The 106,487-nt window shown below is 68.5% G+C and carries 117 protein-coding genes and 1 riboswitch (1 of these 118 running past the window's edge); of the genes, 49 read left to right on the top strand and 68 right to left on the bottom strand.

Annotated elements, in window-relative coordinates:
• The first annotated feature begins 18 nt into the window (after nucleotides 1-18).
• The 4 genes from ACE3T2_RS07880 (at nucleotide 19) to ACE3T2_RS07895 (ending at nucleotide 2,251) form a co-directional block, all read left to right on the top strand.
• The gene (locus ACE3T2_RS07880; protein ID WP_374656753.1) at nucleotides 19-804 is read left to right on the top strand and encodes a F0F1 ATP synthase subunit A; all 786 of its coding nucleotides are present in this window, start codon (nucleotides 19-21) and stop codon (nucleotides 802-804) included.
• A 51-nt stretch (nucleotides 805-855) separates the two neighbouring features.
• Nucleotides 856-1,080, top strand: coding sequence for a F0F1 ATP synthase subunit C (locus tag ACE3T2_RS07885; protein ID WP_374656457.1), 225 nt, complete (start codon nucleotides 856-858; stop codon nucleotides 1,078-1,080).
• A 77-nt stretch (nucleotides 1,081-1,157) separates the two neighbouring features.
• The gene (locus ACE3T2_RS07890; protein ID WP_374656459.1) at nucleotides 1,158-1,754 is read left to right on the top strand and encodes a hypothetical protein; all 597 of its coding nucleotides are present in this window, start codon (nucleotides 1,158-1,160) and stop codon (nucleotides 1,752-1,754) included.
• Nucleotides 1,754-2,251, top strand: coding sequence for a F0F1 ATP synthase subunit B (locus tag ACE3T2_RS07895; protein WP_374656461.1), 498 nt, complete (start codon nucleotides 1,754-1,756; stop codon nucleotides 2,249-2,251). Before ACE3T2_RS07890 ends, ACE3T2_RS07895 begins: the two co-directional genes overlap by 1 nt.
• Before the next feature lie 4 nt (nucleotides 2,252-2,255).
• Here the strand turns inward: ACE3T2_RS07895 and ACE3T2_RS07900 are convergent, their stop codons facing one another.
• The 7 genes from ACE3T2_RS07900 to ACE3T2_RS07930 form a co-directional block, all read right to left on the bottom strand.
• Complete coding sequence (locus ACE3T2_RS07900) at nucleotides 2,256-2,642, bottom strand: hypothetical protein (protein ID WP_374656463.1); 387 nt, start codon at nucleotides 2,640-2,642, stop codon at nucleotides 2,256-2,258.
• Between the two features lie 174 nt (nucleotides 2,643-2,816).
• Nucleotides 2,817-4,367, bottom strand: a complete 1,551-nt coding sequence (gcvPB, locus tag ACE3T2_RS07905; protein WP_374656465.1) for an aminomethyl-transferring glycine dehydrogenase subunit GcvPB — start codon at nucleotides 4,365-4,367, stop codon at nucleotides 2,817-2,819.
• Nucleotides 4,367-5,710: an aminomethyl-transferring glycine dehydrogenase subunit GcvPA gene (gcvPA, locus tag ACE3T2_RS07910; RefSeq protein WP_374656467.1), complete on the bottom strand. Its 1,344-nt coding sequence runs from the start codon at nucleotides 5,708-5,710 to the stop codon at nucleotides 4,367-4,369. Before gcvPA ends, gcvPB begins: the two co-directional genes overlap by 1 nt.
• A 47-nt stretch (nucleotides 5,711-5,757) precedes the next feature.
• Entirely contained in the window at nucleotides 5,758-6,123 is a 366-nt protein-coding gene (gene gcvH / locus ACE3T2_RS07915; RefSeq protein ID WP_374656469.1) for a glycine cleavage system protein GcvH, read from the bottom strand.
• 16 nt (nucleotides 6,124-6,139) lie between these two features.
• Nucleotides 6,140-7,252, bottom strand: a complete 1,113-nt coding sequence (gcvT, locus tag ACE3T2_RS07920) for a glycine cleavage system aminomethyltransferase GcvT (protein ID WP_374656471.1) — start codon at nucleotides 7,250-7,252, stop codon at nucleotides 6,140-6,142.
• Between the two features lie 157 nt (nucleotides 7,253-7,409).
• Nucleotides 7,410-7,503: riboswitch (glycine riboswitch) on the bottom strand.
• Nucleotides 7,504-7,589: 86 nt separating this feature from the next.
• A complete protein-coding gene (argS, locus tag ACE3T2_RS07925) occupies nucleotides 7,590-9,386 on the bottom strand; it encodes an arginine--tRNA ligase (protein WP_374656473.1) in 1,797 nt (598 codons plus the stop codon).
• Nucleotides 9,383-10,066, bottom strand: a complete 684-nt coding sequence (locus tag ACE3T2_RS07930; protein WP_374656475.1) for a Tat pathway signal sequence domain protein — start codon at nucleotides 10,064-10,066, stop codon at nucleotides 9,383-9,385. Before ACE3T2_RS07930 ends, argS begins: the two co-directional genes overlap by 4 nt.
• 243 nt (nucleotides 10,067-10,309) lie before the next feature.
• On the opposite strand from ACE3T2_RS07930, the gene ispH reads away from it, so the two are divergent.
• The 4 genes from ispH (at nucleotide 10,310) to ACE3T2_RS07950 (ending at nucleotide 13,257) form a co-directional block, all read left to right on the top strand.
• Nucleotides 10,310-11,275: a 4-hydroxy-3-methylbut-2-enyl diphosphate reductase gene (ispH, locus tag ACE3T2_RS07935; RefSeq protein WP_374656477.1), complete on the top strand. Its 966-nt coding sequence runs from the start codon at nucleotides 10,310-10,312 to the stop codon at nucleotides 11,273-11,275.
• 34 nt (nucleotides 11,276-11,309) lie between these two features.
• A complete protein-coding gene (gene thrB / locus ACE3T2_RS07940; protein ID WP_374656479.1) occupies nucleotides 11,310-12,278 on the top strand; it encodes a homoserine kinase in 969 nt (322 codons plus the stop codon).
• Complete coding sequence (gene rnhA / locus ACE3T2_RS07945) at nucleotides 12,275-12,715, top strand: ribonuclease HI (protein ID WP_374656481.1); 441 nt, start codon at nucleotides 12,275-12,277, stop codon at nucleotides 12,713-12,715. Before thrB ends, rnhA begins: the two co-directional genes overlap by 4 nt.
• Before the next feature lie 62 nt (nucleotides 12,716-12,777).
• On the top strand, nucleotides 12,778-13,257 hold the full coding sequence (locus ACE3T2_RS07950) for a MarR family transcriptional regulator (protein WP_374656483.1): 480 nt from the start codon (nucleotides 12,778-12,780) through the stop codon (nucleotides 13,255-13,257).
• Here the strand turns inward: ACE3T2_RS07950 and ACE3T2_RS07955 are convergent.
• The 3 genes from ACE3T2_RS07955 to ACE3T2_RS07965 are packed head-to-tail and all read right to left on the bottom strand — an operon-like array spanning nucleotide 13,217 to nucleotide 15,112.
• Nucleotides 13,217-13,678: an NfeD family protein gene (locus tag ACE3T2_RS07955; RefSeq protein WP_374656485.1), complete on the bottom strand. Its 462-nt coding sequence runs from the start codon at nucleotides 13,676-13,678 to the stop codon at nucleotides 13,217-13,219. The two genes, ACE3T2_RS07950 and ACE3T2_RS07955, sit on opposite strands and share 41 nt — an antisense overlap.
• A 4-nt stretch (nucleotides 13,679-13,682) precedes the next feature.
• Complete coding sequence (locus ACE3T2_RS07960) at nucleotides 13,683-14,657, bottom strand: SPFH domain-containing protein (RefSeq protein WP_374656487.1); 975 nt, start codon at nucleotides 14,655-14,657, stop codon at nucleotides 13,683-13,685.
• A 29-nt stretch (nucleotides 14,658-14,686) separates the two neighbouring features.
• Nucleotides 14,687-15,112: a TIGR02301 family protein gene (locus ACE3T2_RS07965; protein ID WP_374656489.1), complete on the bottom strand. Its 426-nt coding sequence runs from the start codon at nucleotides 15,110-15,112 to the stop codon at nucleotides 14,687-14,689.
• A gap of 83 nt (nucleotides 15,113-15,195) precedes the next feature.
• On the opposite strand from ACE3T2_RS07965, the gene ACE3T2_RS07970 reads away from it, so the two are divergent.
• Nucleotides 15,196-15,741: a YbjN domain-containing protein gene (locus ACE3T2_RS07970; protein WP_374656491.1), complete on the top strand. Its 546-nt coding sequence runs from the start codon at nucleotides 15,196-15,198 to the stop codon at nucleotides 15,739-15,741.
• Here the strand turns inward: ACE3T2_RS07970 and ACE3T2_RS07975 are convergent.
• Nucleotides 15,738-16,655: a LysR family transcriptional regulator gene (locus tag ACE3T2_RS07975; protein ID WP_374656493.1), complete on the bottom strand. Its 918-nt coding sequence runs from the start codon at nucleotides 16,653-16,655 to the stop codon at nucleotides 15,738-15,740. The genes ACE3T2_RS07970 and ACE3T2_RS07975 overlap by 4 nt on opposite strands.
• Before the next feature lie 111 nt (nucleotides 16,656-16,766).
• On the opposite strand from ACE3T2_RS07975, the gene ACE3T2_RS07980 reads away from it, so the two are divergent.
• Nucleotides 16,767-17,465 (top strand): pirin family protein, encoded by a 699-nt coding sequence (locus tag ACE3T2_RS07980; RefSeq protein ID WP_374656495.1) that lies wholly within the window; start codon nucleotides 16,767-16,769, stop codon nucleotides 17,463-17,465.
• Between the two features lie 69 nt (nucleotides 17,466-17,534).
• Complete coding sequence (gene wrbA / locus ACE3T2_RS07985; protein WP_374656497.1) at nucleotides 17,535-18,134, top strand: NAD(P)H:quinone oxidoreductase; 600 nt, start codon at nucleotides 17,535-17,537, stop codon at nucleotides 18,132-18,134.
• A gap of 90 nt (nucleotides 18,135-18,224) precedes the next feature.
• Here the strand turns inward: wrbA and ACE3T2_RS07990 are convergent, their stop codons facing one another.
• On the bottom strand, nucleotides 18,225-19,202 hold the full coding sequence (locus ACE3T2_RS07990; protein ID WP_374656499.1) for an NAD(P)H-dependent flavin oxidoreductase: 978 nt from the start codon (nucleotides 19,200-19,202) through the stop codon (nucleotides 18,225-18,227).
• A 99-nt stretch (nucleotides 19,203-19,301) separates the two neighbouring features.
• Between ACE3T2_RS07990 and ACE3T2_RS07995 the strand changes: the two genes are divergently transcribed.
• Nucleotides 19,302-19,718, top strand: coding sequence for an HXXEE domain-containing protein (locus ACE3T2_RS07995; RefSeq protein ID WP_374656501.1), 417 nt, complete (start codon nucleotides 19,302-19,304; stop codon nucleotides 19,716-19,718).
• Here ACE3T2_RS07995 and ACE3T2_RS08000 read toward each other — a convergent pair.
• Complete coding sequence (locus tag ACE3T2_RS08000; RefSeq protein ID WP_374656503.1) at nucleotides 19,703-20,485, bottom strand: SDR family NAD(P)-dependent oxidoreductase; 783 nt, start codon at nucleotides 20,483-20,485, stop codon at nucleotides 19,703-19,705. The genes ACE3T2_RS07995 and ACE3T2_RS08000 overlap by 16 nt on opposite strands.
• A gap of 190 nt (nucleotides 20,486-20,675) precedes the next feature.
• Here ACE3T2_RS08000 and ACE3T2_RS08005 point away from each other — a divergent pair, with 190 nt between their 5' ends.
• Entirely contained in the window at nucleotides 20,676-21,122 is a 447-nt protein-coding gene (locus tag ACE3T2_RS08005) for a hypothetical protein (RefSeq protein ID WP_374656505.1), read from the top strand.
• Between the two features lie 19 nt (nucleotides 21,123-21,141).
• Here the strand turns inward: ACE3T2_RS08005 and ACE3T2_RS08010 are convergent, their stop codons facing one another.
• The 6 genes from ACE3T2_RS08010 to ACE3T2_RS08035 are packed head-to-tail and all read right to left on the bottom strand — an operon-like array spanning nucleotide 21,142 to nucleotide 26,992.
• Nucleotides 21,142-21,939 carry a 3-hydroxybutyrate dehydrogenase gene (locus tag ACE3T2_RS08010; protein WP_374656507.1) on the bottom strand — a complete coding sequence of 266 codons (798 nt, stop codon included), beginning with the start codon at nucleotides 21,937-21,939 and terminating at the stop codon, nucleotides 21,142-21,144.
• A 4-nt stretch (nucleotides 21,940-21,943) separates the two neighbouring features.
• Nucleotides 21,944-22,747 (bottom strand): peroxide stress protein YaaA, encoded by an 804-nt coding sequence (yaaA, locus tag ACE3T2_RS08015; RefSeq protein ID WP_374656509.1) that lies wholly within the window; start codon nucleotides 22,745-22,747, stop codon nucleotides 21,944-21,946.
• A gap of 6 nt (nucleotides 22,748-22,753) precedes the next feature.
• On the bottom strand, nucleotides 22,754-24,163 hold the full coding sequence (locus tag ACE3T2_RS08020) for an FAD-binding oxidoreductase (RefSeq protein ID WP_374656511.1): 1,410 nt from the start codon (nucleotides 24,161-24,163) through the stop codon (nucleotides 22,754-22,756).
• 25 nt (nucleotides 24,164-24,188) lie between these two features.
• On the bottom strand, nucleotides 24,189-25,076 hold the full coding sequence (locus tag ACE3T2_RS08025; protein WP_374656754.1) for an L-threonylcarbamoyladenylate synthase: 888 nt from the start codon (nucleotides 25,074-25,076) through the stop codon (nucleotides 24,189-24,191).
• Between the two features lie 8 nt (nucleotides 25,077-25,084).
• The gene (locus ACE3T2_RS08030) at nucleotides 25,085-26,377 is read right to left on the bottom strand and encodes a YceI family protein (RefSeq protein ID WP_374656513.1); all 1,293 of its coding nucleotides are present in this window, start codon (nucleotides 26,375-26,377) and stop codon (nucleotides 25,085-25,087) included.
• Nucleotides 26,378-26,386: 9 nt separating this feature from the next.
• A complete protein-coding gene (locus ACE3T2_RS08035) occupies nucleotides 26,387-26,992 on the bottom strand; it encodes a YceI family protein (protein WP_374656515.1) in 606 nt (201 codons plus the stop codon).
• A gap of 139 nt (nucleotides 26,993-27,131) precedes the next feature.
• On the opposite strand from ACE3T2_RS08035, the gene ACE3T2_RS08040 reads away from it, so the two are divergent.
• On the top strand, nucleotides 27,132-28,880 hold the full coding sequence (locus tag ACE3T2_RS08040) for an acyl-CoA dehydrogenase (RefSeq protein ID WP_374656517.1): 1,749 nt from the start codon (nucleotides 27,132-27,134) through the stop codon (nucleotides 28,878-28,880).
• Nucleotides 28,881-28,919: 39 nt separating this feature from the next.
• Here ACE3T2_RS08040 and ACE3T2_RS08045 read toward each other — a convergent pair whose 3' ends face one another.
• The gene (locus ACE3T2_RS08045) at nucleotides 28,920-29,402 is read right to left on the bottom strand and encodes a peroxiredoxin (protein WP_374656519.1); all 483 of its coding nucleotides are present in this window, start codon (nucleotides 29,400-29,402) and stop codon (nucleotides 28,920-28,922) included.
• Nucleotides 29,403-29,515: 113 nt separating this feature from the next.
• On the opposite strand from ACE3T2_RS08045, the gene ACE3T2_RS08050 reads away from it, so the two are divergent.
• A complete protein-coding gene (locus ACE3T2_RS08050; RefSeq protein WP_374656521.1) occupies nucleotides 29,516-30,082 on the top strand; it encodes a YqgE/AlgH family protein in 567 nt (188 codons plus the stop codon).
• A gap of 2 nt (nucleotides 30,083-30,084) precedes the next feature.
• Here the strand turns inward: ACE3T2_RS08050 and ACE3T2_RS08055 are convergent, their stop codons facing one another.
• The 12 genes from ACE3T2_RS08055 to coxB form a co-directional block, all read right to left on the bottom strand.
• On the bottom strand, nucleotides 30,085-31,743 hold the full coding sequence (locus tag ACE3T2_RS08055; RefSeq protein ID WP_374656523.1) for a putative bifunctional diguanylate cyclase/phosphodiesterase: 1,659 nt from the start codon (nucleotides 31,741-31,743) through the stop codon (nucleotides 30,085-30,087).
• A gap of 62 nt (nucleotides 31,744-31,805) precedes the next feature.
• Nucleotides 31,806-32,417, bottom strand: a complete 612-nt coding sequence (locus ACE3T2_RS08060; RefSeq protein WP_374656525.1) for a GNAT family N-acetyltransferase — start codon at nucleotides 32,415-32,417, stop codon at nucleotides 31,806-31,808.
• A gap of 47 nt (nucleotides 32,418-32,464) precedes the next feature.
• Entirely contained in the window at nucleotides 32,465-33,673 is a 1,209-nt protein-coding gene (locus ACE3T2_RS08065; RefSeq protein ID WP_374656527.1) for a M16 family metallopeptidase, read from the bottom strand.
• A gap of 55 nt (nucleotides 33,674-33,728) precedes the next feature.
• Complete coding sequence (gene thrC, locus ACE3T2_RS08070; RefSeq protein ID WP_374656529.1) at nucleotides 33,729-35,123, bottom strand: threonine synthase; 1,395 nt, start codon at nucleotides 35,121-35,123, stop codon at nucleotides 33,729-33,731.
• The gene (locus ACE3T2_RS08075; protein WP_374656531.1) at nucleotides 35,123-35,881 is read right to left on the bottom strand and encodes an SURF1 family protein; all 759 of its coding nucleotides are present in this window, start codon (nucleotides 35,879-35,881) and stop codon (nucleotides 35,123-35,125) included. Before ACE3T2_RS08075 ends, thrC begins: the two co-directional genes overlap by 1 nt.
• Nucleotides 35,874-36,233: a DUF983 domain-containing protein gene (locus tag ACE3T2_RS08080; RefSeq protein WP_374656533.1), complete on the bottom strand. Its 360-nt coding sequence runs from the start codon at nucleotides 36,231-36,233 to the stop codon at nucleotides 35,874-35,876. The genes ACE3T2_RS08075 and ACE3T2_RS08080 overlap by 8 nt, the downstream gene beginning before the upstream one ends.
• Nucleotides 36,234-36,241: 8 nt before the next feature.
• A complete protein-coding gene (locus ACE3T2_RS08085; protein WP_374656535.1) occupies nucleotides 36,242-37,114 on the bottom strand; it encodes a cytochrome c oxidase subunit 3 in 873 nt (290 codons plus the stop codon).
• Between the two features lie 75 nt (nucleotides 37,115-37,189).
• On the bottom strand, nucleotides 37,190-37,828 hold the full coding sequence (locus ACE3T2_RS08090; protein WP_374656537.1) for a cytochrome c oxidase assembly protein: 639 nt from the start codon (nucleotides 37,826-37,828) through the stop codon (nucleotides 37,190-37,192).
• A complete protein-coding gene (locus ACE3T2_RS08095; RefSeq protein WP_374656539.1) occupies nucleotides 37,809-37,961 on the bottom strand; it encodes a hypothetical protein in 153 nt (50 codons plus the stop codon). The genes ACE3T2_RS08090 and ACE3T2_RS08095 overlap by 20 nt, the downstream gene beginning before the upstream one ends.
• Entirely contained in the window at nucleotides 37,958-38,929 is a 972-nt protein-coding gene (gene cyoE, locus ACE3T2_RS08100; protein ID WP_374656541.1) for a heme o synthase, read from the bottom strand. Before cyoE ends, ACE3T2_RS08095 begins: the two co-directional genes overlap by 4 nt.
• A gap of 81 nt (nucleotides 38,930-39,010) precedes the next feature.
• Nucleotides 39,011-40,666 (bottom strand): cytochrome c oxidase subunit I, encoded by a 1,656-nt coding sequence (gene ctaD / locus ACE3T2_RS08105; RefSeq protein ID WP_374656543.1) that lies wholly within the window; start codon nucleotides 40,664-40,666, stop codon nucleotides 39,011-39,013.
• Between the two features lie 17 nt (nucleotides 40,667-40,683).
• Nucleotides 40,684-41,679: a cytochrome c oxidase subunit II gene (gene coxB, locus ACE3T2_RS08110; protein WP_374656545.1), complete on the bottom strand. Its 996-nt coding sequence runs from the start codon at nucleotides 41,677-41,679 to the stop codon at nucleotides 40,684-40,686.
• Nucleotides 41,680-42,019: 340 nt separating this feature from the next.
• On the opposite strand from coxB, the gene tldD reads away from it, so the two are divergent.
• Both tldD and ACE3T2_RS08120 read left to right on the top strand, forming a co-directional pair.
• Nucleotides 42,020-43,450 (top strand): metalloprotease TldD, encoded by a 1,431-nt coding sequence (tldD, locus tag ACE3T2_RS08115; protein ID WP_374656547.1) that lies wholly within the window; start codon nucleotides 42,020-42,022, stop codon nucleotides 43,448-43,450.
• Between the two features lie 130 nt (nucleotides 43,451-43,580).
• Nucleotides 43,581-45,626, top strand: coding sequence for a TonB-dependent receptor plug domain-containing protein (locus ACE3T2_RS08120; protein WP_374656549.1), 2,046 nt, complete (start codon nucleotides 43,581-43,583; stop codon nucleotides 45,624-45,626).
• A gap of 77 nt (nucleotides 45,627-45,703) precedes the next feature.
• On the opposite strand, the gene ACE3T2_RS08125 is transcribed toward ACE3T2_RS08120, so the two are convergent.
• Nucleotides 45,704-47,545, bottom strand: a complete 1,842-nt coding sequence (locus ACE3T2_RS08125) for a peptide MFS transporter (protein WP_374656551.1) — start codon at nucleotides 47,543-47,545, stop codon at nucleotides 45,704-45,706.
• A 300-nt stretch (nucleotides 47,546-47,845) separates the two neighbouring features.
• Between ACE3T2_RS08125 and ACE3T2_RS08130 the strand changes: the two genes are divergently transcribed.
• Nucleotides 47,846-48,343, top strand: coding sequence for a DUF427 domain-containing protein (locus ACE3T2_RS08130; protein ID WP_374656553.1), 498 nt, complete (start codon nucleotides 47,846-47,848; stop codon nucleotides 48,341-48,343).
• A 10-nt stretch (nucleotides 48,344-48,353) separates the two neighbouring features.
• Here ACE3T2_RS08130 and ACE3T2_RS08135 read toward each other — a convergent pair whose 3' ends face one another.
• The 3 genes from ACE3T2_RS08135 to ACE3T2_RS08145 form a co-directional block, all read right to left on the bottom strand.
• Nucleotides 48,354-48,746, bottom strand: coding sequence for a GFA family protein (locus tag ACE3T2_RS08135; protein ID WP_374656555.1), 393 nt, complete (start codon nucleotides 48,744-48,746; stop codon nucleotides 48,354-48,356).
• Nucleotides 48,746-50,104 carry a glutamate--cysteine ligase gene (locus ACE3T2_RS08140; RefSeq protein WP_374656557.1) on the bottom strand — a complete coding sequence of 453 codons (1,359 nt, stop codon included), beginning with the start codon at nucleotides 50,102-50,104 and terminating at the stop codon, nucleotides 48,746-48,748. The genes ACE3T2_RS08135 and ACE3T2_RS08140 overlap by 1 nt, the downstream gene beginning before the upstream one ends.
• Before the next feature lie 71 nt (nucleotides 50,105-50,175).
• Nucleotides 50,176-50,925 carry a 16S rRNA (uracil(1498)-N(3))-methyltransferase gene (locus ACE3T2_RS08145; protein WP_374656559.1) on the bottom strand — a complete coding sequence of 250 codons (750 nt, stop codon included), beginning with the start codon at nucleotides 50,923-50,925 and terminating at the stop codon, nucleotides 50,176-50,178.
• Between the two features lie 48 nt (nucleotides 50,926-50,973).
• Here ACE3T2_RS08145 and ppk2 point away from each other — a divergent pair, with 48 nt between their 5' ends.
• Together ppk2 and ACE3T2_RS08155 are read left to right on the top strand one after the other, a co-directional pair.
• A complete protein-coding gene (ppk2, locus tag ACE3T2_RS08150) occupies nucleotides 50,974-51,744 on the top strand; it encodes a polyphosphate kinase 2 (protein WP_374656561.1) in 771 nt (256 codons plus the stop codon).
• A gap of 12 nt (nucleotides 51,745-51,756) precedes the next feature.
• Nucleotides 51,757-52,956: a winged helix-turn-helix domain-containing protein gene (locus ACE3T2_RS08155; protein ID WP_374656563.1), complete on the top strand. Its 1,200-nt coding sequence runs from the start codon at nucleotides 51,757-51,759 to the stop codon at nucleotides 52,954-52,956.
• Here the strand turns inward: ACE3T2_RS08155 and ACE3T2_RS08160 are convergent.
• The 4 genes from ACE3T2_RS08160 to ACE3T2_RS08175 form a co-directional block, all read right to left on the bottom strand.
• The gene (locus ACE3T2_RS08160; RefSeq protein WP_374656565.1) at nucleotides 52,953-53,753 is read right to left on the bottom strand and encodes a hypothetical protein; all 801 of its coding nucleotides are present in this window, start codon (nucleotides 53,751-53,753) and stop codon (nucleotides 52,953-52,955) included. The genes ACE3T2_RS08155 and ACE3T2_RS08160 overlap by 4 nt on opposite strands.
• A 66-nt stretch (nucleotides 53,754-53,819) precedes the next feature.
• Nucleotides 53,820-55,607 carry an ABC transporter ATP-binding protein gene (locus tag ACE3T2_RS08165; RefSeq protein ID WP_374656567.1) on the bottom strand — a complete coding sequence of 596 codons (1,788 nt, stop codon included), beginning with the start codon at nucleotides 55,605-55,607 and terminating at the stop codon, nucleotides 53,820-53,822.
• Nucleotides 55,604-57,394, bottom strand: a complete 1,791-nt coding sequence (locus tag ACE3T2_RS08170; protein WP_374656569.1) for an ABC transporter ATP-binding protein — start codon at nucleotides 57,392-57,394, stop codon at nucleotides 55,604-55,606. Before ACE3T2_RS08170 ends, ACE3T2_RS08165 begins: the two co-directional genes overlap by 4 nt.
• Before the next feature lie 108 nt (nucleotides 57,395-57,502).
• Nucleotides 57,503-58,300, bottom strand: coding sequence for a class I SAM-dependent methyltransferase (locus ACE3T2_RS08175; RefSeq protein WP_374656571.1), 798 nt, complete (start codon nucleotides 58,298-58,300; stop codon nucleotides 57,503-57,505).
• 387 nt (nucleotides 58,301-58,687) lie between these two features.
• On the opposite strand from ACE3T2_RS08175, the gene ubiA reads away from it, so the two are divergent.
• The gene (ubiA, locus tag ACE3T2_RS08180; protein WP_374656573.1) at nucleotides 58,688-59,620 is read left to right on the top strand and encodes a 4-hydroxybenzoate octaprenyltransferase; all 933 of its coding nucleotides are present in this window, start codon (nucleotides 58,688-58,690) and stop codon (nucleotides 59,618-59,620) included.
• Nucleotides 59,621-59,641: 21 nt separating this feature from the next.
• On the opposite strand, the gene ACE3T2_RS08185 is transcribed toward ubiA, so the two are convergent.
• A complete protein-coding gene (locus ACE3T2_RS08185; protein ID WP_374656575.1) occupies nucleotides 59,642-60,058 on the bottom strand; it encodes a MerR family DNA-binding transcriptional regulator in 417 nt (138 codons plus the stop codon).
• Nucleotides 60,059-60,211: 153 nt separating this feature from the next.
• On the opposite strand from ACE3T2_RS08185, the gene ACE3T2_RS08190 reads away from it, so the two are divergent.
• Genes ACE3T2_RS08190 through ACE3T2_RS08205 form a run of 4 tightly spaced genes read left to right on the top strand, consistent with a single transcriptional unit; the run spans nucleotide 60,212 to nucleotide 63,290 of the window.
• A complete protein-coding gene (locus ACE3T2_RS08190) occupies nucleotides 60,212-60,949 on the top strand; it encodes an SDR family NAD(P)-dependent oxidoreductase (RefSeq protein WP_374656577.1) in 738 nt (245 codons plus the stop codon).
• On the top strand, nucleotides 60,946-61,716 hold the full coding sequence (locus ACE3T2_RS08195) for an SDR family NAD(P)-dependent oxidoreductase (RefSeq protein WP_374656579.1): 771 nt from the start codon (nucleotides 60,946-60,948) through the stop codon (nucleotides 61,714-61,716). Before ACE3T2_RS08190 ends, ACE3T2_RS08195 begins: the two co-directional genes overlap by 4 nt.
• Before the next feature lie 39 nt (nucleotides 61,717-61,755).
• Nucleotides 61,756-62,361, top strand: a complete 606-nt coding sequence (locus tag ACE3T2_RS08200; RefSeq protein ID WP_374656581.1) for a TetR/AcrR family transcriptional regulator C-terminal domain-containing protein — start codon at nucleotides 61,756-61,758, stop codon at nucleotides 62,359-62,361.
• On the top strand, nucleotides 62,361-63,290 hold the full coding sequence (locus ACE3T2_RS08205) for a fatty acid desaturase family protein (RefSeq protein WP_374656583.1): 930 nt from the start codon (nucleotides 62,361-62,363) through the stop codon (nucleotides 63,288-63,290). Before ACE3T2_RS08200 ends, ACE3T2_RS08205 begins: the two co-directional genes overlap by 1 nt.
• On the opposite strand, the gene ACE3T2_RS08210 is transcribed toward ACE3T2_RS08205, so the two are convergent.
• Entirely contained in the window at nucleotides 63,287-63,871 is a 585-nt protein-coding gene (locus tag ACE3T2_RS08210; protein ID WP_374656585.1) for an HdeD family acid-resistance protein, read from the bottom strand. The two genes, ACE3T2_RS08205 and ACE3T2_RS08210, sit on opposite strands and share 4 nt — an antisense overlap.
• 85 nt (nucleotides 63,872-63,956) lie before the next feature.
• Here ACE3T2_RS08210 and ACE3T2_RS08215 point away from each other — a divergent pair, with 85 nt between their 5' ends.
• Together ACE3T2_RS08215 and ACE3T2_RS08220 are read left to right on the top strand one after the other, a co-directional pair.
• On the top strand, nucleotides 63,957-64,619 hold the full coding sequence (locus ACE3T2_RS08215; RefSeq protein WP_374656587.1) for a methyltransferase: 663 nt from the start codon (nucleotides 63,957-63,959) through the stop codon (nucleotides 64,617-64,619).
• Nucleotides 64,620-64,665: 46 nt separating this feature from the next.
• Nucleotides 64,666-65,007, top strand: coding sequence for a VOC family protein (locus tag ACE3T2_RS08220; RefSeq protein ID WP_374656589.1), 342 nt, complete (start codon nucleotides 64,666-64,668; stop codon nucleotides 65,005-65,007).
• A gap of 5 nt (nucleotides 65,008-65,012) precedes the next feature.
• On the opposite strand, the gene ACE3T2_RS08225 is transcribed toward ACE3T2_RS08220, so the two are convergent.
• The gene (locus ACE3T2_RS08225) at nucleotides 65,013-65,528 is read right to left on the bottom strand and encodes a hypothetical protein (protein WP_374656591.1); all 516 of its coding nucleotides are present in this window, start codon (nucleotides 65,526-65,528) and stop codon (nucleotides 65,013-65,015) included.
• A 97-nt stretch (nucleotides 65,529-65,625) separates the two neighbouring features.
• Here ACE3T2_RS08225 and ACE3T2_RS08230 point away from each other — a divergent pair, with 97 nt between their 5' ends.
• Nucleotides 65,626-66,138: a YkgJ family cysteine cluster protein gene (locus ACE3T2_RS08230; RefSeq protein ID WP_374656593.1), complete on the top strand. Its 513-nt coding sequence runs from the start codon at nucleotides 65,626-65,628 to the stop codon at nucleotides 66,136-66,138.
• On the opposite strand, the gene ACE3T2_RS08235 is transcribed toward ACE3T2_RS08230, so the two are convergent.
• Complete coding sequence (locus ACE3T2_RS08235; RefSeq protein ID WP_374656595.1) at nucleotides 66,126-66,413, bottom strand: hypothetical protein; 288 nt, start codon at nucleotides 66,411-66,413, stop codon at nucleotides 66,126-66,128. The genes ACE3T2_RS08230 and ACE3T2_RS08235 overlap by 13 nt on opposite strands.
• Before the next feature lie 198 nt (nucleotides 66,414-66,611).
• On the opposite strand from ACE3T2_RS08235, the gene ACE3T2_RS08240 reads away from it, so the two are divergent.
• A complete protein-coding gene (locus ACE3T2_RS08240; RefSeq protein ID WP_374656597.1) occupies nucleotides 66,612-66,968 on the top strand; it encodes an MmcQ/YjbR family DNA-binding protein in 357 nt (118 codons plus the stop codon).
• Nucleotides 66,969-67,052: 84 nt separating this feature from the next.
• A complete protein-coding gene (locus tag ACE3T2_RS08245; protein WP_374656599.1) occupies nucleotides 67,053-67,241 on the top strand; it encodes a hypothetical protein in 189 nt (62 codons plus the stop codon).
• Here ACE3T2_RS08245 and ACE3T2_RS08250 read toward each other — a convergent pair.
• A complete protein-coding gene (locus ACE3T2_RS08250) occupies nucleotides 67,238-67,459 on the bottom strand; it encodes a hypothetical protein (RefSeq protein ID WP_374656601.1) in 222 nt (73 codons plus the stop codon). The genes ACE3T2_RS08245 and ACE3T2_RS08250 overlap by 4 nt on opposite strands.
• An 84-nt stretch (nucleotides 67,460-67,543) precedes the next feature.
• On the opposite strand from ACE3T2_RS08250, the gene ACE3T2_RS08255 reads away from it, so the two are divergent.
• The 6 genes from ACE3T2_RS08255 (at nucleotide 67,544) to ACE3T2_RS08280 (ending at nucleotide 73,018) form a co-directional block, all read left to right on the top strand.
• Entirely contained in the window at nucleotides 67,544-69,067 is a 1,524-nt protein-coding gene (locus tag ACE3T2_RS08255; RefSeq protein WP_374656603.1) for a UbiD family decarboxylase, read from the top strand.
• A gap of 31 nt (nucleotides 69,068-69,098) precedes the next feature.
• Entirely contained in the window at nucleotides 69,099-70,118 is a 1,020-nt protein-coding gene (locus ACE3T2_RS08260; protein WP_374656605.1) for a M23 family metallopeptidase, read from the top strand.
• Between the two features lie 88 nt (nucleotides 70,119-70,206).
• Entirely contained in the window at nucleotides 70,207-70,602 is a 396-nt protein-coding gene (locus tag ACE3T2_RS08265) for an MAPEG family protein (protein ID WP_374656607.1), read from the top strand.
• A 36-nt stretch (nucleotides 70,603-70,638) separates the two neighbouring features.
• Nucleotides 70,639-71,970 carry a TldD/PmbA family protein gene (locus tag ACE3T2_RS08270; protein ID WP_374656609.1) on the top strand — a complete coding sequence of 444 codons (1,332 nt, stop codon included), beginning with the start codon at nucleotides 70,639-70,641 and terminating at the stop codon, nucleotides 71,968-71,970.
• On the top strand, nucleotides 71,970-72,764 hold the full coding sequence (locus ACE3T2_RS08275) for a 3'(2'),5'-bisphosphate nucleotidase CysQ (RefSeq protein ID WP_374656611.1): 795 nt from the start codon (nucleotides 71,970-71,972) through the stop codon (nucleotides 72,762-72,764). The genes ACE3T2_RS08270 and ACE3T2_RS08275 overlap by 1 nt, the downstream gene beginning before the upstream one ends.
• A gap of 17 nt (nucleotides 72,765-72,781) precedes the next feature.
• Nucleotides 72,782-73,018, top strand: coding sequence for a DUF4170 domain-containing protein (locus ACE3T2_RS08280; protein WP_374656755.1), 237 nt, complete (start codon nucleotides 72,782-72,784; stop codon nucleotides 73,016-73,018).
• Between the two features lie 34 nt (nucleotides 73,019-73,052).
• Here the strand turns inward: ACE3T2_RS08280 and ACE3T2_RS08285 are convergent, their stop codons facing one another.
• Both ACE3T2_RS08285 and ACE3T2_RS08290 read right to left on the bottom strand, forming a co-directional pair.
• A complete protein-coding gene (locus ACE3T2_RS08285; RefSeq protein WP_374656613.1) occupies nucleotides 73,053-73,718 on the bottom strand; it encodes a protein tyrosine phosphatase in 666 nt (221 codons plus the stop codon).
• A gap of 73 nt (nucleotides 73,719-73,791) precedes the next feature.
• The gene (locus tag ACE3T2_RS08290) at nucleotides 73,792-74,202 is read right to left on the bottom strand and encodes a hypothetical protein (protein ID WP_374656615.1); all 411 of its coding nucleotides are present in this window, start codon (nucleotides 74,200-74,202) and stop codon (nucleotides 73,792-73,794) included.
• Between the two features lie 138 nt (nucleotides 74,203-74,340).
• Between ACE3T2_RS08290 and ACE3T2_RS08295 the strand changes: the two genes are divergently transcribed.
• From ACE3T2_RS08295 to lpxK, 5 genes are read left to right on the top strand one after another with little or no spacing between them, the layout of a single operon-like run.
• On the top strand, nucleotides 74,341-76,113 hold the full coding sequence (locus ACE3T2_RS08295) for an ABC transporter ATP-binding protein (RefSeq protein ID WP_374656617.1): 1,773 nt from the start codon (nucleotides 74,341-74,343) through the stop codon (nucleotides 76,111-76,113).
• The gene (locus ACE3T2_RS08300) at nucleotides 76,110-76,811 is read left to right on the top strand and encodes a lysophospholipid acyltransferase family protein (protein ID WP_374656619.1); all 702 of its coding nucleotides are present in this window, start codon (nucleotides 76,110-76,112) and stop codon (nucleotides 76,809-76,811) included. Before ACE3T2_RS08295 ends, ACE3T2_RS08300 begins: the two co-directional genes overlap by 4 nt.
• Nucleotides 76,812-76,841: 30 nt before the next feature.
• Complete coding sequence (locus tag ACE3T2_RS08305; RefSeq protein ID WP_374656621.1) at nucleotides 76,842-77,840, top strand: cation diffusion facilitator family transporter; 999 nt, start codon at nucleotides 76,842-76,844, stop codon at nucleotides 77,838-77,840.
• A gap of 8 nt (nucleotides 77,841-77,848) precedes the next feature.
• Nucleotides 77,849-79,105, top strand: coding sequence for a 3-deoxy-D-manno-octulosonic acid transferase (locus ACE3T2_RS08310; protein ID WP_374656623.1), 1,257 nt, complete (start codon nucleotides 77,849-77,851; stop codon nucleotides 79,103-79,105).
• Entirely contained in the window at nucleotides 79,102-80,094 is a 993-nt protein-coding gene (gene lpxK, locus ACE3T2_RS08315; RefSeq protein WP_374656625.1) for a tetraacyldisaccharide 4'-kinase, read from the top strand. Before ACE3T2_RS08310 ends, lpxK begins: the two co-directional genes overlap by 4 nt.
• On the opposite strand, the gene ACE3T2_RS08320 is transcribed toward lpxK, so the two are convergent.
• The 6 genes from ACE3T2_RS08320 to ACE3T2_RS08345 all read right to left on the bottom strand — a co-directional run bounded on the left by ACE3T2_RS08320 (nucleotide 80,091) and on the right by ACE3T2_RS08345 (nucleotide 86,452).
• Nucleotides 80,091-82,037: a transglycosylase domain-containing protein gene (locus ACE3T2_RS08320; protein WP_374656627.1), complete on the bottom strand. Its 1,947-nt coding sequence runs from the start codon at nucleotides 82,035-82,037 to the stop codon at nucleotides 80,091-80,093. The genes lpxK and ACE3T2_RS08320 overlap by 4 nt on opposite strands.
• 78 nt (nucleotides 82,038-82,115) lie before the next feature.
• The gene (locus ACE3T2_RS08325) at nucleotides 82,116-83,183 is read right to left on the bottom strand and encodes a phosphotransferase family protein (RefSeq protein ID WP_374656629.1); all 1,068 of its coding nucleotides are present in this window, start codon (nucleotides 83,181-83,183) and stop codon (nucleotides 82,116-82,118) included.
• Between the two features lie 100 nt (nucleotides 83,184-83,283).
• The gene (gene purD, locus ACE3T2_RS08330) at nucleotides 83,284-84,558 is read right to left on the bottom strand and encodes a phosphoribosylamine--glycine ligase (protein ID WP_374656631.1); all 1,275 of its coding nucleotides are present in this window, start codon (nucleotides 84,556-84,558) and stop codon (nucleotides 83,284-83,286) included.
• Nucleotides 84,559-84,683: 125 nt separating this feature from the next.
• Nucleotides 84,684-84,875, bottom strand: coding sequence for a helix-turn-helix transcriptional regulator (locus ACE3T2_RS08335; RefSeq protein ID WP_374656633.1), 192 nt, complete (start codon nucleotides 84,873-84,875; stop codon nucleotides 84,684-84,686).
• Between the two features lie 7 nt (nucleotides 84,876-84,882).
• On the bottom strand, nucleotides 84,883-85,227 hold the full coding sequence (locus tag ACE3T2_RS08340; RefSeq protein ID WP_374656635.1) for a hypothetical protein: 345 nt from the start codon (nucleotides 85,225-85,227) through the stop codon (nucleotides 84,883-84,885).
• A gap of 211 nt (nucleotides 85,228-85,438) precedes the next feature.
• Nucleotides 85,439-86,452 carry a 2'-deoxycytidine 5'-triphosphate deaminase gene (locus tag ACE3T2_RS08345; protein WP_374656637.1) on the bottom strand — a complete coding sequence of 338 codons (1,014 nt, stop codon included), beginning with the start codon at nucleotides 86,450-86,452 and terminating at the stop codon, nucleotides 85,439-85,441.
• 143 nt (nucleotides 86,453-86,595) lie between these two features.
• On the opposite strand from ACE3T2_RS08345, the gene metZ reads away from it, so the two are divergent.
• A complete protein-coding gene (metZ, locus tag ACE3T2_RS08350; RefSeq protein WP_374656639.1) occupies nucleotides 86,596-87,780 on the top strand; it encodes an O-succinylhomoserine sulfhydrylase in 1,185 nt (394 codons plus the stop codon).
• Here the strand turns inward: metZ and ACE3T2_RS08355 are convergent.
• The 4 genes from ACE3T2_RS08355 to ACE3T2_RS08370 all read right to left on the bottom strand — a co-directional run bounded on the left by ACE3T2_RS08355 (nucleotide 87,777) and on the right by ACE3T2_RS08370 (nucleotide 92,071).
• Complete coding sequence (locus tag ACE3T2_RS08355; protein WP_374656641.1) at nucleotides 87,777-88,838, bottom strand: hypothetical protein; 1,062 nt, start codon at nucleotides 88,836-88,838, stop codon at nucleotides 87,777-87,779. The two genes, metZ and ACE3T2_RS08355, sit on opposite strands and share 4 nt — an antisense overlap.
• Nucleotides 88,839-88,876: 38 nt before the next feature.
• Entirely contained in the window at nucleotides 88,877-89,785 is a 909-nt protein-coding gene (locus ACE3T2_RS08360; RefSeq protein WP_374656643.1) for an Hsp33 family molecular chaperone, read from the bottom strand.
• Nucleotides 89,786-89,866: 81 nt separating this feature from the next.
• Complete coding sequence (argF, locus tag ACE3T2_RS08365; protein WP_374656645.1) at nucleotides 89,867-90,796, bottom strand: ornithine carbamoyltransferase; 930 nt, start codon at nucleotides 90,794-90,796, stop codon at nucleotides 89,867-89,869.
• Between the two features lie 96 nt (nucleotides 90,797-90,892).
• Nucleotides 90,893-92,071 (bottom strand): aspartate aminotransferase family protein, encoded by a 1,179-nt coding sequence (locus tag ACE3T2_RS08370; protein WP_374656756.1) that lies wholly within the window; start codon nucleotides 92,069-92,071, stop codon nucleotides 90,893-90,895.
• Nucleotides 92,072-92,295: 224 nt separating this feature from the next.
• On the opposite strand from ACE3T2_RS08370, the gene ACE3T2_RS08375 reads away from it, so the two are divergent.
• A complete protein-coding gene (locus ACE3T2_RS08375; protein WP_374656647.1) occupies nucleotides 92,296-92,703 on the top strand; it encodes a YbaY family lipoprotein in 408 nt (135 codons plus the stop codon).
• Nucleotides 92,704-92,725: 22 nt separating this feature from the next.
• Here the strand turns inward: ACE3T2_RS08375 and ACE3T2_RS08380 are convergent, their stop codons facing one another.
• On the bottom strand, nucleotides 92,726-93,547 hold the full coding sequence (locus ACE3T2_RS08380; RefSeq protein WP_374656649.1) for an ABC transporter permease: 822 nt from the start codon (nucleotides 93,545-93,547) through the stop codon (nucleotides 92,726-92,728).
• 247 nt (nucleotides 93,548-93,794) lie between these two features.
• Between ACE3T2_RS08380 and ACE3T2_RS08385 the strand changes: the two genes are divergently transcribed.
• From ACE3T2_RS08385 to ACE3T2_RS08395, 3 genes are all read left to right on the top strand, one after another.
• Nucleotides 93,795-94,301: a GcrA family cell cycle regulator gene (locus tag ACE3T2_RS08385; protein WP_374656651.1), complete on the top strand. Its 507-nt coding sequence runs from the start codon at nucleotides 93,795-93,797 to the stop codon at nucleotides 94,299-94,301.
• Nucleotides 94,302-94,399: 98 nt separating this feature from the next.
• Nucleotides 94,400-95,854 carry an exodeoxyribonuclease VII large subunit gene (xseA, locus tag ACE3T2_RS08390; RefSeq protein ID WP_374656653.1) on the top strand — a complete coding sequence of 485 codons (1,455 nt, stop codon included), beginning with the start codon at nucleotides 94,400-94,402 and terminating at the stop codon, nucleotides 95,852-95,854.
• Between the two features lie 27 nt (nucleotides 95,855-95,881).
• Nucleotides 95,882-96,100 (top strand): DUF2093 domain-containing protein, encoded by a 219-nt coding sequence (locus ACE3T2_RS08395; protein ID WP_374656655.1) that lies wholly within the window; start codon nucleotides 95,882-95,884, stop codon nucleotides 96,098-96,100.
• A gap of 27 nt (nucleotides 96,101-96,127) precedes the next feature.
• Here ACE3T2_RS08395 and ACE3T2_RS08400 read toward each other — a convergent pair whose 3' ends face one another.
• Nucleotides 96,128-97,042: a lysophospholipid acyltransferase family protein gene (locus ACE3T2_RS08400; protein ID WP_374656657.1), complete on the bottom strand. Its 915-nt coding sequence runs from the start codon at nucleotides 97,040-97,042 to the stop codon at nucleotides 96,128-96,130.
• Nucleotides 97,043-97,168: 126 nt separating this feature from the next.
• On the opposite strand from ACE3T2_RS08400, the gene ACE3T2_RS08405 reads away from it, so the two are divergent.
• A complete protein-coding gene (locus tag ACE3T2_RS08405) occupies nucleotides 97,169-97,567 on the top strand; it encodes a helix-turn-helix domain-containing protein (RefSeq protein WP_374656659.1) in 399 nt (132 codons plus the stop codon).
• 82 nt (nucleotides 97,568-97,649) lie between these two features.
• Entirely contained in the window at nucleotides 97,650-98,471 is an 822-nt protein-coding gene (gene hisN / locus ACE3T2_RS08410) for a histidinol-phosphatase (protein ID WP_374656661.1), read from the top strand.
• On the opposite strand, the gene ACE3T2_RS08415 is transcribed toward hisN, so the two are convergent.
• From ACE3T2_RS08415 to ACE3T2_RS08435, 5 genes are all read right to left on the bottom strand, one after another.
• The gene (locus ACE3T2_RS08415) at nucleotides 98,472-100,001 is read right to left on the bottom strand and encodes an alpha/beta fold hydrolase (RefSeq protein WP_374656663.1); all 1,530 of its coding nucleotides are present in this window, start codon (nucleotides 99,999-100,001) and stop codon (nucleotides 98,472-98,474) included.
• A complete protein-coding gene (locus tag ACE3T2_RS08420; RefSeq protein ID WP_374656665.1) occupies nucleotides 100,002-100,310 on the bottom strand; it encodes an SCP2 sterol-binding domain-containing protein in 309 nt (102 codons plus the stop codon).
• A 104-nt stretch (nucleotides 100,311-100,414) separates the two neighbouring features.
• Nucleotides 100,415-100,861 carry a DUF3617 domain-containing protein gene (locus ACE3T2_RS08425; protein WP_374656667.1) on the bottom strand — a complete coding sequence of 149 codons (447 nt, stop codon included), beginning with the start codon at nucleotides 100,859-100,861 and terminating at the stop codon, nucleotides 100,415-100,417.
• 121 nt (nucleotides 100,862-100,982) lie between these two features.
• The gene (locus ACE3T2_RS08430) at nucleotides 100,983-101,870 is read right to left on the bottom strand and encodes a class I SAM-dependent methyltransferase (RefSeq protein WP_374656669.1); all 888 of its coding nucleotides are present in this window, start codon (nucleotides 101,868-101,870) and stop codon (nucleotides 100,983-100,985) included.
• Nucleotides 101,871-101,938: 68 nt separating this feature from the next.
• Complete coding sequence (locus ACE3T2_RS08435) at nucleotides 101,939-102,784, bottom strand: class I SAM-dependent methyltransferase (protein ID WP_374656671.1); 846 nt, start codon at nucleotides 102,782-102,784, stop codon at nucleotides 101,939-101,941.
• A 260-nt stretch (nucleotides 102,785-103,044) separates the two neighbouring features.
• Between ACE3T2_RS08435 and ACE3T2_RS08440 the strand changes: the two genes are divergently transcribed.
• Nucleotides 103,045-103,500, top strand: a complete 456-nt coding sequence (locus tag ACE3T2_RS08440) for an Hsp20 family protein (protein WP_374656673.1) — start codon at nucleotides 103,045-103,047, stop codon at nucleotides 103,498-103,500.
• Between the two features lie 107 nt (nucleotides 103,501-103,607).
• On the opposite strand, the gene ACE3T2_RS08445 is transcribed toward ACE3T2_RS08440, so the two are convergent.
• The 4 genes from ACE3T2_RS08445 to gpmA form a co-directional block, all read right to left on the bottom strand.
• Nucleotides 103,608-104,375, bottom strand: coding sequence for a crotonase/enoyl-CoA hydratase family protein (locus tag ACE3T2_RS08445; protein ID WP_374656675.1), 768 nt, complete (start codon nucleotides 104,373-104,375; stop codon nucleotides 103,608-103,610).
• Between the two features lie 61 nt (nucleotides 104,376-104,436).
• Nucleotides 104,437-105,696 carry a pentapeptide repeat-containing protein gene (locus ACE3T2_RS08450; RefSeq protein ID WP_374656677.1) on the bottom strand — a complete coding sequence of 420 codons (1,260 nt, stop codon included), beginning with the start codon at nucleotides 105,694-105,696 and terminating at the stop codon, nucleotides 104,437-104,439.
• Between the two features lie 81 nt (nucleotides 105,697-105,777).
• A complete protein-coding gene (locus tag ACE3T2_RS08455; protein WP_374656678.1) occupies nucleotides 105,778-106,221 on the bottom strand; it encodes a bifunctional diaminohydroxyphosphoribosylaminopyrimidine deaminase/5-amino-6-(5-phosphoribosylamino)uracil reductase RibD in 444 nt (147 codons plus the stop codon).
• Nucleotides 106,221-106,487 carry the end of a 2,3-diphosphoglycerate-dependent phosphoglycerate mutase gene (gpmA, locus tag ACE3T2_RS08460; protein WP_374656679.1) on the bottom strand. Its footprint extends 444 nt past the window's final position, so the window shows 267 of its 711 coding nt (coding positions 445-711); its start codon lies off the right edge, out of view; the stop codon is at nucleotides 106,221-106,223. Before gpmA ends, ACE3T2_RS08455 begins: the two co-directional genes overlap by 1 nt.

The raw sequence follows: 106,487 nt of genomic DNA on the forward strand, positions 1-106,487 counted from the left end.
GAGGGAGTTCGAGGCGGCATGGCCGACCCGATGCATCAGTTCGAGATCCAGAAAGTCGTGGATCTCCCTTCGTTCACCCTGCCGGGCGTCGGCGCGATCGACATGTCGATCACCAACTCGACGGTCGCCATGCTTGCGGCCGCCACAGTGGTGATCCTGTTCTTCGCGGTGACCACCGCGAAGGCCGCAGTGGTTCCGGGCCGCCTGCAGGTCATCGGCGAGGGCATCTTCAGCTATATCGACGACCTGGTGGTCGGGATCATCGGCAACGAAGGCCGCAAGTTCTTCCCTTACATCTTCACCCTGTTCGTGTTCATCCTGGCGATGAACATGCTGGGCCTGTTCCTGGTGTTCACCGCGACCTCGCAGCTGGCGGTCACCGCCTCGCTGGCCGTGATGACCATCCTGATCGTCATCATCTACGGCGTGATGCGCAACGGCGCGAACATGTACAAGCTGTTCGTCCCGTCTGGCGTGCCGTGGTACATGCTGATCCTCGTCACCCCGATCGAGATCCTCTCCTTCCTGCTGCGCCCGGTCACCCTGGCCCTGCGTCTGTTCGGCAACATGCTGGGCGGCCACGTGGCGCTGAAGGTCTTCGCCGGCTTCGTCGTCTCGCTGGGCGCGCTCGCCGCGACCGGCGGCGTCGCCACCCTGGGCTATCTCGCGGCGGCCCTGTCGCTGGGCGGCGTCGTCGCCCTGACGGCGCTGGAGTTCCTGGTGGCCTTCCTGCAAGCCTTCGTCTTCGCGGTTCTGGCCTGCGTCTACCTCAACGACGTGGTCAACCTCGGCCATCACCACTGATCGGCCGACGACAAACCCAACTACTTCAACTTTCAAACGGGACTGAAAACTATGGACGCTGAAGCCGCTAAGTACATCGGCGCTGGCCTGGCCACCCTCGGCATGATCGGTGCCGGCATCGGCGTGGGCACCATCTTCGGCCACTTCCTGGCGGGCGCCACGCGCAACCCGTCGGCCGCCGGCGGCCAGTTCACCAACCTCATCCTCGGCGCGGCTCTGACCGAAGCTCTGGGCATTCTGGCCTTCGTGCTCGGCCTGCTCATCCTGTTCTCCTAAAGCCAGATCCGCAGGTCCCGAGGGGCGCGCCGTCATCGTCGCGCCCTGACCTGCGTTTATAAGGACGCCTAAGCCTTATGGCCGCCGAGACCACACCAAACGCCGAGGCCGCCGGCGCCGAGCACGGGGCTCACGCCCCCGCCGGCACGACGGAAGTCGCCGCCGCCCACGGCGGCGAAGCGAGCGGCGGTCTGCCTCAGTTCCGCATGGAATACTGGGGCGGTCAGATCGTCTGGCTCTTCCTCATCTTCGCCGTCCTCTACATCCTGCTGGCCAAGGTCTTCGTGCCTCGGCTGCGCAAGATTCAGGACGACCGCGCCGCGACCATCGCCGACGCCGTCAGCCAGGCGCGCAGCGTCCAGGCCGAGGCCGAAGCCCAGGCGAAGGCCGCCCAGGCCGAGATCGACGAAGCCCGCGCCCGCGCGCGCGGCCTCGCCGTCGAAGCCAAGGCCAAGGCCGCCGCCGAACTCGCCGCCAGCCAGAAGGCCGAAGACGCCCGTCTTCAGGCCCAGATGGACGAGGCCGAGACCCGCATCCGCGGCCTGCGCGATCAAGCCATGACCAACGTCCGCGGCATCGCCGGCGAGACGGCCCAGGCCATGGTTGAAAAGCTGACCGGTCAGAAAGTGACCGCCGCCGAGATCGACGCTGCGCTCGCCCAGGGAGCCGCCTGATGACCGAGCTGTTCGCTGAAGCCGAAACATGGGTGGGCGTCGGCCTGCTCATCTTCCTCGGCATCGTCATCTTCGTGGCCAAGGCCCCGAAGGCGATCACCGCCGCGCTGGACGCCAAGACGGCCAAGATCCAGGCTGACCTGGACGAGGCCGCCCGTATCCGCGAGGAAGCCCAAAGCCTGCTGGCCCAACTCAAGGCCGAGCGCGCTGAAGCCGAAGCCCAGGCCAAGGACATGCTGGCCGCGGCCCAGGACGAAGCCCGCCGCTATGAGGCCGAAGCCAAGGCGAAGCTGGAGGAGAGCCTGGCTCGCCGTCAGCAGCTCGCCGAGCGCAAGATCGCCAACGCCGAGGCGCAAGCCGCGGCCGAGGTTAAGGCCGCCGCCGCCGACCTGGCGGCCCAGGCCGCCGAAGTGGTGCTGACCAAGCGTCTCTCGGCCGTGAAGACTGACCCGCTGGTCGATCGCGCGATCAGCCAACTGGGCGCGAAGCTCCAGTAGGGTTCTAGCGCCGGCGTCTGAAAAGGCGCCGGCTGCGAACCGCGAAGCGCAGGTTCTTAGGAACCACCAGGCGCTCGATCTTCAAGGACTGCCTCCACGCCATTTCCAGAATTCGCGGATTGCGCCGCAGAAGCCGGCGTATGGGCGAGATCACCCGCGGATGAGCGTGATGCAGGCGGACGAACTGCCGCCGCGCCTTGAACGAATTTCGCAGGACGACCATCAGGCCGACGACGATGACCGGGATGCCGCCCGGCCCCGGCAGGGGCGCGATGGCGATGCCAGCCAGGATGATCAGTCCGCCGAGCACGACCAAGCCAAAACGCACGAGCCGCCCCGCGATATCGCGAGAGGCTTCGTCGGAGGCGCGAGGACCGCGCACGCTTTGCATGGCGAGTGACACGTTCTGAACCTGGATGTGAGCCCGCGCGCCGAACTGGGGGAGGACCAGCGGTCGGACGTCCTGCCGATATGAGAACGTATCAGGGAGTCGTAAAGACGATCCTGCTGTTAAATTTTTTCAACGTGGCGGGTATTCCGGCGCCAGCGGCGCCGGAGACACACCTTACCCCTCTTGCCGCCAGGCGAGTTTCGGCTTGCGGGCCGCGAGCGTTTCGTCGAGCCGCCGAAGGGGGGCGAGATAGGGCGCGCCCTTGAAGCGATCGACGTCGCCCGCCTTGGCAGCATGCGCGAGGGCGGTGAGCGCCTCGCAGAAGCGATCCAGCTCGTGCTTGGGTTCCGTCTCGGTCGGCTCGATCAGCATCGCGCCGTGCACCACCAGCGGGAAGTACATGGTCATCGGGTGGAAGCCCTCGTCGATCATCGCCTTGGCGAAGTCGAGGGTGGTCACGCCCGTCCCGTCCAGCCAGGCGTCGTCGAACAGCGCCTCGTGCATGCAAGGGCCTTCGGGGAAGGCCGGGCTCATGACCGGCGACAGCCGCGCCTTGATGTAGTTGGCGTTGAGCACCGCATCCTCGGCCACCTGCCGCAGGCCGTCGGCGCCGTGGCTGGCCATGTAGGCGTAGGCGCGGACGAACATGCCCATCTGGCCATGGAAGGCGCTCATGCGGCCGAAGCCCTGGGCGGCCTCCTCCACGGTCTCTTCGACCAGCCGCAGTCCGTCCGGACCGGACACCACCCAAGGGGCCGGCGCGTGCGCCGCGAGGGCCGCGGACAGGACCACCGGGCCCGCGCCCGGCCCGCCGCCGCCGTGCGGCGTCGAGAAGGTCTTATGCAGGTTGATGTGCATGGCGTCGACGCCCAGGTCGCCCGGGCGCACCCGGCCGACGATGGCGTTGAAGTTGGCGCCGTCGCAGTAGAAGTAGGCTCCGGCCTCGTGGGTCAGGCGCGAGATCTCCAGGATGTCACGCTCGAACAGGCCGCAGGTGTTCGGGTTGGTGACCATGATCGCCGCCACGTCCGGCGACAGCTTGGCGGCCAGGTCGGCGGTGTCGACACGGCCGTCCTCGGTCTGGGCGATCTCGACCACCGAATAGCCGACGAAGGCGGCGGTGGCCGGGTTGGTCCCGTGGGCGGAGGTCGGCACCAGCACGGTGCGGCGATGGCCTTGTCCGTTCGCCTCGTGTGCAGCCTTGATGGCCAGCAGGCCGCAGAGCTCGCCATGGGCGCCGGCCTTGGGCGACAACGCCACCGCGGGCATGCCGGTCAGGGTCTTCAGCCAGTGGGCCAGGCGGTCCATCAGCGTCAGCGCGCCCTGGACGGTCGACTGCGGCGCGAGCGGGTGGAGATCGGCGAAGCCGGCCAGGCGCGCCATCTTCTCGTTCAGGCGAGGGTTGTGCTTCATCGTGCACGAGCCCAGCGGATAGAGCGCGAGGTCGATGGCGTGGTTCTTCTGGCTGAGGCGCACGTAGTGGCGCATAGCCTCGGGCTCGGAGAGGCCCGGCAGGCCGATCGGGGCGCTGCGGACCAGATCGCCGAGGTCCGAGGCGTCCTGCGCCGCCGGCGCCAGGTCGACGCCGGTCTTGGTCCAGCCGCCCAGTTCGAAGATCAGCGGCTCGTCCTGCAGCAGGCCGCGGCCGCCGGTCAGGGACGCATGGCCGGCGCTCTCAGCGGCGCCTTCGGGACGAGTCGGACGGCCGACATTCAGCATGGTCATTACGCGGTCCTCCCGGCGAGCGCCTGGGCGAAGGCTTGGATATCTTGGGTCGAGGTGGTTTCGGTGGCGGCGACCAGCAGAATGTCGTCCAGGCCCGCCGAGGGATCGAGGCGCGAGAACGGCACGCCGGCGACCACGCCGTCAGCCAGCAGAGCCTCCACGGCGCCGGCCGCACTTCCCTTCACGCGGATCGCGAACTCGTTGAAGAAGCGCGGCGTCAGCACCTCTACGCCCGGCACGGCGGCGATGGCGTCACGCAGCTCACGCGCCTTGGCGTGGTTGAGGGCGGCCAGCTGGCGCAGGCCTGTCTCGCCCAGCAGCGATAGGTGGATTGTGAAGGCCAGGGCGCAGAGGCCCGAATTGGTGCAGATGTTCGAGGTCGCCTTCTCGCGGCGGATATGCTGCTCGCGGGTCGAGAGCGTGAGCACGTAGCCGCGGCGGCCCTCGGCGTCGACGGTCTCGCCGCAGAGGCGGCCCGGCATCTGGCGGACGAGTTTTTCGCGGCAGGCGAAGAGGCCGACATAGGGGCCGCCGAAGTTCAGGCCGTTGCCGATCGACTGGCCCTCGGCCACGGCGATGTCGGCGCCCATCTCGCCGGGCGACTTGAGCAGGCCGTACGAGACCGCCTCGGTCGTCACCACGATCAGCAACGCGCCGGCGGCGTGGGCCGCCTCGGCGATCTTCGTCACGTCGGTGACCACGCCGAAGACGTTAGGGGTCTGAACGACCACGGCGGCGGTGTCGCCGTCGATGGCGTCCAGCACCGCAGCCTCGGCGTCGATGGCCGCAGCCTGGCGCACGATGTCCATGCCCTCGGCATGGGCGATGGTCTGGGTGGTCGCCGCGTAGTGCGGATGCAGGCCGCCCGACAGCACCGCCTTCTTACGGCGGGTGACGCGCTGAGCCATCATCACCGCTTCGGCGCAGGCGGTGGAGCCATCGTACATCGAGGCGTTGGCGACCTCGAGCCCGGTCAGGGCCGCCACCTGGGTTTGGAATTCGAACAGCACCTGCAGCGTGCCCTGGGCGATCTCAGGCTGGTAGGGCGTGTAGCTGGTCAGAAATTCCGAGCGCTGGATGATGTGGTCCACCGTCGCGGGGACGTGGTGCTTGTAGGCCCCGGCCCCACAGAAGAACGGTCCTGCCCCCGCCGGCCGGTTCATGGCGGCCAGGCCCGCAAGCTCGCGTTCGACCTCGAGTTCGCCGGCGTGCAGCGGCAGGTCGAACAGGTCGGCCTTGCGCGCCGCGGCGGGCACATCGACGAACAAGTCGTCGATCGAACCAGCGCCGATCGTGGCCAGCATTTCGGCGCGGTCGGCCGGGGTAAGGGGCAGGTATCGCATGCAGGTGCTCCCCGGCCGCCCCGAGGGAGCGGCCGGCTGGGAAGGAATTAAAGCGTGCCGAGGAACTCTTCGTACGCGGCGCGGTCCATCAAGGCCTCGACCTGCGCCGGGTCGGCGAGCTTGATCTTGGCGAACCAGCCGGCGCCTTCCGGCTGATCGTTGACCGTCTCAGGCGCGTCGCCCAAGGCGGCGTTGCCCTCGACCACCTCGCCCGAGATCGGAGCGTAGACGTCCGAGGCGGCCTTGACGCTCTCGACCACCGCCAGGCCATCGCCCTGCGTCACGGTCTTGCCGGCCTCCGGCACTTCGACGAACACCACGTCGCCCAGTTGCTCGGCGGCATAGGCGGTGATGCCGATGGTGGCCACGTCGCCTTCGACGACGACCCACTCGTGATCCTTGGTGAAACGCATCCGGGCTGTCCCTCTCCTAGAGCTTGCGGACATAACGATGGGGCACGAAGGGCATGGCCGCGACCTCAGCGGTCTGGGCCTTGCCTCGCACGATGACTTTCAACTTTGCGCCGACATCCGCCAAGGCCGGGGGCACGAAGCCCATGGCGATCGGCTTGCCAAGGCTGGGCGAGAAGCCGCCCGAGGTGACCACGCCCACCACATTGCCTGCTTCGTCAGCGATCTCCGCGCCTTCGCGGGCCGGCGCGCCTTCCAGCACGACAAGGCCGACGCGCTTGCGGGAGACTTCCCCCGCCAGTTCCTTGGCGATTCGGGCCGCGCCGGGGAAATCGCGCGCCTCACGGCGCTTCTTGGAGACGGCGAACGCCAGGTCCGCCTCGATCGGGCTGACCGTCTCGTCGACGTCGTGGCCATAGAGCGGAAGCCCGGCTTCCAACCGCAGGGAATCGCGGGCGCCGAGGCCGATAGGGCGCACCCGTTCGTCCGCGAGCAGAGTGGTCCAGACCCGCGCCGCCTCAGAAGCCGGCACCGAGATCTCGTAGCCGTCCTCGCCGGTGTAGCCTGAGCGCGAGACGATCACATCGGTCCCGAAGGCGCTGAACGAACGGGCGTCCATGAACACCATGCCCGCCGCCTCCGGCGCGTGGGCCGCCAGCACTTCGGCGGCCTTCGGCCCCTGCAGCGCCATCAGGGCGCGGTCTTCCAGGCGCTCGATCCGCACCTGGCCGGCCAGTTCGTCGTCGATGACCTTGAAGTCGTTGTCCTTGCACGCCCCGTTGACCACCACGAACAGACCGTCATCGTCCGGACGCGCGGCCATCAGGTCGTCGATGATCCCGCCCTTCTTGTTCAGCAGGACCGAATAACGCTGCTTGCCCGGCTTCAGGCCGATGAAGTCGCCCGGGGTGACCTCTTCGAACGCCGACAGCGGCGAGACGCCGCGCAGGCGCGCCTGCCCCATGTGCGAGACGTCGAACAGGCCGGCGTTCTCGCGCGTCCAGAGATGCTCCTTCAGCACGCCGTCCTTGTACTGAACCGGCATGGAATAGCCCGCGAACGGCACCATGCGGGCGCCGGCCGCCACGTGGGCGTCGTAGAGCGGGGTGGTCTTCAAGGTCGCGTCGGACACGTGGGGACTCCGGCTGATGAACCCGCAAGCGCGCGAGGACGATCCCCGCGTCGATTGCGCCCCCGCTGTCTCTGAGCCTGAGAGATTTCAGACCGCCTCGCCCGCGGCCCTTGCTCCTTCGGCGAGCCCGGTCACCCGGACTACTTTCCAGCGTTCATCAGCTCGCGCGGTCCTTTTGCCTGAGCGTTTCCGGGGCGGTTGCGCCTTCGGCTCCGGACCCCGAAAGGCCCGATCTCTCCCGCGAGAGTCGCCGCATAACTCTTCGATCGGTGAATGGGAGTCAACGCGCAAAGCGCCTCGCCCAGTGCGCGGCCGCGCACCGGGCGAAAATCAGGCCTTACATGCGCTCGGGCGCAGAGACGCCCAGCAGCTCCAGGGCAAGTTCCAGCTGGGCCAAGGTCGTCGTGGCCAGGGCCAGGCGGGACGCCTTAAGCTCCGCCGCCGCCGACAGGATCGGGCAGGCCGCGTAGAACTTCGAAAACGCTTGGGCGAGCTTGTAGGCGTGCTCGGCAACGAAGTTGGGCGCCTTCTTGTCGTAGGCGTCGATCAGCGCCTGGTCGAAGGCGTCGAGCAGCAGCACCAGATCCCGCTCGGCGGGATCCGACACGACGATCGGACCGGCGCTCGCGCCCTCATCCGCCGCCTTGCGCAGCACCGACTTGATGCGCACCGCCTGGTACAGCAGGTATGGGCCGGTCTTGCCCTCAAAGCTGGAGAAGCGGTCGAGGTCGAAGACGTAGGAGGTGCCGCGGAAGTTCTGCAGGTCGGCGAACTTCAGGGCCGCGACCGCCACCTTGTGGGCGGTCTCCTCGAAGGTGTCGGGGTCGAGCTCGGCGCCCAGGCCCGCTTCGTGCAGGCGCTCGCGGGCCTTGTCGCGGGTCATGACGATCATGTCGTTCAGCTTCAGAACACCGCCTTCGCGGGTCTTGAACGGCTTGCCATCGGTCCCGTTCATGGTGCCGAATCCGACGTGCTCGAGGCTGCCGTCGACCGCATAGCCGGCCAGGTAGGCGGCGCGGAACACGATCTCGAAGTGGTCGGCCTGGCGCTGATCGACGGCGTAGAGCACGTGGTCGGGGCCGAAGCTCTGCTTGCGGTCGAGGATCGTGGCCAGGTCGGTCGTGCCGTACATGGCCGAACCTTCCGACGAGACCACCAGCAGCGGCGGCAGCTCGCGCTTATCGCCTTCCTTGGCCACGCGGATGATCCGCGCGCCCTGGTCGTCGACCAGCAGGCCCTTGGCGTCCAGCTCGGCCACCATCGGCTCGATCAGGTCGTCGACGTCGCTTTCGCCCTTCCAGAGGTCGAAAGCGACGCCCAGGGCGTGGAAGTCGCGCTCCAACGCGACCTTCGTCACCTTGGCGAAATGCCGCCAAAGCAGGAAGTAACCGGCCTTGCGGGCCTGCAGCTCGGCGGTGAGCTTGCGCGCCCGGTCGCGATATTCCGGCTCGGACTTCCCGCGCGCGGCGGCCAGCGGATAGAGCCGGTCGAGGTCGGCCAAGCTGACGGTCGCGTCGAACAGGGCATTGGCCTGCGCCTCGTCCTCGGCGCTCGCCTCGCCCTTGGCGTTGAGCGCCTCGACCAGGACGGCGATCTCGGCGTTCTCGTCGGTGACGGCTCCGATCAGCAGGCCCATCTGGTAGCCCCAGTCGCCGAAGTGGGCGTCGCCGACCACCGTGTCGCCGCGGAAGCGATAGATGCGCTTGATCGACTCCCCGATGATCGAAGACCGCAGGTGGCCGACGTGCATCGGCTTGGCCACGTTCGGCCCGCCGTAGTCGACCAGGATCTTGCGGGGCGTGGCCACGTTTCCGGCGCCCAGGCGCGGGTCGGCGGCGATCTCGCCGGCGCGCTGTGCCAGGGCCTGCTCGCTGACGCGCATGTTGATGAAGCCGAGGCCGGCGCTCTCGACCGACGCAAGGCGCGGGTCGCCGGTCAGGTGGGCCACCACCTCGGCGGCGATCTCGCGCGGATCGCGCTTGGCGACCTTGGCGGCCGGCAGCGCGCCGTTGCATTGGAAGTCCGCCAGGTCGGGCCGGTCAGACGGCGTCACCCGGCCGAGTTCGGCCGGCAGTCCCGCCGCGGCGAAGGCGGCGGCGACCGCTTCGCTCAGGCCCCTTTTCAGGTCGCTCATTTGTTTTCGTTGGTGTTCCCGGCGACGGTTTGGCCCGCATTGAGGCGGAAGCGCTTACCGTCGCGGTTGAAGGCCGCCATCTGCGGCGTGACGTCGAAACCGACCAGCACCTCGAAATTGGCGCCGCTGGTGGTCATGCTGGCGCGCGGGATGGTGATCTGGTTGATGCTCTCGGTGGCGTAGACCCGGTCCTGGCCGGGCGCAAACTTCACCGGCAGGTCGAAGTACTGCTTGGCGATGACCGCCTCGTTGCGTTTCGTCACCGCCACCCAGTAGCGGTAGGTCTTGGTATCGCTCTGGGCTTCCGGGCCCCGGCCCAGTTCGAACAGGACTTCCATCGTCACCTTGATGGGTTCCTCGTCCTTGTACTGGCAGCCAGCCGAGATGCCCTGAATCTCACCGGAATACGCGACCGCGCTGGACGCTTCGCGATTGTCCTTGAAGTCGACATAGCGCGCGGCGTCGTACAGCACCTTCACGTAGGGACACGGCCCGGCGTTACGAAGCTGGGGCAGCGGCGCCTGGATGTCGTTCCACTCGGAGTCACGCTTTTTCTTCTTCGCCGCTTCCTGCTCCTGGCGCTGCTGGTCGCTCGGGCGGCGCTGGGCGGCCGCCAGTTCGGGAATCGTGGAGCCGGCCACGATCAGGCCGGCGGCGAGCAGCAACAGGGAACGGCGCATCGAGGTCGTCCAGGAAGAGAGGGGCGCGGGGCCCAGGACGGGCATACGCATCGGTCCCCTACTAATGGCTATCGAATGAGGCCGCAACGCGGCTGGCGATCTGGCCCTCGAACGCCCGGAGCACGATGCGATCAGGCGGGTCCGCCTGATCGCTGAATCGTGCTCGGTCTTCAAAAGTATGGAGCGGGTCGCGGGCGGAAAACCGCTTCGCACTTTTCCTCAACCCGCTCTAGTTTGCGCGCCATGTCGCAAGCTTCCGCCTCCCGCCGTCCCCTGAAGGTCCTGCTGGCCACGCCGCGCGGATTCTGCGCCGGGGTCGACCGCGCCATCCAGATCGTCGAGCGGGCGATCGAGAAGTACGGGGCGCCGGTCTATGTGCGTCACGAGATCGTCCATAACCGCCACGTGGTCGACGGGCTGAAGGATCTGGGCGCGGTGTTCGTCGAGGAACTGTCGGAGTGCCCGACGGACCGGCCAGTGGTGTTCTCCGCACATGGCGTGCCCAAGTCGGTGCCGGCCGAGGCGCGTGAGCGCGAGATGATCTATCTCGACGCTACCTGCCCGCTGGTCTCAAAGGTGCACGTCGAGGCCCAGCGCCACTACGACGCCGGCAAGGAGATCGTACTGATCGGCCACGCCGGCCACCCCGAGGTCGTCGGCACCATGGGCCAGCTGCCCGACGGCGTCGTGAAGCTGATCGAGACGGTGGAGGACGCCCGCGCCTTCACGCCGAAGGATCCGGCCAACGTCGCCTTCGCCACCCAGACCACGCTTTCGGTCGACGACACCGCCGAGATCGTCGCGGCCCTCCGCGAGCGGTTCCCTGAGATCGCCGCCCCGCACAAGGAAGACATCTGCTACGCCACCACCAACCGCCAGGACGCGGTCAAGGCTGTCGCGGCGCAGGCCGAGGTGCTGCTGGTGCTCGGCTCGTCCAACTCCTCCAACTCGGTGCGGCTGGTAGAGGTCGGCAGGCGCTCGGGCGCCAAGGCCGCCTATCTGATCGACGACGCCGGAAAGCTCGATTTCGGCTGGCTGGACGGCGTCTCGGCCGTCGGGGTCACGGCGGGCGCCTCGGCTCCCGAAGTACTTGTACAGGGCCTGATCGACCGCCTGGCCGAAGCCTTCGACGTCACGGTGCAGAACGTCGACACCGTACAGGAGACGGTGAGCTTCAAACTGCCAAGAAAGCTGACCGCCGACGCTTGACGGCGCGCCCGCGCTCCCGCATCCCGGCGCCGTCATGGCCGTCTATACCGACATCTCCGACGAGGAGCTTTCCGCCCTTCTCGCCAACTTCGACCTTGGAGCGCCGGTGGCGTTCAAGGGCATCGCCGAAGGCGTTGAGAACTCGAACTTCCTGCTCGAGACGGAAAAGGGCCGCTACATCCTGACCGTCTACGAGAAGCGGGTGCGCGAGGAGGAACTGCCCTATTTCCTCGGCCTGACCCTGTGGTTGGCCGCCCATGGCTACCCCTCGGCGACGCCGATCGTCGACCGCGCCGGCGAGGCGCTGCAGCGCGTGCGCGGCAAGCCCTGCGCAATCTTCTCCTTCCTGCCCGGCCTGGCGGTGCGCCGTCCAAGCGCCAGCCATTGCCGCGAGGCCGGCGAGGGACTCGCCCGCCTGCACATGGCCGCCCAGGGCTTTTCGATGAGCCGCCCGAACGACCTGGGACAGGCCGCCTGGGCGCCGATGTTCGAAGGCCTAAAGGTCCAGGCCGACGCCCTGAAGCCGGGCCTGGCCGCAGTGATCTCTGGCGACCTGGAGCGATTGGCGGCGGCGTGGCCAAAAGATTTGCCCACCGGAGTGATCCACGCCGACTATTTCCCCGACAACGTCTTCTTCGATCCGGCCGGCAAGTTCGCCGGAACGATCGACTTCTATTTCGCCTGCAACGACTTCCTGGCCTACGACATCGCCGTGACCTTGAACGCCTGGTGCTTCGAGGCAGACGGCAGCTTCAACATCACCAGCGCGCGGGCGCTGCTGGCCGGCTACGAGGCCCACCGCCCCCTGAGCGCGGCCGAGCGCGCCGCCCTGCCCGCCCTGGCGCACGGCGCGGCCATGCGCTTCTTCCTGACCCGGTTGCACGACTGGCATGCGACGCCGCCCGGCGCCCTGGTGCGGCCCAAGGATCCGCTGGAGTACGAGCGCAAGCTGGCGGTGCACCGCACCGCCCCCGACCTCGTGCTGCTGGGCGAGGTCTCGTGACCCCGCAGGTCGTGATCTATTCCGACGGCGCCTGCTCGGGGAATCCCGGGCCTGGCGGCTGGGGCGCGGTGATGATCGCGGGACAACACGTCAAGGAAATCTGCGGCGGCGAGCCCGCCACCACCAACAACCGCATGGAGCTGATGGCCGCCATCCAGGCGCTGGAGGCGTTGAAGAAGCCCTGCAAAGTCGAACTGCACACCGACAGCACCTACGTCATGAAGGGCATTTCGGAGTGGATCTTCGGCTGGAAGAAGCGCGGCTGGAAAACCGCCGACGGCAAACCGGTCAAGAACGACGACCTCTGGCGGCGGCTTGACGCGGCCCGCGCGCGTCACGACGTAAGCTGGAATTGGGTCAAAGGCCACGCCGGCCACGAGCTCAACGAGCGCGCCGACGCCCTCGCCCGGAGGGGGCTGGTCGAAGCCAGAGCGTGACGCTTGACCGTTCGACATCGAACCATAACAATGTTCGCTATCGAACAAATGGAGGCCGCACCATGGCCCCGTCGCTCCAGGACCGTGCCGACGTCGCGGTCTTCAACGAAATCGGCATCATCGAGCACCTGACTCGGCTGTCGGTGACCGCACACCTGCCGCCCGGCATGACCTACGCCCATGTTGAACTCTTGATGCGCTTCCACCGCGACGGGGACGGCCAGACCCCTGCGGAACTGGCCCGCGCCATGCTCATGTCGAAGGCGGCCATGACCAGCGCACTACAGAAGATGGAGGCGATGGGCTTCATCGTCCTGTTGTCGGACGTGACGGACCGACGCAAGAAGCGGGTGCGGCTGGCGCGCGGCGGGCGCGAAGCCCACGCCGAGTTGCTGAAGGGCATGAAGTGGAAGATGGACGCCCTGCGCGAAGGCTTCACCGACGCCGAGTTCCGTCAGGCTCTGCCGTTCCTGCGCAGCCTGCGGCTTTTCCTGGAAGACGTTATCGGCGCGGACGGACCTGAAGCCGCGAGCCTCCGCTGAGGCCGATCACCTCGACGATCGCCTCGACGTCCAGGCCGCCCCCGTCCTCGGTCTCGGCCGCCCATTCCTTGCCGTCGACCAGCACTCGGCCAGCGCCGTGCACGAAGGCCGCCGTCACCCGGCCCTGATGGCCGACGAGCCGCGCGATGTTGTCGTTGATGTCCGGAGTCTCGGTCGCCGCACGCCGCGGCCAGAAGCGGCGCGCGGCGAGGGTGGTGACGATGGTCAGCACCGCGAAGAGCCCGATCTCGAGGGTGACGCTGTCGGCGAAGAGGCTGACCACCGCAACCACGGCGGCGCTGGCGGCGGGCCACAGCAGCCAACCGGACCCGAAAGCGATCTCGATAGCCAGGATGGCGGCCGCCACCGCCACCCACAGCCAGAAGCCATGGGCCAGATAGAATTCGGCGATCGGGCTCATGGCCTCAGGCTCCGGTCGGCGGGACCGCGCCGGTGCGGCCACGCGGCGGCGCAGAGGGCCGCGGCGCCGGGTCGTCGGTGCGGATGTTTTTCACCAGTTCGCCCACCCCCGCCAGGGATCCGACCAGGGCCGACATCTCGGACGGAACGATGACCGTCTTCTGCTGCGGGCTCTCGGCCAGCTTGCCGAACGCCTCGACGTACTTCTGGGCGACGAAGTAGTTGATGGCGTTGACGTCCCCGCGGGCGATGGCCTCGGACACCATCGTCGTCGCCTTGGCTTCGGCCTCGGCTTCCCGCTCGCGCGCCTCGGCGTCGCGGTAGGCCGCTTCCCGGCGGCCCTCGGCCTCCAGGATGGCCGCCTGCTTGGCGCCCTCGGCACGGGCGATGGCCGCAGCCTTCTCGCCGTCGGCCTCGGTGATGACTGCGCGGCGTTCCCGCTCGGCCTTCATCTGGCGGGCCATGGCGCTGGTGATGTCCGGCGGGGGCTGCAGGTCCTTGATCTCGATGCGCGCAACCTTGACGCCCCAGGGGCTGGTGGCTGCGTCGATGACGTGCAGCAGGCGGCTGTTGATCTGATCGCGCTGCGACAGCACCTCGTCCAGTTCCATGGAGCCGACCACGGTCCGCAGGTTGGTCATGGCCAGCTGGGCGATGGCGTAGTTGAGGTTGTCGACCCGATAGGCGGCGGCCGCGGCGTCCATCACCTGGATGAAGACGATGCCGTCGACCTGGACCACGGCGTTGTCCTTGGTGATCACCTCCTGGCGCGGCACGTCCAGCACCTGCTCCATCATGTTCACCTTGCGCCCGATGCTCTCGACAAAGGGCGTCAGGAAGCTGATCCCGGGGCTGAGGGTGCGGGTGTAGCGGCCGAAGCGTTCGACGGTGAACTCGCGGCCCTGCGGGACGATCTTGATCGCACCGAACAGGATCACCAGCGCCAGGACGACCAGGACGCCGACTGCGGTTAGTTCCATGACAACCTCCCCGAGAACCGGAGCTCACACTAACGCGGCTCAGGCTCCGCCGTCACCTGCTCAGCTTCCGGTTCGACCGGCATGACGCCCGAGCGGTATTTCGCATGCGCCAGGGTAGTGGAAAGCTCGCGCCCACGGATCGCCGCGAGGGCCAGGGCGCGACGCGATCCGTCGCTGCAGACCGGATAGAGCCGGCGACTCTCGGCGAAGCCGGCGTTGAAGCTGGCCTTCATTCGCGCGTCGAGGTCTTCGTCTGGCTGTTCGGTCTCGACCAGGCGGTTCATGCGCCCCCGCCAGTGCTGGTCGGACACGCCCTCGCAGGCCTGGCGTAGAGCGTGGCTCTCGCCCAGCACCCGGGTCAGGCCGACCAGGGCCTCGCGCATTTCGGCCGGCCGATCCTGCGCGAGGGCCGGATCAGCGAACAGAACAGCGGCGGTCAGCAGGGCCAGACGCATGGCCGCACTTAAATCCGCCCGCGCCGCCTTGTCACCTGCGCCCGCGAGGCGCTAGCCCATGCAGGCCCGAACCGGAGACGACGATGCGCGCCCTGACCTTCGCAATCGCCCTGGCCCTCGCCGCGCCTGCAGTCGCCGCAGAGCCTGCCAAGCCCGCGCCGAAGCCGGCGGCCAAGCCGGCCACGAAACCCGCCGCCAAGCCGGCGGCGTTCGATGCGCGCGATCCGGCCGCCCTGATCGGCCTGCTGGGGACGATGGACGCCAAGGGCGTCGTGGCCGCCGCCGGCCAGGGCGTCGTGGTCCTAGACATCGTCACGCCCGGCGGAAAGTTCGGCGCGCAGTACGTCGACTGCGATGCAAACGGCAAGGTGTGCGGCATGCTGGCCTTCTCGACCGCCTTCGAGCGGCGCGGCCCGACCCTGCAGCAGATCAACGTCTTCAACCGCACCCAGGTCGCGTGCCGCGGCTACCTTACGGAAGATGGCCGCTCGAACGTCATGTACGGCTTGCTGCTGGGCCAGAGGATGACCTCGGCGGAGATGAAGCAGCACCTGGGCGTCTGGCAGGGGTGCCTGGCTACCTTCGGACGGTTCAACCGCGACGCCGAGGGCTATCTGGCGGGAAACTAGAGCCCCGTCTCCCATCGCGCGGCGGACAGACGTTCGGCCAGAAAGTCCATGAGCACCTTGACCCGCACCGGCCGCAGCCGGCCCGGCGGGCTGACGATGTGGAGGGCTGGCGTCGGCGGGCGCCAATCGCACATGGCGGTCTCCAGCGTGCCCGCCTGCAGGTCGCGCCAGCAGATGAACTCCGGCTGCAGCGCGAGCCCCAAGCCGGCCCGCAGCGAGGGGCTGAGACTCTCTGAGCTGTTGACCCGCATCGGTCCTTCGACGTTCACCGACGTCTCCTCGCCGTTCGCGTCGGTGAAGCGCCACAGCCCGGGATTGTCGGCGTTTGCATAGGTGAAGCAGCGATGCTGGACGAGGTCGCGCGGATGCTGCGGTTTGCCGAACGCCTCGAAATAGCGGGGCGCCCCCACCAGCATGACCCGCATGTCGCAGACCTTGCGCGCCAGCAGCGAGGAGTCGGGGAGTTGGGCGATGCGTACCGCCAGGTCGAAGCCCTCGGCCACCAGGTCGACCTTGTGATCGGCGAGGCTGACGTCCAGCGTCACCTCCGGATAGCGAGCCAGGAAGTCCGGCAGGATGTCGGCCAGATGCAGCAGGCCGAACGACACGGGCGCGGCCAGCCGCACGACGCCGCGGGGAATGGCCGACTGGGCCGCGGTCTCGGCCTCCACCGCCTCGCCTTCGGCCAAAATACGACCGGCTCGTTCAAGCGCGTTGCGCCCGCTTTCGGTCAGAGAGAGGCGACGCGACGTCCGGTGGAACAGCCCCGTTCCGAGCCGCGCTTCCAGGCGCGAGACGGCTTTGGAGACCGTGGCCTTGGACATGTCCAGTTCGTCGGCGGCGCGGGCGAAGGAACCGGTCTCGACCACCTTGGCGAACACCGCCCAGGCTTCGAAGTCAGGGAGTTTTGACATGGCGCTTTTGGAAACAATCAGTTTCCATCGTTTCTATTTCTAAATCTCCAGGGATCGCTACCTTTTTCTCGAACGGGCGGCCCAAGCAGAACCGCCCCCGGAGACACGACGATGATCGACCTTCGACCCTTTGACACCCTCGGCGGCGCCAACCACGGCTGGCTCGACGCCAAGCACCACTTCTCGTTCGCTGACTATCACGATCCGAAGCGGATGAGCTGGGGCGCGCTGCGCGTCTGGAATGACGACAAGATCGCGCCGAACTCGGGCTTCCCGCCGCATCCGCACGCGAACATGGAGATCATCACCTATGTCCGCACCGGGGCGATCACCCACCAGGACAGCCTGGGCAATACGGGTCGGACCGAGGCGGGCGACGTGCAGGTGATGAGCGCCGGCTCCGGCATCCGCCACGCCGAGTACAACGTCGAGAACGAAGACACGACGCTGTTCCAGATCTGGATTCTGCCGACCAAGGCCGGCGGCGAGCCGTCCTGGGGCGCCAAGCCCTTCCCCAAGGGCGACCGCTCCGGAAAGTTCGTCACCCTGGCCAGCGGCGTCGACGGCGATGAAGGCGCGCTGCCGATCCGGGCCGACGGCCGCGTGGCCGGCGCCACCCTGAAGGCGGGCGAAACCACCGAGTACCAGCTCGGCGCCGGCCGCTATGCCTACCTCGTCCCGGCCAGCGGGGCGATCGAGGTCAACGGCGTGAAGGCCAAGGCTCGCGACGGCCTGGCCATTCGCGACGAAGACGTCATCCGCGTCACGGCTCTTGAGGACGCCGAGCTCGTCCTCGTCGACGCCGCCTGACGCCCCGGCCCGGACGGCTTCTCCCACCGTCCGGGCCTATCCTTTCCAGCTCAGCCAGGAAGCTCTCCAATGACCAAAGTTCTCGTCCTCTACCACTCGACCTACGGCCACCTCGAAACCATGGCCAAGGCTGTCGCCGAGGGCGCGCGCGACGCCGGCGCCCAGGTCGACATCAAGCGCGTCCCGGAAACCGTTCCGGCCGAGCTCGCCAAGGCCTCGGGGTACAAGCTCGACCAGGAGGCTCCCATCGCCACGGTGGACGACCTGGCCAATTACGACGCGATCATCCTCGGCGTCGGCACGCGATATGGGCGCATGGCCGCCCAGATGGCGGCGTTCTGGGATCAGACCGGCGGGCTGTGGGCAAAGGGCGCCCTGGTCGGCAAGGTCGGCGGGGTCTTCACCTCCACCGCCACCCAGCACGGCGGCCAGGAGACAACCATCATCTCGACCCTGACCCAGCTGCTGCACCACGGCATGGTCGTCGTCGGCCTGCCCTACGCCTGGGCCGGCCAGGTGAAACTGGACGAGATCACCGGCGGCAGCCCCTACGGCGCCTCCACCATCACCGGCGGGGACGGCTCGCGCCTGCCCAGCGCCAACGAACTGGACGGCGCGCGCTTCCAAGGCCGTCACCTGGCCCAGATCGCGGCCAAGGTCGCCGCGTAGCCTCCAGACCATCGGCGGAAGGCCGCACACCCCTTCCGCCGCATCGCGGGCGCCCGCCTCTCATCAGTACGAGAGGCGGGCGCCTTCGTTTCAGGCCGGCACGCCGACGCGCAGCTTGGCGACCCGATCGATGGCGCCCTCGGCTTCCTTGACCAGGCGGGCGACGATCTCGGCGGCCGGCAGCACCTCGTGCACCCCGCCGGCCGACTGGCCCATCGCGAAGCACGAGCGGTCGGGGTCCAGCCCTTCTATCTGGCCGCCGATGCCGCCCATCACCCCGGCCTGGTGCGAAACCATAGCCTGCATCGGGAAGGGCTGGATGTCCTGCGGCCGGGTTTCCCACTCCTCGACATAGGAGTTCTTCTTCACCCGCATCGGCTTGCCCGAATAAGAGCGGGTGCGGATGGTGTCCTCGTCGGCGGCGTCCAGGATGGCCTGACGGTACATCTCGCCGGCATGGGCCTCGGTCGAAGCGATGAAGCGCGTGCCCATCCAGACGCCGGTCGCGCCCAGGGTCAGGGCGGCGGCCAGACCACGGCCGTCATAGAGGCCGCCGGCCGCCACCACCGGGATTTTCACCGCCTCAACGGCTTGAGCCACCAGCGGCATGGTGCCGACCAGGCCCGTATGTCCCCCGCCCTCGCCGCCCTGGCAGATCACCGCGTCGCAGCCGGCCTGCTCGGCTTTCACCGCGTGCTTCACCGCGCCGCAGACGACCATGACCTTCAGGCCGGCCTTCTTGAGCTTCTCCATGATCGGCATCGGAACGCCGAGGCCGGCGACGAAGGACGAGGCTCCCTGCTCGATGATGATCTCGACTGAGGCGGTCAGGCTCTCGGGGCTGGCCGCCAGCAGGTCGACGCCGAACGGCTTGTCGGTCAGGGCCTTCACCTTGCGCATCTCGTCGCGGATGAAGTCGGGGTTGCGCCCGGCCATGCCGAGCACGCCGTAGCCGCCGGCGTTGGACACCGCCGCCACCAGCTCGGCGTAGGAGACGCCGCCCATCCCGGCCAACATGATCGGGTGCTTCACACCCAACAGATCGCACAGCGGAGTATGCAGGCTCATCGAAATCCTCCCGAAATTTATGGCCGGAAGGATGGCGCCGCGCGGCGCGTGGGGAAACTATGACCCGACGTCAGGGCGGCGGCGGGGAGGACGCGATCGATGACCACGGACCGCCGGGGCCTCGTCGCCGCAGCCTGCCTGGCGGCCTTCGCCCTGCACAATCTGGAAGAAGGGCTCGCCTATGCCCGCATGCACGACGCGGTGAGCGCGCGCATCGCCGCCGCCGGCCTCGTCTGGTGGCGGCCGACGCCGGCGCAGTTCGACCTCGCACTCCTGACGCTGACCCTGACCGTCGCCCTGGCGCTGGGGTGGGCGGCTCGCGGAGGCGTCACCCGCGCCCGGCTCGCGGTGCTGCAGGCCCTGCCGCTGGTGATGCTGGCCAACGTAATCGCCCCGCACGCGCCGGCGGCGATCCTGATGGGAGGATATGCGCCGGGGCTGCTGACGGCGCTCGCCGTCAACATTCCGGTTTCGCTGTGGGCGCTGAGCGTTCTGCGAACTCAGAAGATCCCGTAGCCGCCGTCGATCAGCACCGAGTCCCCGGTGTGGAAGGCAGAGGCGTCGGAGGCGAAATAGACCGCCATGCCGCCAAAGTCCGCCGGCTGGCCCCAGCGGCGCATGGGCACGCGCTTGATGACGTTGTCGTTGAACTTGTCGTTGTCTTGCGCCCCGGCGGTCATGTCGGTGGCGATCCAGCCGGGCAGGATGCAGTTGGCGCGTACGCCGTAGCGGGCGTGCTCCACCGCGATGGCCCGGACCATGGGGATCAGGGCGCCCTTGGTGGCCGCATAGGCCTGGTTGCGCGGCGCGCCGTCGAGGGCCGAGAGCGAGGAAATGGCCACCAGCGAACCGCCGCCGTCGCCCTGGCCCGCCCGTTCGACCATGTGCTTGCAGGCCTCCCGGAAGGTGAAGAACACGCCGTCGAGATTCACCGACAGCACCTTGCGATAGGTCTCGGTCGGGAACTCTGAGAACGACTTGGCGCCCGCGCCGATGCCGGCGTTGGCGACCACGGTGTCGACCCGTCCCATCTTGGCCACCGCCTCGGCCATGCCGGCGGCCACCGCCGCCTCGTCAGCCACGTTGACGACCTGGGTCAGCACCCGCACGCCCGTGGCCTTCAGAGTCTCGGCCGCGTCGGCGTTCTTCTGCGGGTTGGAGCCCCAGACGACGATATCGGCGCCAGCCTGCGCCATGGCCTGCGCCATGCCCAGGCCGATCCCGCCGTTGCCACCGGTGACCAGCGCCACCTTGCCGGTCAGGTCGAATGGTTTGTAGGTCACGGGCCGCCCTCTTTTTCAAACAATTGTTGGGGCAACTGGAACGCCCTGACGCCGCGGTCGTCAAGTCAGCCTGCGAGCAAGTCGCCACCGGAGCGCGCATTAAATCTAATAACGTTGTTATGCAGAAATCCGAGGCGCAGATTGCCGCTCGCGCAAGCTTGAGCGCAGGAGAAAACAAGGAGAGTTTCGCGTGAGAACGATCCTGACCGCAGCGGCCGTGGCGGCCGCCCTGGCGACGGCCGCGAGCGGGGCGAACGCCCAGACCGCCCCCCGCACCTACGATCTCGGCCCCGTCTGGGAGATCGGTTACGTCGAGACCAAGCCCGGCATGTTCGACGACTACATGGCCTATTTGAACACCACCTGGCGCACCATCCAGGAGGAGAACAAGAAGAAGGGCGACGTGCTCGACTACCGGATTCTGTCGATCGATTCTCCGCGCGACGGCGAGCCCGACGTGATCCTGATGATCCAGTACAAGAACATGGGCGTGTTCGACCGCAGCCTGGACGAGACCGACGCCACCCAGGCCAAAGCCTTCGGCAGCGTCATCAAGAGCAACCAGGCGGCGGTCTCGCGCGAATCCCTGCGCAAGCTGCGCGGCGGCATGACCGCTCGCGAACTGAAATTCAAATAGCCAATCGAGCGACGGCGGCTCAGGCCGCCGTCCAGCCGCCGTCCAGCACCATGGCCGCGCCGGTCGCCGAGGCCCCCATGTCCGAGACCAGGTAGAGCAGCATGCCGGCCAGGTGCTCGTACTCCACGAACTTCTTGTTCGGCTGGGCGGCCAGGATGACCTCTTCCATCACCCGGTCCTCGGGAATGCCACGCGCCTTGGCCTGGTCGGCGATCTGGGCCTCGACCAGCGGGGTCTTCACATAGCCGGGGCAGATGGCGTTGGCCGTGATGCCCAGCTTGGCGGTCTCCAGCGCCGTCACCTTTGTGAAGCCGACCACGCCGTGCTTGGCGGCCACATAGGCCGACTTGAACGGCGAAGCCACGAGGCCATGGGCCGAAGCGATGTTGACGATCCGCCCGCGCCCCTGCGCCTTCATGATCGGCAGGGCGGCGCGGGTCGCCAGGAAGGTCGAGGTCAGCACGACCCCGATCAGGTTGTTCCAGGTCTCGACCGGGAACTCGTCGATCGGCGCCACGTGCTGGAAGCCCGCATTGTTGACCAGAATGTCGAGGCGGCCGAACTCGCGGCGGGCGAAGTCGACCATGTCGGCGACCTCGTCGGCCTTCAGCATGTCGGCGCCGTGGTAGCGGATCTTCGCTCCGGTCCGCCGCTCCAGCGCGGCGCGGTCGGCCTCGATCTTGGCCGGATCGCCGAAGCCGTTGAGGACGACGTTGACGCCCTGCTCGGCGAGCGAGGCGGCCATCGCCTGACCGATGCCGCTGGTCGAGCCGGTGATGACGGCCACATGGCCCTGCAGTCCATAATCGACGGCCATGCGATCAGTCCTTCTTCTGGGTCCTTGCCGCCGAGGGCGGCGGGGGCTGCGGGCGCGAGAACACCCACTCGGTCTCGCTCGAGGCGCTCGCCTGGAAGCGATAGCCTTCCACGTCGAAGGCCCGAAGGTCGGCGGCCTTCTCGATGCGGTTGTCGATGGCGTAGCGCGCCATCAGGCCCCGCGCCTTCTTGGCGTAGAACGAGATGATCTTCGCCTCGCCATCCTTCTCTTCATAGAACTTGGCCGTGACCACCGGCAGCTTGATCGCCGCGCGATCGACCGAGCCAAAATATTCCTGGCTGGCGCAGTTCACGAGGGTCTTGTCCTTGTGGCCGGCTGCGGCCTCGTTCAGGGCATGCGAAATCTTCTCGCCCCAGAAGTCGTAGAGGCTGGCGCCCCGCTTGGTCTTGATCCGCACGCCCATCTCCAGGCGATAGGGCTGGATCGCGTCGAGCGGGCGCAAGAGACCGTAGAGGCCGGAGAGGATGCGCAGGTGCTTCTGCGCATAGGAAAGGCCTTTCTTGTCCAGTTCACGCGCCTTCAGGCCCGAATAGACGTCGCCATTGAAGGCGAAGGCGGCCTGCAGCCCGTCCTCCATTGTCGGATCAAAGGCCGCGAACCGCTCACGGTTCAGCTCGGCCAGCTTGTCCGACAGGTCCATCATCTTCTTGAGGTCCGAGACCTTGAGCTTCTTGGCCACGGCCGACAGCTCGGCGATGTCCTCCCCCATCTGCGGCGTCGTCATGGCGACGGCGCCTTCCGGCCGCGTGAAATCGAGCGCCTTGGCGGGGGAGATGACGATCAGCATGGAGGCTCAGAAAAGGACTCGCGGATTCATGATCCGCTTCGGGTCCAGGCTTTGCCGGATCGCCGCTAGGGCCGCAACCTCGACCGGCGACTTGTAGCGCCGCGCCTCCTCGGTCTTCATCGACCCCAGGCCATGCTCGGCCGAGATCGAGCCCCCCATCGAAGCGACGATGTCGTGGACGATGCGCGACCCCTCGCCACGCAGCGCCGAGTGCGTCGCGTCATCCCCGCCGTCGGGCCGGATCACGTCGTAGTGGATGTTGCCGTCGCCGACATGGCCGAAGGCGGTGACTCGCGCGCCGGGAACCAGCGCCTCCATCCGCGCGGTGGCCTGATTCAGGAACTCGGCCACCCGGCTGACCGGAACGGAGACGTCGTGCTTCCAGGTCGCGCCTTCCGGCTTCTGGCCCGGCGACTGGTTCTCGCGCACCGACCAGAAGGCCTTGGCCTGGGTCTCGTTCTGGGCGACGGCGGCGTCGCGGATCAGACGGTCGTCCAGCGCCTTGGAGAGCAGCCGTTCCATGGCGTTCTCGGCCGCCATCGGCTCGCCCGAGGCGATCTCGACCAGCACGTACCAGGGATGGACCTCGCTTAGCGGATCGCGCTGGTTCGGGATGTTCTTCAGCACGAACTCGATCCCGCGCCGGCCCATCAGCTCGAAGGCCTCGACCGCGCCGCCGGCCTCGTCCTTGGCGCGGGCCAGCAGTTTGATCGCCGCTTCGGGATTGTCGACCGCCACGACCGCGGTCGCGCGCGAGACCAGCACCGGGAACAGCTTCAGGCTGGCTGCGGTGACCACCCCCAGCGTGCCCTCGGCCCCGATCAGCAACTGCTTTAGGTCGTAGCCGGTGTTGTCCTTGCGCAGGCGCTTGAGGCCGTTCCAGATCTCGCCGTTCGGCAGCACGGCCTCCAGGCCGAGCACCAGCTCGCGGGTGTTCCCGTAGCGCAGGACCGCCGTACCGCCGGCGTTGGTCGACACGATGCCGCCGATGGTGGCGGTGCCCTGCGAGGCGATGTCGAGCGGGAAGCGCCGCCCCTTCTCCAGCGCCGCTTCATGCGCGGCCTGCAGGGTCACGCCGGCCTCGGCCACCAGCACGTCGTCGAAGGCGTCGATGTCGCGGATCGCCCGCATACGCTCGGTCGAGAGCAGGATCTCGCCCAGCGGGATCTGTCCGCCGACGAGGCCAGTGTTGCCGCCCTGGGGCACGATCGGCGTGCCGGTTTCGGCGCAGACGCCGACCACGGCGGCGACTTGCTGGACGGTCTTCGGCAGAGCCAGGAACGGCGTCTGTCCCTGCCAGCGGTCCCGCCACTCGATCAGCTTGGGCGCCAGGCGGTCGGGGTCCTGGCTCCAGCCGCCCTCGCCCAGCACGGCCTTGAGGCGGGAAATGACGTCGGCGGGAACAGGAAGGGTCATGAGGCGAGCTTAACGGCTTGTGCGCCTAGCCGACATAGCCGGCGGCGCGCTTGAGACGATCATTGATGGCCTCGCCCAGGCCCTCGTTCGGGATCGGGGCGACCGCGATGGCCGAGGGATCGGTGCGGTCGGCCTCGCGCAGATAGGCGAACAGCCGGGCGGCCGCCTGGCGCAGGTCGCCCGCGGGGCTGAGGTTCCAGCGATGCTCGCCGGGTCCGAAGGCGAGATACGCCTCGCCAGGCTCTGCGGCCGCCGCATTCAGACGCACCGGAGCCTTGGGCGAATAGTGACGCGCCAGGCGCCCCGGCGAGCGTTTGGCGTCGGCCTCCGCCTCCGCCAGCGGGCCGATCACCGCCTCGATCTCCTCGCGGGTGACCGAGCCGGGTCGCAACAGCCGCGGCTGGTCCAGCAGCGCGATGACGGTGGATTCCAGGCCGACCTCGCAAGGACCGCCGTCGAGGGCGGCGGCGACCGCCTCGCCGGTCTCCTCCATGGCGTCGGCGTAGGTGGTCGGACTGGGCCGCCCCGAGCGGTTGGCCGAGGGCGCGACCACGGGCCCGCCGAAGCGCTCCAGCACCGCCCGCGCCAGGGGATGGGCCGGGGCGCGCACGGCGACGGTGTCCAGCCCGGCCCGCGCCAGATCACAGACCGGGGTGTCCGGCGTGATCGGCAGGACCAGGGTCAGCGGTCCCGGCCAGAACGCTTCCGCCAGGGCCCGCGCCCGGTCGTCGAAGAGCGCGATTTTCTCGGCCGCCGCCAAGTCAGCGACGTGCGAGATCAGCGGGTTGAACGCGGGACGCCCCTTGGCCGCAAAGATGGCGGCGACCGCGTCCGCATCGGACGCGTCGCCGCCCAGGCCATAGACCGTCTCGGTCGGCAGGATGATGAGGCGCCCGGCGCGCAAGGCGCCGATAGCGGCCTCTATTTGCGCGTCGCGGTCAGGTTGATGCTGACCTTCACCTGCGCCGGAATCTGATCGGTGCTCGTCCACTCGCCCTGTCCGACGCCAAAGGCCGTGCGGTCGAGGGTGGTTACACCGCTGACCCGCGCCTTGTCGCCCTCGATCTTCAGGGTGAACGGCAGGCGGACCGGCTTGGTCACCCCGCGCAGGCTGAGCTGGCCGTGAGCGACGTAGCGGTTGTCGCCGGTCTTCTCGAAGCGGGTGGCGGTGAAGGTCGCCTTGGCGTGCTTGGCGGTGTCGAACCAGTCTTCGCCCTGCATGGACTCGTCGCGCTGCTGGTCGCCGGAGACGGCCGAGGCCAGGTCGATGCTGACGCTGACCTTCGAGCGGTCCAGCGCTTCGGGGCCGAAGAGGATGTCGGCGGTCCAGCGGTTGAAGCGGCCCTCGATGGAGGAGCCGCTCCAGGAGGTGGCGAAGCTCAGGGTCGAACCCGAGGCGACCTTCCAGACCGACGGCTCGGTGGAGGCCGGTTCGGCGGTCGCGGGCGCAGGTTCAGTCGTCGTGGAGGGCGTTTCCGCCGTCGGAGCGGCGGCGACCTCGGCCGGAGCCTCCTCGACCACCGGCGGCGGGGGCGGCAGCGGCTTGGAGGCCGGCGGGGCGGGCCGCACGGCGTAGCCGGCGCCGATCACGCCGAGGGCCGCCACGGCGATGACGATCACCCGCGGGTCGAACCAGGCGCCCGGCTTGGTCCCCGGCGCCATATGGGCCAGGATCGGCTCATCCTTGCTGAACAGCTGGTGCTTGAGCGCGCCAGCCACGTGCAGGGCGACCAGAATGTAAGTCGCCCAGGCCAGGATCTCGTGGCTCTCCTCGGCGAAGCCGTGCCAAGCCGACTTGGCCGGGGCGGCCAAGTGGGCGATGCCCGGCACGTGCGGCCATGGGATCGCGCCGTAGAGCAGGGTCGGCACCTGGATGCGGCTGGCCGAAACCATGATCCAACCCGTGATCGGCAGGCCGATCATGATCACGTAGAGACCGATGTGAGCCACCTTGGCCAGCAGCTTCTCCCAGCCGGCCATTTCCGCGGGAAGGGCCGGCGGCTTGTGCGTCAGCCGCCAGGCCAGCCGCAGGAGGCTGAGCAGCAGGACGGTGATGCCGACCGACTTATGCAGCTGGACGAGGGCGAAGCCTTCCGGCGTACGGCCTCCGCCCATGCGCCAGGCGATGATGACCTGAAACACGATCGCAGCGGCGATCAGCCAGTGAAGGACGATGGCGACGGCGCTGTAGCGGTCGCGCGCAGGGGATGTCATGGAGTGCTGCTACTTCCTGGTGAACTCGACTTCGAACGCGAGGTCCACGTCGTCGCCCACCAGCGAACTGACGGCGTCGACCCCGAAATCCGATCTCTTGATGCGCCCATGGCCGGAAAAGCCGAGGCGGGTTCCGACCCCGAGCATGCCCGGCCCGACGCCATTGAAGACGGTGTCCAACGTAACGGGCCGGGTCACGCCGTGAAGGGTCAGGTCGCCGACGACCTGGCCGTGGCCCTGGGCGTCGGCGGAAAGGGCGGTGGTGACGAAGGTGATCGCCGGATAGCGGCCTGAGTCGAAGAACTTCGGACCGGCGATCTCGCGGTCGAAGCTGGCCTGGCCGGTGCTGATCGAAGCCGGATCCACGGTGATCGTCGCCTTGGTCGTGCTCCAGGCCGCCGGATCGTAGGTGAACGTCCCGCCCAGCCTGTCAAACCGCATCGTGTAACCGGAAAAGCCCATATGGGCGACCTTCACCACCAGGCTGGCATGGCTCTTATCGAGGACGTATTCGCCAGGCGGAACGCGGGCGGGGTCCTGCGCGGTCGGCGCGGCCGAAGCCGCCGAGGCGAACGTCGTCGCCAGGCAAGCGGCCATCAGGGTGCGGAAGGTCATCACGCCCTCGCTGAAGTTCCCAAATCTGGCCCGGGCCGATCTTGCACGGCGTGCAGAAAGGTCAAGCTCACGAAGCCGTGAGGGCTTGGAGGCGCAAGGGGTCTGGCCTAAAGAACGAGCGCATTTTCCGGAGTTCTGCATGACCTTCCGCGCGCCTGTCCGTGACCTCGCCCTTTCGTTGAAGATCGCCGGGCATCCGGCGCTGGTGTCGACGTCCTTCACGGAACTCGACGACGACACGGTCACGGCGGTGCTCGAAGCGGCCGGCGCCTTCACCGAAGAGCAGCTCGCCCCGTTGAACCGCAAGGGCGACCAGGTCGGTGCGAAGTACGAGAACGGCAAGGTCATCGCCGCCCCCGGCTTCGCCGATGCGTACCAGGCCTTCGTGGCCGGCGGCTGGAACTCGCTGTCGGCCGATCCAGAGCATGGCGGCCAGGGCCTGACCAAGGCCATGGAACTGGCGGTGTTCGAGATGGTGCACGCCTCGAACATGGCCTTCGGCCTCTGCCCGATGCTGACCCAGGGCGCGATCGAGGCGCTCGACCTGCACGGCACCGAACGCCAGAAGGCCCTGGTGCTGCCCAAGCTGGTCTCCGGTGAATGGACCGGCACGATGAACCTGACCGAGCCGCAGGCCGGTTCGGACCTGGCCGCCGTCACCACCCGCGCCGAACCGGACGGCCAGGGCGGGTATCGCCTCTACGGCCAGAAGATCTTCATCACCTGGGGCGACCACGACGCGGCCGACAACATCTGCCACCTCGTGCTGGCCCGCCTGCCCGACTCACCGCCCGGCGTGAAGGGCATCTCGCTGTTCCTGGCCACCAAGCGCGAGGTGCTGGACGACGGTTCGCTCGGCGTCGCCAACGAGCTGCGCGCCGGCTCCATCGAGCATAAGCTGGGCATCCACGGCTCACCCACCTGCGTCATGCTGTTCGAAGGCGCCAAGGCCGAGCTGGTCGGCGAGATCAACAACGGCATCGCCCACATGTTCGTCATGATGAACGCCGCGCGCCTGCAGGTCGGGGTCCAGGGCGTGGCTATCGCCGAGCGCGCCTTCCAACAGGCGCTGGCCTTCTCCCAGGAGCGCAGGCAGGGCCGCGCGGTCTGGTCGGCCGAGCAGCCGGCCCCGCTCTACGGCCACCCCGACGTGCGCCGCTCGCTGCTGCTGATGAAGGCCAAGATCGAGGCCGCCCGCGGCATCTGCATGAGCACCGGCGTGCTGGCCGACCAGGGCCGGCTGGCGGCCAGCGAGGCCGAACGCGCCACGGCGAAGGCCCGCCAGGAGCTGCTGACCCCGATCGCCAAGGCCTGGTCGACCGACATCGGCGTCGAAGTCGCCTCCATGGGCGTGCAGATCCATGGCGGCATGGGTTTCATCGAGGAAACGGGCGCGGCCCAGCACTATCGCGACGCCCGCATCGCCCCGATCTACGAAGGCACCAACGGCATCCAGGCCATCGACCTGATCGGCCGCAAGGTCCCGATGGAGAACGGCGGGGTGATGGACGCCCTCTGCGCCGACATGAGCGCGAGTGTCGCCGACCTGAAGGCCGCGCCGGGCCTCGCCCGCGTCGGCGAGCGGCTGGAGGCGGGGATCGCCGCGCTGGAGCGCGCCACCGACTGGATCCTGCAGAACAAGGGCCCGAACGCCCTGGCGGCCGCGACGCCCTATCTGAAGCTGGCCGGCGACGTGATCGGCGGCTGGATGCTGGGCCGTCAGGCCCTCGCCGTGGCCGGGGCCGACGACGCCTGGAGCCGCAGCAAGGCGGCCCTGGCGCGGATCTATGCCAGCCAGGTGCTGGCCCTGGCGCCCGGCCTGGCCGACGGGCTCACGGAAAACGCCGACGACCTTGAGGCCGTCGGCGCAGAGGCTCTAGAAGCGTGAACCGTCAGCGGCGCCCGGACGGGCGCCGCTGAGGCCGTCTCAGAGCTGGGCCAGCATGTAGTCGGCGGCCGAGACCTTGAACTCGCCCGGAGCCTCGACGTTGAGCTCCTTCACCACGCCGTCCTCGACGATCATCGAATAGCGCTGCGAGCGCACGCCCATGCCGAACTTGGAGGCGTCCATCTCCAAGCCCACGGCCTTGGTGAAGTCGCCGTTGCCGTCGCCCAGCATCAGGATGTCGCCCAGCACCGACTGGCTCTCGCCCCAGGCCTTCATGACGAAGGCGTCGTTGACCGAGACACAGGCGATGGCGTCGACGCCCTTGGCCTTGAAGTCGGCGAGGTGGTCCTTGAAGCCCGGCAGGTGGCGGGCCGAGCAGGTGGGCGTGAAGGCGCCCGGCACCGCAAACAGCGCGACCTTCTTGCCGGCGAAGATCTCGTCGGTGGTCATGGGGCGTGGGCCTTCGGCCGTGCCGGCCGAGAAGGTGGCGGCGGGCAGCTTGTCGCCGACTTTGATGGTCATGATTGTCTCTCCGAGGTCAGGTTCGTCTCCAGATAACGCGCTGGGCGGCGGCTTCAACGGCCTTGTGTAAAGGGATGACTTGAAAGCGCCGCGATCGGCGTCAAATTCGAGGGATGGAAGGCGGCGAGTTTCTGACCGGCAAGATGCTGATCGCGATGCCCGGCATCGGCGATCCCCGATTCGAGCGGGCGGTGGTGCTCATCTGCGCCCACGACGAGGGCCATGCCATGGGCGTGGCGGTGAACCGGCCGGTCGAGGGCCTGACCCTGCCCGACTTGCTGACCCGCCTGGACGTGACGCCCAGCACGGAGATGGCGCCCGATCTGGTGCTGCTGGGCGGGCCGGTCGACCGCGAACGCGGATTCGTTCTGCACACCGACGACTACATGTCCGACGACCACAGTCTGTTCGTGGCTGACGGCGTCGCGCTGACCGCGACGCGCGAGGTCCTTGAGGCCATGGCCGGCCTGCACCCGCCGCGCCGTTCGTTGCTGGCGCTGGGTTATTCGGGATGGGGCGCGGGCCAGCTGGAGATGGAGCTGCGCGAGAACGTCTGGCTGACGTGCGAGCCCGACGAGGCGCTGATCTTCGGCGCCGATCATGCCCACAAATGGTCGCAGGCCCTGGCCAAGATCGGGGTCGACGCCAGCCTGCTGAGTTCGACCGCAGGCCGGGCCTGAACCTAGCCCCGCGCCTTCACCGGCGCAGCGCCGTCGACATAGCTTTCATTGAGATAGACCTCGGCTTCCTGCGGCGAGAGCGCCGGCGCGTAGCCGAAGCCCTGGCCGTAGTCGCACCCCAGCGAGAGCAGCTGGCGAGCCATCTGCGCGTTCTCCACGCCTTCGGCGACGACCTCCAGCGACAGGTCCTGCCCCAGCTTCACGACCGAGGAGACGATCTTCGCCGAACCCTCGTTGGTGGCCATGGTGCGCACGAAGTAGCGGTCGATCTTCAAGGTGTCGAACGGCAGGCGCGTCAGGTAGCTGAGCGAGGAGAAGCCGGTGCCGAAATCGTCCAGCGCCAAGGCCGCGCCGGCCGCGCGAAGGTCGCGCAGGATGACGGCGGCCCGGTCGGGGTCGCGCATGACGTCGCCTTCGGTGACTTCCAGCTTCAGCGCGCCCGGCGGCAGGCCGGTCTCACGGCGGATGGCCGAGACGTCGGCGATCAGGTCGGGGCGGTCGATCTCGCCGGTCGAGAGGTTCACGGCCACGGTCAGTTCGCCGGCCGCGCGATGGTCCCGACGCCAGACCGCCAGCTGATGGCCAGCCTGGCGCATCATCAGCGCGCCCAGCTCGCTCATCAGGCCCATTTCCTCGCACAGCGGCAGGAACTGGTCGGGCGTCAGCAGGCCGCGACGCGGGTGACGCCAGCGCACCAGGGCTTCGAAGCCCGACAGCGCGCCGGTCGAGAGACGGACGATCGGCTGGTAGAACGGCACGATCTCGTTGCGGCCGAAGGCGCCGCGCAGATCACTTTCGAGAGCCAGGCGCGAGAGCCCGTCGCTCTCCAGGCTGCGGCCATAGGCGGCGGCGCCGCCGCGCCCGCCGCTCTTGGCCGCCTCGACCGCCAGCTCAGCCCGGCGCAGCAGCTCGGCCGCTTCCGGCGCGTCCTCCCCGCCCGTCGCCTCGACAGCGCCGATGGAGAGTGTCGGGTGGATGTCGAAGCCGGCGACCCGGAGCGGCTGCTCCAGCGCCTGGCGCAGTGTCTCAGCGGCCGACGGCCGCGAGACGGGCGTCAGAACCGCGAACTCGTCCTCGCCGACCCTGGCCAACAGGGCGTGCGGCGGGAAGGCGGCGGCCAGACGCGAGCCGAGCGCGGCAAGCACCAGATCGGCCCGCTCGTGGCCCAGGGCCTCGTTCAGCCGGCGCAGGCGGTCGAGGTCGGCGACGACCAGCTCGTGCTGGCCGGGGCTCTGCAGCCGCTCGCGCGCCCGCGTGACGAAGCTGCGGCGGTCCAGCAGGCCCGTCAGGTTGTCCTGGTCGCTGGCGGCGAATTTGGTTTCCGGGGCGATGACGCCAGCAGCGCGCACGCCCTCCTCCAGCCACACGCCGCGCCAGATGCAGACGCCGCCGCCGCGCATGCGCAGCCGCACGGCGATGTCCGAGCCCGGCTCCTGAATGCGAAGGATGTCCTCGGCCTGAGCCCGATCTGGCGGCAGGGCCAGGGCGCGCATTGCCGCGGAAGAGCATTCGGGGGCCAACGGCCCCAGGCCCAGCGCACGCGATGCGCCCGTAATGCGCATCCGGTCTTTTTCCGGCTCCCACAGCCAGAGCGCGACATCTGCGGCGCCTAGGGCCTCAAGGGTCGCGGTGGGGTCCCAGCTCCAACGATCGTTCGGCATTGTCTCAAGACATTCATGGCCAACGCCCGCAGAGCGGTTCGGCCCACGACAGCCGAAGCGCGCTAAACAGACACCTCGTCGCCCGGCGCCTCGTGCACCCGCAAGGGGGACACAAGTCCGAACAAGACATGATCTCGCCACACGCCGTTAATTTTCAGATAAGCCTGGGCGAGCCCCTCTTCCCGAAACCCGGCCCGGTTGAGGAGTTTGCGGGACGGCGCATTGCTGGGCAGGCAGGCCGCCTCCAGCCGGTGCAGGGCGAGCGTGCGGAAGGCGAAAACCGAGAGCGCGCGCGTGGCCGCCAGCGTCAGGCCTTGCTGGGTAAAGGGTTGGCCACACCAGTAGCCGACCGAGCCCATCTGCGCGACGCCGCGGCGGACATTGGAAAGGGTGATTCCGCCGGTCAGAGCGTCGTCGCGAGCGCGAAAAACGAAGAATGGAAAAGCCGTCCCGGCCTCCCGGTCGCGGGCGTAGGCGGCCAGTCTGCGGCGGAAGGCCGCACGGGTCAGATCGTCGTCCGGCCAGGTCGGTTCCCAGGGCTGCAGGAAATCGCGCGACTGGGCGCGCAACTCCCGCCACTCTGCGAAATCCGAGGCGCGGGGCGGGCGCAGGCGCACGCCGTCGCCTTCGATGCGAAGGCCGCTCTCCGGCGCGATCCAGTCCAACAGGGCCATTGCGAGAGAGTCGCGGGAAGGACCGGGGCTCGTCAAGTGTCAGGCGCTCAGCCGAAGAGGGCGGCCTGGAACGCCTCGGCGCCCTTCAGCGCGGCCTTTGGGCCGAGCACGCTGCCGGCCGAACGTCGCTGGGCCAGCATCTGCGCGCCCAAGGCCTCCAGGTCGGCCTGGCTGACCGCATCGATCTGCTCGGCCAGCTCGGCCGGCGGCAGAGTGCGGTCGAACAGCAGCACCTGGACCGCCGCCTGCTCGGCGCGCGACAGCGGCTGCTCGCGAGCCATGAACATCGAGGCCTTGAGCTGGGCCTTGGCTCGGGCCAGTTCCGGCTCGCTAACGCCACCGGCCATGCCCTTCACCTCGCCTGCCGCGACCCGCGCCAACTCAGCCGCGTCCTTGGCCGCGCAGCCGGCGAAGATTCCCAGCACGCCAGTGTCGGCATAGGTTTCGGAGTAGGCGTCCACCGCATACGCGAGGCCGCGCTTCTCGCGCGCTTCCTGGAACAGGCGCGAGGCCATGCCGCCGCCGAGAATTTCGGCGAAGAGCCGCAGGGCGAAATAGGCCGGGTCGCGCACGCCTACCGTCGGCAGCAGAAAGACCAGGTTCGCCTGCTCCAGCGGCTTGGCCAGCTTGCGCGCCCCGCCCTCGAAGGCCGCCGGCGACGGGTTCTGCACGCCGGCGCCCGACGCCGCGCCGAAGTCGCGCTCCGCCAGGGCCAGCAGCTCATCCTCGTCGACCGCGCCCGAGGCGCTGATCACCAGGGTGTCAGGCGCATAAAGCTGCGCGCGCCAGGCGGACAGACGCGCGGGATCTGCGCGGGCGATCGAAGCATCCGTGCCTAGAATGGGACGGCCTAGCGGCTGGCCGGCGAAGGCGGCGTCCTGCGCCATCTCGAAGACGTGGTCGTCGGGCGTGTCGGCCGCCTCGGCGATCTCCTGGCCGACCACCTGGACCTCCCGGGCCAGATCGCCGGCGTCCATGGTCGGCCGCTGTACCAGGTCGGCCAGCACCGCCGAGCCGAGATCGAGCCCGCCCTTCAGGGCGCGGACCTGGAAGCTGGTGCGCTCGTACCCGGTGGCCGCGTTGATCTGGCCGCCCTGGGCCTCGATCACCTCGACGATGTCGCGGGCCGAACGGTTCCCCGCGCCCTTGAAGACCATGTGCTCCAGCAGATGCGACCAGCCGGAGCGCTCCTCGTCCTCCGAGCGCGCGCCACGGCCGGCGACAACGGAAAGAGCGAGGGTCTCGAGGCCGGGCATGGGATCGCAGACGACGCGAACCCCATTGGATAGGCGATGGATGTTGGGCAGTTGGTCAGCCTTCCGCAAAGGCCCTTACATAGGCCTTGATGGTCTCGGCGTCAGCGGGGAGGCGGTCGAACCGTTCGGCCTTCGCCGAAAGGTGCGCGGCGTTGCGCGGCATGACCGGAGTCTCGCCGGTCGCGGCCGAAACGGTTTCCGGGAACTTGGCGGCGTGGGCGGTCGAGAGCACCACGATGGGCGCGGCGGTTACGGCGCGGGCGCGTTGCATGCCGACAACCCCGACCGCGGTGTGCGGATCGATCAGCTCGCCGGTCTCGCGCAGGGTGGCGACGATGGTCCGGGTGGTGTCGCCTTCCCCAACCGAGACCCCGGTGAACGTCTCGCGCATGGCGGCGAGGGCCTGGGGCGGGATGTCCACCCCACCGGTCTCGGCGAAGGCGGCGAAGGCGCGGGCGGTCTCGACGCCGTCGCGACGCACGCACTCGAAGTACAGGCGCTCGAAGTTGGACGCCGACTGAATGTCCATCGCCGGCGACTGGGTCGGGGCCGTCACTCCACGCACATAGCGGCCGTCTTCAAAGGCGCGGGCCAGGATGTCGTTGGAGTTGGTCGCGACGATGATCCTGGCGATCGGCAGCCCCATGCGCTTGGCCACATACCCCGCGAAGCCGTCGCCGAAATTGCCCGAGGGCACGGCGAAGGCGATCTCGCGATGCGGCGCGCCCAGCGCCACGGCGGCGGTGAAGTAGTAGACGCTCTGGGCGACGATGCGGGCGAAGTTGATCGAGTTGACCGCCGACAGTCCGACCGCCTGCTTCAGCGACGCGTCGGAGAGCGCGGTCTTGAGGATCGCCTGGCAGTCGTCGAAGTCGCCGGCGACGGCCACGCAGCGGACGTTGTCCTCCTCGGCGGTGGTCATGAAGCGGCGCTGGACCTCTGAAATCCGGCCGTCGGGGAACATCACCACGATCTTGGTGTTGGAGCGGCCGCGGAAAGCCTCGACCGCCGCGCCGCCGGTGTCGCCAGACGTTGCGCAGAGAATGGTCTGAGTGCGCTTCTGCGCGCTCAGCACATGGTCGGAGAGCCGGGCCAGCAGCTGCATGGCCACGTCTTTGAAGGCCAGGCTCGGGCCGTGAAACAGTTCGGCGATGAATCCGCCCGGCGCGATCTGGCGCACCGGCACGACCGCCGCGTGGGTGAAGCTGGCATAGGCCTCGGCGCACATCTCAGCGAGGACGCCGGCTTCGATCTCATCGCCCACGAATTTGCCGAGGACGGCGGCGGCGACCTCGGCATAGGGGCGGCCGGCGAAGGCGGCGATCTCGGCCTGGGTGAAGCTCGGCCACTCTTCCGGCACATAGAGGCCGCCGTCAGGGGCCAGGCCGGCCAGGACAGCATCGACAAAGCCGACCGAGGGCGACTGCCCCCGGGTAGAGACGTACCGCATCAGGATTTCCGTTCTTCGCCGGGCCGGGAGCCTTGTCGGCGGAAGTTTCGCCAGAGCATGGCGGCATAGACGCCGACCAAGGCGGCTGCAAGGCCGTACCAGGTCAGGGCGTATTCGAGGTGACGATTGGGGATGTCCGCCGGCAGCGGGGCGGGATCGAGCGCCTTCCAATCCGGGTTGGACGAGGTCTCGGCCATCAGCACCAGCGGCGCCGGGGCGTCGGCCTTGAGCGCCTTCGCCATGGCCGGCACGTCGCGCACGTACCAGCGATTGGCCGCCGCGTCGTTCGCCGGGCTGAACAGGTTGCCGGGCTCAGGCTTGCGCAGCACGCCCACCATCTCGACCGGAGCCAGGTCGGAGACATTGACCGGCGGGCGAGCCGACACCTCGTCGATGACGAAGCCGCGGTCGACGAGGAGGGTCTTGTAGCGGCTGCTGGCGACCCGGCAGGCCGAGACCAGACGCGAGCCGGCCTTGCCTTCACGCACCGAGAACAGTTCGAGATAGGGCGCGCTGGTCAGGCCGACGCACGTGAGGCGAACGCGGGTGAAGTCGAGGTCGGCGCCGGCGCCCATGCGTTCCAGCGCGGCGTCGCCCGAAATCGGGGCCGCGGCCTGAAGCGCGGCGACGCGCGCCAACAGCCCCTCCTTCCAGCTCAACCGCTGGAGTTGCCACGTGCCGAGGCCGATCAGGATCGTCAGGGAGATGGCGACGGCGATCGTCAGGCCGACGGGAATACGACGCGGCGCGTCAGTCATTCCGTGCTTCCGACGCGTGGTTGGCGAACTGGGCGGCCAGCAGCACGCCCTTCAGCGGCCGCAGCAGGCCGATGCAGACCGCCAGGGTCAGGGGCAGGAAGACGACGAGGTGGACCCAGATCGGCGGCTTGTAGGCCATCTCGACGAAGAGCATGGCGAAGGCGCAGAGGAAGCCGGCGATGAGGATCACGAAGACGGCGGGGCCGTCTCCGGAATCGGCCTTGGCCAAATTGTAGCCGCAGTGGTCGCAGGCCGGGGCGACCGTCAGGAAACCGGAAAACAGACGCCCCACCCCGCAGTTCGGACAACGGCCTTTCAGGCCGGCCAGCAGCGGGTTGGGGCTGTCCATCATCGGCGGGCCTAGTGGCCCGCCCCGCCGAACACGACGTAGATGAAGGCGAACAGGAACAGCCACACCACGTCGACGAAGTGCCAGTACCAGGCGGCCGCCTCGAAACCGAAATGCTTCTGCGGGGTGAAACCGCCACGCAGCAAGCGGATCAGGCAGACGGCCAGGAAGATGGTTCCAATCAGCACGTGGAAACCATGGAACCCGGTCGCCATGAAGAACGACGAGCCATAGAGGCCCGAATTGGCCTGGGTCTCGGCGCCGAAGAAGTACTTGTGCTCGAGGATGTGGTGGTACTCGTAGGCCTGGATCGCGGTGAACATGATCCCGAGCAGGATGGTCAGGGTCAGGGCGATCTTGGTCCCCTTGCGGTCGCCCTGCTGCAGCGCATGGTGCGCCCAGGTGACCGTGGTGCCCGACAGCAGCAGGGTCAGGGTGTTGACCAGCGGCAGGTTCCAGGCCGGGACGGTTTCGATGCCCGCCGGCGGCCAGGTCGCCCAGGCGGCGCGGACTTCCTCGATCGAGGACAGCGTCCGGTGGCCGTGGAACAGGGCCATTTCGAAGAAAATCCAGAACCAGGCGACGAAGAACATCACTTCGGAAGCGATGAACATGATCATGCCGTATCGCAGGCCGATCGAGACGACCGGCGTGTGGTCGCCAGCCTTCGATTCCTTGATCACGTCCGACCACCAGCCGAACATGGTGTAGAGGACGCCGGCCAGGCCGGCCGCGAACAGCCACGGCGACTTCTCGACGCCGAACAGGCCCTTCATCCACATCACCAGGCCGAGCGCCATGATCGTGGCGGAGGCGGAGCCCACCAGCGGCCACGGGCTGGGCGGCAGCAGGTGGTAGTCGTGCTTAACTTCGCCGTGGGCCATTTCGGTCCTAACCCCTCTCAGATCCTACAATCGCCCGCCCCTCTCTCGGGCCGGCGAAAGACATTTCGCGTGACGCTATAGCCCCGCCTTGGCCTGTACGCCAAGGGCGGAAGAGTGCTTTGCCGGCGTCGCGTCCGCGCGCTTTTCGCCGCGCTGGGCCTCAACCGACGGGAAGAAGGTGTAGGAGAGGGTCACCTCGCCCTTGCCCTTCGTCTCGAAATCCTCTGCGAACTTGGGATCCACGAAGTAGACGACCGGGAATTCGATGGTCGTCTTGGCCGGAATCGTCTGGTCCGAGAAGCAGAAGCATTCGAGCTTCTGAAAGTACGCGCCGGCCGATTCCGGCACGACATTATAAATCGCCCGGCCGGTGACCGGCTTGTCGCCATTGTTGGTGACCTTGAAGAAGGCGAGGCCTGTCTGGCCGATTCGCACTTCCTGGGTGACCTGCTCGGCCGTGAATGTCCAAGGCAGGTCGCGGACGTTGGCGTCGAAACGGATGGTCAGCTTGCGCTCGAGCATCTTGTCGGGCGCGGCCTGCGCCTTGCGCACCGTGCCGTCGAAGCCGGTGACTTGGCAGAAAGCCTTGTAGAGCGGCACCGAGGCGTAGGCCGCGCCGATCATGCCGACGAAACCGAGCGCGCAATAGAGCGCGACCTTGCGGTTGCGCCTGGCGGTCGGAGAAAGCTCGGAACTAGAAGGGTCGGTGGCCAACACTGCCTCCCAAACGCACGATCGTCACGACGAACACCAGGACGACGAACAGCACGAGCCCCAGCGCCAGAGCGATGTTGCGGCCGCGACGGGCGCGGGCTTCGACGACGGGATCGTGGGTGGGCTCGCTCACGTAAAGACTCCGACGGTAGGCAGGCCCAGCAGATGCTCGGCCAGCAGGGTCGCGAACAGCAGGGTCAGGTAGAGGATCGAGAAGGCGAAGAGGTTGCGCGCGTCTTTCGAGCTGGCCTTCACGTCGTAGAGGCCGTCGTCGTTGCGCTGGCCGCCTGCTTCGCCCGCGCGACTGCGGAACACGCGCCAAGCCAGGATCAGGAAGACGAGGCCGCCAATCGCCGAGACGGCGAGATAAGTCGCCCCGCCCAGGCTGGTGAAGGCGGGTACGATGCAGAGGGGCACGAACAGCAGGCTGTAGACCAGGATCTGCTTGCGGGTGGAGGCCGCGCCGGCGGTCACCGGCATCATCGGCACGCCCGCCTTCTGATAGTCCTCGCTGGTGTAGAGCGACAGGGCCCAGAAGTGGGGCGGGGTCCACATGAAGATGATGGCGCACAGCAGCCAGGCGTTCAGCGGCGCGGCGCCCGTGGCGGCGGCCCACCCGATCACCGGCGGCAGGGCGCCAGCGAGGCCGCCGATGACGATGTTCTGCGGCGTCGAGCGCTTGAGCCACATCGTGTAGACGACAGCGTAGAAGAAGATGGTGAAGGCCAGCAGGCCCGCCGCCAGCCAGTTGGTCGTCATGCCCAACAGCATGACCGAGAACAGCGACAGGACGACGCCCATGGCCAGGGCGTCCGCGCCCTGGACCTTGCCGGACGGCACCGGACGCGCGCGGGTGCGGCGCATCTTGGCGTCGATGTCGGCGTCGTACCACATGTTGAAGGCCGCCGAGGCGCCGGCGCCGACCGCGATGCAGAAGATCGCCACGGCGCCCAGCACCGGGTTCACGTCCGTTCCCGCGCACACCAGTCCGGTGATCGCGGTGAAGATCACCAACGACATCACGCGGGGTTTCAGCAGCTGGACATAGTCCTGCCACCGCGGGGGGGCGCTGGATCGTGAAACGGCTGGCGACATGGCCATCAGGATACTCCCAAAACGACCGAAGGGCGCGCGCTGGAATGTCCCAGCCCGCGCCCCTCAGAAGTCTTGATGGGGCCGGACCTAGTGCAGGTCCGGCTTGACCACCGGCAGTTCGTTGAACTGGTGGAACGGCGGCGGCGACGACAGGGTCCACTCGAGGGTGGTGGCGCCTTCGCCCCACGGATTGGCCTCGGCCTTGCGGCGGAAGACCATCGCGTCGATCAGCACCAGGAGGAACACGCCCACGCCGACCAGGGTCACGAGGTAACCGATCGAGGAGACGTGGTTCCAGTAGGTGAAGGCTTCCGGATAGTCGACGTAGCGACGCGGCATGCCTTGCAGGCCCAGGAAGTGCTGCGGGAAGAAGATCAGGTTCACGCCGACGAACATGACCCAGAAGTGCAGCTGGCCGAGCCACTCGCGGTACTTCACGCCCCACATCTTCTCGAACCAGTAGTAGAAGCCCGCGAAGATGGCGAAGACGGCGCCCAGCGACAGCACGTAGTGGAAGTGGGCGACCACGTAATAGGTGTCGTGCAGGCTGTAGTCGATGCCGGCGTTGGCGAGGACCACGCCGGTCACGCCGCCGACGGTGAACAGGAAGATGAAGCCCATCGCCCAGAGCATGGGCGTCTTGAAGTCGATGGAGCCGCCCCACATCGTGGCGATCCAGGAGAAGATCTTCACGCCGGTGGGAACCGCGATGACCATCGTGGCGGCCACGAAGTAGGCGCGCAGGTTGATGCTCATGCCCACGGTGTACATGTGGTGGGCCCACACGATGAACCCGATGAAGCCGATGGCGACCATGGCGTAGGCCATCGCCAGGTAGCCGAACACCGGCTTGCGCGAGAAGGTCGAGACGATGTGGCTGATGATGCCGAAGCCCGGCAGGATCAGGATGTACACCTCGGGGTGACCGAAGAACCAGAACAGGTGCTGGTACATGATCGGGTCCCCGCCGCCGGCCGCGTCGAAGAAGTGGGTGTTAAAGTTGCGGTCGGTCAGCAGCATGGTGATCGCGCCGGCCAGGACGGGCAGCGAGAGCAGCAGCAGGAAGACGGTGACCAGCACGGACCACACGAACAGCGGCATACGGTGCAGGGTCATGCCCGGCGCGCGCATGTTGAAGATGGTGGTGATGAAGTTGATGGCGCCCAGGATGGACGAGGCGCCGGCCAGGTGGAGCGCGAGGATCGCGCAGTCCATGGCAGGGCCCGTATGTCCTGACGTCGACAAGGGCGGATAAGCCGTCCAGCCGCCGCCGAAGCCGTGGCCGGGGCCGCCGTCGACGAACATCGAGGTCAGCATCAGCACCCAGGCGGCGACCAGCAGCCAGAAGGAGATGTTATTCATGCGCGGGAAGGCCATGTCCGGCGCGCCGATCATCAGCGGCACGAACCAGTTGCCGAACCCGCCGATCAGCGCCGGCATGACCATGAAGAAGATCATGATCAGGGCGTGGGCGGTGACGACGGCGTTGAAGCCGTGCTTGGAGGCTTCGATCAGGCCCAGCTGGTCGAGCAGCGAGCCCTTGGTGAAGACCTGGATGCCCGGCTCGGCCAGTTCCCAGCGGATAAGGCCCGACAGCGCGCCGCCCACCAGGCCCGCCATGATGGCGAACAGGATGTAGAGCGTGCCGATGTCCTTGTGGTTGGTCGAGAAGAACCAACGGGCGATGAAGCCGGGCTTGTGGTCGGCTTCGTCGTGATGATCGTGAGCTGCGGCTTGTGCCATCTTACTATGTCCTAGGCTCATTTCGCGGCCGGCGCCGCGGCGGGCGCGGCGGGCGTGGAGGTCGGGGCCGGAGCGGCGGCGGGCGCGGCGGCGGGAGCCGTCGCAGCAGCCGGAGCCTCGGCGCCTTCGGCGGCCGGGGCCGCAGCGGGCGCAGCAGCCGGGGCGGCGACGGCCGGAGCGGCGGGCGCGTCAGCCGTCATGGAGCCGCCCTTCGAAGCCACCCAGGCTTCGAATTCCGGCTGGGTCACGACCTTGATTTCGATCGGCATGAACGCGTGGTCGACGCCGCAGAGTTCCGAGCACTGGCCATAATAGGTGCCGACCTTTTCGGCGCGGAACCAGGTCTCGTTGATACGGCCGGGGACCGCGTCGATCTTCAGGCCGAAGGCCGGCATGGCGAAGGCGTGGATCACGTCGGCGCCGGTGACCAGAACGCGGACGTTCTTGTTGACCGGGACCACCAGCGGTTCGGTCGCCGCCAGACGGTAGGGAACGTTGCGCTTCTTGGCTTCGTCTTCCGGAAGGATGTTCGAAACGAACTCGCTGACCTTCTGGTCCGGCAGCTCGTAGCCCCAGTACCACTGGTAGCCGGTCGCTTTCACGGTCAGGTCCGGCTTGGGCATGTCGTTGTAGGCGAACAGCAGCCGGAACGAGAAGATCGCGATGAACATCAGGATCAGGACGGGAACCACCGTCCAGATCACTTCGATCATCGTGTTGTGGCTCCACTTGGCGGGAACCGGGTTCGACTTCTTGTTGTAGCGGATGACCACCCAGATGAGCAGCGCCAGCACGAACACCGAGATCAGCGTGATGATCGGCAGCTGTATCAAATCGTGGAAGTCGTGCGCCGCGTGCTTCAGCGGCGCAGCCGCCGGCTGCAGGCCGATGCCCTTGGGCGTCGGCTGCCCCACCAATTCTTCCGCGAACGCCTGGACGCCCCAGAACGCCGACGTTGCGCCCGCCGCGGCGGCCGCCGCCCACGTCCGCATGCCCTGAACCCTAGACTTCATGTCCCCTCGGTCTGCTTGGCCGGCCGCGCCTCGCGAAAGACGATCGCCCCCGCCGACTGGAATCGAGGCGGGGACCGCGCAAACCGCGAGGCCCCGCCCTTAAGCCGGGGTCCATACGCGCTCTCCCGGGGCTTGCCAAGACGCCAAGCCCCCCTATGGCGCAATGTCTCGCTGTCGACGTCGCGGCAAGGCCCCGCCAAGGCCTGAAAAACCGGTATCTCGCATAACTTCGGAAGGTTAAGCGCGCGACCGCGCAACAAGGCGCCGATAGACGCGCCGTGGGGTGACGTTTGCGCGCCAAGCCCCTATTTCTGTGGGCTCGTCTCTCGAAAGCCATGTCATGAACGCCCTGACCTCCGCCCCTTCGATCCTCGACTCCGCAGGCGTCGCCCCGGAACGAGCCCGCGAGATCCTCGGCGAAGCGCTGGCCGGAGCCGACGACGGCGAACTGTTCGTCGAACGTTCGGAAAGCGAGGCCTTCCTGTTCGACGACGGACGGCTGAAGTCGGCCTCATATGATTCGTCGGAAGGTTTCGGTCTGCGGGTCGTGGCGGGCGAGACGGCCGGCTATTCGCACTCCAGCGAAGTGTCCGAGGCCGCGCTGAAGCGGGCGGCCCAGTCCTCCGCCCTCGCCAAGCGCGGCTATAGCGGCGTTTCGGCCGAGGGTCCGCGCGCCACCAACACCAAGCTCTACGGCGAAGACGATCCGACCGCCTCGCCCGCCTTCTCCGACAAGGTCGCCCTGCTGCAGGAAATCGACGCGTGGGCGCGGGCGCGGGACCCGCGCGTGGTCCAAGTCATGGCCAGCCTGGCCGGCGAGCGGCGGATCGTCGAGATCCTGCGCGCCGACGGCCGGCTCATCCGCGACGTGCGCCCGCTCTGCCGGGTGAACGTTCAGGTGACGGTCGAAAAGGACGGCAAGCGCGAGAACGGATTCGCCGGGGCCGGCGGGCGCGCCGGCTTCGAGGCCTGGATCACCCCCGACAAGTGGCAGGAGCAGGCCGAGGAGGCCTTGCGCCAGGCCCTGGTCAATCTTGACGCCGTTCCCTGCCCCGCCGGCGAGATGGACGTGGTGCTGGGCCCCGGCTGGAACGGCGTGCTGCTGCACGAGGCGGTCGGCCACGGGCTGGAAGGCGACTTCAATCGCAAGGGCACCTCGGCCTTCTCGGGCAAGATCGGCCAGCGCGTCGCCGCCCCCGGCGTCACGGTCTTCGACGACGGCACCCTGCCCGGCCGCCGCGGCTCGCTGACCGTCGACGACGAGGGCACGCCCACCGAGCGGACGGTCCTGATCGAAGACGGCATCCTGGTCGGCTACATGCACGACCGGATGAGCGCACGCCTGATGGGCCTGACCGCGACCGGCAACGGCCGCCGCCAGTCCTACGCCCACATGCCGATGCCGCGAATGACCAACACCGCCATGCTGGGCGGCGACCACAAGCGCGAGGAGATGATCGCCTCGACCAAGCGCGGCCTCTATTGCGCAAACTTCGGCGGCGGCCAGGTGGACATCACCAACGGCAAGTTCGTCTTCCAATGCACCGAGGCCTACCTGATCGAGGACGGCAAGATCACCACCCCCGTGAAGGGCGCGACCCTGATCGGCGACGGTCCTTCGGCCCTGACGCGCGTGACCATGATCGGCGACGATTTCGACTTCGACCCCGGCGTCGGTGTCTGTGGCAAGTCGGGCCAGAGCGTCCCGGTCGGCGTGGGCCAGCCGTCGCTGAAGATCACCGGACTGACAGTCGGCGGCACCAATATCTGAGACGGTACAAGGGCCGAACCAACGTAACCGCCGGAAACATTTCGGATAATTAATCCACATTTCCTGGATTTAATTGGTCTCCCCCGATCGACGCAGGTCACTTGCGAGCGACCTTGGGGGAGTTTGTTACATGCTTGTTTCGGCTTTTGCGTCCGCACTCGCCATCGGCGCCGCCCAGCCGGCGCAAGATGGTGCGGCCCTGGCCACGCAGCCTGCGGCGGCGCCGACTGAGGGCGTGATCGCCTATCCGCCCGAATTCTTCGCCGCCTCGCAGCCGACGACGGCCCTGGACATGCTTTCGCGCCTGCCGGGCTTCGCCGTGGACACCGGCGACACGGTGCGCGGCTTCGAGGGTGCGGCGGGCAACGTGCTGCTGGACGGCCAGCGTCCGGCCACCAAGACCGACAACCTCGAAGAAATCCTGCGCCGGGTGCCGGCCTCGCAAGTCGCCCGCATCGACCTGATCCGCGGCGGCGCGCCCGGCATCGACATGCAGGGCAAGTCGGTGTTGGCCAACGTGATCCGCAAGCCGGGCGGCGGCTTCCAGGGCGTCGCCGCGGTGTCCGGTCGGGCCGTCTATGACGGCCGCCAGACCCTGACCGGCCGGGTGGAGCTCTCGGGCGGCGACGGCTCGCGCGCCTGGGAGGCCTCGGCCACCTACGGCAAGGGCATCGACGACGGTTCGGGCGAAGGCCCCGGCGTGCGGGTCGCCCCCGACGGGACCGTGCTGCGCCGCTCGGATATCGACGAGGAAGGCGACACCGTCCAGACGACGCTGACCGGCTCGTACGCCATGCCGCTTCTGGGCGGGCGCGCCAAGATCAACGCGCGGCTTTTTAACGACGACTACAAGTTCGACGAACAGACCGTCGTGCGGTTTCCGGCGCTGGAATACAGCTCGGGCATCGAGAATTCCGACAAGCTGGAGACCGAGGTCGGCGGCAGCTTCATTCGCGATCTCGGCGCGCGCACATCGATGGAGCTGATCGGCATCCGCCAGGACGCGCAGCGCGACATTTCCTCGGTGTCGCGTTCCCCGTCGCTCACCTCGGCCTTCGCCCTCGACCGCAAGACCAGCGAGACCATCGGCCGGGCGGTCTTCAAGCACCAGCCGAGCGAACGTCTGTCGCTTGAGACGGGCGGCGAAGTGGCGGTCAACGTGCTGGAGAGCAAGACAAGCTACGCCCGCAACGGCGTGGCCGTGCCGCTGCCGGCGGCGAACGTTCGCGTCGAGGAGCGCCGCGGCGAGGTGTTCGCCAAGGGCGTCTGGCGCCCGTCGCCGCAATGGACGCTGGAAGCGGGCCTTCGCTACGAGGGCTCGGCGATCGAATCGAGCGGCGATGTCGACCTTGAGAAGACGCTCTACTTCCTGAAGCCCCGGGTTGCGGCGACCTGGGCGCCGACCAAGTCGACCCAACTGCGCATGCGCTTCGAGCGCGTGGTCGCCCAACTGAACTTCGACGACTTCGTCGCCGAATCCTCGCTGAACACCGGTGTGATCACCGCCGGCAATCCGGACCTGTCGCCGGAACAGGCCTGGGTCAGCGAGGCCGCGGTCGAACAGCGCTTCGCCAACGGCGTGGTGATCGTGCTGACCGCCCGCCACTTCGCCCTGACCGACGTCATCGACCGGGCGCCGACCTTCCTGCCCACCGGCGTGTTCGACGCGCCGAGCAACATCGGCGATGGAACCAAGGACGAGATTGCGGTGAATCTGAACCTGCCGCTGGAGCCGTTCGGCTTCAAGGGGGCGACCATCCGCGGTGAATCGACGTGGCGCCGATCCGAGGTCACCGACCCGACGACCGGCGACAAGCGCGAGATATCGAACCTGAAACCCGTCGAGTGGGAGTTGCACTTCACCCACGACCTGCCGACCTATCGGCTAAACTGGGGCGTCGACGTGTTCGGCGGCTGGCGCGAGAGCTTCTATCGCTTCGACGAGGTGACGACGGACAAGCTGAAGACGTTCGTGACCCCGTTCATCGAATGGAAGCCGCGCGGCGACATCGTGGTCAGAGCAGAGATCCAGAACGCGACCTCACGAGGCTTCCGCCACACCCGGGCGATCTACGACGGTCCGCGCAGCACCACGCCGCTGCAATACGTAGACGACCGCGACATTCAGATCGGCTCCATCTACTGGGTCCGCGTGCGCAAGACATTCGGGACCTAAGTCCCCGGAAGCAGACATGAAAAAAGGGCCGGGCGCCTCACGGCGGCCGGCCCTTTCATCTGACGACGAGTCTTGGATCAGCTCTCGCGGTCGGCGCGGATCGCCGCCGGGCTCACCGCCTGGCGTTCGCCGTCCAGCACCGGGGCGATCGGCTCCGGCTGCGCGCGGACCGGGTCATTGGCGCCGTGCGACCAGTGCTTGATGAAGAAGCTGAGGGCGACGAAGACCACCCCGACCCCGACGCCGGCCCAGCCGAGCTGAGTGAAGCCCTTCATCGAGGTGGCCAGGGCCGCAGCGGGGTCCAGCACCTGGCCGCCCACGGTCTCAGTGCCCATGGCGCCGGCGATCAGGCCGCCGACGAACTGGGCGATGGACGAGGCCAGAAACCACACCGCCATCATGAAGGACACCACCGAGGCGACCGAGAGCTTGGTCACTTCCGACAGGCCGACCGGCGACAGGAAGAGCTCGCCCGTCGTGTGCAGCATGTAGAGCAGGGCCAGCATGATAAGCGGCAGGCGATAGTTCTCGTCGGCCATGCCCTGTGCCCAGACCACGACCAGGAACCCGAGACCGACCTGCAGCAGGCCGAAGCCGAACTTCAGCACCGGGTTCGGGTCCTTGCCGCGCGCGCCGAGCCAGGCCCAGAGGGCCGCGAAGATCGGGGCGAAGATCAGGATGAAGCCGGCGTTGAACGACTGGGTCTGCGCGGCCGAGATGCCCATCAGATCGACGTTGCGCGCCGCGAACAGGTTCAGCGAAGTCCCCGCCTGTTCGAACAAGGTGAAGAAGACCACGGAGCCGAAGATCAGCACCAGGGCCAGCATCATCCGCTCCCGCTCGATCTTGGTGCACTTCACCGCCAGGAAGTAGGCGATGAAGACCAGGGCCAGCACGGTCGAGATGCTGAGCGCGTAGCCGACCAGCTGGTTGCTCTGGACCAGGAACCAGACCGGGATCACGCCCAGCACCCCGCCGATATAGATCAGCCATTCACGGTTGATCGGGCCCGCGACACGGGCCTTGAGCACCTCAAGGCTCGGCGGCTCGCCCTTGCCTTCGAGGTAGCGCTTGCCGAACACGAAGACGACCCAGCCCAGCGCCATGCCGACGCCGGCAAGGCCGAAGCCGGCCCACCAGCCGACCGTCTGGCCCAGCAGGCCGCAGAGCACCGAGGCCCAGAACGCCCCGAGGTTGATGCCATAGTAGTAGAGGGTGAAGCCCGAATCGCGGCGCGGGTCGCCCTGCGGATAGAGCTGACCGACGATGGTCGAGATATTCGGCTTGAGGAAGCCCACGCCCATGATGATCAGCGAGACCGCCAGGTAGAAGGCGTTCTTGCTGAGCGGATCGACCTGCTTCTCCATGGTGTAGCTGCCTTCCGGCAGCACCGTCGGCAGGGCGCCGCCGGCTTGCAGACCCTTGATCTCCAGGCCGCCGCCCGCGGCGGGACCGAAGTCGTAGGGCTTGTCGCCGACCATCAGCTTGACGCTGCGCGACTCCATCCGCCCCTCGGCCACCACCTCGTATTTCTGGCCGCCATAAACCAGCTGCTGGGTGGCGGGCGTGCCTTCGACCGCCATGGTCAGGTGGCCGGCGACCAGAAGCAGTGCCCCGAAGGCCACCGCCTTGCGGGTGCCGAGATAACGGTCGGCCAGCAGGCCGCCGAGCAGCGGCAGAAGATAGACCAGACTGGTGTAGGAGCCGTACTGCGCTCCAGCGGTGGCGTCGTCGAACAGCAGGTGCTGCGTCAGGTAGAAGATCAGGATGCCCCGCATCCCGTAGTAAGAGAACCGCTCCCACATCTCGGCGAAGAACAGGATGATCAATCCGCGCGGATGCTGTTTCAGCAACTGCAAGAGCACGGGGATCCCGGTCGCCAATGTGATGACGATCCCCAGAAGGACTACGATGTTCATGAGGGCCTAGTGTTCCGATTCCTTGGACGGCCGGCGTTTGCTTTGGGGTCGTTTCCTCCCCGCCGGGCTGGTTTGGCGGGAGAAGATCACGCGGAAGGCCCAAGCACAAGCAATCGGCTTCCAGCCCTCCTGGAGCCGGATGAGATCAGGCGGCGTCGCCTGATCTCATCCGGCTCGCGCTTCAAAAGTTTAGAGCGGGTTGCAGGCGGAAGGCCGTTCGCACTTTTCCTCAACCCGCTCTGGCGTAGAGGGAGCCGCAGGGCCATGTCAGGCGTTGGTTCCGGCGAAGGAGGAGCGTCCATGCTGACACCCGGCCCCGACCACCCCATCGACATCGCCCCGGCCAGGACGCGCTGGCGAGCCATGTACGGCGACCACGTCATCGCCGACAGCGGGGACGTGCTGATCCTGACCGAGGCGAACTATTCGCCGGTGGTGTATTTCCCGCGCGCGGACGTCTCGATGGAGTACTTCTCGCGCACCGATCGGCACACCCATTGCCCGTACAAGGGCGACGCCGCCTATTACACGATCCTGATGGACGGCCGTTTCGCCGAGAACGCGGTCTGGACCTACGAGGAGCCATATCCGGCCATGGAGGCGATCCGCGGGCGGCTGGCCTTCTATCCCGACAAGGTCGAGGTCTATGCGGTCGAGGACATGCTGGTCGATCCCAAGCACCCGCACGCCGCGGTGGACGACATCGTTCAACACACCGACAGCGGATCGGGCGCAAGCCAGCGCGACCACTGGCCGCCCAACGTCGAGAGCCCGACCCGCGACGGCGGCGTGGTCTAGGGACGAACCTTCAGGCCCGCGGCCCGGGCCATTCGGGACGGGCCGCGAGATCCTCTACGGTCATGCCGATCCCCTCGGTCGCTCGGACGGGGATCGCGGCGGCGTCGAAGCCGTCGAGGCAGAAGACGTTGACGCCGTAGTGGTCGGGCGCGGCCCGCTTGCGGTGGAAGGTGTAGATGCCGCAGCGACTGCAGAAGTAGTGCTTCGCCCGCCGGGTGTTCCATTGATAGAGCGAGAGCACGTCCTCGCCGGCCGTGACGGTCAGGGCGCTCTCGTGCACCTTGGCCATCACCGCGTTCTTCTTCACGCACAGCGAGCAGTCGCAGGTGGTGAGTTCGGCGATCTCGCCATGCAGCTCGAAGCGGACCGCGCCGCAGTGGCACGATCCGTTGAGCAGCGGCATCAGTAAGCGAAGTCCTCGAACACGCGGCGAACGTCGCCCTTCCAGGGGCCGTTGTAGAGGTCGAGCAGGCGTTCGGCCGGCGTGACGCCGCTGTCGGCGATCTCTTCCAGTTCCGAAAGATAGCCCGTCTCGTCGACCATGCCGGCGCTGAGCCGGTTGCGGTTCTTGAGGCCCTGCCGGGCGATGGCGACCATGTCCTTGGCCACGTCCTGGACGCTGCGGCCGCCGACCTGCGCCTTCAGGCCGAGGCGCGCGACGTCCGCGCGCAGACGTTCGTGGTCCTCGACCTGCCAGTCCTTGCAGAGGTCCCAAGCGGCCGCGAGCGCGGCCTGGTCGTAGAAGACGCCCGCCCACAGCGCCGGCAGGGCGCAGAGGCGGCTCCAGGGGCCGGAATCGGCGCCACGCATCTCCAGGTACTGCTTCAGACGCACCTCGGGGAAGGCGGTGGTGGTGTGGTCGGCCCAGTCCTTGATCGACGGGCGGTCGCCGGGCAGCTCTTCCAGCTCGCCGGCCATGAACTTGCGGAACGAGCGGCCGGCGAGGTCGACGTACTGGCCGCCGCGCTTGGCGAAGTACATCGGCACGTCGAGGGCGTAGTTGGCGTAGGTCTCGTAGCCGAAGCCGTCGGCGAACACGAAGTCGAGCATGCCCGTGCGGTCCGGATCGGTGTCGGTCCAGACATTGGCGCGCGAGGACAGGAAGCCGCTGGGCTTGCCCTCGATGAAGGGCGAATTGGCGAAAAGCGCGGTGGCGATCGGCTGCAGGGCCAGGCTGGTGCGGAACTTGGCCACCATGTCGGCTTCGGAGCTGAAGTCGAGATTGGCCTGGACCGTGCAGGTGCGGAACATCATGTCGAGGCCGAGCTTGCCGACCTTGGGCATGTACTGCCGCATGATCTTGTAGCGGCCCTTGGGCATGACCGGAATCTCGTCGCGCCGCCAGATCGGCGTGAAGCCAAGGCCTAGGAAGCCTAGGCCGAGCTCGTCGGCGACGGTCTTGACCTCCTCCAGGTGCTGGCCGGTCTCCTCGCAGATGTCGTGCATGGTCTCCAACGGCGCGCCGGAGAGTTCGAACTGGCCGCCCGGCTCCAGGCTCACATTGGCCTTGCCGCGCTCCAGGGCGATGATGTTGTCGCCCTCGTACACACCTTGCCAGCCGAAGCGGGTGAGGCCGTTCAGCAGGGCCTGGATGCCCGCTGGGCCTTCGTAGGGGATGGGGTCGTACGTGCCGAGGCGGAAGACGAACTTCTCGTGCTCGGCGCCCACGCGCCAAGCGCTGGCCGGCTTTTCGCCAGCCTCGAACCAGCGGACGAGGTCCTCAAGCGTGAGGGGTCGGTCGTCGGTCACGACGTCGGCCATCTGGTTCTCCCTAGTAGTCCCTGGGAACAAAACGGCGCGATCTTTACGCCGTTCAGACAGGTGGGCGCAATTCAGGAAACCTCAAGGCCCCGCCAATCGCCCTCACGCCAGTCGCCCCGGGCGGCCTGCCACAGGGTCAGCGCGCTGATCGCGGCGGTGTCTGCCCGAAGGATCCTCGGTCCCAGCGTAGCGGGCGTCGCATAGGGAAGGTTCCGCAAGGTTTCTCGCTCAGCGGGCGAGAAGCCGCCCTCGGGGCCGATCAGGATCGCCCAGGGCGCAGGCGCGGCGCCGGCCAAGGCGTCCAGCACCGGCTTTGCGTCTCCGGCCTCGTCGCAGAACAGCAGGCGGCGTGGGGGCTCCCACTCTTCGATCAGCCTGGAGAGCTTCACCGGCTCGAAGATCTGCGGCACGTCCAGGCGGCCCGTCTGTTCGGCGGCCTCGGCGGCGATGGCCGACAGGCGGTCGATGCGGGTCCGCTCTGGGTTGGTGCGCTCGGTGATCACCAGGCGCACACGGCGCGCGCCCAGCTCGGCGGCCTTCTCGGCGATGGTCTCGACGCGGGCGCGCTTGACCAGGGCGACCACGAGATCGACGTCTGGGCCGATCGCCTGAGGGCGCTCCTGGGCGGTCGGGCGGACGATGACGCCCCGCTTGCCCAAAACTTCGATCGTGGTGCGCCATTCGCCGTCGCGGCCGTTGAAGACCAGAACTTCGTCGCCGACGGCGCGGCGCATGACGGAGACAAGGTAGTGGCTCTGGCCCTGATCGAGGGCGAGGGCGACGCCCTGGGCGAGGTCTGCGGCGACATAGAGGCGGATCATGGAACGAGGTTCTAGCCCTGCGCGTGCGATCAGGACTAGGCTCCGCTTATGGGAAAGTCCGACACCGAAAAAGACGACGCCTACGAGACCGAGCTCGCCAAATTGCAGCTCGCCCTTGTGAAGTACCAACAGCAGGCCATGAAGGGCGGCGACAAGGCGCTGATCATCTTCGAAGGCCGCGACGCCGCCGGCAAGGATGGTGCGATCAGCCGGATGGTCGAGCATCTGTCGATCCGCGCCACGCGGGTGGTGGCCCTGCCCAAGCCGACCGAGCTGGAAAGCAGTCAATGGTATTTCCAACGGTACGTGCCGCACCTGCCGGCCGCCGGCCAGGTCGTGATCTTCAACCGGTCCTGGTACAACCGCGCCGGCGTCGAGCGGGTGATGGGCTTCTCCACCCCGGCCCAGCAGGAGACCTTCCTGCGCGATGTCCCGCACTTCGAGGAGATGCTGATCGAGAGCGGCCTGAAGCTGGTGAAGATCTGGCTCGACATCAGCCGCGATGAACAGGCGCAACGGCTGAAGGAGCGCCGCGAGGACCCGCTGAAGGCGCTTAAGACCAGCCCGCTGGACGACGTCGCCCAGGAAAAATGGGACGATTACAGCGCTGCGCGAAACGAGATGCTGACCCGCACCCACACCCCGCTCGCGCCCTGGACCTGCGTCGTCACCGACAAGAAGAAGCAGGCGCGAATCAACGTCATGCGCCACGTCATCAGGACCATCGCTCCCGAGGACATCGCGGGCGGCGTAGACGAACCGGATCCGAACATCCTGTTCCCGTTCAAGATCGACGTCATCGAACGGCTCAACACGTAGCAGGAGCGTCAGGTGGGGGCGGAGGTGATCTCGGCGCGCGAGGCGCGGCGCATCGCACTGGCTGCGCAGGGCTTCGCCGACAAGCGGCCCGAGACGCCCGGCAAGCGGCATCTGCTGAAGACCATCGAGCGGCTGGGCGTGATCCAGATCGATTCGGTGAACGTCGTCTCGCGCACCCACTATCTGCCGGCCTTCTCGCGCCTGGGCGCCTATCCGCGGCCGCTGCTGGAAGAAGTTGCGTGGGGCAAGCGGCCGGCCCTTGTCGAGTACTGGGCGCACGAGGCCTCGCTACTGCCGGCGGCCACCCACCGGCTGCTGCGCTGGCGGATGGACGACGCGCGCGAGGGCGTCGGCACCTGGAAGGGAATCGCCCGCTTCCTGCGCACCCATGCCGACTTCATCGACAAGTGCCTGGCCGAGATCGAGACCCGCGGGCCGATGCCGGCCTCGGAGCTCAGCCTCGGGGCCAAGGGCGCCGGCAGCTGGTGGGGCTGGAGCGAGGGCAAGCGGGCGCTGGAGAGCCTGTTCTGGGTCGGCGACCTGACCACCGCCACCCGACGCGGCACGTTCGAGCGGGTCTATGGCCTGCCAGACAAGGTGCTGCCCAAGGAGGCGCGCGGCGAGCCGCCGCCCCGCGCGGAAGCGCAGCGCGAGCTGCTTCGCATCGCCGCCCGCGCCCAAGGCGTCGCGACCGAGCGCGATCTGCGCGACTACTTCCGCATGGGTGTCGCCGAGACCAAGGCGCGCATCGCCGAGCTGGTGGAGGCGGGCGACCTCGTCGAGACGAAGGTCAAGGGCTGGGACGGCGCCGCCTACCTGCATCGCGAGGCGCGCCGACCGCGGAAAATCCTCGCCAACGCGCTGCTCTCGCCGTTCGACAACCTGATCTGGTTCCGCGAGCGGACCGAACGGCTGTTCGGGACCCGGGTGCGGCTGGAGATCTACACCCCCGCGCACAAGCGGGTGCACGGCTATTACGTCCTGCCCTTCCTGCAGGGCGAGGCGATCACGGCCCGCGTCGACCTGAAGGCCGAGCGCAAGAAGGGCGTGCTTATGGTCCAGGCCACGCACGCCGAGCCCGACGCGGACGCGGTGACGCCGGAGCTGCTGGCGGCCGAACTGCGGCTGATGGCCGACTGGCTGGGGCTCGACCGCGTCGAGGTCGCGCCCAAGGGCGACTTGGCGGCGCAGTTGGCGGCGGCTGTCGCCTAGGCCTTCGGCGTCATCACCAGCCACGGCGTGGCGGCGAGGCGGAATTCCCACACCGCCAGGAGCTGGTCGAGGTGGCCGGCGCCCTTCAGGAAGTCCGGCAGCGGCAGGGTCTTGGGCTGAGGGTCCAGTCGCACGATGTCGTGGGTCGGGGTGAAGCGCTCGACGAGCCGCTCCAGCACGCCCTTGCGATAGACGTCGTGGGTCTCGACGATGAGGTTCATCCCCGCCAGCGCCGGCGACAGATCTGGACGGAGCAGATCGTCCTCCGCCCCCTCGATATCGACCAGCACCAGGCAGCGGCGGTCCTTGAACGCCTCGAAGCCGTCCGGCTCGAACCGCTCACCGATAATCACCCGGCCCTGGACGCCGTTGCGGGCGGCGAGATCGGCGCAGGCGGCGCGCGCCTTCTCCTGGATGTCGAAGGCGTGGACGGTGACGCCCGGCATCATCCGCGCCAGCCCGACAGCGTAGTAGCCCTCGGCGCAGCCGACATCGATTACGCAGTCCGGCGCATCGGCGGCGAAGCGGGCGAGATAGGGATGCAGCTCGGACTCGTAGGTCCCGATCAACCGCGGCGTCAGGGCGCCTTCCGTCGCGACGGTCAGGTATTCCATGCCCGCGAACGGCCCTTGCAGGACCTTCGCACCATGGTGGCGCACATAGGCGTCGCCGATGGCGCGCGAACGCCAGATCGCCAGCACGCGGAGGACCGAGTTCAGCTCGCGCGGATCGGCCAGCGGCGGATCGCGCGCCAACCGATCACGCAACCACTGAACCACCTGCTCGACATACGACATGAAAAACCCCCAGGGCCTCGAGGCCCTGGGGGTTGTCTAACACGGGGCGCCATCCCCGTGTCAGCGTCAGATGACGCCCTCGGTCACGGCGTGCAGGCGGGCATAGGCGCCCCCCTTGCTCACCAGCTCGGCGTGGCGTCCCTCCTCGACGATGCGGCCCTGATCGAAGACCAGGATGCGGTCCGCGCCGCGGATGGTCGAAAGCCGGTGGGCGATGACGATGGTTGTGCGGCCGACCATCAGCTCCTCCATGGCCGCCTGGACCTGGCGCTCGGTCTCCACGTCCAGCGACGAGGTGGCCTCGTCCAGCACCAGGATCGGCGCATCGGCCAGGAAGGCACGGGCGATGGCCACCCGTTGCCGCTCGCCGCCCGACAGCTTCACGCCCCGCTCACCGACCAGGGTCTGGTAGCCGCCGGGCAACCGCTCAATGAAGTCGTGTGCGCGGGCGCGGCGGGCCGCCAGCGCGATCTCCTTCTCCGTCGCCTGCGGCCGGGCGTAGGCGATGTTCTCGGCGATGGTCCGATGGAACAGCGCCGGGTCCTGCGGCACCACGGCGATGGCGCGGCGCAGGGCGCCCTGATCGACATGGGCGATGTCCTGCCCGTCGATCAGGATGCGGCCGTCCTGCAGGTCGTAGAGCCGTTGGATCAGCTTGACGAAGGTCGACTTGCCCGCCCCCGTCGGGCCGACCAGCGCGACCTTCTCGCCAGGCGCGACGCGCAGGGAGAAATCGCGATAGAGCGGCTCGTCGGCGGACTTGTATCGGAAGGTCGCCTTCTCGAAGACGATCTCGCCCAGCTGGCCGGCGAAGGCCGGGGCGTTGGGCGCGGTCTTCACCTGCGGCTCGGTCTGGGCGTAGCGGGCCACGTCCTCGACGTCGTCCAGGCCCTTCTGCATCATGCGGATGTTCTCGCCGATGTTGCGCAGATAGCCGCTCATCAGCATGAACGAGGTGATGGCGAAGGCGACGTCGCCGGCGCTCGCTTCCCCTCTCGCCCACAGCCGCAGCAGCAGGCCCGTCAGGCCGGCCTGGAGGCCGACCAGCAGCAGGTTGTGCCAGAGCCAGACGTTGATGAACCGCGTCCAGGTGGTCAGGGTCAGTCGCCGCCAGAGCGCGGTGATGCCGCCGATCCGCGCCTCTTCGCGCGCTTCGGCGCCGAAGGCCTTCACCGTCGGGTTGGACGAGAGCGAGTCGGCCAGGGCGCCGCCGATGCGGCTGTCGAGAGCGACCGACTTCAGGTTCGCCGGCCGCACGTACTTGGCGGTCAGGACGATGTTCGAGACAACATAGAGGATCACTACCGCCAGCGAGAACAGGCCGACGCTGGGCCAGCGGGCGATCATCACGCCCGAGAGGCCGAACAGGACCAGCATGGCCGGGCCGAGCCAGAGCACCACGGCGTCCGACACCATGTCGTAGCCCCACATGGCCCGGCTGAGCCGGCGCACGGTGGAGCCGGCGAAGGTGTCGGCGTGCCAGTCGGCGGAGAACGACTGGACACGCTGGAAGCCCTCGTCGGTCATCTCCTTCATGTTGGCCGCCGCCAGCGGGTTCCAGAACCGGAAGCTGACGTTGCGGATGATCGCGAAGGCCAGATAGACGCCCACGAACAGCCCCCACGCGCTCCAGGCCAGGTCCGCGCGCGCGGGGCCGGCCGCGACCGCATCGACCAGCTTGCCCGCGGCCCAGGGCAAGGCCAGATCGAAGCCGACCGACACCAGGGTCAGCACCACACAGGCGGTCAGCAGGATCGGCCGCCGCATCCAGAAGCGGGCGATGAAGCCCAGCACCTTCTTGTTGGAGAGGACCCGCTCCTTGGTGTCCTCAGTATCTTCGTAATGCTCGGTCACTGGGTCGTTCCTTCGGTGACGGCGTGCAGGCGCGCATAGGCGCCGCCCCGTTCGATCAGTTCGTTGTGCCGCCCCTCCTCGACGATCCGGCCGCGGTCGAAGACCAGGATCCGGTCCGCGCCGCGGATGGTCGAGAGGCGGTGGGCGATCACGATGGTGGTGCGGCCGACCATCAGCTCCTCCATGGCCGCCTGGACCTGACGCTCGGTCTCCACGTCCAGCGACGAGGTCGCCTCGTCCAGCACCAGGATCGGCGCATCGGCCAGGAAGGCCCGGGCGATGGCCACCCGCTGCCGCTCGCCGCCCGACAACTTCACGCCTCGCTCGCCGACGGGCGTGTCGTAACCCTTGGGCAGGCGATCGATGAAGTCATGCGCACGGGCGCGCCGGGCCGCCAACATCACCTCTTCCGGGGTCGCGTCAGGGCGGGCGTAGGCGATGTTCTCGGCGATCGAGCGGTGGAACAGGGCCGGGTCCTGCGGCACGACGGCGATGGCCTGGCGCAGGCTGGTCTGGGCGACCTTGGAGACATCCTGACCATCGATCAGGATGCGGCCCTCTTGCACGTCGTACAGGCGCTGAACCAGCTTGACGAAGGTCGACTTGCCCGAGCCGGTCGGCCCGACCAGGGCGATCCGCTCGCCGGGCGCCACCACCAGGGTGAAGCGCTCATAGAGCGGCCGCGGCTGGGTCTCGTAGCCGAAGGTGACGCGGTCGAAGACGATCTCGCCCAGCTCCCCGCGGAATGGCGCGGCGTTCGCCACGTCCTTCAGCTGCGGATCGGTACGCATGTACGTCGCCACATCCAGCATGTCGTCCAAGCCCTTCTGGAGCATCTGGGTGATCTCGCTGAAGTTGCGCATGTAGCCGGCCATGACGATGAACGAGGTGATCGCGAACGCCACGTCGCCAGGTGTGGCGCGGCCCTGCGACCAGGCATGGACCAGGAAGCCGGTCAGGCCCGCCTGCAGGATGATCAGCAGGACGTTCTGACCCAGGCCCACTACGTTGAAGCGGTCCCAGGTATTGTTGACCGCCCAGCGCCAGGCGTCGGCGGTCCTGGCGAACCGCGCCTCCTCCCGCGCTTCGGCGCCGAAGCTCTTCACGGTGGGGTTGGCCCCGATGGCGTCGGCCAGGGCTGCGCCGATCTCCGAATCGAGGGCGGTAGACTTGAGGTTCGCCGGCCGCACATAGCGGGTCGACATCAGGATATTGTACGCCGCGAAGGCCGCGATCACGACGGTCACGAACAGACCCGCCACCGGCCAGCGCAGGCCGATGGAGACCGCCAGCCCGCCCAGCACCAAGACGGTCGGGATCAGCATCCCGATGAGGGCGTCCGAGGCGCTGTCATAGCCCCACATGGCGCGGCTGACCCGGCGCACCGTGGCGCCGGCGAAGTTCGAGGCGTGCCAGTCGGCCGAGAACGCCTGGACCCGCGCGAAGCCCTGCTTGACCATCCGCGACATGATCCGGGCGTAGAAGCCGTTCATGACGCGGAACATGCTGGTCCGCGCCATGTAGAAGGTCAGGTACAGGCCCGACAGCGAGATCCAGGCGATCCAGGCGGCGCTTGTCACCTTCTCGGGAGCGGAGACAGCATTGATCAGCCCACTCGTGGCCCAGGGAATAGAGAGGTCGCAGACGGTAGCCAGGAGGCCCAGGCCGATGATCGCCGCGAACTTGCGCGGTTCGGCCATCCAGTGGCTCGCCATGAAGCCCAGCACCTGCATGTTGCTGAGACTTCGGGGACGGTTGTCGTCTTCGTCGTCGTAAAATTCGCTCATCGGACATTTCGCAAAATCGGTCCGGCCTGGAGCCGGAATGAACGGAAGATCGAGGATGGGCGCCGGGGTCCGTGGGGGAGCACGTTCCCCGGCGCCTCTGCCGCGCCCCTATTCGGGTCGCAGGGCCTCGAAGTTGAGGATTCGGCTGGACCGGCCCGGCCGTTTGCCCGCCTGGTGATCGGCGCCGACGGAGATCTGGACGAAGCCCGCCGCGGCGAGCGCCATCTCGAACTCCTTCAGGCCCCAGAGACGGAAGGCCATGACCTCCAGCTCGGACTCCACCAGGCGCCCTTCACGCCAGCGTTCGTAGCGGTCGTGAGTCACGCGCCGCTGGCGTAGAAGGTCGATCTCCACGGCCCGCCCCTCTATCCGTAGGAGATCGCCCGCAGGCGTCGTCCAGGTACGGATGTCCGGGCGCTCGTTGGCCAGGTAGCCCAGCGGCGGCAGGTCGATCATCAGCCGCCCGCCGGGCGCCAGATGATCGAAGAACCGCCGAAGGACCGCCAGCGCCTCGCCGAAGTCGTCGATCAGGCAGAAGGTCCCGACCGGCACGAGGACGGCCGCAAAGCTGCGGTCGTAGGCGAAGTCCTGGAACCTGGCCTGGCGGAGCACGGGCGAAAGGCCGCGTACGATGCAGTTGCGGGCGCAGGCGGCGAGCATGTCGGCCGAGCGGTCGAAGCCCTCCACCTCCAGTCCAGCCTCGAGAAGCGGGACGAGCAGGCGGCCGGTTCCCACGCCAGCCTCCAGGATCGGTCCGGAGACCATGGAGAGGCGGTCCAGATAGAAGTCCACGTCGGGCAGGCTGCCCGGCGGCTTGTCGAGGTCGTAGACCTCGGCGCACATCGCCCCATAACGATTGGGTTGCGGGGCGTTCGGCTGAGCCGGAACGGCTTCGGCGAATGTCATGTCGTCGTCTTTCGAGACGGACGGACTCCAGGCGCGTGGCGCAGAAAATCCGGGGTATCGAGGAGCGCCATGGACGCGCGGGATTCCGCGCGGTCAGGTTGGCGATGGCGGTGCAGATCGGCCCGGCTGGCGGGCGGCTCGCGACTTAGTCGCGGAACCTACCGGCGTAGGCGATCACGGCGACAAGCGGCATCTGCGGTCGATGATTGAATGCTGTCACGCTGATCACCTCCCTCGCAGATGGTTGTGGGCCGAAACGACGACGAACGCGAACTTGGGCGCATGAAATCGCCCTGTCAATGCCATGGACCGACGTTATTCAACGCGCACCGCCTGGTTGCAGAGCAGGAGTGGCCGCAACGCCACAGGCGGAGTAAAGCCAGGACCATGACCGCCCAGCTCCCCGACGCGGCCCCCAGCAACTGGGTGGACCGCCATGCGCCGCCCGCTATGCAGCCGTGGCTGAAGCTTGGCCGGTTCGACCGGCCCGCCGGCATCTGGCTGCTGATGCTGCCCGGCTGGCAGGGCGCAGCCCTGGCCGCGGCGACGGTCGGCGTCCTGCCCGATCCGTGGCTGCTGGCCAAGATCCTGGTGGGGGCGGCGCTGATGCGGGCGGCCGGCTGCGCCTTCAATGACGTGGTCGACCGCGATATCGACGCAAAGGTCGCCCGCACCGCCATGCGCCCAGTGGCCAGCGGCCAGATCAGCCTCAAACAGGCGTTCGCCTTCATGGCTATCTGCAGCCTCATCTCGCTGGCGATCCTGGTGACCATGGGACCGCTGGCCATCGGCCTGGGCGTCGCCTCGCTGGGCCTGGTTGCGGCCTACCCGTTCATGAAGCGGATCACCTGGTGGCCGCAGGCCTGGCTGGGCCTCACCTTCAACTGGGGCGCGCTGCTGGCCTATGCGGCGGCAACCGGGCGGATCGACCTGCCGGCGGTCCTGCTCTACGCCAGCGGCATATTCTGGACCCTGGGCTACGACACGATTTACGCGATCCAGGACCTGGAAGACGACGCCCTGGCCGGGGTCAAGTCGTCGACCCGGCGGCTGGGCGCCGGCGTGCAGAAGGGCGTGCTGGCGTTCTACGTGCTGTGCTTCGCGCTCGCGCTCGCTACGGCGTGGTTCGCCAAGCTGGGGCCGCTGTTCCTGCCGCTGGCCGCGCTCTATGGCATGCACCTGTCGCGCCAAGCGGCGCGCACCGACATCCACGACGGCCCGCTGGCCCTGGCGCTGTTCAAGTCCAACAGCCTGGCGGGGCTGCTGCTGTTCCTGGCCCTGGCGGCCGGGATGTGGAAGGGGACCGGCGCGGGTCTCTGACCCGCCCCCGACGCGCATGAGCTAGCCGCAGGCGGCCTTGCCGGCCTGGACCGCGAGCTGCTCTTCCAGACGGGCGCTGGCGTTGTGCAGTTCGGCGATGGCCTGGTCGATCTCCTGGCGCTGGGCCTCGAAGGCTGCGATCCGCTCGCGGTACTTGCGCAGGGCGTGAGTGTTCTGCGCCACCAGGCCGTCGTCGCGGTCGTAAAGATCGAAGATGTCGCGGATCTCCGCCAGCGACAGGCCGACCCGCTTGCCGCGCAGCACCAGCACGAGCCGAGCCCGGTCCCGATACGAATAGACCCGCGCCTGGCCGTCGCGCGCCGGCGACAGCAGCCCCTGCTCCTCGTAATAGCGGAGCGCGCGCGGCGTCGTGGAGAACTCGCGGCAGAGCTGGGTGATGGTGAAAGTGCTCGCCGGACGGCGAAGCCGTTGAAGCATCGTTTCCTCCCGAGTGTCCCGGCGGGCGTCTGTTTCCGCGCCCGTCACCCTGCAACCCAACGCCTGCCTTACGTGCGCGTCAAGTATGACGTGGGGTCAGCCTTGTGGCCTGGCGGCGCCCGGGAAAGGATGACGAAAACGAGGGAGGACGCCGTGGCGGGAGACCTGGATTTCAGCGGCGCGACCGTGCTGGTCGTCGGCGGCTCCAGCGGGATCGGCAATGGGATCGCGCATGGCTTCAAGGACCGCGGCGCGCAGGTCCATGTGTGGGGCACACGGAGCGATCCGGCCGACTACGACCCCGCCGAAGGCTCCGACCTGGCCGGCCTCGTTTACGCGAAAGTGAACGTCGCCGAGCGCGGCGAGATCGAGACCCACGTCCCGCCGTTCGAGCGCCTGGACGTGCTGGTGCTCTGCCAGGGCACGGTAGTCTACAAGCGCGGCGAGTTCGCGCCGCAGGGCTGGGACCACGTCATGGCCGTCAACCTCGACAGCCTGATGGCCTGCGCGGCGAAGTTCCACGACATGCTGGCCGCCGCGAAAGGCTCCATCGTCATCGTCAGCTCGGTCTCGGGCTTCCAGGCCAATCGCGGCAACCCGGCCTACGCCGCCTCCAAGGCCGGGGCGGTCAGCCTGACCAAGACCCTGGGCCAGGCCTGGGCCGGGGATGGAATTCGGGTCAACGGCCTGGCGCCCGGCCTGGTCGACACCAAGCTGACCAAGGTCACCACTGAGCATCCTGATCGCCTGCGCGGCGCGATGGCGCGCATTCCGATGGGACGGCTCGGCCAGCCCGCCGACATGGCCGGGGCGGCGCTGTTCCTGGCCTCGCCGCTCGCCGCCTATGTGGCGGGCCAGACCCTGATCGTCGACGGGGGCCTCAGCCTATGAGCCGTTTCAGCCGATCCCTGAAGGGAACCCGCGCGCTGATCACCGGGGCCGCCTCCGGCATGGGGCTGGCGACCGCACGGGCCTTCGCCGAGGAAGGCGCGCATGTCGCCCTGACCGACCATCTGTTCGAACCGGCGGAGTCGGCGGCTGCCGCGTTGCGCGAACAGGGCCTGTCGGCGCATGCCTGGAAGCTCGACGTCTCCGATCCTGTCGAGATCGCCGCCACGGTCGCACAGATCGGCCAAGCGCTGGGCGGGCTCGACGCGGTGGTCAACAACGCCGGAATCTCGGCGTTCTCGCCGATCGACGGCGACAGCTACGACGCGGTTTGGGACCGCTCGCTGGCGATCCTGCTGAGCGCGCATCAGCGGGTGATCCGTGCGGCCCTGCCTTTCCTGCGCGCGTCGGCCGCGCCGCGCATCGTCAACATCGCCTCGACCGAGGCTCTCGGCGCGACGGCGATGGACAGTCCCTATGCGGCTGCGAAGGCCGGGGTCACCGGCCTGACCCGCGCCCTGGCTGTCGAACTCGGCCGCGAGGGGATCACCGTCAACTGCATCTGCCCCGGCCCGATCGCCACCGGCATGACCGCGGCGATCCCCAACGACCAGAAGGCGGTGTTCGCCAAGCGCCGCACCGCCCTGCTCCGCTACGGCGAGCCGGAAGAGGTGGCGCACATGACGCTGAGCCTGTGCCTGCCGGCCGCGTCCTACATCACCGGCGCGACCATTCCCGTCGATGGAGGGCTGATGGCGCGCAACGCCTGATCCGTTGACGAGCATATTTGTACGCTATACAAATAGCACATGACCAACGTGCGTTCCTTGGCTGACGCGCGCCCAGCGCGGGAACCGGGCCGGCGGATGCGCTCGCGGCTGCTCGACGCGGCGGTGGAACTGTTCAGGGACAAGGGGCCGGCGGGCGTCTCGGTGGCCGACATCGCCGCGGCGGCCGGCGCCTTTCCCAGCCAGATCACCTATTACTTCCGCACCAAGGAGGCGCTGTTCGTCGAGGCCGCGTGCCGCGAGGTGCTCTATGTCGCCCGCAGGGCCGAGGAAGCCGCCGCCGGCGCGGCCAGCGGCGCCGACTACAACCGCCGCCTGGTCGAGGCGGTGGTGGGCGCGCCGGGCCTGGCGCTGTTCGTCGAGGCCCTGTCGCTGACCCGGCGCCGCCAGGATCTGACGCCGCTGATCGAGCGCACCTTCGAGCGGCTGCACTCGCAGGGCGACCGCGCCTATGGCGAGATCCGCGCCGCCCGCGGCTGGACCGGCCAGGCCGACACCGCCACCACCGCCCGCCGGTTCTGGACGCTCGCTCTGGGCCTGGCCCTGCGCGAAGGCGCCACTGGCGCGACGACCGCCGAGGAGGTCGAGGAGATGCTCCTGCTGCTGCAGTACGAGGGGAACGCCTGATGGCCGCCGCCGCCCGCCTGGACCCGAAGGACTTCTTCACCGCCGAGGAATGGGCGCCGATCTCGGCCCGCTCATGGTGGAAGGGGCCCGCCATGATCGCGCACGCGTGGGCGCTGATCGTCGCGGCCGGGGCCATGGTCGTAATCTGGCCGCTGACCCTGCCGCTGGCGGTGATGATCATCGGCACGCGCCAGCTCGGCCTCGCCATCCTGATGCACGACGCCGCCCATGGCGCGCTGCATGGGAACCTGAAGCTCAACGACTTCATGGGCGAGTGGCTGACGCCCGGCGGCCTGCACCGCTACCGACCCTATCACCTCACGCACCACCGCTTCGCCCAGCAGGTCGAGGATCCGGATCTTGTGCTGTCGGCCCCCTTCCCGATCACGCGGCTGTCGCTGCGCCGCAAGATCATGCGCGACCTGACCGGCCAGACCTTCTTCAAGCAGCGCTTCGGCATGTTCGTCGCCCGTCTGAAGGCCCGCAAGCAAGGCGAGCCGCTGGCGCCAATCATCCTCCAGGAGATCAAGGACAAGCGCCGCTGGCTGGCCTTCGGCGCGGTCGTGACGGCCGCCGGCGCGCCGTTCGGCCTATGGTGGATCTGGCCGGTGCTGTGGGTGCTGCCTCAAGCGACCTGGCTGCCGCTGGTCACCCGCCTGCGCAACATCGCCGAGCACGCCTGCATCGACGTGAACGAGCCCGACCCGATGCGTCAGGCGCGCACCACCAAGGCCAGCTTCGTCGAACGCCTGCTGATCGCGCCCTACTACGTGAACTATCACTGCGAGCATCACATGTTCATGCATGTGCCTTGCTACAACCTACCCCGCGCCCACCGTTTGCTGGCGGCCAAGGGCGTGACGGAGCGGATGCTGATCGAGCCGGGCGGCTATCGCCGCGTGCTGGCCCTGGCCTCCTCCAAGGCTTAGCCCACGCGCTTGCTCAGAGACCGGACCTGCAGCCCCAGCATCAGCATCGCTGCGCCGAACACGATCGCATAGATCCCGAGCCACCAGGTCAGCACCACCGCTCCGATCAGCGGCGAGAGCAGCAGCGCCAGGCCGAACAGCAGCGAGATCAGGGCCGAGGCGATCAGCCATCCGCGCCCGCCGACTGGCTCGCGCCGCAAGGCGACCGCCAGCTTCACCACGCCGGCGAACAGCGACCACGCCGCCAGGATCACTGCGAAGGTCGCCATGCCCAGGCCAGGATAGACGAAGATCGCCACGCTGGCGGCGACGGCGGCCAGACCCTCCAGCGCGACCATGCCCCACGCATGTCGCTGGCGCGCGGCCTTGAAGGCGCTGACGATCGCCAGGAAGCCGTCGGCCATCAAATAGATCGATAGGACGATGACCAGCGACAGCGCCGTCGCCACCGGCGAGAACGCCGCGAGCAGGCCGAACCCGATTCCCGCCAGGCCGCGCAGCACGATCGCCTGCCAGGCCACGCCGGCGACCCGGGCGGCCAGCAGCGGGTTCGGCGCTCTCAATCCCTGGTCGACGCTCATCTGCGGACTCCCGTTTTCGACCTAATGGCTGCATCGCGCCCATGGTTCCGCTTCGCCGGTCGGAGGGTCGTGATATGGAGGGCCCGTGATCACCCAGTCCCTGGAAGGCCGCCGCGCCTTCATCCTTGAAAACACCCGCGTCCAGGCCCCGCCGCATACGCCGGAGCTGTCGCTGCACCTGGCCGACGAGGTCACGCCGATCTGGCGGCTGACCGAGGAAGCCCTGGCCGAGATCGGCCTGCCGCCGCCGTTCTGGGCCTTCGCCTGGGCCGGCGGGCAGGCGTTGGCCCGCTATATTCTCGACCATCCGCAGGAGGTGGCCGGCAAGCGCGTGGTCGACTTCGCCTCGGGCTCCGGCATTGTCGGCATCGCGGCGATGAAGGCCGGGGCCGGCCACGTGTTGGCCGCTGACATCGATCCGTTCTGCGGCGCGGCCCTCGACGTCAACGCCGCGGCCAACGCCGTGCGCGTCGACTATACTGACCAGAACCTGCTGGACGCCCCGCCGCCGGACGTCGAGGTCATCCTGGCCGGCGACATCTGCTACGAGAAGCCGCTCGCCGCCCAGGTGATGGACTGGCTGGCGGCCGCCCATGTGCGTGGGGCCCGCGTGCTGATCGGCGATCCGGGCCGCAGCTACTTCCCGCGCGTCGGGCTTGAGAAGCTGGCCGAGTACGAGGTCCAGACCACCCGCGAACTCGAAGACCGCGAGGTCAAGAAGACCGCCGTCTGGACGCTGCCCGCCTGAGCCGCTAGAAGCGACGGAACATATTGAGAACAACTCGGAGGCCGAAATGCGCGAAGACGGCAAGATCGACTATGTGGAACTGCCCGGCGGCGACCTGATCGCCACCAAGCGCTTTTATGAGACGGCCTTCGGCTGGACCTTCACGGACTACGGCCCCAGCTACAGCGCCTTCGCCGAGGGGCTGGACGGCGGCTTCGACGGGGACGCCGCGGCCCAGACGGAAAAGCCGCTGGTCGTGCTGTACGCCCACGACCTGGAAGCCATGGCCGCCAAGGTGCAGGCCGGCGGCGGTGTCATCGTCAAGCCGATCTTCAGCTTCCCCGGCGGCCGCCGCTTCCACTTCCGCGACCCGTCCGGCAACGAGCTGGCGGTTTGGTCGGAGAGCTGACCTAGCTAGGGAGCGCGCTTCCACATATCGACATCCGAAGTCGATTGCCGAATTCCTGCCTCAGTAAGCAATCGCTTCAGCACCGGCGATCGCCCGCGATAGCTTTCCTCCCCGACTATCTTGCCATCTCGGTAAAATCGCACCCTGCCGCACTCATCACAAACCACGTAGTCGAAGACATGGTCATCGGCGACGACCCGAAGGGCCTGACGAGGGTTGAAACAGGCGGCGATCCAGTCGCTCGGCTCTAGCTCACCAAGGATTGCATTCGACGCGCGCACGGTTGCCGCCGCTTTCAACCTCACGGACCCGAGTACATCGTAACTATGCAGTCTTGGAGCACCGCTCTGCGCCTCTGGGACCGGCTCTAGGGAGTAGAGCGTCGCGGCGCGCGCGCTCTTCAGCACGACGAACGCACGCCGGACGGCCGCATCGTCATCTGTACCGGGCGATTGAACCAAGCCGCAGGCAGAAAGCCAAAGGGCGGCCAACAGGACCGTCAACACGCGGTCGATCGCCATCCAAAACTCCCTGATCCAGCCCCAGGACTATACCAGTCGTCGCCGAACCGTCACGCTAGGCCGCTATTGTCCGCAGCCGGACGAAAGGGTTTGGGCGATGGGCAAGAGCTGCGGCGAGTGCGGGATGTGCTGCAAGCTGCTGGCGATCCAGGCCCTGGACAAGCCGGCCGGCGCCTGGTGCGGCCACTTCAAGCGCGCCGCGGGCTGCGGCGTCTACGCCGACCGTCCGCCGGCCTGCCGCGGCTTCATCTGCCTGTGGCTGGACAGCGAAAAGCTGGACGACGCCTGGCGGCCCGACCGCGCCAAGTTCCTGATGTACACCGAGAAGGACGGCCAGCGTCTCAATGTCATCGTCGATCCCGCCCAGCCGGGCGCCTGGAAGCGCGAGCCCTACTATCGGCGGATCAAGGCGATGTCGCAGCGGGCGGTCGAGGGCTACGAGCTGGTGGTCTGCATCGGCGACCGCCGGATCGTGGTCTTCCCGCACGAGGATGTGGACCTGGGCCTGGTCAATCCCGAGCACAAGCTGGTCAGCGGCTATGCGCAGAAGAACGGGACCATGGTCCCCTACGCGATGATCCTCAGCGACGTGGCCCCTCAGGCCAGCTGAGCGAGCATCGAGGGATCGCAGGCCGCCGCCAGCATAACGCCCGCACGCGCCTGCGCCAGGGACGCGAGGCTCGCGCCCGGCTTGGGTTCGTGCAGGGTCATGGCGTAGCAAGCCTGGGCCGGACGGCTCATGGCTCCAAGCAGGCCGATGACGTCCTGCTCCAGCATCCAGGTTTCGGCGGCGAGTTCGTCCGCCGACGGCTGGACGCTCATCTGACCGATCGCGAGGGAGGCGATCACGGCCAGCGACACCGCCACGGCGTCGATCGTTCGCATGTCTAGTATCCCCTGGCGCGCCATATAGCCGAGGCGCCGCCCCAGGGCAACGCCACAACCTTGGCGGGCGATTGCGCCACGCCACAACATCGCGCGCCGCAGAAAGGATATTGCGCTTCGACCCAGCGGCGAGGCGGACGATTGACGCGCTTGCGCCGCGGCGCAAGGTCTACATCGGAACCAATCTGGAGACTGCTCATGACCTCGGAGGAAGCTCGCGAGATCATCTTCGGCTTTCCCGGTGTCGAGGAAGGCGCCTCGTACGGTCACCCGTCCTTCAAGGTGAACGGCAAGTTCTTCACGCGACTACGCGCAGAAGACGCCAGCCTGGTGCTGTTGGACATCGACCTCGACGAGCGGGAGATGTTGATGGAGGCGGAGCCGGCGACCTTCCACATCACGCCGCACTACAAGAACTATCCGAGCGTTCTGGCGCGGATCGAGACGGTCCATCCCGGCTCGCTGCGGAGCTTCCTCGAGCGCCGCTGGCGGAAGATTGCGCCCAAGGCCGCCGTCAAGGCGTTCGACGCAGCCCGGCCCGCGCAGATGTCTTGAAACGGAGATGGCGCGCAGTTGCGCCGAAGGTCATGGTCGCGCGTTCGATTCGGCATGAGGCTTGAGAGAACCCAGGAGATCGCCATGACCGTCGCCCCGAAGCCGCTCGCCCTCTTCGAGTTCGAGGAAACGGACGAGGCCTATCTGCTCACGGTCGCTGCGGAAGGCGGCGAGCCGCTGGTGCTGGAAGTCACCCCCGACCAGATGGACGCGATCATCGACGCCCTGAACGAGGTTCTCGGCGGCGACGAGGACATCGACGACGAGGACTAGAACTCGTCTTCCATCGCCGAGCGAAAGTTCTCGAAGATCTCGGCCGCCCGTTCCTCGGACGCGGGCTCCGGCTCGGCCTTCGCCGCGGGCGCCTGCGCGCCGATGATGCGGCCGGCCACCACGCCGCCCTGCACCAGCAGCAGTTCCTCGCCCGCCGCCAGGCCGGCGAGCAGCTGGGCGATGCGGGGCGGCAGGTCGTCGAGGTCGAGGCGCTTCATGATGGCGGGATTTTACCGCCCCCCCGCAGGTGACACCAGCGCAAGCCGGCCCTAGACCAAGCGCTCTAGAACTGTGGAGCGCGCATGGCCTATCGGTCGCTGAGGGATTTCATCGCCAAGCTGGAGGCCGCCGGCGAACTGCTGCGGGTGAGCGAGCCCGTGTCGAGCGTGCTGGAGATGACCGAGATCCAGCGTCGGTTGCTCGCCAAGGGCGGCCCCGCCGTGCTGTTCGAGAACGTGATCCGCGCCGACGGCGAGCGCTCGTCCATGCCGTGCCTGGTCAATCTGTTCGGCACGGTGAAGCGGGTGGCGATGGGGGTGACCCTGGAGGGCCAGGAGCGGACGACGGCCGCCGAAATGCGCGAGGTCGGCGAACTGCTGGCCTTTCTGCGCAGCCCCGAGCCGCCGCGCGGCCTGAAGGACGCCTTCGACATGCTGCCGCTGGCCAAGACGGTCATGTCGATGCGGCCGGCGACTGTGAAGAAGGCGCCGGTGCAGGAGGTGGTCTGGACCGGCGACGAGATCGACCTGGCCAAGCTCCCGATCCAGACCTGCTGGCCGGGCGAGCCCGCGCCGCTGATCACCTGGCCGCTGGTCGTCACCAAGGGCCCTTCGGACGAGCGGGAGGACGACTACAATCTCGGCATCTACCGCATGCAGATGCTGGGTAGGGACAAGACCATCATGCGCTGGCTGGCGCATCGCGGCGGCGCCATGCACCACCGCCGCTGGAAGGCGGCCGGCAAACCAGACGCCCTGCCCGCCTGCGCGGTGATCGGCGCCGATCCGGGCACCATTCTGGCGGCCGTGACGCCGGTGCCGGAGACGCTGTCGGAGTACCAGTTCGCCGGCCTGATGCGCGGGGCCAAGGTCGATCTGGTTCCAGCCAAGACCGTGCCGCTATTGGTGCCGGCCCAGGCCGAGATCGTCATCGAAGGCCACGTCATGCTGGACGAGTACGCCGACGAAGGCCCCTACGGCGACCACACCGGCTACTACAACTCGGTCGAGCAGTTCCCGGTGTTCAAGGTCAGCGCCATCACCATGCGCAGGGACCCGATCTACCTGACCACCTTCACCGGCCGTCCGCCGGACGAGCCGAGCGTGTTGGGCGAGGCGCTGAACGAGGTGTTCATTCCGCTGATCCGCCAACAATTCCCAGAGATCGTCGACTTCTGGCTGCCGCCCGAGGGCTGCTCGTACCGGATCGCGGTGGTCTCGATGAAGAAGGCCTATCCCGGCCACGCCAAGCGCGTGATGATGGGCGTCTGGAGCTATCTGCGGCAGTTCATGTACACCAAGTGGGTGATCGTCGTGGACGACGACATCGACGCTCGCGACTGGAAAGACGTCATGTGGGCGCTGTCGACCCGCATGGATCCCGCCCGCGACATCACCCTCGTCGAGGGCACGCCCATCGATTATCTCGACTTCGCCTCGCCCGAGAGCGGGCTGGGCTCGAAGATCGGTCTGGACGCCACCAACAAGTGGCCGCCCGAGACCAAGCGCGAATGGGGCGAGAAACTGGGCATGGACGAGGCGACGGTGTCCGCGGTCACGGAAAAGTGGTCACGCCTGGGTCTGCCGGGAGACGGCGAGCCGGTGTAGCTCCGCCGGCGGGGGCGACGAGGAGACGCGCTTGAAGTTCGCCCCGTTCCTGCTCGCCGGCCTTGCGGTCGCCTTCGCCCCACCAGCTCAATCCAGCGCCCAGCAGAGCAAGCCCGCGGCGAAAACGGAGCTTACGGGCGGCCCGCGCCTGGAGTTTCCCGTCGCTTGCAAGATCGGCGAGAGCTGCGAGGTCCAGAACTACGTCGACCGCGATCCCGGGCCCGGCGCCCAGGACTATCGCTGTGGGACCAACACCTATCAGGCGCACGGCGGGGTCGACATCCGCATCCGTGACATGGCGGCCCAGAAGGCTGGCGTCGATGTCCTGGCCGCGGCCCCGGGGCGTGTGAGCCGCCTGCGTGACGGCGTGGAGGACGCTTCGGTCAAGGTCCGCGGAACCTCGGCGGTCGACGGCCAGGAGTGCGGCAACGGGATCGTCGTCGACCATGGCCAGGGCTGGGAGACCCAGTACTGCCACCTGGCCAAGGGCAGCCTGAAGGTGAAGACGGGCGACCAGGTGGCGGCCGGGACCCCGATCGCGCGCATCGGCTTGTCGGGCAACACTGAATACCCCCACCTGCATCTCACCGTCCGCAGGAACGGCGAGACCATCGACCCTTCCTCGCCCGAGCCGGGGTGCGGACCGACGCGATCCGGCCAGGGCCTATGGTCGCCGAAGGCCGCCCGAGCGGTCGCCTACAAGAGCGGAGCGGTGCTCAACGCCGGCTTTACGGCCGAGGCGGTCAGCATGGCCGCTATCGAGGCCGGCGCGCTGCCCAAACCGACGACCGCCACGGCCCTGATCGCCTATGTCCGCGCGATCAACCTGCACGGCGGCGACATCCAGGAACTGGCGCTGAAGGGGCCCGACGGCTCGGTCCTGGTCTCCAGCGCGCAGCCGGCCCTGGATCGCGCCAAAGCGCAATCCTTCGTGATGGCCGGCAAGAAGGCACGCGCCGGGGGCTGGGCCAAGGGGCGGTACGTCGCCACCTATGTCGTCCGGCGCGGCGGCAAGCCGGTGATTTCAAAGACGTTCGAGACGACACTTTGAGAACCCCAGCCATGCCCGCCCTTGCCCTTTTGGCGAAACCAAGCCCAACTGCCCGCCTTCGCCGGGGGGCGACGAGGGGTATTTGAACATGGACGCTGCCGGCCACGCCGCGGCCCTCTGGGTCGGGCTGCATCTGATCCTGTTGCTGGTGCTGTCGATGCTGGTCGTGCGCCAGCGCCAGCGGCACAAGGTCGCCCTGGGCGACGGCGGCGTGCCGGAGCTGGCCCAGGCCATCCGCGCGTTCGGCAACGCCACCGAATACGTCCCGGCCGCCATGATCGGCATCGCTGTCCTGGCGCTTGTCCAAGCTCCGCCGCTTGCGGTGCACCTGACCGGTCTGCTGCTGTTCTCGGGCCGTATCCTGCATGGTTTTGGCCTGTCGCGTAGCGGTGGATCGTCATTCGCCCGCTCGATCGGCGTCACCCTGACCTGGCTGGCCTATGTCTTCGCCGCCGTCGCCCTGCTGTTCTACGCGATCGCGTAGCTTGCCGCGGGCCGCGCATCCCGCCATATGGCCAGGATGGAAGAGAGCCTCTTAGCCGATGTCGTGGCCGCCGCGCTGAAAGCCGGGGCCGACGCCGCCGAAGCCGTGGGCGCCCAGCGCGCCGCCTTGGGCATCAATGTCCGCCTCGGCGAACTCGAGGAAGTCGAGCGCGAGGAAAGCCGCGACCTCGGCCTGCGGGTCTTCATCGGCCAGCGCCAAGCGACCGTGTCGGGCTCCGACATCTCGCCCGAGGCCCGCGCCAAGTTGATCGAGCGCGCCGTGGCCATGGCCCGGCTGGCGCCCGAGGATCCCTATGCGGGCCTGGCCCCTAAGGATCGACTGGCCCAGGGCCCCTTCCCCGAGCTCGACCTGTATGACCCGCAGGAAGCCACGCCCGAAGCGCTGGAGGAGGTCGCCCGCGCCGCCGAGGACGCGGCCCGCGCCAATCCGCAGGTGACCAACTCCGAGGGCGGCTCGGCCTCGTCCTCGTCGTCCCATTGGCGGTTGGTGACGTCCAGCAGCTTTTCGGGCGTCTACCAGGCCTCGGCCTTCTCGATCACCGCTTCCGTCGTCGCCGGCGACGGCGAGACCATGGAGAGCGGCTATGACGGCCGCTCCGCCCGCTGGCGCGGCGACCTGCCCAGCCCGCAGTCCATCGGCGAGGAAGCCGCCCGCCGCGCGGCCCAGCGCCTGGGCGCGCGCAAGATCGACTCCACCACCGCGGCCGTGATCTTCGAGAACCGCTCGGCCATGTCGCTGATCGGGCCGTTGATCGGCGCCATCAGCGGCCCGTCCATCGCCCGCGGCACCTCGTTCCTGAAGGACAAGCTGCACGCCCAGATCTTCGCCAAAGGCGTGAATCTCGTCGACGAGCCGCACAAGATCCGGGGCCTCGGCTCCACCCCCTTCGACGACGAGGGCGTCGCCAACCGGCGCTGGGCGCTAATCGAGGACGGTGTGCTGACCACGTGGCTCATGAACTCCTCCTCGGCCCGCCAGCTGGGGCTGGAGACCACCGGCCACGCCTCGCGGGGGCTCGCCGGGGCGCCAGGCGTGTCGACCAGCAACCTGACCCTGGAGCCTGGCGTAAAGTCGCAGGCCGAACTGATGAAGGACGCCGGCAGCGGCCTCTTGGTCACCTCGATGTTCGGCCCATCCTTGAACGGCAACACCGGCGACTGGTCTGTCGGCTGCTCCGGCTTCTGGTTCGAGAACGGCGAACTGGCCTATCCGGTCACCGAGATCACGGTCGCCGGCAACCTGATCGACATCTACGGCCGTCTGATCCCCGGCTCCGACCTCGAGATCCGCGGCTCGGCCAACGCCCCGTCGCTGCTCGTCGACGGCCTGGCCATCGCAGGACGCTGATGGCGAACGCCGCCGAGGACCTCGCCCTCATCACCCAGGCGGCGCACGAGGCGGGGGCCCTGGCGCTGAAGATGCGCAGCGCCGGCCTGACCACGGCCTACAAGGAAGGCGACTCGCCGGTCACCGACGCCGACCTCGCCACCGACGCCCAGCTCAAGGCGCTGCTGACCACCGCGCGCCCCGACTACGGCTGGCTGTCGGAGGAGACACGCGATGACCCTGCGCGGCGCACCAAGCGGCGGCTGTTCGTGGTCGACCCGATCGACGGCACCCGCGCCTTCATCAAGGGCCGTCCCTGGTGGGCGGTCTCGGTGGCGGTGGTCGAGGACGAACAGCCGATCGCCGGCGTGGTCTTCGCCCCCGACCTTGACGAGACCTATTCAGCCCAAGTCGGCCGGGGCGCGACCCTGAACGGCGCCTCGATCCGCGCATCCGAACAGGATGTCGTCGAAGGCTGGGGCAGGGGCGGCGACGCGCGCAGGTCCCCCCCCCCCGCCGGCCCCCCGCCCGGGCCGCCCTGGCGGCTCGCGCCCCGCAACTCCACGGCCCTGCGGATGTGCGTGATTGCGGCCGGCGCCTTCGACGCCACCTTGGCCCTGGTGGCCAAGTTCGACTGGGACCTGGCCGCCGCCGATCTGATCGCCCGGGAAGCCGGCGCCTTCGTCGGCGACCACAGGGGCCGCGGCTTCGTGTACAACGGCGTGAAACCGGCTCAACCGAGCCTGGTCTGCGCGGCGCCGCGCCTCGCCCCATTGATCCTGGAGCGCGTACGGCATATCGAGCTGCCGAATTGACCGAATTGGGAAACACCATGCCCGAAAAGCAGCTTCTGCACCTCGTCATTGGCGGCGAACTTGAGGATCTGGAGCACAATACGTTCCGCGATCTGAGCAAGATCGATCTGGTCGGCGCCTATGCCAGCCACGCCGAAGCCGTCGCCGCCTGGCGCCGCAAGGCCCAGGAGACCGTCGACAACGCCCTGATGCGCTACTTCATCATCCACGCGCACAAGCTGCTCGATCCGGGCAAGGATCCGCAGCAGGATTAGGCGCCCGCGAGATGCTCCCCCTCTGGGGGAGCCCCTACTCCCGCTTAAGGATGCCCTCGGTCAGAAGCCGGCCCCACATCTGGGCGCGGAAGTCGGCCTTGATGGCGGCCTCGTCATAGGCCTCGCTGTCCACCCACCCCAGGAAGCTCTGCCCCTTGGGTTCGCCCTCGGCCAGATAGCGCTCGAAGGTGTAGTCCAGCACGCCGGTCTTGCCCTGCTTCACATGCAGGTAGCGGATATGCAGCTGGTCCAGGGCCTCGCGAATCGGCAGCCCTTTGCGGAAGTGCATGTAGAAGACGCTCATGATGCCCGCCCGGTCCGCGCCGGACTTGCAGTGCATCAGCGCTGGGTACTCGATCGACTCGAACAGTTCCTTTGCGCCGTGCACGCGCGCGCGGCTGGGCACCTCGCGCGAGGTGATGGTGAAGTCGACCATCGTCAGGCCCAACCGCTTGCAGGCGTCCTTCTCCAACGCATGGAAGCTGGCGTCGAAGCCGCCGCGCAGGTTGATGACCGTCTTGATCCCGCGCTTCTTCCATTCGGCCAGCTGGTGCGGCCAAGGCTGGTTGGTGCGCACCAGTTCGTCGCTGATCCAGTGGGCGTTTGAGAAGCCCAGGCGCAGATAGGCGTGATCCTTCCAGAGATAGTCCAGATAGGTCGCAACGCGCCCCTTGGGCGTGGAAAGGTCGAAATCGGCCAAGGGCGCTTCCTGCATGAGGCGGCCTAGATAATGGCTAGCCGGCCAGGGCGGAAGGCGCCGCGGCGACGCGCCGTCAGGCGGGCGCCTTCAACACCGCCGTGAACCCGGCGACCTTGCCGCTGGACGGCATCAGCGCGCAGGTGAAGGTGAAGTCCCGCCAAGCGGCACCCGAGCGCACCTGACCAACGCCGGTCAGGCTGCGTTTGCTGACCAGCGTCAGGGTGGCCGGGTTGTCGGTGCCCAGGAACACCTTGTCGGCGTCGGGAACCTGCTTCTTCAGAGCCGGCAACGCCGCAGGCCGGCAGATGAACTCGGCCACCTTCTTGGCGTTGCTCCAGCCGCTCGCCATGCTGCGCTCCTCGGGCGACTTCAGGCCCGAGATCACCTTGGCCACCACCGCCTTCTGGGCCGGCGACAGCGGCGGTTCGGCCGGTTCGGCCCCCGTCGCGGCCAGGGCCGCCAGGGCAAGAGCGATAGTCCACATGCGCGTCTCCGTTTCGCACCGATGGATTAGCACATTCCCGAGAGGCAGGGCACAGCGGGCGCAAGGCCCCCATATGGGCTCCACAGAACCAAGACGCCGGCTTGACTTCACACGCCCGACAGCCGACCCCAAGGACCGATGGACGAACCTGCCGAACAGCTCTCCACGCGCGCCGTGATCGGCCGCATCGCGCGCACCTATATGGCGCCGCGGTGGAAGGGCTGGACCGTGGCCATGATCGCCGCCATCGCCGTGGCTTATCTGTCGGCCACCCTGATCCAGATCCTGGAGCCGGCGATCAACGACCTGCTGGTCAACCACAAGCCCGGGACGCTGCTCGCCATTCCCCTGACTATCGCGGCCCTGGCCATCGGCCGGGGCCTGGCCCAGGTGATCCAGGCTAGCCAGGTCAACCGCATCGGCAACGAGGTGGTCGGCCAGGTCCAGGTGCAGCTGTTCGGCAAGCTGGTGCGCGCCGACCTCGCACGGCTGCGCGCCGGGCACACCGGCTCCTTCGTATCCTCGGTGCTCTACGACGCAGGCCTGATACGCGAGGCGGCGACGGCCGGGATCATCAACTACACCCAGCACCTGCTGACCGTGATCGGCGCGATCGCGGTGATGGTCGGCAACGACCCTTGGCTGTCGCTGACCCTGGTGGTGGCCGCCCCGCTCTCGACCACGATCATGCGGCGGTTCTCCAAGCGCACGGTCAAGGCCACCAGGGGCGCCATGGCCGAAACCTCAGCCCTCTCGACCGCGATCATGGAGAGCCTGGACGGCGTGCGGGTGGTGAAGATCGAGAACCGCGAAGCCTACGAGGAAGACCGCGTCGCCGAGGTTGTTAAGCGCCGCCAGAAATTCCTGGTGAAGGGCGCCAACGCCCGCGCCCGCGCCGCCCCGGCCACCGAAACCCTGATGACCCTGATCACCGCCGGCGTCATCGCCTATGCCGGCTGGCGCTCGCAGTCTGGCGGCATGAACGTGGGGGCCTTCGTCGCCTTCATAGGCGCCCTGGGCCTGGCCTCGCAGTCCCTGCGCCAGATCGCCAACTTGCAGACCGTGATGGCCGAGGGCGTCTCGGCCGCGCGGCGGCTGTTCGCCGCCCTGGACGTGGAGCCCGAGGTGCGCGAGCGCGAGGGCGCCAAGCCCCTGGTCATCACCGAGGGCACGATCGCCTTCCAGGATGTCGGCTTCGCCTACCGCGCCGAGGACCGGCCCGCCCTGCAGGGCGTGAACCTTGAGGTGCGGCGCGGCGAGACGGTGGCCCTGGTCGGCCCGTCCGGTGGCGGGAAGACCACGATCCTGAACCTCATCCCCCGCTTCTACGACGCCAGCTCAGGCAAGGTGACGATCGACGGGACCGACGTGCGCGACGTCACCCTGGCCTCGCTGCGCGATCACGTCGCACTGGTCACGCAGGAGCCGTTCCTGTTCGACGACACCATCCGCGCGAACATCGCCTATGCGCGGCCCGATGCGACCGACGAACAGATCATCGAAGCGGCCAAGGCCGCCGCCGCCCATGAGTTCGTCGAAGCCCTTCCCGAGGGCTACGCCACCCTGGTCGGCGAGGCTGGCGCACGCCTGTCGGGCGGCCAACGCCAGCGCATCGCCATCGCCCGCGCCTTCCTGAAGAACGCCCCGATCCTGCTGCTGGACGAGGCCACCAGCGCCCTCGACACCGAGAGCGAGGCGCAGGTCCAGGCCGCCCTCTCGCGCCTGATGGCCGGCCGCGCAACGATGCTGATCGCCCACCGCCTGTCGACCGTGCGCGGCGCGGACCGCATCTATGTGATCGAGAAGGGCCAGGTGATCGAGAGCGGCGACCACGCCAGCCTGGTGAAACAGAAGGGCCTCTACGCCCGCCTGGCCAAGAGCCAGGACCTGGAAGCGGAACCGGCCCTTTGAAGACCCTGCTGCGAAATCCCGGCGTCCAGGCCTTTCTGGGCTGGCTGCTGTGGCTGCACCTGATCGTGACCCTGAAGTCGCGGCGCTGGACGCACGACAATCTCGCCTGCGTCGAGCCAGTGCTCGAGACGGGAAAGCCGGCCGTCGCCCTGTTCTGGCACGGCTCCATCCCGCTGTGCCTGGGCCTGGCGCCGGTCTGGTGGCGACGGGAAAAGGTGCGCTGCATGGTTTCGCCCTCGGCCGACGGCGAGTTCATCGCCCAGGCCCTGTCGCGCGCCGGCTTCCCGGCCATCCGCACCTCCTCGGCCAAGAAGGGCGACAGCAGCAAGGCCCGCGCCGCCGTCGCCGCTATCCGCGAAGCCATGAACTGGATCAACGAGGGCGGCGTGCTGATCGTCACCCCCGACGGACCGCGGGGCCCGGCCGAGGTGATCGCGGCCGGCTCGATGCAGATCGCCCGCAAGACCGGGGCGCCGATCTACCTGATGGGCCTGGCTGTCTCGCCCGCCATCACCCTCGACACCTGGGACAGGATCACTTTCGCCTGGCCGTTCGGCCGCGGGGCCACCGCCTGGGACGGTCCCTACTACGTCCCGGCGGACGCCGATGACGCGGCCCTGGGCGCCCTGACCGAAGAGCTGTCGGCGAAACTGACTGCGACCCGCGCCCGCGCCGAAGCTCTCGTTGCGCGGCGTTGATCGTTCCGCCGCACGGTGACACATAGGGGCATGGCGCACGACCATCCCGGGCATTCGCACGACGACCATGATCACGAGCACGATCGTGCGCACGACCATAGCGGCCACGGGCACTCCCATGGTCACAGCCACGGTCCCGGGGGCCACAGCCACGCGCCCAAGGACTTCGGCCGCGCCTTCGCCATCGGCGTCGGACTAAACTTCGCCTTCGTGCTGGCCGAGGCCGGGGTCGGGATCTGGTCCGGCTCGCTCGCCCTGCTGGCCGACGCCGGGCACAATCTCTCGGACGTGCTCAGCCTGCTGTTGGCCTGGGGCGCGACGATCCTCGCCAAGGCCGCCCCCACCGCCCGACGCACCTATGGCCTGCGCAAGGCCACGGTGCTCGCCTCCCTTGCCAATGCGGTCCTGCTGCTGGTCGCCGTTGGGGTGATCGTCTCCGAGGCCATCCATCGCCTGGCCGAGCCCGCGCCCATCGCCACATGGCCGGTGATGGCGGTCGCCGCCATCGGGGTGGTCATCAACACCGCTACGGCGCTGATGTTCATGAAGGGCCACGACGACCTCAACGTCCGCGGCGCGTTCCTGCACATGGCGGCGGACGCGGCCGTATCGCTGGCCGTGGTCATCGGCGCGGGGCTGATCGCCCTCACCGGCCTGATCTGGATCGACCCGGCGCTCAGCCTGCTGATCGCCGCGGTGATCGTGATCGGCACCTGGGGCCTGTTGCGCGAGTCCGTCGACCTGGCGCTCGACGCCGCGCCGCGCGGCATGGATGTGCCGGCGGTCAAGGCCTGGCTGATGTCACGCCCCGGCGTGACCGAAGTCCACGACCTGCACGTCTGGGCGATGAGCACGACCGAGACCGCGCTGACGGCCCACGTCACCCGCCCGGACAACGCCGACGGCGACGACTTCCTGCACGCGACCTGCGAGGGTCTGGCTGGCAAATTCGGCATCGGCCACGCGACCCTGCAGATCGAGACCGGTCAGTCGGCCTCCTGCCGCCTGGCCACCGTCCACGCGATCTGAGCCGCCCCTTGCGCCCGCTCTCCCTTGCGCTCTACGCGGCGGCCACGGCCCTGGCCGAGCCGCTGGCGCCGAGCCTGCTTCGCGGCCGCGCCCGCCGCGGCAAGGAGGATCCCGAGCGCCTGAAGGAGCGCCTAGGCCGCGCATCTGTCCCTCGCCCGCCCGGGCCGCTGGTCTGGCTGCATGGGGTCAGCGTCGGCGAGAGTCTGTCTCTGCTGCCGCTGGTCGAGGCGCTCGCCAAGCCTGGCCGCACTCTGCTGGTCACGTCCGGCACCCGCACCTCGGCGGAACTGCTAGCCAAGCGGCTGCCAGCCGGCGCCATCCACCAGTATGCACCTATCGACGCGCCCGGCGTCGTGAAGCGCTTCCTGGCCCACTGGCGGCCCGACACGGCCATCCAGGTCGAGAGCGAGCTCTGGCCGAACCTGATCCTGGCGACCAAGGCCAGCGGCGCGCGCATGGCCCTGGTCTCGGCCCGCATGACCCGGAAGAGCGCCGAGGGCTGGGCGCGCGTTCCCGGCGCAGCCCACGCCCTGGTTGGCGCCTTCGACCTGGTCCTCGCCCAGGATCCCGATACCGACGCGCGGCTGCAGTCCCTGGGCGCGGCCACCGGGCCGCTGCTGAACCTCAAGAGCGTCGGCGCGCCCCTGCCATGCGCCGAGGCCGACCTTGCCGCGTTCAAGGCCGCGGCCGGCGCGCGCAAGGTGATCCTCGCAGCCAGCACCCACCCGGGCGAGGAGGAGATCATCGCCCGGGCCGTCCAGGCCGCCGGCGCCGACGCCCTGCTGGTCATCGCGCCCCGCCATCCCGACCGCGGCGAGGCGGTCGCCACCCTGCTCGACCAGATGGGCTTTTCCGTCGCGCGGCGCTCGCAGGGCCAGGCCCTGCCGTCCACGATCACCGCCTATGTCGCCGACACCCTGGGCGAGATGGGCCTCTTCTTCCGCGCTTGTGACGTCGCCGTCATGGGCGGCAGCTTCGTCCCCGGGATCGGCGGCCACAATCCGCTGGAGCCGGCGCGGCTGGGCGCGACCATCGTCAGCGGGCCGCACGTCTTCAACGCGGCGGCGACCTATGCCGAGATGTTCGAGCAGGTCGCTGCGATCGAATGCGCCGACGAGGCGACCCTGGCGCGCGACCTGCGCGGCCTGCTGACCGAGCCGCTCATCGCCGCCCGGATCGGCCGCGCCGCCCGAGCTTATGCGGGCCGCCAGGGTAAGGCGTTCGAGGACGCCCTGGCCTTGCTCCAACCCCTGCTGCCGGTATGAAGCTCTCGACACCGCGCTGGTGGTACGTGCGCGAGGGCGCGCCGGCCCCCGTGACCCGCGCTCTGCTGACGCCGATCTCCTGGATCTGGGCCGCCATAACCGCCCGTCGCATCGCCAAGGCCCAGCCGGTCGATCCCGGCGCGCCGGTCATCTGCGTCGGCAACCTGACCGTCGGCGGCGCCGGCAAGACCCCGGTGGTCCGCGAGCTGCTGCGTCGTATGCCCGGCGCGCATGGTCTCTCGCGCGGTTACGGCGGATCCCAAGCCGGGCCGCTGCGGGTCGACCCCAACCGCCACACGGCCGCGGCGGTCGGCGACGAGCCGCTGATGATGGCGCGCGACGCCCCGATCTGGATCGCCCGCGACCGCGTCGCCGGGGCGCGAGCCGCGGTCGCGGCGGGCGCCAAGGCCGTGGTCATGGACGACGGCCACCAGAACCCCTCGTTGAAGAAGACCCTTTCACTGGTTGTGGTCGACGGCGAGACGCGCGACGGCGTCTGGCCGCTAGGCGACGGCGCGGTGTTTCCGGCCGGCCCCCTGCGCGAGCCCCTGACCGTAGGCTTGGCCCGCGCCGATGCGGTGATCCTGATGCTGCCGGCGGATCTTGCCACGCCGGACCCGGAGCTCATCCGCGCGTTCGGCGACAAGCCGGTGCTGGTCGCGCGCCTGCTGCCGGCCGCGCCGCCGCCACCGGGACCGCAGGTCGGCTTCGCCGGCATCGCCATGCCCTGGAAGGTCGAGAGGGCCCTGAAGGCCGCGGGCTGCGAACTGGCCGATTTCCTGCCCTTCCCCGACCACTTCGCCTATGACGCCGCCGCCCTGAGGCTGCTGGAGCAACGGGCGCAGGTGTTCGACGCCGGCCTGGTCACGACCGAGAAGGACTGGGTGCGACTGCCGCCCGCCTGGCGCGACAAGGCGCACGCCTGGCCTGTCCGGGCGGTGTTCGAGGACGAGGCCGCCCTGGAGCGCCTGTTGGCGCCCTTCATCTAGAAGGGCGGCTGAACCGGCTGGGGCGTCGCCGGGGCGGCGGGCTGCGGCGTCGCAGGAACAGGCTGGCCCTCGGCCGCAGGCGCTTCTCCCTCGACCGGAACCTCGCCGTCGATCAGGCCCTCCTCAGGCGCGATCTCTTCGGCCGGCGGCGGCGGGGGCGGCAGACCGATCTGCTTGCCGTTCACCCGCGCCACGCCCTTGCTCATGGCGAAGCGCGCGAATTCGCGCCAGATCTCCGACGGCAGGCCGGCGCCGGCCACACCGTTCATCGGACTGTTGTCGTCGTTGCCTACCCAGACCCCGATGACCATGTCTCCCACAAAGCCGAGATAGAGCGCATCGCGGTAGTCCTGGGTCGTGCCGGTCTTGCCGTAGGCGTATTGCGAGACGTTGCCGCCGTTCGCCGTGCCGAACACGACGGCGGCGCGCAACAGGTCCAGCAGGCCCTGCCGTTCCTTTTCCGGCATGACGTGCGGCGCCGGAACCCGCGCCTGGATCATGCCGTAGGGCGTCACCGGATAGCGGCCCGCCGCCACGGCGGCGTAGGCGGAGGTCATGTCCAGCAGGGTGCTGGGCGCGGTGCCCAGCGCCAGGGTCAGGTCCGGCGGGAACTTCGAGCGCACGCCCATGTCCTCGGCGGCCTTGATGATCGCATTGCGGCCCACCTGCTGGGCCAACCGTGCGGCCGCCACATTGGACGAGCCGGCGAAGGCGTTGCGCAGGTGGATCTCGCGGTTGGCGTAATGGCCTTCGTGGTTCTTGGGCGACCAGTCGGCGATGGTCACCGGCGCGTCCAAGACCAGGCTGTCGGGCGTCTGCCCCTGGCGCAGAGCGGCCTGGTAGACGAACAGCTTGAAGGCCGAGCCGGGCTGGCGCTCGGCGTCCGAGACGCGGTTGAACTGGCTGGCCTTGTAGTCGTCGCCGCCGACCATCACCAGGACGCGGCCGTCCGGGCGCATGGCGACCAGCGCCGCCTGGCTGGCGTGCAGATAGCCGCCATGGCGCTTCAGCGCGTTGCGGACGATCTCCTCGGCCTTGTCCTGCAGCACCGAGTCCAGCGTGGTCGGGACCTGCACCTCGCCGTAGGCCGCTTCGAAGGCGCGGCGGGCCTGGGGCGAGACCCAGTCGGCGAAGTAGGAGCCGACGGGCAGCTTCTCGCGGCCTTCGCGGACACGCACGTCGCGGGCGCCGCGCGCCTGAGCCGCCGTGATCACGCCGGTGTCGACCATCGTGGCCAGCACCACGTCGGCCCGCTCGCGCGCAGCCGGCAAGTTCTCGGTCGGAGCCAGGCGCGAGGGCGCCTTGACCATGCCAGCCAGCATGGCGGCCTCGCCGATGCTGAGGGTCTCGGGCGTCTTATCGAAATAGTGCCGCGCGGCGGCGCGCAGGCCGAACACCCCGTCGCCGAAGTAGACCGTCGAGAGATAGCGCGAGAGGATTTCGTTCTTGCTGAGCCGCGCCTCGAGATAGAGGGCGATCATCGCCTCCTGCGCTTTTCGTCGCAGGCTGCGCTTGTTGGTCAGAAAGGCGTTCTTGGCCAGCTGCTGGGTGATGGTCGAGCCGCCCTCCTGGACGCCCCCGGCCTTCACGTTGCGCTGGAGCGCGCGGGTCAGGGCGCGCAGGTCGATGCCCCAGTGGCTGTAGAAGCGGCGGTCCTCGATGGCTACGAACGCGCCGGGCACATACTTCGGCAGCTTGGCGACATCGACCGGCGGCTCCTTGTAGGAGCCGCGGCGCGCGAACGGCTTGCCGTCCGCCGTCACCAGCACAAGCGTCGGATTTTGCAGCGGTTCCAGCGCCCGGCCGAGCGGCAGGGACCAGACCATGAAGACGACGAGCGCCGCGAAAAGAACGACGAGCCCCGCGGCGATCTGCCAGGGGCGGCGGAGCCAGAACGGGCGCCGCGCGCGCACGACTTCAGGTGCGCTGGTTGGGTCGGTCATGGGGCTCCGGACTCGGACATTGGGCTGTCTGCCGGACGCCCTATTCGCACGCTGGACGGCGCCTTGCTAGGCCCCTGCCTATGCTCCGGCTTTCTGGGCGTACTCCCAGGCCGACTTGGCGAGCAGCGGCACGCGTTCGGCCATGGCCGCCGCCTGCGGGCTGTTGGCGGTGCCATCGCGCACTCGTCCGACGATCCCCTGGCAGATTCCGGCCAGGCGGAACATGTTGTAGGACAGGAACCAGTCGAGGTGACCGAGCCCCGAGCGGCCGGTGCGGGCGCAATAGGCCGCGACCGCCTCTTCGATCGTCGGGATGCCATGGGCCTTCAGGTCGGGGATCTGAGCGATCGTGCCGTTGACCCAGTTCATCAGCAGGTAGGTGAAATCGGCGAGCGGCTCGCCAAGCGTGCCCAGTTCCCAGTCCAGCACGGCGATCACCCGCGCCTCGGTGGGATGGATGACCATGTTGTCGAGGCGGTAGTCGCCGTGCACGATCGAGGTGCGCTCCTGCTCGGGCAGGGTCCTGGGCAGCCACTCGATCAGCCGCTCCATCTCCTCGATGTGGACGGTCTCCGAGGCCTTGTACTGCTTAGTCCAGCGGTCGACCTGACGGCCCATATAGTTGCCGGGCTTGCCGTAGTCGCCGAGGCCAATGGCCTGGTAGTCGGTGTTGTGCAGGTCGGCCAGGGTGTTGATCTTGGCCATGAAGATCGCATGGCGCTCGGCCGGCTCGTACTGCGGCAGTTGCTGGTCCCAGAGGATGCGGCCCTCGACCATGTCCATCACGTAGAACATGGTGCCGATCACCGCCTCGTCGGTGCACAGCCCGTAGGAGCGCGCCACCGGAAAGCCCGTCGGATAGAGGGCCGTGATGACCTTGTACTCGCGGTCGACCGCGTGGGCCGAGGGCAGCAGCTTGCCCGGCGGCTTGCGCCGCATGACGTACTTCTTCGAGGGCGTGATCAGCTGGTAGGTCGGGTTCGACTGGCCGCCCTTGAACTGGCGCACTTCCAGCGGCCCTGCATAGCCCTCGACATTGGCCTCCATCCACGCGGCCAGGGCGGCCTCGTCGAAGCGGTGGCTCTCGGCGACCTCTTTGGTCCCGCTGTTGAGCTGTTCCCGCTGTTGCTCGGCGGAGTCGACCATGGCGTTCCCTCGGAGTCGTACAGTTGTTTGAACCACCATACCGACCCTGCCACGGCGTGAGCAAGCGGCCAGGACGCCTCCGTACCGAAACCTCTAAAATCTAACGCGCCGTCAGCGCCCGCCAACCGATGTCGGTGCGGTGGAAACCGCCCGGCCAGTCGATGCGCGCGATGGCTTCGTAAGCCTTGTCGCGCGCGGCCTGCAGGGTCGCGCCGCGGGCGCAGACGTTCAGCACCCGCCCGCCCGAGGCGCGCAGGGTCCCGTCCTCGTCGCGCGAGGTCCCAGCGTGGAAGACCACGACCTCCGGGCCGAAATCCTGCTCGGCGCCGCGGATGATCGAGCCGGTCACCGGGCTCTCCGGATAGCCGTCGGCGGCCAGCACGACGCAGATCGCCGCCTCGTCGCGCCAGACCGGCGCCGGCATCTGGCCGAGCGTTCCGTTGGCGCAGGCGACGAGATAGGGAACCAGGTCGCTCTCGAGCCGCAGCATCAGCACCTGGCACTCCGGATCGCCGAAGCGAACGTTGAACTCGACCAGCTTCGGGCCGTCCTGAGTGGCCATCAGCTCGACGAACAGCACGCCCTTGTATGGCGCGCCCTCGGCGGCGATGCCCGCGAAGGCCGGAACCGCCAGTCGCGTGCGGACCTGCTCGACCAGTTCGTCGGTGAAGACGGGCGCCGGGGAATAGGTGCCCATGCCGCCGGTGTTGGGGCCCATCTCGCCGTCATAGGCGCGCTTGTGGTCCTGGGCCGAGCCGAAGACGATGGAGTCCTTGCCGTCGCAGAGCGCGAACAGCGAGCCGATCTCGCCGTCGAGGAACTCTTCGATCACGACGCGCGCCCCGGCCGAACCGAAGCGCCCGCCCAGGGCGTCGTCGATGGCGGCCTCGGCCTCGGCGCGGTCCTGGGCGATCACCACGCCCTTGCCGGCGGCGAGGCCGTCGGCCTTGATCACATAGGGCGGCGAGAAGCGGTCGAGCGCCGCCTTGGCCGCGGCCGCATCGTCGCAGACCTTGTAGCCGGAGGTCGGCAGGCCATGCCGGTCGGTGAAGGCCTTGGTGAAGGCCTTGGAGGATTCGAGTTGGCCTGCGGCCGCCACCGGGCCGAAACAAGCGATGCCGGCCTTGGCGGCGGCGTCGGCGAGGCCGGCCTCAACAGAGACCTCCGGGCCTATGACGATCAGGTCAGCGGCGATCTCATGGGCCAAGGCGATCAGGCCCGGCACGTCGGTGGTCTTCAGGGCGCGAAGCTCGCCCAGACCCGCCATGCCCGGATTGCCCGGCGCCATCACCAGGCGCTTCACCAGCGGCGAGGCCGCGATCTTCCAGGCCAGGGCGTGTTCGCGCCCGCCGGAGCCGACGAGGAGAATGTTCATGGCGCGAGCCTTTGGCGTGGCCCGCGCCACGGGTCAAGGATGGCCGCTTCACGGACGCGCCCCGCCGCCGTTCTCAATCGCGGACAACGGTACGGCTCCTCCCGCGAATCGGGAGGAGCCGTAGCTCAGGCGTCGGAGAAAATCTCCTCGATCGGCTTGTCGAACAGCCGCGCGATCTTGAAGGCGAGCGGCAGGCTGGGATCGTACTTGCCGGTCTCGATGGCGTTGATGCTCTGGCGCGAGACCCGGAGGCGGTCGGCGAGGTCCGCCTGGCTCCAGTCACGCTCGGCGCGCAGGACCTTCAGTCGGTTCTTCATCGGCCCGTCACCGCTTCGAGATCCACCAGCCGGCCCAAGCTACGAAATAGCACGCCGCCTGCAGCCCCATGGCCGCCAACATGCCAAAGCCGACGAGATCACCCGCCCCGGCGCCGTCGGCCAGGTCGATCAGCAACGGATCGATATTCGCCTTGGCCAGCGCCACTGACAGGACGAGGGCGATCGCAACCCCGACGCTGCCTCCCCAATACCAGGCGAACTTGTGGGCTTCGCGCGCAGCCTCATCGAGCCGTCGCCAATAGGACACGGTTCCAACGAGGGCGATGCAGAGGACGACAGCAACCATCACCGCCGCGCCTAGCGGGCCCTCGAGCAGGCCGAGCGAGCGCATGCCTAGGCCCAAGGCAAGACCTGCCAAGGCCATCACCATTGCGACCAGCCAAGCCGGCCCACGACCGAAAACATCTTTTGAAATCAAAATCGCATCTCCCCTGACAGGCCCCGCTCTCGACAATGACCCTTGTCGATAAGACAAGCAAACATGACACGTGAAGGCATGTCAAGTGACCACGACAAAAAGTCAGGTTGCGGCGACTTTTCGGTCAGCCCCAGATGCGGAAATGCTTGGAGAGCTTGAGGCCCTGGCGCTGGTAGTGCGACCCGCCCTCGCCGTAGAGACGGGCAGGTTTTGCAGTCAGCGGTTCATAAACCAGCCGAGCCACAGTCTGGCCGTCCTCCAGCAGGAAAGGCGTCTCGTGGCTGCGGACCTCCAGCACCCCGCGCGAGCCGACGCCGCCCGCCTCCTCCGTCCCAAAGCCCGGGTCGAAGAAGCCGGCGTAGTGGACGCGGAACTCCCCGACCGACGGATCGATCGGCGTCATCTCCGCCGCCTGCAGCACCGGGATCTCGACCGCCTCCTTGGAGGCCAGGATGTAGAACTCGCCCGGATCCAGCAGCAGCTCCCCGTGGCGCGGGATCAGCGGCTCCCAGAAGTCCTTGGGGTCGTGACCGTCGACATGATCCATGTCGACCACGCCGGCGTGGCGGCGGGCGCGGAAGCCGGCGATCTCCTGAGTCAGGTCGACGCCGACGCTGCGGACCTGCAGCTTCGGCGGCTCGCCGCGCTTAAGCCGCAGTTGATTGAGCCGGGTGGAGGAGCGCACCAGGATCGAGAAGGTCTGGGGCGCGATCTCGATATAGGTCGGGCCGACATAGCCCTCGGCCACGTCGTCGAAAGCGACCGAGTTGTTGGTCAGCAGGCGCACGAAGACGTCGACCCGGCCGGTCGAGCTTTTCGGATTGGCGCGGGCTGACACGCCCTTGGGCAGGGCCAGCGCTTCCTGTAGCTCGGCGATGTAGACGCAGCCCTTCTCCAGCACCGCGCCACGGGTCAGGTCGAGCTCGTGCATGGCGACATCGGCGATGCGCTGGGGCACGGTGCGGCCGAGGCCCGGCAGGAACGAGGCGCGCACCCGCCAGGCCCGCGCGCCCAGGCGCAGGTCGAGGCTGGCCGGCTGCACCTGGTCGGCGTCGAACGGGCGCGAGGACGTGATGGCGCCGGCGGCGATCAGGTCTTCGATGGACTGGGAGGGCAGGATGCCAGGGGCTTCACTCATCGGCGCGACACTCGCCGCCCGCCACGAGTCTGGCAAGGCCGGGCGGCGGTTCTGCTGCAAGCTGCGGCAGATTTTCACTGGTGGCGAAGGAGCGGCCGCGGCGTTAGAAGGCCCCAGCCTTTAAGAGTGAAAGGAAATCCGTCATGGCCGAAGACACCCGCGACTGGGAGCTCGAAACCAAGCTGGTGCGCGGCGGCCTGAACCGAACGCCCTATGGCGAGATTTCCGAGGCCCTCTTCCTTACCCAGAGCTTCTCGTACGAGAGCGCCGGCGCGGCCGACAAGCGCTTCTCAGGCGAGGAGCCCGGCTTCATCTACCAGCGCTTCGGCAACCCGACGACGGCGATGTTCGAGGAGCGCCTGGCCCTGCTGGAAGGCGCCGACGCCTGCCGCGCCACCGCCTCGGGCATGGCCGCCGTGCACGTGGCGCTGATGGGCCTGGTGCGGGCCGGCGACCACATCGTGGCCGGGCGCGCCCTGTTCGGTTCCTGCCGCTGGATCCTCTCGGATTGGATGCCGCGCTTCGGCGTCGAGGTGACCTATGTCGACGCCACCGACCTGGCGGCCTGGCGCAACGCCGTGCGACCCAACACCAAGGCCTTCCTGGTCGAGAGCCCCGCCAACCCGCTGCTGGAGGTGACGGCCATCGGCGCGGTCGCCGAGATCGCCCGCGAGGCCGGCGCCAAGCTGGTCGTCGACAACGTGTTCGCCACGCCGGTCTTCCAAAAGCCGCTGGCGCTGGGCGCGGACGTCGTCGTCTATTCGGCCACCAAGCACATCGACGGCCAGGGCCGGGTGCTGGGCGGCGCCATCCTCGGCGCCGAGCCGCTGATGACCGAGACTTACAAGGACATCCTGCGCCATACCGGCCCCGCCCTGTCGCCGTTCAACGCCTGGGTGCTGCTGAAGGGCCTGGAGACCCTGGACCTGCGCGTGCGCCGCCAGGCCGAGAACGCCGCCAAGGTGGCCGACGTGATCGCCGCGCATTCCAAGGCCAAAACCGTGCTCTACCCGACACGGCCTGACCACCCGCAGGCGGCGCTGATCGCCAACCAGATGACCGGCGGCGGCAATGTCGTGGCCTTCGACCTGGGGAGCCGCGAGGCGGCCTGGCGCTTCCTTGACGCGCTGCAGATCGTCGACATCTCGAACAACCTCGGCGACGCCAAGTCGATGGCCACGCACCCGTGCACCACCACCCACCGCTCGATGCCGGAGGCCGAGCGCCTGGAGATCGGCCTGACCGAGGGCTGGGTGCGGATGAGCGTCGGCCTGGAAGGCCCCGGCGACCTGACCCGCGACGTCAGCCGGGCCCTGGACGCAGCCTAGCCGGCCAGCCAGGCGAGCAGTTCGGCGCCGATCTCGGTTGGATAGGTGTGCGCGAGGTCGGGGATTTCGCGATAGGTCACCTCCGCCCCGACCGCCTCGAGCGCCGCGGCGGCCCCGCGCGCCATGTCGACCGGGAACATCCAGTCCAGCGCGCCATGAGCGATATGGATCGGCAGGCCGCGCAGGCGCCCGCCGTCGGCCACTTGAGCCAGCATCGGATGGAAGGCGGCGGCGACCGGCGCCAGGTGGGTGAAGGGCGAGGCCGTTTCCAGCCCGCTGACATAGGTGAAGGCGCCGCCGTCGCTCATGCCGGTGAGCAGCAGGCGGTGCGGATCGAGCCGCCAGCGCGCGTCCACCTCGTCCAGAATGCGCGCCAGGTTCGGCGTGTCGCGGTCCGGCCCGGTCAACGCCCAGGTCTCGCCCAGGGCGGTCGGGGCGACGACGATCGCGCCATGGCTGCGCGCGGCCCGCAGCCAGCTCCACAGGAAGGCCCGGCCGTTCCCTGATCCGCCGTGCAGCGCCACCACCAGCGGCCATGCGCGACCGGCCTCGTAGTACTCCGGCACATAGAGCGAGAACGCCCCGCGCGCGCCGGGCTCCCCGCCGCCGTGCATAACACCCGTGTCCGGCGCCGGGGCCCTGAACCGCGCCTGTAGCGCCGCATCGCTGCGCAGGTCCGGCTCCAGGAAGAAGCGGTTCACCGGCGGTAGTATTCCCGCGAGCGGATAGAGCGCCTCCAGAGCACGCGGGCCTTTGCGCAGGGCGCGAAAGGCGGCCAACACGTCGCCGGTCTCGACGCCGGCCCGCAGCCCTTCGAATCCGGCGACGACGGCGTTCGACGCTTCCGCCAGCGGCTCGCGCAGGGCTGCGGCCGGCCCTTGCCACCGGGCCAGCGGGGCCAGGGCGTCGCGCACCGCCGCGTCAGGGGCGCCGACCGCCGCGATCAGGGCTTCCAGTTCGGGCGGGTTGAGGCGACGAGCCACGAAGGCGAAAGCCTCCAGCGCGCCAAGCAGCGCGCCGGTCAACGCGGCCAGGTCCTCGAATTCCCGGTCTTCCAAAGCGCCCTCCCGTTCCTGGCCGGCGGACGCCGGGCGCTCTAGGCGAGCGAGGCCGGATCGATCGCGTAGACCCTGGAGCAATATTCGCAGGTCACGCGGATCTGGCCGTCGTCCTCGACCATGTCGGCCCGTTCACCCTCGCCGAACGACTTCAGCACCGTCTCTATGCGCTCCTGGGAGCAGCGGCAGAAGGCCTGCAGGGCTTTGGGCTCGAACACACGCACGCCGTCCTCGTGGAACAGGCGGAACAGCAGGGTCTGCGCCGAGATGGTCGGATCGAGCAGTTCGTCCTCGCCGATCGTCTCGAAGAACGCCTGAGTGCGGGTCCAGGCCTCCTCCGTCGAGCCGCGCGCTTCGTCCGAGGCGATATTCTGGATCAGCATGCCGCCGGCGCGCCAGCGGAGGCCCGCGCCGATATCGGCCTGGCCGACCGCGAGCCGGACGCGGGTCGGGGTCTGCTCCGATTGGGCGAAATACTGCTCGGCGCAGAGGGCGAGCGTCTCGCCTTCGATGGGGGTCACGCCCTGATATCGGTCCATGTCCGGCCCCTGGTCGACCGTCATGATGAATACGCCGCCGCCCAGCAGGGTCTTGGCGCCTGGGCGCACAAAGCCGTTGGTCGCCTTGGCGACCTCGTCCTCGTCAAAGCGGCAGTAGCCGCGCAGGGCGCCGCTGGTGTCGTAGTCGGCCACGACGTAGCGCACCGGCCCGTCGCCTTGCGCCTGGACGATCAGTCGGCCCTCGAATTTCAGGCTGGAGCCGACCAGCGCGGCGAGCGCGCAGGCCTCGCCCAGCAGATTGGCCACCGGCTCGGGATAGGCGTGACCGGAAATGATCTCGTCGATCGCCGGGCCCAGACGCACGATGCGGCCGCGCACGGCCTCGCGCTCGATCTGGAACGGGGCGACGATGTCGTCGGGATGGGCGGGCAGCGCGATGTCGGACATGGTGGCGCCATATAGGGCGGCTGGACGCAAGTTGCGAGCGTCCGCGGCCAACCGCCCCAGTTCAGGCTGTCTCGAAGCCGATCAGATCGCGCCGAAGCACCAGGCCAGGATCGACTTCTGGGCGTGGATGCGGTTCTCCGCCTCGTCCCAGATCAGCGATTGCGGGCCGTCGATGACGTCGTCGGTGACTTCCTCGCCACGGTGGGCCGGCAGGCAGTGCAGGAAGACGCCGTCCCTGGCGGCCAGGGACATCAGGTCGGAGTCGACCTGATAGGGCTCCAACGCTTCCATGCGCTCGTCATGGTCGGTGTCGCCCATCGACACCCAGGTGTCGGTGATCACGCAGTCGGCGCCGCGCACCGCTTCGCGCGGGTCGTCGGTCGTGAACACCTGTCCCTGGAGATCGGCGGCGCGGGCCAGGTCCATCAGGTCCGGGTGGTAGAGCGCCGGGCTGGCAATGTTCAGCTTGAAGCCGAGCTTGGGCGCAGCGTGGATGAAGCTGGAGCAGACGTTGTTGCCGTCGCCCACCCAAGCCAGGGTCTTGCCCGCCACAGGCCCGCGATGTTCCTCGAAGGTCATCAGGTCGGCGAGGATCTGGCAGGGATGGCCCTTGTCCGACAGGCCGTTGATGACCGGTACGGTCGAGGCGTAGGCCAGCCGCTCGACGTCCTCGTGACTGTTGGCGCGCAGCATGATCGCATCGACCATGCGTGAGAGCACCTTGGCGGTGTCCTCGATGGTCTCGCCGCGGCCGAGCTGCATGTCGTTGGCGGTCGAGATGATCACGTCGCCGCCGAGTTGGCGCATGGCCGCGTCGAACGAGAAGCGGGTGCGGGTGGAGTTCTTCTGGAAGATCATCGCCAGGGTGCGCTCGCGCGCCGGCGCGTCTGCGTCGACGCGGCCCTGCGGCCAGCCGCGGCGGGCCGCCTTACGGGCGTGGGCGTCGTCGAGGATGGCGCGCAGGTCGGAAGCTTCGATCTTCCAGAGGTCGACAAAGTGTCTCGGGGACATTGGATCCCTCCAAGCCGCCCGCGCCCGCTGCGGCGGGGACGGACGGCGATGCTCAGATGGGCTCCCGGTCATGCGGGAGTGAGCGGGCCTATGGGGTCAGGCGGCGGCTTTGGCCTTGGCGCGGGCGGCTTCGCAGGCGCGCTCCAGCTTCTCGATCGCTTCCCGCGCCTCTTCGAGGGTCAGGGTGAGCGGCGGGAGCAGGCGCACGCAGTTGTCGCCGCCGCCGGCGATCAGCAGGTGCTGGTCGCGCGCGTGCTGCATGAACTCGCGGTTGTTGGTGGCGAGTTTCAGGCCCATCAGCAGGCCCTTGCCGCGGATGTCGACGACGATGTCCGGGAAGCGGTCCTTCAGCCCGTTGAACTGCTGGGTGAAGTAGCCGGTCAGCTCGCGGACGTGATCCATCAGTTCGGGCTTGGTCAGCTCTTCCATCGAGACCAGCGCGACGGCCATGGCCAGCGGGTTGCCGCCATAGGTCGAGCCATGCGAGCCGACGGTCATGCCGGCGCCGGCCGCGGCCGAGGTCACGCAGGCGCCGACCGGGAAGCCGCCGCCCAGCGCCTTGGCGACCGCGACGATGTCCGGCTTCACGCCGGCGGCCCATTCCCAGGCGAAGAGCTTGCCGGTGCGGCCCAGGCCGCACTGGATCTCGTCCAGGATCAGCAGGGTTCCGGTCTCGTCGCAGAGCGCGCGCATTTCCTGGAGCTGCTGCTCGGTCAGGGCGCGAGCGCCGCCTTCGCCTTGCACCGGCTCGACGATGATCGCCGCGGTGGTCGGGCCGACGGCGGCCTTCAGAGCCTCCATGTCGCCGAACGGCAGCTGCACGAAGCCGGGCATGCGCGGGCCGAAGCCCTCAAGGTACGAGGCGTTGCCCGAGGCGTTGACCGCCGCCAGGGTGCGGCCGTGGAACGAGCCTTCGAAGCCAATGATGTCGATCCGCTCGGCCGCGCCATTAGCCCAGTGATACTTGCGCGCGGTCTTGATCGCGCACTCGATCGCCTCGGCGCCCGAGTTGGTGAAGAACACCTCGTCCAGGCCGGTCAGGTCGCACAGCACCTTGGCCAGCTTTTCCTGGCCCGGGATCTTGAAGACGTTGGAGACGTGCCAGAGCTTCTCGGCCTGGTCCTTGACCGCCTGCACCAGCCTGGGATGCGAGTGGCCGAGCGCATTGACCGCGATGCCGGCCATGCAGTCGAGATAGGCCTGCCCGTCCGTGGTGAACAGTCGCGCGCCCTCGCCTCGTTCGAACGCCAGCGGGGCGCGATTGTAGACGCCCATGATGTGGTCGCTGGGAACGGTCGCGGCTTGATGCGCGGTCTTTTCAGTCACGGGAGAGCCCTCCGAAAACATAAGCGTCCCCGCAGCGTCGCAGCGGGGACTGGAAGGCTTGGCGTTTTCCGTCGGGAACGCGGCTATGTCAATGTTCGGTTCTGTGACGACGCACGAGACCTTACGTAGCGTAAGGTCCAGCTTTGGCCACGAAGATCTGCGAGGAGCCACAAATGAAAGCTATCTATACCCTCGTGCCGCTTGCCGCCCTTACCCTGGCCGGATGCGCCTCCATGGAGCCCGCCAAGAGCGCCGAAGTGACCGGACAGGTCATCTATCGCGAACGGATCATGCTGCCGCCCAATGCGCAGGTTACGGTGACCCTGGCCGACACCTCGCTGATGGACGCGCCGTCCAAGACCATCGCCACCCAGGTGATCAAGGGCCAGACCGCCCCGCCCTTCAAGTTCGCGCTCGCCTACGATCCGAAGGCCATCGACCCGCGCAACACCTACTCTGTGTCAGCCCGCATCGAGGTCGACGGCAAGCTGCGCTTCATCACCGACACCCACACCCCGGTCATTACCCGCGGCGCGCCGACCCACGTCGAGATGATCGCCGTGGGCGTGCCCCAGAACTGACCCCAGACGGGCGGGGCCGGCTTCAGGACTTCAGCTTGTAGCCGGTCTCGAACATCCACAGGCAGGCGAACGCCATGGCGATCACCAGCCCGGCCGTCATGCCCACACCCGCCAGCAGCGAACCCTCCGCGTGGCCGATGAAGCCGTAGCGGAAGCCGTCGATCAGGTAGAAGAACGGATTGTAGTGGCTGGCCGAGCGGAACGGCTCGGGCAGGCGGTCGACCATGTAGAAGGTCCCCGAGAGGAAGGTCAGGGGCATGATGACGAAGTTCGTCACCACCGCCATGTGGTCGAACTTCTCCGCCCACAGCCCGGCCATGATGCCGACCATGCCCAGGATCAGGGCCGCGCCGATCCCGAAATAGAGCACCGCCCAGATGTGGGCGACCGGCAGCGCCGTGAACGGCAGGATGGCCAGCAGTGTCACCGCCCCAACCGCCACGCCGCGGGTGGCCGCGCCCAGCGAGAAGGCCAGCACCTGCTCGACCGGCGACAGCGGCGGGGTCATGAAGTCGCCGATCAGCCCGTTGAACTTGGCCTGCAGCAGCGACGACGACGAGTTCGCGAAGGCATTGTTCAGGATCTGCATCATGATCAGGCCCGGCGCCACGAACACCGCGAACGGCGTGCCGTCGATCGGCGGGCTCGCGCCGCGCACCGCCACCACGAAGACCATCATGTAGAGCAGCGCGGTGACGACCGGGGCCGCCAGGGTCTGCAGCCCCACCTTCCAGAACCGGCGCACCTCGCGCGCATAGAGGGTCGCAAAGCCCCCCCAGTTGAACCCGTGATAGTCGCGGGGCTGGGGCGGGACGACGGCGTCGGCTGCGGGCATGTCCTTCATAGGCCAGGATTTGCGCCTGCTCGGCCGCGGGCGCAAGGGCGCCGCATCCTCCAAGGCGAAGCCTGTGGACAGAATCAATATCTGGTTTCTGTGGACGAAGGCGAGGGCGCCTATTGTGGCTGTTAAGGAAGTGGTTACGATATCTAGTAGTTGATGGCGGTCACGAATTGGGACTGCCACAAGATGTTGATCCTGGCCGCCGCGGGGGCGGTCGCCAGGTGCTTAAATCAGCGGGTGGAGGCCAGACATGGGTTGGACTGACGAGCGCGTCGAGAGTCTGAAGAAACTCTGGCAAGACGGCCTTTCGGCCAGCCAGATCGCAAAACAACTGGGCGGGGTCACCCGCAACGCCGTGATCGGCAAGGTGCACCGCTTGGGGCTCTCGGGCCGCGCGGCGCCGTCGAAGCCGGCTCGTCCGACCTTCAAGGCGCCGCGTCCCGCGCGCCCCGCCGCAGCCCCGGCTGCGCCGCGCCGCGTGGCCGAGCAGACCGTGCCGGTCGCCGCAGCGCCGAGCTCGTCGCCGGTCCGCTACGTCGAGGAAGCGCCGGGCACCGCCACTGTGCTGACCCTGGGCGCCCACATGTGCAAGTGGCCGATCGGCGATCCGTCGAGCGACAGCTTCACCTTCTGCGGCCGCCGCCAGGATGAAGGCCCCTATTGCGTCGAGCACGCGCGCATCGCCTACCAGCCTGCGCAGACCAAGAAGAAGTCGGGCGCCAACGAACTGGCCCGCTCGCTGCGCCGCTACATCTGATCCGGGGGGATGGGTTGGGGCGCGTCAGGCCGCGGCGTCGCCGCCGGCCGGGCGCGCCCTAGCTTCTTTTCGGGCCGGTCTATCGCTATGTCTGCCCCATGACCGAGGTCCAGACCGACAGCAACGCCAAGGCCTATTCGGTCTCGGAACTGGCCTTCGCGCTGAAGCGCACCCTGGAGGACGCCTACGGCTTCGTGCGCCTGCGGGGGGAGCTCTCAAAGGTCACGCACCACTCCAACGGCCACGTCTACCTGACCATCAAGGACGAACGCGCCGCCATCGACGGCGTCGTCTGGAAGGGCTCGGTCAAGAACCTCTCCATCCGCCCGCAACAGGGCATGGAGGTGGTCGTCACCGGCAAGATCACCACCTATCCCGCCGGCTCGCGCTACCAGATGGTCATCGAGACCATGGAGGCGGCGGGCGTCGGCGCCCTGCTCGCCCAGCTCGAGCGGCTGAAGGTCAAGCTGCACGGCGAAGGCCTCTTCGATCCGGCCCGCAAGCGGCCGATCCCGACCATGCCGGCGGTGGTCGGCGTCATCACCAGCCCGACCGGCGCGGTGATCCGCGACATCCTGCACCGCATCCGCGACCGCTGGCCGTGCCGCGTCATTGTCTGGCCTGTGGTGGTCCAGGGCGACGCGGCCGCGGGCCAGGTGGCCAACGCCATCGCCCGCTTCAACGCCCTGCCCGAAGGCGGCCCGGTTCCGCGGCCGGACGTGCTGATCGTCGCGCGCGGCGGCGGATCGGTCGAAGATCTCTGGGCCTTCAACGACGAGGGCCTGGCCCGCACGGTGGCCGAAGGAACGATCCCGCTCATCTCGGCCGTGGGCCACGAGACCGACACCACCCTGATCGACTTCGTCTCCGACCGCAGGGCGCCGACCCCGACCGCCGCGGCCGAGATGGCGACGCCCGTCTTCGCCGAGTTGAAGGGCTACATCAGCGACCTGACGGCCCGCATCCACCGCTGTGGCGGGCGGCTGGTCGAGGAGCGCCGCGGCCGCGTGGAGCACGCCGGTCGCGCCCTGGCCCGCGTGCCGGACCTGGTCGAGATGGCCGCCCAGCGCTTCAACCTGGCCGCCAGCCGTCTGGGCGCGGGCCTCTCGCGCAACGTCGCCGCACACCAGACCGACCTTGTGCGGGTCTCTGCGCGCCTTACCCCCTCGCTCCTGCGCCGGCCCCAGCAGGTCCAGGCGGACCGGCTGGAGCGCCTGGCGGTGCGCCTGCCCCCGGCGATGGAGCGCAAGCTGGATCGCACCGCCGAGCGGCTGGAGGGCCTTTCCAAGCTCTACGGTTCGGTCGACCCCAGCGCTCCGCTCAAGCGCGGCTTTGCTCGCGTACACCGAGCCGACGGCTCGCTGGTGCGCCAAGGCGCGGCCCTGGAGAGCGGCGAGGCGGTGCGGCTGGTGTTCGCCGACACCGACCGGCGGGCGGTCATCGACGGCGCATCCGACGCGCCCCGTCCCGCCCCTGCATCCGCCTCTGCGCCGGCCAGGACGCCGCGGGCGCCCAAGCCCGCGCCGCCCTCGAACCAGGGCGATCTGTTCTGAGCGCGCCAGCCGCGCTACATAGAGACCATGAACGCTCACGACCGCGACCTCACCGGCTCCGACATCGCCTCGCTGCACTATGGCGACGGCGACTTCGTCGTGCTGAAGCCCGGGCGCTACGTGATCTGCGCCGTGTCGAAGGTGAAGATCCCCGTCGAAGCGCTGCGCTACTGGAACCCCGCGCTCCAGGAAGCCTACGCCACGCCCGCCGAAGCCCTCGCCCGGTGGAAGGAAATCAATTCCTGAAGTGACGGCCGCCGGTCCGGGCGCGACCTAACGCCCGCGCTTGTAGGTCTCGTTGGGCCAGCGCTTGTGGGTCCAGAACCACTCGGCCGGGCGGGCCAGCACCTGTTCCTCAATGAACGCGTTGACCTTCCGCACGCCCGCCTCGATGTCAGCGGTGGTGTCGCCGGTGTGCTCCAGCGTGATCGGCGGATGCACCACCACGCGGAAGCGCGCCTTGCGCCCTCGCTGCACCGACATCGGCTGCAGCACCGTGTCGAACCGGAGGGCCAGGCGCGAGGGGCCAGGCGCGGTGTGGCAGGTCCGGCCGAAGAACGGCGCCGCGACACCCCCATTGAACTTCTGGTCGTTCATCAGCGCCACGGACTCGCCGCGGCCCAGCGCGCCCAGCAGCTCGCGCGCGCCATCTCCGCCCTTGGGCGCGAAATAGCGGACGCCGTAGCGGAAGCGGTAGTCGCGCACGCGCTTCTCGACGTGCGGGTTGTTCATCGCCCGATAGGTGATCTGGCACTTCACCGGCGAGTTGACGATCGCGGCGGGCATCACCTCGAAATTGGCGAAGTGGCCCGAAACGAAGACCACCGGCTCCTGTCGCGCCGCGATCTCATCGAACCGCGCCCCGTTCACGATCTCGACCCGGTCGGGCGAGCCGATGATCCGGTCCATGATCAGCAGTTCCAGGAAGGTGCGGCCGGTGTTGTCCCATTGCGCCTTCAGCAGATCGGCGATCTCTGCGTCGCTGGCCTGCGGGAAGACAATCCGCAGATTGATCTCGGCCACGCGATGCGCACCGGTAAGCGGCCCGAGGGTGCGGAAGAACCACGACCCGAAGTCGGACACGAAATCCACCGGCAGAATCCGCGCGAACGCAATCACCACGTCGAAGGCCAGAGCCTCCAACCGCCACAAAATGTCCTGCGCCATCGAGGGCTTCGCCTGCGTCATGGCCCTGTAGTAGTCGCGTCGTTCCCTTCCGCGCAACGCGAACGGCGCTCGCTTGGCGCGCGACTTGCGAAATTCAGGTCAGGCCGTCTCGCTTTGGGACGGGCGGCAAGCAGAGGGACTGGGGCGATGGAGCCCATGGGCAACAATATCGACGTTCATCTCGGCAAGCGGCTGCGCCGTCGGCGGCGGCTGCTGGGCCTGACGCAACAACAACTGGCCGGCGCCTGCGGCGTCCGGTTCCAGCAGATCCAAAAGTACGAATGCGGCGCCAACCGTATTTCGGCGGCGCGCCTCTGGCAGCTGTCCGAGGCCCTGGAAGTGCCCGTCGGCTACTTCTACGACGGCCTGGCCGAGGCTCCGCAGCCGGAACAGGTGATCGGCCGCGGTCTCGGCGAAGCCGGCGGCGAGATCGCCAGCAAGGAGACGCAGGACCTGATCCGCGCCTACTACCAGCTCGGCGAGCGTCCGCGCCGCCGGCTGCTCGACCTGGCCAAGTCGCTGAACGGCGACCACGAAACCGCCTAAGCCTGCTTGCGCCCGACCATGCGTGTCCTCGAGCCGTTCTCGGGGATATCGCGGAGGCCGGCGGCGAGGTAAAGCGGGAGCCATGCCCGCCTCCGACCTCACCGCCGGCCGTCTGGCCGAACTGGACACCTTCCTTCTCGAACTCAACGCCGCGTCCGCGGGCGTCATTCTGCCGCTGTACCGGGCCGAACACGGCCTGGAGGACAAGGGCGGGGCCAAGGGGTTCGATCCCGTCACCGCCGCCGACAAGGGCGCGGAGGCGGCCATCCGCAAGCTCATCGCCGAGCGCTATCCGGAACATGGGGTGATCGGCGAGGAATACGGCGAGGACCGCCCGGACGCCGAGTTCGTCTGGGTGCTGGATCCCGTCGACGGCACCCGCGCCTTCATCGCCGGCCTGCCGCTTTGGACCACGCTCATCGGCCTGCGTCACCAGGGACGCCCTGTGCTGGGCTCGATCGGCCAGCCCTATCTCGAAGAAATCTTCATCGGCCACGCCGGCGGCTCTCGCCTGGTCGCGCGCGGCGCCGAGCGGCCGCTCAAGGTGCGCCCCTGTCCGAAGCTGACTGACGCCATCATCGCCACCACCGACCCCGAGGCCTGTTTCGACGGCGCCGAACTGGGCGCCTGGACCCAGGTTCGGGCCGCCGCACGGCTGGCGCGGCTGGGCTGCGACGCCTACGCCTATGCGATGGTCGCCATGGGCAAGATGGACATGGTGATCGAGGCGGGCCTCAAGGCCTGGGACATCGAGTCGGCAATCCCCCTGATCGAGGGCGCCGGCGGGCTGGTGACCGACTGGCGCGGACGCCCCGTCGGTCCCAACGGCGGGCAGATCGCCATCGCCGGCGACCGGGCCTGCCTCGACGAGGCCCTGGTCGCGCTCAAGCGCTCGGCGAAATAGCTACGTCTTGGCCGGCGCCTTCTTGGGGGCGGCGGCCTTGGTCTTCGGCGTGGCGGCGGCCTTCGGCGCAGCCGCCTTTGCTGCGGGCGCCTTCGCCGGCTTCGCGGCGGCCTTGGCCGGCGCAGCCTTGGCGGCCGCCTTCGGAGCCGCAGCTTTCGCCGCCGCGGCTTTCGCAGCAGTCGCCGCCTTGGCGGCGGGCGCAGCGGCCTTCTTGGCCGGCGCCGGCTTCGCGGAGGCCTTGGCGGCGGGCTTCGGGGCGGCCTTCGCAGCCGCAGCCTTGGGCGCAGCGGTCTTCTTCGGCGCGGCCGGCTTGGGAGCCGCAGGGGCCTTGGTCGCGGCCGGCGCCTTCGCAGCCGTTTTCTTCGGCTCGGCCTTCTTGGGCTCGGTCTTCGGCGCAGCGGGCTTGGCCGCAGCCTTCTTCGCCGGCGCCTTTGCGGCGGGCGCGGCCGGGGCAGCGGCGACGGGAGCCGGCTGCGGCGCGGATTCAGGCTTCACCTCAGGCTTCGGCGCTGGAGCGGGCGTAGGCGCGGCAGCAAGCGGTTGCGGGGCCGGCGCCGGCTCGGCCGGCTTGGCGGCAGGGGCGGCCGCCGGCGGCGATCTGCCGAGCAGGGCGTCGAGCGCGCGCAGGAAGATGTTCCGCATTGAGTCCGTCTCCATCAGGATTTCGTGGTACGCGCCAGGGACCGAGATGAGCTGCCCCTTGGGCAGGTTCCTGGCGGCGGCGCGCTGCGCATCGTTGTCGACCAGCTTGTCTTGTTCGGCTGAGACGATGACGACCGGAATCGTCACGCTTTTCAAGTTCTCAGCGCGCGCCAGATAGGTCGTGGCGCGGAAGGCGAAGTCCAGCCACCCCCAGGTCGGCCCGCCAAGGCCGAGGTCGGGATGGGCGACGACCTGCGCCTTGGCCCGCTCGTAGCGCGCCTTGTCGTGGGTCAGGACATTGGTCTTGAAGGTCTCGGGCGGTCCATTGTCCGGCCGCGCCAGATCGCCCCCCTGGCCGAGCAGGACCTTGAGGCCCGCTAGGCCTCGCGCGACGAAACGCGGCAGGCCGCCGGTCTGGATGCCCAGCATCGGGGCCGACAGGATCGCTCCTTCGAAGCGCGGGGCCTGCCCGTGGGCCAGGGCCAGCAGGGTCAGGCATCCGCCCATCGAATGGCCGATCGCGAACCATGGCTTGGGCAGGCGGCTTTCATACTTGGCCAGCAGGGCGTGGTAATCGTCGAGGAAGGCTTGGTAGCCGTCGGCGTGGCCCGCCAGCCGGTTGGTCAGGCTGCGGTGCGACAATCCCTGGCCGCGCCAGTCGTGGGCCAGCACCACATAGCCGCGGCCGGTCAGCTCCTCGATGACCTCGAAATACTTCTCGATCGGCTCCGTGCGTCCGCCGCTGAGCACGATCGAACCGTGGGCCTTCCCCTTGGCGGGGAACAGCGCGGCGCGCAGGTCGCCCGGTCCGCCGCCGTTGAACCACTCGGCCTCTCCACCGGCCGGAACCGGAGCCTGCGGGATCGCGATAAGGGGCGCAGCGGTCATCTAGGCCATCCGTGCGAAGAGCGACTGCATCTGCGGCTGCAGCGACATGGCAAGGCCCATGTCCGACACCTTAAGCCGCCCGGTGATCACGGCGGTCATGGGGTTCAGCTCGCCCGCGCCCAACGCCTTGAGGTCCTTGGCGCTGATCGACACGGTGAGGTCGGCGGGCTTGTCCTCGTTGGTGACGTTCGCGCCGTCGATGTGGATGAAGCCCTCGCCCCGCAGATCGACCTTGAACGACTTGCCCAGGCCCGAATCCGCGCCGACTGCGGCGGCGACCTTCCGGGTCAGTTCTTCAAGGTTCGCCATCTGCTCCGTCTCACATCGTCGTGAGCGTGCAGCTTCGCCTCAAGCGCGAGGCAAGTAAACGGCTCAGCCAGGGTTTGAGCCGCGATTTCGCAAACTGCGCCCGGCTATTCGGCAGGCGGCGTGACCGGGCAGGTCTCGGCGATGCGCTTGGCGATCGTAGTGGCGTTCGCGCTGAGGGGCACGCCCGCATAGACCGTGCTGATCTTGGCGTTCATGGTGAAGGTGGTCGGCGAATAGGTGCCCGTCGCCTGGATCGAGGCCTTGCTGCCGTTCTTGGTCGCGCAATCGCCCTTCAGCCGGATCTTGCCATCCTTGAACACCCGAGTGGGATAGTCGCACTTGTAGTGCCGGTTCGACGGGCCCATCACGAACTTCGACACCTCAGCCGGCGTGATGCAGCGCTTTTCGGTCTTGGACTGGCTGATGATCGCCGAGACCTTGTTCGTCACGTCCCAGTAGCCCGGCAGGATGGTCTGCTCCTGGGCGAAGGCCGGCGCGGCGGCGAGGACGCCGACGGCGGAGATCAGGGCGAGGGCGGTCTTGGCGTGCATGTCATAGCCTTAGTTCAATCGGCCGGCGGGAGGCTAGCGCCTTGCAGATGACCGCAACCTGACCAGCGCCGGCGACGGCCCATTCATCTAGGAACGCTGCGCGGCAGGTCCAGGCCCCGCCTCAGGCCCTGGGCTTGACCAGCCGCAGGGTCATGCGGTCGCTCTCGCCGATGGCGTCGTACTTGCTGCGGTCGAAGGCCGGGTTGGCCGGCTCGCCACGCGGCGCGGTCAGGCCGACAGGCGGCAGGGTCCAGACGCCGAAGGGATGGTCCTTGGTGTCCTTGGGGTTGGCGTTGATCTCGCTGGTCTTGTCGAGGATGAAGCCAGCCTCCTGGGCCAGCCGGATCGCATAGGCCTCCTGAACGTAGCCGTCGGGAGCCAGCACGTCCTGGACCGCGCCGGCGTCCGCCCGGTGTTCCTCGATCCCCAGGACGCCTCCGGGCTTGAGGGCCGCATAGGCGTCGCGGAACGCCTTCTCGACGATGCCAGCCGCCATCCAGTTGTGGAGGTTGCGCAGGAACAGCACCAGGTCGGCGCTGCCGGCCGGCGCCACCGGTCCGCTGGTCGGGCCGAAGGCGGTGATCTCGACCTCGCCGTAGATCTTCGGCTTGGCCTTCAGCTTGGCGCGATAGGCCTCGACGATCTCCTTCGAGGCTGGGTCGCTCGGCTCAAGGTCGGCGGCGATCAGCTTGCCTTTGTTGGCCGCCAGGTAAGGGGCGATGATGTCGGTGTACCAGCCGGCTCCCGGCCAGAACTCGACCACCGTCTGCCCGGGCTTCAGGCCCCAGAACTCCAGCGTCTCCACCGGATGGCGCCAGGCGTCGCGGACGCGGTCCGACGGCGCCCGCCAGGCGCCAGCCGCGGCCTCGGCCAGGGTCATGTTGCGGGCGGCCTTGGCCGGCGCCTGCTCCGCCGCCGGCTTGCGGCCGCAAGCGGCCAGGGCCAGCCCGCCGGCGATGCATCCGCGGCGCGAGAGCGAGACTGTCGAAAAGAGAAATCCGTACCGCATGAAAGGCCCAAGAACGCCGCCGTCCCGAGCCGCCTAGCGTGACCCGGGACGATGGTCAAAGCATGGCCCTACTGTTTCACGAACCGCAGCGTCATGCGGTCGCTCTCGCCGATGGCGTCGTACTTGGCGCGATCGAAGGCCGGGTCGGCCGCCTCGCCGCTCTTGGAGGACTGACGGCTGGGCGGCAGGGTCCAGACGCCGAAGGGGTGGTCCTTGGTGTCCTTCGGATTGGCGTTGATCTCGGAACGGGCCGCCAGCTTGAAGCCCGCCTTCTGCGCCGCAGCGATCACCGCGTCGGTAGCGACATAGCCGTCGCGGGCGTCGGGGACCTGGGGCCGGGTCGGGTCGGCGCGGTGCTCCTCGACCGCCAGCACCCCGCCCGGCTTCAGCACGGCGTGGAAGTCGGCCATCGCCTTGTCCAGCATTCCAGGCTGCCACATCCAGTTGTGGATGTTGCGGGCGGTGATGACCATGTCGGCCGAGGCCGGCGCGCCCAGCGGCCCGGACACCGCGCCGAAGCCGACATAGGACACGTTCCCGAACTTGGCGGCGTCTGCGTACTTCGCCTCGAAGTTCGCCCGGCCCTTGCGTGCGCCCTCCGACAGCTTGGGATTGGCCAGATCCGCGACGCCCGCCACATAGGTGCCGCCGGTCGCCTTGGCGTAGGGAGCCAGGATTTCGGTCCAGTAGCCGGAACCGGGCGAGATCTCGATGATGGTCTGGCTGGGCTTGACGCCCCAAAAGACCAGCGTCTCTGACGGATGGCGCGCGGCGTCGCGAGCGACGTGGTCGGCGGCGCGCTGAGGCCCCGCGATGGCGGCGGTCAGCGCCTTGTCCTGATTGGCGGCGGCCGGGGCGGCGACCGCCGCGGCGATCGCGAAAGCGGCGGCGAAGGCGAGGGAACGGTGGGGCATTCGATGTACCTTCTCGGGGGAATTGTCCTGGGCGCTGCGACCCTAGTGAGCCGCCCGTCCCTGGCAACCCGCCTTCAGCATTCGCACAGAAAATTCCGCGCCGGCGTCGCCGATCCAGGTCTTGAACCTCGTGGAACGGCGCCCACCTAAGCAACCGAAGGCGCTGGGTGACCGGGCCTTCCGGACATTGGGCGAGGCCGATCTTGGCTCGCACGCCGTCCGATCAACGCAACCTTGCTTAAGCCAAGAAGGTATTTCACATGCGTACTATCGACTTCTCCCCGCTCTATCGTTCCGTCGTCGGTTTCGACCGCTTGGCCTCGCTGCTGGAAACCGCCAGCGCTGACGCAGCGGCCGGTTATCCGCCCTACAACATCGAGCGCACCGACGAGAACGCCTACCGTGTCGAGATCGCGGTCGCCGGCTTCCGTCCGGAAGAACTGAACATCGAGGTCAAGGAAAACCTCCTGACCGTCCAGGGCCGCAAGACGGCCAACGACGACCAGCGCCGGTTCCTCCACCGCGGCCTGGCCGAGCGCAACTTCGAGCGCCGGTTCCAGCTTGCCGACTATGTGGTGGTGACCGAGGCCAAGCTCGCCGACGGTCTGCTCTCCATCTCCCTCAAGCGCGAGCTGCCGGAAGCCCTGAAGCCGCGCCGCATCGAAATCAGCACCTCGGCCCAGCCGGAGCTGATCGAAGGCGAAAAGGCCGCCTGATCCTCCCCTCGAGGCGGTCTCCCCCAAGGGGCGGCGCAGCGACCTGCACCGCCCCGCCCCCTCCCAGCCTTCAGGGCGGCGTCGCAGGACGCCGCCCTTTTTCTTGCTCAGAACGTCCCGTGGCGGCCCTCCCCGCGGGTGAAACGCGTCGCCCCTTCCAGCGCCTCGCCCGAGGCCAGGGTCGCGCGTCCCAGCTCGATCTCGCGGCGTGTGGCCGCCGGCCAGTCCATGGACCATTGCGAGATCGCCGAGGCGCGGTCGTTGCGCAGGCAGAGCTGCGGAAAGGCGGAGATCTGCGCGGCCAGGGCCAGGGCCGCCTCCAGCGCCTGCCCCTGCGGGACCAGGCGGTTGGCCAGGCCGATGTCGAAGGCCTCCTGCGCGTCGACCGGCCGGCCGGTGAGGATCAGGTCCATGGCCCGCGAATGGCCGATCAGCCGCGGCAGGCGCACGGTGCCGAGGTCGATGAGCGGAACGCCGAACCGGCGGCAGAACACTCCGAACACCGCGCCTTGGGCGGCCACTCGCAGATCGCACCACGCCGCGACCTCCAGGCCGCCGGCCACCGCATGGCCCTCGACCGCGGCGATCACCGGCTTGGAGAGTTCCAGGCGCGTGCACCCCATGGGACCCAGGTCCCCCTCGGAATGCACCGGATTGCCCCGCCCCTCGCTGACGCCCTTCAGGTCGGCTCCGGCGCAGAAGGTCCCGCCCCGCCCCTGCAGCACCGCCACGTCCAGGGCCTCGTCGGCGTCGAAAGCCTTGAAGGCGTCGTAGAGGGCGCGGGCGGTCTGCCCGTCGACCGCGTTGCGGCGCTGCGGCCGCTCGATGGTGACGATGGCCGTCCGGCCGTGGATTTCGACGCTCACCGTGCTCATGGCGACCTCCGCTTGGCGAGATCGCAGCTTAGCGCCTTGCCCGGGCGTCAGCCCAAGCCGCTCAGATCACGTCTTCCAGGCCGCGCGCGCCCCACTTCTGGGCGCCCGAGAGGTTCGCGCCACGGACCATGGCGCTCGTGAAGTTCGCGCGGCTGAGGTCGGCGTCGACGAAGATGGCGTGACGGCAGTCGGCGCGAGCGAGGTCGGCGTTCTTCAGCACCGCCCCGGTCAGGTTGGCCGGCAAGGTCCGGTCCGCGCCGAGCAGCAGCGGCCCCACCTGGGCGTCCCGCAGGTCCGCCCCCGACAGCTTGGCGCCGATCAGGCGCGCGCCGCGCAGGTCGGCCCGACGCAGGTTGCAGTTGCGCAGGTCGGCGCCGTCGAGCTGAGCGCCCTGAAGCTGCACGCCCTCCATGTCGAGGCCGTAGAACACCGCGCCCTTGGCCGACAGGGCGGTCAGGTTGAAGCCACGGATGGTCTCCAGCGCCCGCAGATCGGCCTTGTCGAAGACGCTGGGCGTGCCCTCTGCGCCGCCGCTCTCGCACCACTTGGCGTGGTCGCGGATCATGGTCTTGTAGGGCAGGTCTTCGACCGACTTGCCGACCGGCTCGTCGGTGAGGACGCCGCGCATGTCGGCCTGGCTGACGTTCCAGGCGAAGGTCTTGGCGCCCACCAGGATCACGTCTCGCAGGTCGGCCCCGGCGAGGTCGGCGCCCGACAGGTCGGCCCCGGCCATGTTCGCGCCCGACATGTTGGCCTGCTTGAGATTGGCGCGCACCAGCTTGGCGTCCTTCAGGATCGCGTCGCTGAAATCGGCCTTGATCGCCATCACGCCGGACAGGCGCGAGCGCTCCAGGTTGGCGCCGGCCAGGATCGCGCCCGAGGCCTCGCCCACGCGGTTGATGTGCTCCAGAACCCGCAGGCCTTTGTCGCGGTCGCCGACCGCGATCGAGCCTTCGCGCAGGTCGGCCTCGAACAGGTCCGCGCCGGTCAGGTTGGCCCCGCGCAGGCAGGCGCCGCGCAGGTCGGCGCGGCGCAGCGAGGCGCCGGTCAGGTTGGCGTTCTGCAGGTCGGCGCCGAACAGATTGGCGTGGTCCAGGCGCACGCCCTGCATCTGGCAGTCGGCGAGCAGCGCGCCGGTCAGGTCGGCGTCGCAGAGGTTCTTGCCCCGCAGGTCGAGGCCCGAGAGATCCTTCCACGCGAACACGGCGCGCGCGCCGCCGGGCTTGGACGTCCACAGGCGGTCGTGCTTGGCGCAGACGGCGTCCAACTCGCTCTGGTCGAGCCTGCGCAACTCCTGGGTGGGAGCGGTCTGGGCGGACATAGGTAACCCCACTCACTTTCGAGGGGTGATTCTAGGCGCGCCCAATTAACACGCTCTTTCCGCAGCTTAGCTTTGCCGTGGTTAATTGGCGGCCGGCCGGTAGTCCGCGTAGAGGGCGGCGGCCTCGCCCGAGAGCACGCCCATGCGCACCGCGACGCCCGCTGCGACGAGCCGCTCGGCGCCCTGGCCGGCCGCGAACGGCGAGGCGTCCTCGCAGGCGATCACCACCTCGGCGACACCCGCGCTTACCAGACGCTGCGAGCAGGACGCGGCCCCCGACGAGCGTGCGCCGCAGGGCTCCAGCGTGACATAGGCGACCCCGCCTCGCGCGCGTTCCCCTGCCATATCAAGGGCTTGCTCTTCGGCATGGGGGCGACCGCCGCGCGCGGTCACGCCCTCGCCCACAACCTCGCCGTCCTTGACGATCACGCAGCCGACGCTCGGATTGTCGGCGGTGAGGCCGACATGCTCGCGGGCCAGCGCGATGGCCCGGCGCATGTGGAGCTGGTCGACCGCCGCGCCCATCAGATCTGCGGCAGGGCGGTGGCGCGCGCTTCATCCAGGTAGCGGGCCGCTGTCGGCTTAAGGTTAGCGTCGAGCTCGATCAGCAAGGGGTTGGAGGTCGGAATCTCGACCCCGATGACGGCCTCGTCCGACAGGTCGAACAGCAGCTTCACGATCGCCCGCAGCGAGTTGCCATGGGCCGCGATCAGCAGGGTTTCGCCGGCCGACAGGTGCGGAGCGATCTCGGCTTGCCAATAGGGCTCCACACGCTCGAGCGTGGTCTTCAG

Source organism: Phenylobacterium sp. (genome assembly GCF_041919955.1).
Lineage (GTDB): Bacteria > Pseudomonadota > Alphaproteobacteria > Caulobacterales > Caulobacteraceae > Phenylobacterium.

Bases quoted from the DNA above. Each gene is read 5' to 3' on its own strand.
- ACE3T2_RS07880 (WP_374656753.1), top strand. From the start codon at position 19: ATGGCCGACCCGATGCATCAGTTCGAGATCCAGAAAGTCGTGGATCTC.
- ACE3T2_RS07885 (WP_374656457.1), top strand. From the start codon at position 856: ATGGACGCTGAAGCCGCTAAGTACATCGGCGCTGGCCTGGCCACCCTC.
- ACE3T2_RS07890 (WP_374656459.1), top strand. From the start codon at position 1,158: ATGGCCGCCGAGACCACACCAAACGCCGAGGCCGCCGGCGCCGAGCAC.
- ACE3T2_RS07895 (WP_374656461.1), top strand. From the start codon at position 1,754: ATGACCGAGCTGTTCGCTGAAGCCGAAACATGGGTGGGCGTCGGCCTG.
- ACE3T2_RS07900 (WP_374656463.1), bottom strand. From the start codon at position 2,642: ATGCAAAGCGTGCGCGGTCCTCGCGCCTCCGACGAAGCCTCTCGCGAT.
- gcvPB (WP_374656465.1), bottom strand. From the start codon at position 4,367: ATGACCATGCTGAATGTCGGCCGTCCGACTCGTCCCGAAGGCGCCGCT.
- gcvPA (WP_374656467.1), bottom strand. From the start codon at position 5,710: ATGCGATACCTGCCCCTTACCCCGGCCGACCGCGCCGAAATGCTGGCC.
- gcvH (WP_374656469.1), bottom strand. From the start codon at position 6,123: ATGCGTTTCACCAAGGATCACGAGTGGGTCGTCGTCGAAGGCGACGTG.
- argS (WP_374656473.1), bottom strand. From the start codon at position 9,386: ATGAGCGACCTGAAAAGGGGCCTGAGCGAAGCGGTCGCCGCCGCCTTC.
- ACE3T2_RS07930 (WP_374656475.1), bottom strand. From the start codon at position 10,066: ATGCGCCGTTCCCTGTTGCTGCTCGCCGCCGGCCTGATCGTGGCCGGC.
- ispH (WP_374656477.1), top strand. From the start codon at position 10,310: ATGTCGCAAGCTTCCGCCTCCCGCCGTCCCCTGAAGGTCCTGCTGGCC.
- thrB (WP_374656479.1), top strand. From the start codon at position 11,310: ATGGCCGTCTATACCGACATCTCCGACGAGGAGCTTTCCGCCCTTCTC.
- ACE3T2_RS07950 (WP_374656483.1), top strand. From the start codon at position 12,778: ATGGCCCCGTCGCTCCAGGACCGTGCCGACGTCGCGGTCTTCAACGAA.
- ACE3T2_RS07955 (WP_374656485.1), bottom strand. From the start codon at position 13,678: ATGAGCCCGATCGCCGAATTCTATCTGGCCCATGGCTTCTGGCTGTGG.
- ACE3T2_RS07960 (WP_374656487.1), bottom strand. From the start codon at position 14,657: ATGGAACTAACCGCAGTCGGCGTCCTGGTCGTCCTGGCGCTGGTGATC.
- ACE3T2_RS07965 (WP_374656489.1), bottom strand. From the start codon at position 15,112: ATGCGTCTGGCCCTGCTGACCGCCGCTGTTCTGTTCGCTGATCCGGCC.
- ACE3T2_RS07970 (WP_374656491.1), top strand. From the start codon at position 15,196: ATGCGCGCCCTGACCTTCGCAATCGCCCTGGCCCTCGCCGCGCCTGCA.
- ACE3T2_RS07975 (WP_374656493.1), bottom strand. From the start codon at position 16,655: ATGTCAAAACTCCCTGACTTCGAAGCCTGGGCGGTGTTCGCCAAGGTG.
- ACE3T2_RS07980 (WP_374656495.1), top strand. From the start codon at position 16,767: ATGATCGACCTTCGACCCTTTGACACCCTCGGCGGCGCCAACCACGGC.
- wrbA (WP_374656497.1), top strand. From the start codon at position 17,535: ATGACCAAAGTTCTCGTCCTCTACCACTCGACCTACGGCCACCTCGAA.
- ACE3T2_RS07990 (WP_374656499.1), bottom strand. From the start codon at position 19,202: ATGAGCCTGCATACTCCGCTGTGCGATCTGTTGGGTGTGAAGCACCCG.
- ACE3T2_RS07995 (WP_374656501.1), top strand. From the start codon at position 19,302: ATGACCACGGACCGCCGGGGCCTCGTCGCCGCAGCCTGCCTGGCGGCC.
- ACE3T2_RS08010 (WP_374656507.1), bottom strand. From the start codon at position 21,939: ATGGCCGTCGATTATGGACTGCAGGGCCATGTGGCCGTCATCACCGGC.
- yaaA (WP_374656509.1), bottom strand. From the start codon at position 22,747: ATGCTGATCGTCATCTCCCCCGCCAAGGCGCTCGATTTCACGCGGCCG.
- ACE3T2_RS08020 (WP_374656511.1), bottom strand. From the start codon at position 24,163: ATGACCCTTCCTGTTCCCGCCGACGTCATTTCCCGCCTCAAGGCCGTG.
- ACE3T2_RS08030 (WP_374656513.1), bottom strand. From the start codon at position 26,377: ATGACATCCCCTGCGCGCGACCGCTACAGCGCCGTCGCCATCGTCCTT.
- ACE3T2_RS08035 (WP_374656515.1), bottom strand. From the start codon at position 26,992: ATGACCTTCCGCACCCTGATGGCCGCTTGCCTGGCGACGACGTTCGCC.
- ACE3T2_RS08040 (WP_374656517.1), top strand. From the start codon at position 27,132: ATGACCTTCCGCGCGCCTGTCCGTGACCTCGCCCTTTCGTTGAAGATC.
- ACE3T2_RS08045 (WP_374656519.1), bottom strand. From the start codon at position 29,402: ATGACCATCAAAGTCGGCGACAAGCTGCCCGCCGCCACCTTCTCGGCC.
- ACE3T2_RS08050 (WP_374656521.1), top strand. From the start codon at position 29,516: ATGGAAGGCGGCGAGTTTCTGACCGGCAAGATGCTGATCGCGATGCCC.
- ACE3T2_RS08055 (WP_374656523.1), bottom strand. From the start codon at position 31,743: ATGCCGAACGATCGTTGGAGCTGGGACCCCACCGCGACCCTTGAGGCC.
- ACE3T2_RS08060 (WP_374656525.1), bottom strand. From the start codon at position 32,417: ATGGCCCTGTTGGACTGGATCGCGCCGGAGAGCGGCCTTCGCATCGAA.
- ACE3T2_RS08065 (WP_374656527.1), bottom strand. From the start codon at position 33,673: ATGCCCGGCCTCGAGACCCTCGCTCTTTCCGTTGTCGCCGGCCGTGGC.
- thrC (WP_374656529.1), bottom strand. From the start codon at position 35,123: ATGCGGTACGTCTCTACCCGGGGGCAGTCGCCCTCGGTCGGCTTTGTC.
- ACE3T2_RS08075 (WP_374656531.1), bottom strand. From the start codon at position 35,881: ATGACTGACGCGCCGCGTCGTATTCCCGTCGGCCTGACGATCGCCGTC.
- ACE3T2_RS08080 (WP_374656533.1), bottom strand. From the start codon at position 36,233: ATGATGGACAGCCCCAACCCGCTGCTGGCCGGCCTGAAAGGCCGTTGT.
- ACE3T2_RS08085 (WP_374656535.1), bottom strand. From the start codon at position 37,114: ATGGCCCACGGCGAAGTTAAGCACGACTACCACCTGCTGCCGCCCAGC.
- cyoE (WP_374656541.1), bottom strand. From the start codon at position 38,929: ATGGCCATGTCGCCAGCCGTTTCACGATCCAGCGCCCCCCCGCGGTGG.
- ctaD (WP_374656543.1), bottom strand. From the start codon at position 40,666: ATGGCACAAGCCGCAGCTCACGATCATCACGACGAAGCCGACCACAAG.
- coxB (WP_374656545.1), bottom strand. From the start codon at position 41,679: ATGAAGTCTAGGGTTCAGGGCATGCGGACGTGGGCGGCGGCCGCCGCG.
- tldD (WP_374656547.1), top strand. From the start codon at position 42,020: ATGAACGCCCTGACCTCCGCCCCTTCGATCCTCGACTCCGCAGGCGTC.
- ACE3T2_RS08120 (WP_374656549.1), top strand. From the start codon at position 43,581: ATGCTTGTTTCGGCTTTTGCGTCCGCACTCGCCATCGGCGCCGCCCAG.
- ACE3T2_RS08125 (WP_374656551.1), bottom strand. From the start codon at position 47,545: ATGAACATCGTAGTCCTTCTGGGGATCGTCATCACATTGGCGACCGGG.
- ACE3T2_RS08130 (WP_374656553.1), top strand. From the start codon at position 47,846: ATGCTGACACCCGGCCCCGACCACCCCATCGACATCGCCCCGGCCAGG.
- ACE3T2_RS08135 (WP_374656555.1), bottom strand. From the start codon at position 48,746: ATGCCGCTGCTCAACGGATCGTGCCACTGCGGCGCGGTCCGCTTCGAG.
- ACE3T2_RS08140 (WP_374656557.1), bottom strand. From the start codon at position 50,104: ATGGCCGACGTCGTGACCGACGACCGACCCCTCACGCTTGAGGACCTC.
- ACE3T2_RS08145 (WP_374656559.1), bottom strand. From the start codon at position 50,925: ATGATCCGCCTCTATGTCGCCGCAGACCTCGCCCAGGGCGTCGCCCTC.
- ppk2 (WP_374656561.1), top strand. From the start codon at position 50,974: ATGGGAAAGTCCGACACCGAAAAAGACGACGCCTACGAGACCGAGCTC.
- ACE3T2_RS08160 (WP_374656565.1), bottom strand. From the start codon at position 53,753: ATGTCGTATGTCGAGCAGGTGGTTCAGTGGTTGCGTGATCGGTTGGCG.
- ACE3T2_RS08170 (WP_374656569.1), bottom strand. From the start codon at position 57,394: ATGAGCGAATTTTACGACGACGAAGACGACAACCGTCCCCGAAGTCTC.
- ACE3T2_RS08175 (WP_374656571.1), bottom strand. From the start codon at position 58,300: ATGACATTCGCCGAAGCCGTTCCGGCTCAGCCGAACGCCCCGCAACCC.
- ubiA (WP_374656573.1), top strand. From the start codon at position 58,688: ATGACCGCCCAGCTCCCCGACGCGGCCCCCAGCAACTGGGTGGACCGC.
- ACE3T2_RS08185 (WP_374656575.1), bottom strand. From the start codon at position 60,058: ATGCTTCAACGGCTTCGCCGTCCGGCGAGCACTTTCACCATCACCCAG.
- ACE3T2_RS08195 (WP_374656579.1), top strand. From the start codon at position 60,946: ATGAGCCGTTTCAGCCGATCCCTGAAGGGAACCCGCGCGCTGATCACC.
- ACE3T2_RS08200 (WP_374656581.1), top strand. From the start codon at position 61,756: ATGACCAACGTGCGTTCCTTGGCTGACGCGCGCCCAGCGCGGGAACCG.
- ACE3T2_RS08205 (WP_374656583.1), top strand. From the start codon at position 62,361: ATGGCCGCCGCCGCCCGCCTGGACCCGAAGGACTTCTTCACCGCCGAG.
- ACE3T2_RS08210 (WP_374656585.1), bottom strand. From the start codon at position 63,871: ATGAGCGTCGACCAGGGATTGAGAGCGCCGAACCCGCTGCTGGCCGCC.
- ACE3T2_RS08220 (WP_374656589.1), top strand. From the start codon at position 64,666: ATGCGCGAAGACGGCAAGATCGACTATGTGGAACTGCCCGGCGGCGAC.
- ACE3T2_RS08225 (WP_374656591.1), bottom strand. From the start codon at position 65,528: ATGGCGATCGACCGCGTGTTGACGGTCCTGTTGGCCGCCCTTTGGCTT.
- ACE3T2_RS08230 (WP_374656593.1), top strand. From the start codon at position 65,626: ATGGGCAAGAGCTGCGGCGAGTGCGGGATGTGCTGCAAGCTGCTGGCG.
- ACE3T2_RS08235 (WP_374656595.1), bottom strand. From the start codon at position 66,413: ATGCGAACGATCGACGCCGTGGCGGTGTCGCTGGCCGTGATCGCCTCC.
- ACE3T2_RS08240 (WP_374656597.1), top strand. From the start codon at position 66,612: ATGACCTCGGAGGAAGCTCGCGAGATCATCTTCGGCTTTCCCGGTGTC.
- ACE3T2_RS08245 (WP_374656599.1), top strand. From the start codon at position 67,053: ATGACCGTCGCCCCGAAGCCGCTCGCCCTCTTCGAGTTCGAGGAAACG.
- ACE3T2_RS08250 (WP_374656601.1), bottom strand. From the start codon at position 67,459: ATGAAGCGCCTCGACCTCGACGACCTGCCGCCCCGCATCGCCCAGCTG.
- ACE3T2_RS08255 (WP_374656603.1), top strand. From the start codon at position 67,544: ATGGCCTATCGGTCGCTGAGGGATTTCATCGCCAAGCTGGAGGCCGCC.
- ACE3T2_RS08265 (WP_374656607.1), top strand. From the start codon at position 70,207: ATGGACGCTGCCGGCCACGCCGCGGCCCTCTGGGTCGGGCTGCATCTG.
- ACE3T2_RS08270 (WP_374656609.1), top strand. From the start codon at position 70,639: ATGGAAGAGAGCCTCTTAGCCGATGTCGTGGCCGCCGCGCTGAAAGCC.
- ACE3T2_RS08275 (WP_374656611.1), top strand. From the start codon at position 71,970: ATGGCGAACGCCGCCGAGGACCTCGCCCTCATCACCCAGGCGGCGCAC.
- ACE3T2_RS08280 (WP_374656755.1), top strand. From the start codon at position 72,782: ATGCCCGAAAAGCAGCTTCTGCACCTCGTCATTGGCGGCGAACTTGAG.
- ACE3T2_RS08290 (WP_374656615.1), bottom strand. From the start codon at position 74,202: ATGTGGACTATCGCTCTTGCCCTGGCGGCCCTGGCCGCGACGGGGGCC.
- ACE3T2_RS08295 (WP_374656617.1), top strand. From the start codon at position 74,341: ATGGACGAACCTGCCGAACAGCTCTCCACGCGCGCCGTGATCGGCCGC.
- ACE3T2_RS08305 (WP_374656621.1), top strand. From the start codon at position 76,842: ATGGCGCACGACCATCCCGGGCATTCGCACGACGACCATGATCACGAG.
- lpxK (WP_374656625.1), top strand. From the start codon at position 79,102: ATGAAGCTCTCGACACCGCGCTGGTGGTACGTGCGCGAGGGCGCGCCG.
- ACE3T2_RS08320 (WP_374656627.1), bottom strand. From the start codon at position 82,037: ATGACCGACCCAACCAGCGCACCTGAAGTCGTGCGCGCGCGGCGCCCG.
- ACE3T2_RS08325 (WP_374656629.1), bottom strand. From the start codon at position 83,183: ATGGTCGACTCCGCCGAGCAACAGCGGGAACAGCTCAACAGCGGGACC.
- purD (WP_374656631.1), bottom strand. From the start codon at position 84,558: ATGAACATTCTCCTCGTCGGCTCCGGCGGGCGCGAACACGCCCTGGCC.
- ACE3T2_RS08335 (WP_374656633.1), bottom strand. From the start codon at position 84,875: ATGAAGAACCGACTGAAGGTCCTGCGCGCCGAGCGTGACTGGAGCCAG.
- ACE3T2_RS08340 (WP_374656635.1), bottom strand. From the start codon at position 85,227: ATGCGCTCGCTCGGCCTGCTCGAGGGCCCGCTAGGCGCGGCGGTGATG.
- ACE3T2_RS08345 (WP_374656637.1), bottom strand. From the start codon at position 86,452: ATGAGTGAAGCCCCTGGCATCCTGCCCTCCCAGTCCATCGAAGACCTG.
- metZ (WP_374656639.1), top strand. From the start codon at position 86,596: ATGGCCGAAGACACCCGCGACTGGGAGCTCGAAACCAAGCTGGTGCGC.
- ACE3T2_RS08360 (WP_374656643.1), bottom strand. From the start codon at position 89,785: ATGTCCGACATCGCGCTGCCCGCCCATCCCGACGACATCGTCGCCCCG.
- argF (WP_374656645.1), bottom strand. From the start codon at position 90,796: ATGTCCCCGAGACACTTTGTCGACCTCTGGAAGATCGAAGCTTCCGAC.
- ACE3T2_RS08370 (WP_374656756.1), bottom strand. From the start codon at position 92,071: ATGGGCGTCTACAATCGCGCCCCGCTGGCGTTCGAACGAGGCGAGGGC.
- ACE3T2_RS08375 (WP_374656647.1), top strand. From the start codon at position 92,296: ATGAAAGCTATCTATACCCTCGTGCCGCTTGCCGCCCTTACCCTGGCC.
- ACE3T2_RS08380 (WP_374656649.1), bottom strand. From the start codon at position 93,547: ATGAAGGACATGCCCGCAGCCGACGCCGTCGTCCCGCCCCAGCCCCGC.
- ACE3T2_RS08385 (WP_374656651.1), top strand. From the start codon at position 93,795: ATGGGTTGGACTGACGAGCGCGTCGAGAGTCTGAAGAAACTCTGGCAA.
- xseA (WP_374656653.1), top strand. From the start codon at position 94,400: ATGACCGAGGTCCAGACCGACAGCAACGCCAAGGCCTATTCGGTCTCG.
- ACE3T2_RS08395 (WP_374656655.1), top strand. From the start codon at position 95,882: ATGAACGCTCACGACCGCGACCTCACCGGCTCCGACATCGCCTCGCTG.
- ACE3T2_RS08400 (WP_374656657.1), bottom strand. From the start codon at position 97,042: ATGACGCAGGCGAAGCCCTCGATGGCGCAGGACATTTTGTGGCGGTTG.
- ACE3T2_RS08405 (WP_374656659.1), top strand. From the start codon at position 97,169: ATGGAGCCCATGGGCAACAATATCGACGTTCATCTCGGCAAGCGGCTG.
- hisN (WP_374656661.1), top strand. From the start codon at position 97,650: ATGCCCGCCTCCGACCTCACCGCCGGCCGTCTGGCCGAACTGGACACC.
- ACE3T2_RS08415 (WP_374656663.1), bottom strand. From the start codon at position 100,001: ATGACCGCTGCGCCCCTTATCGCGATCCCGCAGGCTCCGGTTCCGGCC.
- ACE3T2_RS08420 (WP_374656665.1), bottom strand. From the start codon at position 100,310: ATGGCGAACCTTGAAGAACTGACCCGGAAGGTCGCCGCCGCAGTCGGC.
- ACE3T2_RS08425 (WP_374656667.1), bottom strand. From the start codon at position 100,861: ATGCACGCCAAGACCGCCCTCGCCCTGATCTCCGCCGTCGGCGTCCTC.
- ACE3T2_RS08430 (WP_374656669.1), bottom strand. From the start codon at position 101,870: ATGCGGTACGGATTTCTCTTTTCGACAGTCTCGCTCTCGCGCCGCGGA.
- ACE3T2_RS08435 (WP_374656671.1), bottom strand. From the start codon at position 102,784: ATGCCCCACCGTTCCCTCGCCTTCGCCGCCGCTTTCGCGATCGCCGCG.
- ACE3T2_RS08440 (WP_374656673.1), top strand. From the start codon at position 103,045: ATGCGTACTATCGACTTCTCCCCGCTCTATCGTTCCGTCGTCGGTTTC.
- ACE3T2_RS08445 (WP_374656675.1), bottom strand. From the start codon at position 104,375: ATGAGCACGGTGAGCGTCGAAATCCACGGCCGGACGGCCATCGTCACC.
- ACE3T2_RS08450 (WP_374656677.1), bottom strand. From the start codon at position 105,696: ATGTCCGCCCAGACCGCTCCCACCCAGGAGTTGCGCAGGCTCGACCAG.
- ACE3T2_RS08455 (WP_374656678.1), bottom strand. From the start codon at position 106,221: ATGGGCGCGGCGGTCGACCAGCTCCACATGCGCCGGGCCATCGCGCTG.